The organism is Pseudomonas sp. MWU13-2100 (genome assembly GCF_023242365.1).
Lineage (GTDB): Bacteria > Pseudomonadota > Gammaproteobacteria > Pseudomonadales > Pseudomonadaceae > Aquipseudomonas.
Window position 1 is genome coordinate 57,672 of the sequence record NZ_JALLIX010000002.1, and the last position, 115,343, is coordinate 173,014.

The window sequence follows — 115,343 nt, forward strand, 5'->3', positions numbered from 1 at the left end:
GATCGGCGCCCGGCAGCGAGGCACGCACGCTGATGGTCGGGAAGTCCACTTGCGGCAACGGCGCCACCGGCAACAACAGGAAAGCCAGCCAGCCGAACAGGGCCAGGCCGACCGCCAGCAAGATGGTTGCAATCGGGCGTTGGATAAACGGCGCGCTGATGTTCACGGCATCAGCCCCCGGTCTCGGCTTGACGCTTGCCGAAACGACGTTCCAGCTGGTTCATCGCCAGGAAAATCACCGGCGTGGAGAACAGCGTCAGCAGCTGGCTGAGCAACAACCCGCCGATGATCGCGATACCCAACGGATGGCGCAGTTCCGAACCGATGCCGGTACCCAGGGCCAGCGGCACCGCGCCGAACAGCGAGGCCATGGAGGTCATCAGGATCGGTCGGAAGCGCAGCTCCGCGGCCTTGCGAATCGCCGCGACCGGATCGAGTCCGTCATTGCGCTGCAACTCCAGGGCGAAGTCGACCATCATGATGCCGTTCTTCATGACGATCCCGATCAGCAGCACGATGCCGATCAAACCGATGATGTCGAACTGGGTCCCGGTGACCAGCAACGCCAGCAAGGCGCCGAGGGCCGCCGAGAGCAAGGTCGAGAGGATGGTCACCGGGTGCACGAAGCTCTCATAGAGAATGCCGAGCATCAGGTAGACCACCACAATCGCCGCCACCACCAGAAAGACCTGATTCGACAGCGAGGATTGGAAGGTCGCGGCGGCGCCCTCCAGGTTGGCCTGTACCGTCAAGGGCAGGCCGAGGTCTTTTTCAGTCTGATCCAGACGCGTCACGGCCGCGCCCAGGGTCTGGCCAGGAGCCAGGTTGAAGGAGATGTCGGCATAGGGGAACTGGCCCAGCCGGTTGATGGTGATCGGAGTGCGAATCACCTGCTGGGTGGCCATGCTCGCCAGAGGCGTCACGGTCCCGCTGCTGGTGGTGACATACAGGCCGGTCAGCAGGTCGGCGATATTGCGCGGTGGCCGGTCGGTGGCCATCACCACATGATATTGGTTGAGCTGGGTGTAGATGGTCGATACCTGGCGCTGGCCAAAGGCGTCGTACAGTACGTTATCGATGGCCTGGGGCGTGACACCCAGGCGCGAGGCCGTGGCACGGTCGATATTGATCTGGATCTGATTGCCGAACTGCATCGCCTGGCTTTGCACGTCGCTGAACATCGGGTCCTTGGCGATGGCCGAAAGCAGCTTGGAGGTCCACTCCTCCAGGACCTGCGGGTCGGTGGCCTGCAAGCCGAGGCGGTAGCTGGTGGTCGCGATCGTCGCATCGAGAGTCAGGTCCTGCACGCTGTGCAGGTACAGGCGCACCCCGGAATCATCGGCATTGGCGTCCGATAGCCGGCGAATCACCACCGCGGCGCTGTCGCGCTGGCCGCGATCCTTGAGGTTGATCAGCAGGTTGCCCTGGTTGATGGTCGGGTTGGTCTGGTCGATGCCGACGAAGGACGACAGGCTGGCCACCGCCGGGTCCTTGAGAATCCGCGCGGCGAGCTTCTGCTGCTGCAACTCCATCTGCTGGAACGACACAGTGGGCGACCCCTGGGAAATACCCTGGATCAGCCCGGTATCCTGTTCGGGGAAAAAACCCTTGGGCATGATCACGATGATGAACAGGGTCAGCAGCGCGGTGAAAACGATGGAAATCAGCGTCAGGGTGCGGTGCAGCAGCACCCAATCAAGACCACGCACGTAGTAGCCGTTGATCTTGTCGAAAAAGTCCGGACGACGTTCTGCGCTGTGATTGCGCAGCATGCGCGAACACATCATCGGTGTCAGGGTCAGGGAGATGATCGCGGAAATCACAATGGTCACCGCCACCGTCATGGCGAACTCGCGAAACAGCCGCCCGACCACATCGCCCATGAACAGCAGCGGGATCATCACCGCGATCAGCGCCACTGACAGTGAGATGATGGTGAAACCGATCTGCGCCGAGCCCTTGAGCGCGGCCTGCAACGGCGTATCGCCCGCCTCCAGGTAGCGGGTGATGTTTTCGATCATGACGATGGCGTCATCGACCACGAAACCGATGGCAATGGTCAGCGCCATCAGCGTCAGGTTGTTCAGGGAAAACCCCAGTACGTAGGCCACGGCCAGGGTACCGATCAGGGTCAACGGCACGGTGACGGCCGGAATCACCGTGGCCGGTATATTGCGCAGGAACAGGAAGATCACCAGCACCACCAGCAGTATCGCGACCCCCAGTTCGTACTGGACGTCGGTGACCGAGGCGCGAATGGTCTGGGTGCGGTCGGTCAACACGTTGACCTTCAGGGTCCCCGGCAGACTGGCGCGCAACTTGGGCAGCAGTTGCTGGACCCGGTCGACCACCTGGATCACGTTCGCTCCCGGCTGGCGCTGGATATTCAGTACGATCGATGGCGTGTCGTTGGTCCAGGCCGCCTGCCGTGGGTTTTCCGCGCCCTGGATCGAGGTGGCGATCTGCGCCAGGCGGATCGGTGCGCCGTTTTTGTAGGCAATCACCAGGTCGCGGTATTCCTCGGCCGATTGCAGCTGATCGTTGGCGCCGATGGAAAACGCCTGGAACTTGCCATCGATATTGCCCTTGGCCTGGTTGACGTTGGCAGCCCCCAGGGCGCTGCGTACATCCTCCAGGGACAGGCCCATGCTGTTGAGCGCCGAGGTATTGGTCTCGATCCGTACGGCCGGGCGCTGGCCGCCGCTGATGGTGACCAGCCCTACCCCAGAAATCTGCGAGATCTTCTGCGCCAGGCGAGTATCGGCCAGGTCCTCGATCCTGGTCAGGGGCAAGACTTCGGAAGTCAGCGACAGCGTCAGGACCGGCGCATCGGCCGGGTTGACCTTGCTGTAGACCGGTGGGTACGGCAGATTGGCCGGCAGAAAGGTGCCGGCGGCATTGATCGAGGCCTGCACTTCCTGTTCGGCGATATCCAGTGACAGTGACAGGTCGAATTGCAGGGTGATAACCGAAGCACCGTTGGAACTGGTGGAGCCCATCGACTTGAGGCCGGGCATTTCGCCGAACTGGCGTTCCAGCGGGGCGGTGATCGAGGAACTGATCACCTCCGGACTGGCCCCGGGGTACTGGGTGAAGACCTGGATCGTCGGGTAGTCGACTTCAGGCAGGGCGGAAACCGACAGGAAGTGGTAGCCGAGCAACCCCATCAGGAAAATCGCGACCATCAACAGCGTGGTGGCGATGGGTCGCTCGATAAAAGGTCTGGAGACGTTCATGAGCAATGACTACCCGGGCAGCACAAACGGAAGGTCTGAGACATTGCTGAACTCACTGGCTGACCACCTTGACCATGGAGCCGTTGTCCAGTTTGTCTGCACCTTCGGTAATCACCTGCTCACCGACTTTCACTCCATTCTCCAGCACCGCCGTCAGGTCGCCACTGGCCGGGCCACTCTTGATAGTACGCAGGCTGGCCTTGTTGCCTTGCACCACGAAGACGAAATCACCCTTGCTGCCGTGCTGGATCGCCAGGGTCGGGACCACGGCGACCTGCTGCAAGGTGTCGGCCTTGAGCCGGGCATTGACGAATTGATTGGGGAACAACGCATTGCCGCTGTCGTTGAATTGCGCCTTGACCCGCACCGTGCCGGTGGTGGTGTCGACCTGGTTGTCCAGGGCCAGCAAGGTCCCGCTGGCCAGCAGGTTATGTTTGTTGCGATCGTAGGCCAGGACATCGACCTTGCCCCTGGCCATGGCCTGGTCGACGGCGCCCAGGTCATCCTCCGGCACCGCGAAGACCACCGTGGCAGGGGTCATCTGGGTGATCACCGCGATCGCGGTAGTGCTGCCCGCGGCCAAGAAGTTGCCCGGGTCCACCAGGCGCAGGCCGACGATGCCATCGACCGGCGAGGTGATGGTGCAGTAACTCACCTGTACCTGCAGGTTCTGCACCGCACCGTCATCCGCCGCCACTGTTCCCACTTGCTCTTGCACCGTGGCAGCCTGGGTATCGAGGGTTTGCTGGCTGACCGAGCCGACCTTGATCAATTCACGAAAGCGCGCCAGGTCGCGCTGGGCGTTGACCAGTGCTGCCTGGTCGTGGGCCAGCACACCCTTGGCCTGGGCCAGCTGGGCCTTGAGCGCGCGGTCATCGATACGCGCCACCACCTGGCCCTTGCCGACCCGCTGGCCTTCCTTGAAGTCCACCGAGGAAAGAATGCCCGAGACCTGGCTGACCACGGTGACGCTGCGGGTCGGCGTCACCGTGCCCAGGGCATCGATATACACCGGCACATCCATCAATTTGACGGCGACCGCCGTCACCGGATCGCCCATCGAGGGCGGCTTGCCCTTGGGCTTGTTCATACTGTGAGAAAGCACCCAGCCCCCCGCCAGGAGCCCCAGTACCCCGACCACCAGCAGAATGCTTGTTCCCTTGCTGTGCTTCACTCATCTCTCCCCGGGCGCGCGCTTCAATACCGGCAACGGCCAATGGCCATGTGCACTGGAGATTAGTCTGCTATCGAGGTTGCGCCCGTGAACCTGAACCTAGGCTTTCTGGGGCGGTAGGCTGATCGTGAAACTCTTGTCAGTTAAGCAATCCAAACGGATGCCGTGACGGGATGCGGTGTAGCACTGCTTCGATATGTCAGCCTGGACATGGGCAGCCAAGACCACGCACTTGTCAGGCCTGCCACCAGCGCGGCAACAACTGCCGGACCCTGGCCTCGGCAAAACGATCATCGATCAGCATCACCACCCCGCGATCCTGCTCGCCGCGAATCACCCGACCCGCCGCCTGCACGACTTTCTGCACACCCGGGTACAGATAGGTGTAGTCGTACCCGGCGCCGAACAGGGCGGCCATGCGCTGTTTGATCTGTTCATTGACCGGGTTCAGCTGCGGCAACCCCAGGGTCGCGATAAACGCGCCAATCAGTCGCTGGCCAGGCAAATCGATACCCTCGCCAAAGGCCCCGCCGAGGACCGCGAAGCCGATACCCTGGCTGTGCTCGGTGAACTGTTCGAGAAAAGCCTGGCGCTGGCTTTCCTCCATGCGGCGCGACTGCTGCCAGAGCGAAATCTGTGGATGGGTCTCGGCCAGTAGCTGTGCCACTTGCTGCAAGTAGTCGAAGCTGCTGAAGAACGCCAGGTAGTTGCCGGGGCGCTCGGCGAACTGTGCGGCCAGCAGCTCGACGATGGGCGCCAACGAGGCCTGACGATGGACATAGCGGGTGGATATCTGGCTGATGATCCGCAGGTCCAGTTGCTCGCGCTTGAACGGCGACTCTACGTCGATCCAGGCAGTGCCTGCCGGCAAGCCCAGCAGGTCGCTGTAGTAGTGCCGGGGACTCAGAGTCGCGGAAAACAGCACGCTGCTGCGGGATGCCGTCAGCCGTGGGCGCAAGAAGCCGGCCGGAACCACATTGCGCAGGCAAAGCTGCGCGCTGCGCCGCCGCCCGCTCTCACGCAGGCTGATGTCAAACAGGTAATGCTCGTCGAACAGTTCCCCTACCCGGGAAAACTGCAGCAGCTCGAAATAGAAGCCCTGTAGTTCACCATCAACGTCTTGCGGGTGGTCATTGAGGTAGTCGCCGATGGCCGACACGCACAAGCCAATGGCGTTCAGCAGCTTGACGGGCGCCTGCCCATAGGCCTGATAAGGGCTGATCTGCTCCTTGTGCAAGACATTCCACTCGCGGTTCAAGCGCTGGAACGACTTTTTCAGCGCCTCGGGCAGGTTGCGCCGGACACTGTTCAAGACCTCCTGATCGAGGCTGGCGCTGTACATCTGCCGCCCGCGCTCCACCAGGTTGTGGGCTTCGTCCACCAGCGTCGCCACCCGCCACTGGTTGGCCTGGGCCAGGCCGAACAGCAGCGCGCTGAAGTCGAAGTAGTAGTTGTAGTCGGCGACCACCCAATCGCTCCAACGAGCCATTTCCTGGCTCAGGTAATAGGGGCAGATGTCATGGGCCAGGGCGATGGTTCGCAGCGCCTGCTGGTTGAGCAAGGGCACGCCGACCGCGGCCTGTCGCGCCGCAGGCAGGCGATCGTAAAAGCCCCGGGCCAGGGGGCAGGCCTCGCCGTGACAGGCCTTGTCCGGGTGTTCGCAGGCCTTGTCCCGGGCCACCAGTTCCAGCACCCGCAACGGTAGCGCGGGCGAGCGCTCGAAGAGGACCTGCGCCGCATCCAGCGCCAACTGCCGGCCTGGAGTCTTGGCAGTGAGGAAAAATACCTTGTCCAACTGTTGCGGGGCCAGCGCCTTGAGCATCGGGAACAGCGTGCCGAGGGTCTTGCCGATCCCGGTCGGCGCCTGGGCCATCAGACACCGCCCGGTGCTGACGGCCTTGTACACCGTCTCCGCCAGGGTCCGTTGGCCGGGGCGAAAATCGTCGTGGGGAAAGGCCAGGTCCCGCGCCGCCTGGTCGCGGGCCTGGCGATGGCCGGCCTCCTGCTCGGCCCAGTGCAGGAAGCGTTCGCACTGCTGCGCAAAGAATGCCTCAAGCTGCGCGGCGCTCCAGGTTTCCCGCAGCACGGTTTCCTTTTCGCTGACGATATCGAAGTACACCAGCGCCAGGTGCATTTCCGCCAGTTGCAACTGCTGGCAGACCAGCCAGGCGTAGATCCGCGCCTGGGCCCAGTGCAGTTGCCGGTGATTGGCCGGCTGTGCGGTGAGATCGCCACGGTAGGTCTTGATTTCCTCCAGCAGGTTTTGCACCGGATCGTAGCCGTCCGCCCTGCCCTGGACCTTGAGGTGGCGGTAATAGCCTTCCACCGGCAGTTCCGCCTGGTAACCCTCGGCACGCCGGGAAGCCACGGTGCGATGTCCGAGCATGCCCTCCTGGGCGCTCGGCGACGGCGTGAAGCGCAGGTCCAGGTCGCCGACCTTGGCGGTGAACTCGCACAAGGCGCGCACGGCAACACGGTAGGTCAAGGCGCCTCCACTGCCCATTGCACATAGCAGACGGCAATCGGCATCTGGTGCTGGCGGCAGAACTCCAGCCAGCGCAGCTGGTTGTCCTGCAACCGGTCACCTGGGCCTTTGACTTCGATCATCCGGTAGCGTTTATCGGCGGGCCAGAACTGGATCAGGTCGGGCATGCCGGCGCGGTTGGCGCGGATATCCAGCAGCAGGCGCTCGAACCAGTGTTTCAGATGTTCGGCCGGCAGGCAGTCAAGGGCCTGCTCCAATAGCTCCGGGGTGAGGATGTTCCAAAACACAAAGGGTGATTGCAGGCCCCATTTGGCGGTGAAGGTGGCGCGAATGCTCTCTTGGTAGCGACCGTCCTCCAGTTGCCCCAGGCATTCGGCGAACAGTTCGATGCGGCGAGCGTGGAAGTCTTCGTCGTGCAGGTCCGCCGGGCCGCTCTGGAACGGGTGGAAAAACGCCCCCGGCAGCGGCGCGAAGATCGCCGGCCAGCACAACAGGCCGAACAGCGAATTGATCAGGGTGTTTTCCACGTAGTGCACCGGAGCCCGCGGTTCGTGCAGGTGCCGGGCGACGCCTTGCTCGACGGACAGGCCTGGGTCATTGATCAGTACCAGGTCCAATCGGGTAATCGCCACCGGCGCTGCCGGGGCCATCGCCGGCAACCCGAGCTTGCGCCGCAACCGGGGCAAAATGCGTAGCAGATGCTGCTGTTCTTCGGCACTGTGGGGGGCGGCCTGTGCCTGCAATGCCAGGTCCATGGCCGCCTGGAACTCGCTCAGGCGCTCCAGTACACGAATTCGCCGCAGACGTGCTGGCGGGTGGGTACAAGCGCTATAGATCGCCAGCGCGCCGGGCCAATCATGCAAGCGCTCGCTCTGCTGCCCGAGCTGGAACAACAGTTTGCCCCGGCGGCGTTCCAACCAGGGGTTGTCGGTGGCCAACTGATTGACGTGCTCGTGTATCAGTCCGGGCTGCTCACCCGCCTCAAGGGCTTCGCGAGCCGCCTGCAGGTGCAGGTAGCCATCGAGGTCGGCACGGCTGCGCAGGCCGCGGGAGGATGCGCAGAGCTCAACCTTTTCATAGGTAAAGATGCCCAGGTCGGCCAGTACGAATTCGGACCAGTCCTGGTACAGGTTGCCGAAAAACATCAACCGCAGGCGGTCGCACAGGGGCATCACCTGCAGGCTGTAAAGCGCCTCGGGAATGCTTGGGCACCATTGGGCAAACGCGCGGCTCTCGTCGAAGCGCAGGGCCAGTTCCGTATACAGCTCGGGTTTGTTGGCCCTGGGTTGGGTGATATCGGCCTTGAAGCTGTGCAGCACCTCGGCCTTTTGCAGGACCGCGAACAACTGCGCCAGGCTCAACGGTGCCTCATCGCGCACCCAGCCCAGTGCCAGCAGCGGCAGCGCCGCCTGCCGGGGATCGCCGATCTCGGCATAGTTCAGCTTGCCGGCGCGAAAGTGCTCGCCCTTGCGCATCACCATTCTTACCAGCAAGGCCCGGGAGGCCTTGGGCAAACGGGAGAAATCGTCGATGAAGGCCTGTTCCTGCTCGTCCAGCAGGTCGGCATAACGCGTGGCCAGCCAGTCGAGCACTTGCTGGAAGTTGTTCAAGTAATAGAACGGATCGTCGAGGGGCTGAGTTGTCACGGGCGGGAAGGACCACGGCTATCGAATGCTGGTTATGCATACAGATAACAGGCCCTCCCGCCCCTGGCAAATAGAAACGGACAAAGGGCGCCCCGGCCCTTCGTTGGCACAACGGTTTTCCGGCCGGAACACTGATTCAATTGCAGGTGCCGGCTTGCTGGCGATAGCGCTTTTCAAGGCAACGGCGATATCGCCTATCAGACCGCATCGCCAGCAAGCCGGCGCCTACAGGACGATGTATCGCCGTGGAATAACGCCAAGCCCAGCCTGTACGCCTCAGTCGAGCTGTTCCAGGCGCAGGGCATCGGCCAGCACAGCCATGGCCTGGTCCAGGTGACGATGGCCATTGGCGGTGCCGCACAGGCGCAGGTGCTGCTGATGCAGGCCATGCAGGCTGAACAATTCGCCGGGGGCGATGACGATCTTCTGTTCCAGCAGTCGCTCGAACACCTTGCGCATGTCCACCGGCCGGGTCGCCTGCGCCCATACCGTCGCCCCACCCTGTGGCGGCACGAACGCCAGGCTGTCGGACAGACGCTCGCGCAACAAACCGCTCATATGCGCCAAGCGCTCCTGCAACAAACGGCGCAGGGTCGCCAGGTGTTGATCGATTCGCCCGCTGCTGTAGAGCCGGGCAATCGCCTTCTGCCGGGTCGGCGACATGCGAAACGAACGCAACAGGAAATGCCGCTGCAACTCCGCCCCCAGATGCCGGGACAGCAAGTAGCCAAAAGGCGCCTCGGCGCCCATGATCCGCTCGAAACTGGCGAATACCAGCAGGCGATCCGGGTCCACCAGGTCACGCATCCGCGGGCCGCCGGTCTCGAAGGCGAACTCGCCATGGCTGTCGTTTTCCAGCAACCAGACGCCGAAATGCTCCAGCAGCCGCGCCAGGTGCTCGCGTTGCGCAGGAGGCATCAGGCTGCCACGGGGCACACTGAGCCCGGAAGACATCAGCAGCAGCTTGACCGGCTGGGTCTGTAGCAAGTGTTCCAGGGCCGCCAGGTCAAAGCCCCCGTCGTCCAGCAACGGCAATTCGACGATATTGACCCCGCCCGCCTGCAACAAACGCAGAATCACCCAATCGCAGGGCGACTCCACCAGCACCGTGGCCTGTTTCAGGCTCAATGCGGCCATCAGGGTTTCCAGCACGCTGCGCAGGTCCGCACCGATATAGACATCGTCGGCATGCCAATAACGTTGGGCCGAGGTGGTATAGCGCACGGCCAGGGCGGTGCGCAGCTCCAACTCACCAAACGGCTGGAACTGCGGCGCCTGCTGGCGCGGGTACTGGCGCACCAGCTCGCGTTCGAGCAACAACAGTGGGTTGTCCAGCGACAGCAACAGCGCCGGTTCATCGCTGCTCAGCACCAAGGTGCCTGGCCGCCGCGAATGCACATAGAGGCGCTCCAGCACATCGGCGCTGCCACTGACAAACGACGCCCCGGAGACCGGTAGCGCGTAGTAACCCGACTTGGCAAGCGAATACACCCGCCCCTCCTTTTCCAGGAGGGAATAGGCGTACTGGATGGTCGAGATCGAAACATTCAAGCGCTCGGCCAGCTGGCGCAGGGACGGCAGCTTGACCCGGGCATCGGTCTCGACTTCGCTGATCAGACTGACCAGATAACGGTAGACCGCCTGGTAGGCGAAGTCCGAGTGTTTACGTCCCTTGTCGGGTAACGGTTGAGTCATGTCCTGGGGTACGGACGAATCCGCACCCGGCTGGGGAGTGTCTGAAACTATCAATACCAATCCTTTTTAACGTCCCGACAAGACTTCTTTGAATACTTCACCGTTGTCGGGATTGACGATGTCAATACGATGCTTGTCCGGGTCGCTGGCGCGAACCCGCGCAATCAGCGAACTGACGCCGGAAAAGTCCACCTGGGCCTTGGTGTAGAGGTCGCCGAGCAACGTCGGGGTCAGGCCACTGACTTCGCTCAGCCATTGCCAGATCTGCTCGGTCCCGCCCTGCCCCGACAGCGCCTTGTGCAAGTCCGGCAACGCCACCAGCATGCCGGGATGGCAACTGCGCAGGAACTGCTCAAGCCCGTGGCCATGGTTGACGAAGGGCGCGAACAATAAACACGTCAGTTGTACTTCGCTCAGGCCGAAGGCCTCTTGCGCGTAGGCACTGGCCAACGCCCGGCGATCGAGGATCTTCTCGTTGCTGTCATAAGCCCCCATGGCCTGCTCCACCAGCCGAGCCGGCATGCGTTTGCGACGCATCATCGCGGCGGCCAGTTGCAGGTACTCGCCGATACCACCCCCGTAGCTCAGACCCCGGACGTACTGCGCCTGCAAACCGCGCATATGCGCCATCAGCAAGGGGTTGGCGCAATCGGACTCGCTGAAGTGGAACGCCAGGTCATCGAACTGGAAGCCAAGAAATTCAGTCAGCAACGGCCAGCGCTCCTCCAGGTCGCGGCCGACCAGGTCGTAGACACCGACCAGCATCGGCGCCGTGGCCCGACTGGAACGACTGATGGCCGGCCCCTCGGGCTCCACCAGAGCTTCGCCATACAGTTCCCGGTAGTAATCCAGACCAAGGTCGTGGCAGGTTTTCAGCGCCTCGTCGAACTCCAGCGCCCGTCCTCCAACCCAAACCCGCTCAGGCTTCTCGGTGGCCCGCAGCAACCAGGTCATGTTCTGCTTCTGCTCGCGGGGCGACTCGCCGCTGACCAGGGCATCGATCCCCTTGTCCCAGGCACTGGCGCGTTCGTAGAAATCGGCCATGGACAGATAGCAGCCATTGCAGAAGGTCGCACGCCCATCCCCCGCCGTGAGGTGGCCGCTCATCAACAGGTTACGGCGGTTGATGTTGCGATTGAGTTCGGACATCGGCAGCCGATGATTGAACGGTCGGACATGCTTGTTATCCACCATCAACAACTCGACCCGGGGATCGTCATAGACGAACAAGGCACTGTAGCTGCGATGGATATTGTGCATGACCGTGGCCGTCACACCGGCATGGCGCAACGTCGCGACCCGCAGGTTGAAAGTGGCCGGCGAACGTCCGGCAATACTCAGTTGCGCCGCCCGCAGGAACGCCAGTGTATAACTGCTGTCCTTGCCGCCCCCGTGGGCCACCATGACCTTGAATTCACCAATACGCTCGATACCGCCCGCCGCTACGATCAGACGTTGAATCAACAACTGCAGTGCAATACGTTCAGCGCGTGTGAAGTAACTCATCAGACGCTGCAACACCTGCTGATAAACATAATTCATTGCCTGTTCATGAATGGAGCTCATAGCCTTTATACACCTGGTTTGAGTTCAGTGTCGGGCAAACAGCGCTCGCATTACCGGCAGTGGCCGGATCAGACGGAAGATTGCCTGCCCCCTATAACCCTGGTTGCGGACAGACAACACCCGAAGTATTGCACAGGTCTGAAACACCCACAGCAAGAGCTTTCGAGCATGACCGACGTCACTGATTGCCAGTTAGCGTTGGGAGCCTGTGTGCCAATAACAACATCTTAGGAATATTCTTACGGTGACCTACAACTATTAACTACCCGCAAGAGATTAACGGCATAAGGGGGCGGGCTTCGCCCACTTCCCTGAAGACAAGATATGCCAGGCAACGTATCCAGGCGGGCCCGAACCAGGACTTCGGCAAACAACAGGGCCCCGATAAAGCAGCTGATAGTGGACCATAACTCATTCCTTGAGCTGTAAGTGACGGTTCAATTATCAGCACTTACCCGGCGATTAACAGATACAGAATCCGGTAAAAAACCGGTTCAGTTGGTGATACTCTTCAGTGCGAGAAGAAAACTGGAAAAGTTGTTAAATTATATTTCAGTGCAGACATGAATAACCCCGTATCGCCTGACGATACGGGGTTATTCTGGCGCAAACAGTCGGAATCGACTCAGTTGGGCTGAACTTGCAGCGCTACCCGGCCGCGGCACGGGCAACCGTCCATGAAACGATGCGCCTCGACAAACTCGTCGAAAGGAAAGGTGCGGATTTCCAGCGGCGGCAACACACGGTCGGCCGTCAGCTGGTTGATATCGCGCAAGGCCCTTTGCAGCGCCACCTGGTCCTGGACGATGCCCAGTTCCGGCTTGCCGGTAAAGTTACCGATGCAGTGCACGAAGAACTGGATGTTCTTCTGGAATGCCGCGCACGCCGGGAACGGGGTCTGGTTGCCGCCCTGCAGGCCATAGAGCACCAGGCTGCCACGGGGCGCCAGGACATCGCCGAGCATCGACATCTGCGGCCCGCCGAGGCCGTCAAAGACCATATCGACGCCACGCCCATCGGTGTACTTGTTGACCTGCATCAGCAGGTCCTGCTCTTCGGTGACAATCACCTTGTCGGCGCCCAGGGACAACAGGTACTCGCGCTCTTCCGGGATCTTGGTCGCGGCAATCACCTTGGCGCCCAGTGCCTTGCCCAGTTGCACGAAGGACGGCCCGGCGCAGTGGCTGGCGTCGGTGACCAGGGCGTACTGCCCCGGCTTGACCCGCGCCAGGTCCACGTAAGCGAAATAGGCGATCAACAGCGGCGTGTAATGCACGCTGGCCTGGACCGGGGTCAACACATCGGGGTAACGGGTCAGGGCCGAGCGTGGCAGGACGATAAGCTCGCCATAGACGGGATAATCGTTGGGGCTCTGGGCTGGGAAACTGGCGACTTTGTCGCCGACGGCCAAGTCATCGACGCCATCGCCGAGGGCGGTGACCACGCCGGCCATTTCATGACCGATACCGGCCGGCAGGCGGGCCTGGGACGACGCCAGGTTCTGCCGCCAGAGCACGTCATACCAACTGATGCCAATGGCCTCCACACGCACCTGCACTTCGCCCGGCGCAGGCAGAGTGGCCGTATGCTCTTCGCATTTGAGCACCTCGGCCGGACCAAACTTGTGAAAACGGATCGTGCGGGACATCGCAAACCTCGTCAAATGAACCTCTAATGCCACGAACTTTATCCGGGCTTTTCGTGCAAGACCATCAGTGGCTATTAATAGTCGACATGCCTGTCATTGATTGGCGACCATTGTACACAGTTCAAATTTCCGTGCGAATCAACCACTTTTGCCCGTAAGATTGACCTTCCCCGCCAGTGAATATCTTGTGAAGCGAGCCCGATGAACCGTAACGACTTGCGTCGCGTCGATCTGAACCTGCTGATCGTATTCGAAACCCTGATGCACGAGCGGAGCGTGACCCGGGCCGCGGAAAAGCTGTTCCTCGGCCAGCCGGCCATCAGCGCGGCGTTGTCGCGCCTGCGCAGCCTGTTCGATGACCCGTTGTTCGTGCGCACCGGCCGCAGCATGGAGCCTTCGGCCCGTGCCGTGGAGATCTTCGCCCTGCTCTCCCCGGCCCTGGACTCGATTTCCACCGCGGTCAGCCGCGCCTCGGAGTTCGACCCGGCGACCAGCACCTCGGTGTTCCGCATCGGCCTGTCCGATGACGTCGAGTTCGCCTTGCTGCCGCAGTTGCTCAAGCGCCTGCGCGCCGAGGCCCCCGGTATCGTGCTGGTGATCCGCCGCGTCAACTATCTGCTGATCCCGGCCAAGCTGGGCTCCGGCGAGATTTCCATCGGCGTGTGCTACACCACCGACCTGCCGGCCAATGCCAAGCGCAAGGTCCTGCGCCGCAGCTCGCCGAAGTTGCTGCGGGCCGACAGCATGCCCGGGCCGATGTCGCTGGATGACTTCTGCGCGCGCCCCCATGCCCTGGTGTCATTCGCCGGAGACTTGAGCGGTTTTATCGATACCGAATTGGAAAAGCTCGGACGCAAGCGCCATGTCGTGCTTGCGGTGCCACAGTTCAACGGCCTGAGTACCCTGATCGCCGGTACCGACATCATTGCCACGGTGCCCGACTACACCGCCGATGCGCTGACGGCGGCCGGCGGGGTCCGCGCCGAGAACCCGCCCCTGGACACCCAGACCTTCGAACTGCACATGGCCTGGCGCGGTTCCCAGGACAACGACCCGGGCGAGCGCTGGCTGCGCTCGCGGATCCAGATGTTCTGTGGCGACCCTGAGAGTCTCTAGGGGTCATCTGGCAGGCTGTTTACCTGATGATTTCTGCCTTTTCATAGACCATGGAGATCCATTCACTTCCAGTGGATTGCTCCATTGGGGGCACATCTGAGGGCATGCGTTGGATGGTTTGAGAAGGATGCCCCCAACCTAAGGTCCGGCAGCCCCTTCTCGGAAAAGTCATACGCTACTGCCCGCAACCACCATCGCACGAACTGTTTTGATCAGTAGCAATAGAGTGTAGGCTCTACTCTACTAGTCTCGATGTCTGTTCTAAACCGATTGTCGTAACCAGTGATGGCAGCTTTGGGTCGACATGAGTCAGTCGCCTTAGGCGGCAGTCTACCGATGCCGTTCAGTCGGCACAGGCAATGAACGCGGAAACAATCCAGAGCTAAGTTAGAGCGGCTTCCAAAGCATACTCATCCACGATGTCGCCAGACTCGAAGATTCCGGTCTCGGCGATTTTTTCTCGAGCATTTTCGATGTCCTGCACGAACATGACGACAGCGAGATCCCTAGTCGCTCGGGAACAACACACGTAGAAAAGCCTTCTGGTGCGATCCATCACGCTATCCTTGCCCTGCGCAAAGTTTTCCACATCAGTATCTGAGGGCTCCACAATGCCAAAGTACTTTTCGTAGGAGAACTGCCTTTGCCCCCTGTGTTCCCACAAGAACAGATCATGCTCTGCACAGGAGACAAGAATCTTGCCCTGTTCTGGGCGGGGATTCGCGCTTCCGGCTTCATGCGGGGCGCCAACGGGTCCGTCACCTATACACTATCGCCCGTCGAAGCGCTGTTGCCGAACGTCACATCTGATCTCTGGGAAGCATACATGTCGGAGTAAATGCATGGGGGCCCGGCTTTGGTGGAGTGCTCCTTCAGAGCCCCAAAGGAACCTGCAATGGAAAACCATAAACAGTGGCGACTTTTCAACATTGACTGATCCAGAAGATTAAGGGCGAAGCTCCCGACGGCCCTACCATAGATTTATACGTCGCGTCGTTGGCGTTCAAGAGACTCCGCACCGGACCACCCGGACTTGCCGTTTTTTCCAGACCACCAGCATTTCAGCCTTAAAAGAAGAGTGATTCGACAGCGCCCAGTTTCTTGTACGGTGCAGCCTTGGCGACTTGGGTGACGAGAGGACGCTAGCGCCCTCCCCTCGACCGCCCCTTGCTCAGGCAGGTTGCACCGCTTGAGCCTTGCTCGCGTTGCCAGGGCGGATTTTGAACCAGATGGCGTACATCGCCGGCAGGAACACCAACGTCATGATGGTGCCGACCAAAGTACCGCCGATCAGTGTGTAGGCCAGCGTGCCCCAAAAAACAGAATGGGTCAGCGGGATGAATGCCAGGATGGCCGCCATCGCCGTCAGCAGTACCGGGCGGGCCCTCTGTACCGTGGCTTCGATGACGGCGTGAAAGGGATCCAGGCCTTCCTGGGCGTTGTGATGGATCTGCCCGATCAGAATCAGCGTGTTGCGCATCAGGATGCCCGACAGCGCGATCAGCCCAACCAGGGCGTTGATACCAAACGGTTGATGAAACATCAGCAGCGTCGGCACCACGCCAATAAGTCCCAGCGGTGCGGTGAAAAACACCATGATCATTGCCGAGATCGAACGCACCTGGACGATGATGATCAGCAACGTCAGCGCAATCATGATCGGAACCAGCGGCACTATCGCCTGGCCCGCCTTGCCCGATTCCTCGATTGCACCCGCTTGCTCGATCCGATAGCCGGCGGGGAGCGTGTCGATAATCGGCTGCAGTTGCTTGACGATCACACCCGATACATCCGGTGGTTGAAGGCCTTCGTCAATATCGCCACGCACGGTGATCGTCGGTGTACGGTCACGGCGCCTGAGGATCGGATCCTCCATACGCACATCCACCTCTCCGACCTGGGACAGAGGGATCCGCTGACCCGCCGCGCCCACCAATGTAAACCCTTCAATCCGCGCAGGGTCCAGACGTATATCGCCTGCAGCGCGCCCAACCACCTGCACTGAACGAATGTCTTCACGAACCGACGTGATCGGCACGCCCGTCAGCAGGAATTGCAACTGCTGGGCGACGGCGCTGGAGGTCAGTCCAACCGCCTGCAAGCGATCCTGATCCAGGCTGAAATGCAGGGTCGGCGCCAGAGGGCCCCAGTCGCTGTTGACCGTCCTCATCAACGGACTCGCTTGCATGACCGCTTGTACACGGCCCGCAATCTCGCGCAGCTTCGTCGGGTCAGGCCCCATTACCCTGTAGGCGACGGGATAGGGTGAATACGGACCAAACACAATTTGAGTCGCCCTGACACGGGCCTCTGGGGCGAGCCCGGCAGCGACCGCCTCGCGAAAACGCAGCTTGAGGGTTTCACGTGCCTCCTGGCTGGACGTGAGCACCACGATCTTGGCGAACGATGGATCCGGCAGTTCTGGCGCCATCGCCAGGAAGAAACGCGGCGCGCCCTGCCCGATATAGGCCGTGACGATTTTTGCCTCTTCCTGCTTTTGCAGCCAGGCCTCGACCTTTTTTGCAGTGGCACTGGTCTGCTCGATGGAGGTTCCGTAGGGCATCTGCACCTCGACCATCACCTCGGGACGATCTGACGTCGGGAAGAACTGCTTCTTCACCAGGCCCATGCCCAGGACGGCCACGACAAACAGCGTGATAACCGTACCAGCCACCAGCCACTTGAGTTCGATGACCCGGGTCAGGACCCGACGGAAGCGGTTGTAGCGCGGGGTATCGTAGATAGCCGCATGCCCACCCTCTACCTGCTTGATGTCTGGCAGCAACTTCACGCCCAGGTAAGGGGTGAAAGCCACTGCGACAACCCAGGAAGCGATCAGAGCAATGCCCACGATCCAGAACATGTTGCTGGTGTACTCGCCGGCAGTGGACTGGGCGAAACCGTTGGGCATGAAGCCAACCGCCGTTACCAGTGTGCCCGAGAGCATCGGCGCGGCCGTATGACTCCAGGCATACGCGGAGGCTTTGATGCGGTCGTAGCCCTCCTCCACTTTCACGACCATCATTTCGATCGCGATGATGGCGTCATCTACCAGCAACCCGAGCGCCAGGATCAATGAACCGAGGGTAATACGGTCAAAGTTCTTTCCGGTGGCCGCCATCACCACAAACACGATCGCCAGTGTCAATGGCACGGCAGCTGCGACCACGACGCCTACACGCCAGCCCATGCTGAGGAAGCAAACAAGCATCACCACGAGCAGCGCGACAAAAAACTTGACCATGAACTCACCAACGGCCGAGTCGATGTTGACGGCTTGATCGGTCACCTTGGTCAGCGTCATGCCAAGAGGCATGCCTTCATTGATCTTGGTCGTCTCGGCGTCCAGCGCCTTGCCCAGATCCAGGCCGTTCCAGCCTTCGCGCATGATGACCCCCAGCAGCAGGGCCTCTTCTCCGTTACTGCGCACCAGAAAGGTTGCCGGGTCTTCATAGCCACGTTCGACAGTGGCCACGTCGGAGAGCTTGAGCGTGCGCCCCTGAACCACAATCGGCGTGTCACGAATCTTCTCCAGTTTGTCCAAGGCGCCGTCCAGGCGGAGGAAGACTTGCGGCCCATTTGTTTCGATCGAACCGGCGGGCGTGAGCACGTTCTGATTATTCAGCGCGGCAAAGATGTCCTGAGGCGCAATGCCCAGGGTGGCCAACCGATCATGGGAGAACGAAACAAATATCCGCTCGGCTTGCTCACCGATGATGTTGACCTTCTTCACGCCCGGCACATGCAACAGTTGCTGGCGCAACGACTCAGCATCACGCACCAGCAGCCGCTGCGGCTCGCCTTTGGCTTTGAGGGCGAACAGCGCAAACGTCACGTCCGAATACTCGTCGTTGACCAAGGGCCCGATTACCCCCGCCGGTAGCTTGGTGGCCTCGTCGTCGAGCTTTTTGCGTGCCTGATAAAACTCTTCCTGCACCTGTGAGGGTGGCGTGCGGTCCAACAACGACACCATGGTGAAAGCAAGACCAGGCCGCGTATAGGTTTCCGAGCGGTCGTACCATTTCAATTCCTGCAGGCGTTTTTCAAGTGGCTCTGCGACCTGGTCCTGCATTTCCTGCGCAGTAGCCCCCGGCCAGGCAGTAATGACCGTCAACTGCTTGACCGTAAACGGTGGATCCTCCGCACGCCCCAGTTGGAAGAACGCCAGGGTGCCCGCAACCGCGATCAGAAAGATCAGGAATACCGTAATGGATCGCTCACGAACGGCGATCGCAGAAATATTAAAGCGGCCTTCGCTCATGGATGACTCCCGGCAAAATGGGCGTCATCCTGCTGGGGCACTCTCACGTCCTCTCCATCGCGCAGCAGATGGGCGCCTAACGCGACGATCTGCTCACCGACCTTGAGATCGCCTGCCACGCGCGCGGCATCGTCGCTCAATCCCAGCACCTGAACAGGACGCCAGGTCACCTTTGCCGGCGAGCCTGCGATCACCCACACACCGGTGCCATCGCCTGGGTCATAAAGGGCCGCGATGGGGACTTGCAGCGCCTGCCCGTGCGCGGCGCCTTCTGCGATCCGCAACGTGACCGTCGAACCTATCGGGGCATTGGCCAGCGCGCCCTCAAGCACATACCGCGCCTCAAACGTGCGCGTCACTGGGTCGGCAGAGTCAGAAAGCAGTCTGAGCTTCGCTGTTACAGCCCCTGCGGTACTGCCGTAAAGCGTCGCTTGCGCGCTGGACCCGGCTGCAGGACGCAACGTCTCGGGCAGATGCACGATGGCTTCGCGCTGGCCTGCGCGCGCCAGTCGAACCACGGGCTGCCCCGGGCTGACGACTTGCCCGGGCTCTGCGAGTGTTTCCACCACGACACCGTCGGAATCCGCAAATAACACCGCGTAACCGGAAGCATTGCGGGCGACATCTGCCTGGGCTTCTGCGGCGCTAAGCTGCGCCTTTGCGGTATCCGCTGCGGCTTTGATCTGGTCGTAGGCCGATGCAGAAACAGCCCCTGCGGCGACGAGGTCGCGATATCGCGCCTCGTCATCGGCTGTCTGCTTGGCTCGGGCCCTGGCGGCTGTGACCGACTCTTGCTGTGCTCGCGCCTGCAACCCCAGGTCGATGGGGTCAAGGCGCATAAGCGGCTGACCGCGTTTAACGCTCTGGCCGGTATCGACCAACCGCTCAAGGATCTTGCCGGAGACCCGAAAACCGAGATCGCCCTGCACACGGGCCGCCACTACGCCCGTGAATGAACGTGACGTCTCTGAGGAACCATCAACCGTTCCGGGCCTTACCAGAGGAGCCAGCGTGCGCGGATCGTCAATGTTGGATGAGTCACCACACGCCGTCAGGATGAGAGGCAACAAGCAGGCGGCAATGGGGATGGGTCGGAGCCGGAGCATAGGTTCCCTTATTGAATAGAAAGAACAGGGATCATATATTCAGACTGGTGACCATTATTGTCAACGGTCACATTCGAGATTTCAAACGCCGCAGAAGGATGCACTACCCAACTACGCGACCGCTCATGCCCCCCCTTGCAACAAGACTGGGTTGATGCAGGTCTGCATATTCCAAAGGAGCACATGACGGGGACGAGCGATATTTTCCAGTCATATCTGAATTTAGCCCAGAGGCCTCAATTGACAGAGAGTGACCATAAAGTAATATAGTCACCAACAATATTCGATTCAAGGAATCTCAATGCTCTCCCTCCGCCCCGCTGCTTTTTTGATAAGCGCCAGCTTGATGACAGGCTGTGCGGTCGGCCCGGACTATCGCCGCCCGGACGCCCCGCTCCCGGACCGTTACCTGGGCCAGTCTTCTGTCGAGCAGAGACCAGGGGCGACGCCTGCCAGCCTCGTCATCTGGTGGGACGGCTTCGGTGATCCACTGCTCGCCGACTTCGTCGCCAAGGCGCTTGAACAGAACCTCGATCTGGCGCAGGCCCAGGCACGAGTCGCGCAGGCGCGGGCAGGACTAGGCGCCGCCAATGCCGCTTTATTGCCCTCGGGAAACATCAGCGGCCAGGCCGCCCGCGCCTACCAATCAGTCGAGACGCCACTCGGCCAGGTGCTGAACTCAACCCCTGGCTATGATCGCTATGGCAGTTCCTACGAGGCCGACCTCAATGCCAGCTGGGAATTGGATGTCTTTGGCGGCCTGCGACGCGGACGCGAGGCGGCACTGGCCGAGTACCAAGCTTCCGAGGCAGGCGTTGCAGCCACACGATTGGCGATCGCCGCACAGACTGCGGATATCTACATCACTGTCCGCGGACTGCAGGCTCGACTGGATATCGCGAATCGACAAGTCAAAACCCAGCAGGGGCTGCTGGAGAAAGTCCAATTGCTCTACAACAAGGGGCTTGCCGCCAGCTATGAGGTTCGTCAGACCGAGGGGGCTTTAGCACAGGTCCAAGCCACAGTACCGGTCCTGCAGACCGGTCTGGATGCGGCCATGAATTCACTCGACGTAATGCTCGGCACGCCACCCGGTACTCATCGCACGCAACTTGCCATGGTCACAAGCATTCCGGCAGCGCCGCAGTTAAAGGCTATGGGAACGCCAGCCGACTTACTGCGCCGCAGGCCTGATCTCATTGTGGCCGAGCGCCGCCTTGCCGCCTCAAACGCACGCATCGGGGAGGCGATTGCCGAGTACTACCCGACGTTCTCTCTGAGTGCATTATTGGGGAGCGCGACGGCTGTATCGGCAGGCAATCTTTTTACCGGCGGCGCCAGTCAATCGTCGGGCGTACTGGGACTGCGTTGGAGACTCTTCGACTTCGGTCGCATCAACGCCCAAATCGACCAAGCCAAGGGACAGGAAGCCGAATCCCTGGCCGCTTACCGTCAGTCTGTGCTGCGCGCCACCGAGGATGTCGAGAACGCGCTCTCCTCACTGGTGAATCGGGACGCCCAAGCAACCACCCTCATTGGAGGCGAGACGTCTCTGACGCAAGCGCGCCAATCGTCGTTCACTGCTTATGAAAAAGGCACGGCCAGCTTGATTGACGTCCTGCACGCTGACGAGACCCTGCTTCAGGCTTCCGATGCTCGGGCGCAGGCACAAACCGAATCGGCACGCGCGGCAGTCGCCGCGTTCAGGGCGCTGGGCGGCGGCTGGCAGCCCTCGGATAGCCAACTGACGAGCCGATGACACGGGCGGTTTTCGAGATTCAAACAAGGGGTATGCAAGATGACAGTGAGAGAAAATTCATGGGTGCTGATTACTGGAGCGTCCAGCGGATTCGGCAAGGAATTTGCCCGACAGTACGCCGCAAAAGGGAAATCGCTGATTCTGGTGGCCCGCAGGCTGAACGAGCTTGAAGCACTCGCGGACGAATTGCGTAGTCGTTTCGACGTCGACGTGATGGTGCAGCAAGCAGATCTTTCATCAATAAATGTGATTATCGATCTGCATCGGCGCCTGCATGACAGCAATACGGTGGTCGATGCCCTGATCAACAATGCGGGTTACGGCTTGCAGGGAGCATTCCTGGATGAGCCCCTCGAAAGCTCCCTGGCGATGATCGACCTGGACGTCGCCAGCCTGACCGCCATCACTCGTCTGTTTGCAGAGGACATGCGGGCCAGGCGCAAGGGGCATATCTTGATGACGGCCAGCCTGCTGTCCTACCAAGGCGTGAAGAATTTTGCGGTTTACTCTGCCGCCAAGGCTTACGTACTCAGATTCTCCGACGCACTGCATCGTGAACTCAAACAAGACGGTGTGGTGGTCACAGCGCTTTGTCCAGGGATGTCGGATACCGGGTTTGCAGCAAGTGCCAAACAAAAGATAACACCGGTCTTGAAGAGGGTCATGATGCAACCTGAGCCTGTCGTTCGAGCAGGGATACAAGCGTTGCACGCGGGCCGTATGAGCGTCGTGCCGGGCTTTGGCAACAAGGCTATTGCGGTCTTGACCTGGGCCACCCCCCGTCGACTTCATCAGGGCCTGATGTCGCGCGTAATGGGTGTTTGAGCGGACCAGGCAATGCCCCCGACGACGGATACCTAATTCAATAGGTATCCGCTCTCAGGCCCCGCAGTGAGTCAGAATCGATAACTGACAGAAGTCCCCAAACCACTCGCGCTATTTTTATACTTCGAGCTGTAGGCGCCTCTTGAGGCGGATACGTCATTGACCTGTACGCTTTCCTCCCATAGGTAGGAATACGCCACATCGATCGTGACATTCTCTGCCGGCGTCCACCCTGCCCCGACACTGATGACTTTCCGGTCACCGGTAGGGATTCGCGGCCCACGGTTGACGTTGTTGGCGGGGGACTGGTCAACCGAGAAGCCGGCGCGAAGAACCCACTGATTGTTCAGCTTATACGCCGTGCCGATAGCGTGCGCCCACGTGTCGTGCCAATTCTGCTCCTCGGTAATGCGACTCAGTGTTCCGCTCAACGCCGCAGGCAAACCACTGTTTTCGAACACCAACTCTTTGAAGCGACTCCAGCGCGTCCACGTACTCCCCATGTAGAGCGTCCAGTCACTGTTGAGTTGATGAGTCACGGAAAAATCGACTGATTCCGGGGTGTCCACATCCAAGGAAGCGTCATAGCTCGTACCGCTTACACCCAGCACACTGAAGATGCCGTCGGTGAGCTTGGTCTTGGCATCCAGCTGGTAGCTGACCTTGGAGTGATAGGTCAGACCCAACCGAGTTCGATCTGTCGCTTGCACTAGAATACCCGCGTTAAACCCAAGCGCCGTGTCGTCGCCGGTGCTTTTGAGTTTTCCGTCATTGCGGCCTGGGCTGAGTGGATTGAGCACCATCCCGGAAAGCTCACCACTGATACGGTTGATGGTCGGTCCGAAACCGATCGAGACCTTGTCGTTGAACGCATAGCTGATGGTGGGCTGAAACGTAAGGGTCGTGACCTCACTTTTGTTGGCGTAGTAGCGGCCGGCGAACCCACTGCCATAATCGGTCATTAGCCCAAACGGCACATAGAAACCCACACCGAACGCCCAATGCTCATCGATGGGTTTGACGTAGTACCCCATGGGCACTGTCGTGGTCGGCACCATGTCCCCGTCCTCCTGCCCCCCGAATGTGCTGCGCGTCTGGCTTATATTGGCCTTTGCGAAAAGCGTTGCCGCCCCGACGCTGGCCTGCTCTTTTTTCAAGCGAGACATACCGGCCGGATTACCAAAGACGGTACTCGCATCTTCTGCAGATGAAGAACGGCCGGCAAATCCGGAGCCCATCCCACTGATGCTTTGTTCATTGAGAGCGAAACCGCTCGCGAACAGTTGAGTCGACGAGAGGGCCACAGCAAGGCCAAGCGGGGTCCTGCGCAGTATTTTTTTCATTATTAGGACTCGATAGATCATCGGGATAAAGCGGTAGAGAGCGTCACGCTGAGCGCGGGCTACCGGGAGGGGCCGCTGCGCAGATGTACGAAGATCGTGCGCGCCATGGCGATCCCTCCAGGATAGGTACAGCATATTTATTCATGTGACCATTAATGTCAACAGTCACAAATTCGGCAAATGAACATGCATGGCTACGCGGCAAATGCTGCGCGGACAATCCACTCAGTTACGTAGTGAGGTTTGATACATGGCTGTGAATGCGGGGATCAGGCCCCGGATTTGAGTTAATACCGCGCCCCGGAAAATGGTGTCCACCCGGATAGGTGTTCACCATCATCTAAGCGTTGATATCAGAGCAAAGTGATAGAGATGATTAGCGCAGGCTCACGGCATCAAGCTACGCAGAATGAGATTGGAGGTGAGGACCGGAGCCAGCTCGACGAAGTCAAGGTTGTATTGCAAAAGCAACGGATTGACGAAAGGGCGCAGCGCAAGGTGGATCGAATCGACTGTTTCGTCCAAGGGTGTTTTGCGTTCAAATTCGCCGATTTCTCGGCCTTCACGCACAATCTGCAACACGAAGTCCCTGACCAAGGCATCATATTGCTGAGCGCAGGGCCAGTTCTCAGACGCTGCAAATGCGGCGATGTCATAGAGTTTTCGATCACTGAAGAACAAATTCACCCCGGTAGCGATCAGCGTTTTCACCAGGCGTCGAAAACGTTCGGTCGGCGAGATGTCCTCTGCATTAATGGCCTGTTCTACGGCCGCGATGATTTCCGCCAGGCAATTGCCACAGATAGCCTCACCAATCGCCTGCTTGGAATCAAAAAACTTGTAGATGTACGCCTTGGAAAACCCGATCGCTTTCGCCAGGTCGGAAACCGTGGTTTTGCTATAGCCGTATTGACTGAAGTGCTGATTGGCCGCCACGACGATCTGATTCCGGATTTCATGATCGGCTGGGCCACGGATGCTGGGGGAAGCTATGGATGTCTTGTTCATACGAGCTAGCTTACGCATCCGAAAAGCGCTTGACAACGAGTGACCAAATTATACTTTTGTCACAACCTCGCGATGATCAGGGTTGGTTTCAGGTGAATTGTCTCTACGCGGAAGGCCAAACACCTCCCCCATCAATCCCTGTCAGCTTGCCGGATTGCGTGCCGTGACGATCCACGTCGCGCCGTCGATCATCACCGACCGCTCGCCGGGTAGGCCCGCGAAGGCGGCGCGAACCGCGGCCCAGGCGCGGGCTCGAATGGCGTCGGGCTGATCAGCGAGCACAAGCGCCAGCGGCCCCCCCTCGAATGCCATCTTCACCGCGTCGTCGATCGCCGTGTCCCGCGTCACGCCCTCGCCGAACGGGATGGAAGCATCGAAGGGCGTGCTGGTGATATCGGTGAAGCCGGCCGCTGTCAGGATGCGTGCCACGCGCTCCCGGTCGCCAAACGAGAATGGGCCGGGCGCTTCGGGATCGGGCCGTGCGGTCAGCGGGAGGATGCCCTTGAGCGCGCCCATCGGCAGGCGCACCCAATCATTCTCGGCCACACCGCGCCAGCAGACGAAAGCGACCCGCCCGCCCGGCCGGAGCGCGCGTCGCATATGGGCGAACGCCCCTGTCGGATCGTCGAAGAACATCACCCCGAAACGCGAGAACAGGAGGTCAAACGCGCCCTCGGGCAACTCGGCGCTGCTGGCATCGGCTACCCGGAACCGGGCCGGCGTATCCTGTGGCGCCAGCGCACGCGCGCGGCCGATCAGCGGTTCGGATATGTCCACGCCCAGCACATGGCCGCCCGCGCCGACGCGGGCGGCCAGAGCCAGGCTCGACGCGCCCGCGCCGCAACCGACGTCAAGCACGCGTTCGCCCGTGGCGGGCGCGGCGGCGGCGATCGCGGCCTGGCCAAATACCGCAAACATGGCGTCGAGCCGGGCCTGGTTAGCGGCCCAGTACTCTCCGTTTTGGCCATTCCAGTCGGCAACCTGATAGGCATTTTGCTCTGTCATGACATCTCCTCGTTTTGATTCGTTTTTAACTAGGCCGTGCAAAAGCCGGGAACGGCGACCTTCTGGAACAGGTGTGGGGTGGCTACGACGGATGACGGATAGGCCGAAACCTTCGCGACAAATTCGGGACGGGCGAAGGCTTCGCGCAGCGTCTCGGTGGACTCCCACACCACATAGTTCAGGAAGATCGGGCTATCACCGATCGCTCGGTGCAGTTGGGTGGAGATGAAGCCAGGCTGCTTTTTCAGGGTTTCGCCAGCCGACTTGAAGGCGTCCAGGAAGCCCGCTTCATCGGCGGAACCGACCGTGAACATGTTGATAAGTACGATTGGCGCGGCCGAGATACCGAGTTGGCGCTCAAGCGGGAATTTTTCGTCTAACGGCTTGAATTTCTTTAGTACTTCCATGGTAGCAATCCTGTCTATTGTGAAATTTCAAACTGGCGTGATCGATGCTGCTTGATCTCAAACCAACATCGACTGCTGGGCGGAGATACCCGCCGTCGCGCCTTGCCATGATGCCGTGGTGACCGAGGGCATGAGGAGATTGGCTAGGTCGCCCGCGGCATAGATACCGGGCATGCTGGTTTCCCGGCGCTCGTCGACCTTTAGGGCTATGCCCAGGGGCGTATCGACCGTGGCGAGGCCCAGCGATTCATGCAGGCGTGCAGACGGCTTGTTGCGCGGATGCGCGAACAGGATGTCGACCGCGACAGGGGGGCCAGCGTCGAGCCTGACGATGGCGTTATGACTCTCGTCATGGTCGATTTCGGTGATCCGGCCATCGACGACAGAGATTCCGCGGCGTGCCAGATCGGCCCGGATGTCGGGTGGAATGTCGTGATCATTGGCGAAGACCGTTAACGTGTCGGTCCAGTCGCGGTACAGCCTGACGTAGTTGTGCGACGGCGGGCCGGACCAGACGAGGCCCCAATGCCGGCCGGCAACTTCAAAGCCGTCGCAATAGGGGCATGGCACGATGGAGGAGCCCCAGCCTTCGGCAAAGCCGGGAACTTCAGGCATCTGGTCGGCGACGCCATAACTCAGGATCAGGCGGCGCGCCCTGAGGATTTCGCCCTTGCCTGTGTGGACGGAGAAATCGTCGATGGCGCCGGAGACGCTCTCGGCCCGGGCAGTGACCAACTGGATCGTGGGATAGCGCGCCAGTTGCTGCCGCGCCTCGGCCAGGATCTCCAGCGGTGGCTTGTGGTCGTGGCCGAGCAGGCCATGGGAGTGGTCGGCGAAGCGATTGCGCGGCAGGCCGGTATCGAGGACGGTGACCTTTCGGCGGGCACGGCCGAGTTGCAGGGCGGCGGCAAGCCCGGCAAAGCTGCCGCCGATGATGATGACGTCATTCATGGTGATGGGCTCCGCGCTGTGGATGGAGGGAGATTGGCTTGTACCTTTAAGATACTTTGAAGTACCATAATTCGAGAATTAGAATACTGTCAAGTACTGGAATTTTTATGACCGAAAACAGCCAGGCCCGTCGCGGCCGGCCCGCCAACGAGGCGCTAGGCCAAACGATAGCCGACGCCGCGTGCGAACTTTTTGTAGAATTGGGTTTTCAAGCGACGACCATGGATAAGGTCGCCAAGCGGGCGAAGATATCCAAGCTAAGCATCTATCGGCACTTCGAGAACAAGGAGGCGCTGTTCAGCGCAGCCATCGCGGCCCACTGCCAGCAGTTTGCACCACAAGCCCTTTTTGAAGGCGTCGGCGGTTCGACCGAAGATCAGCTCATGGCGGTGGGATCAACCCTGCTTCGCACGCTGTTGAGTCCGGACGTCCGCAGTGTCGAAGCGATGATCATGGCCGACAAGACGAATCAAAAGTCGTTAAGCAAGCGCCAATACGAAGCCGGCCCCGCCTATGTCATCGCCCAAATCGAGGCCTTGTTGCGTCAGTTGCACGCGAAGGCGGTGCTGAACGTGCCCGATCCTCTTCAGTCCGCCCGCTTGTTTGCCGCGCTCTTCAAAGGATCCGATCTCCTGATTATCGCGCGCTTCGATGAGGCGAGAGCAGAGGACGACAACGAAATCGAAGCCTATTGCCGGTCGGCCGTCGCCATGTTCATCACCGCGCACGGCGGCAACGACCACGCCGGCGGATAAGCATTTTATTGCTCCAGGCAGCTTGGGTTGCTGATCCAGTATATGGAGGCGCACTGAATACCAGTCACGGCCACCCCGGCCCGCTGCAGAAATCGCCATTCGAGATCGCTCGAACACCCGTGCAATTGGGGGCAAAACTGGGGGCATAATTCGAGTTTTTCACGCTATAACTACCGCGCTAGAGCTTAGTCAAAATGTTTTTTGGCGATCCGGATAGCCTCTGATGATGTCATGAGCACCGTCGAGGCCGCCATTGCCTCGGCTGGCAGGACATTCACCATGTGCCGCAGACGGTACGCGAGCGCACCTGCGTGAACTCGGCGTGCGTTTCCGACGCACGCTCGACAATCCCTCCCGTCACACGGGCCGTCCCATCAGCTCAGGCTGCCTATAAATGGCAACGCCAGATACAGCTTGATCACGATGGCATTGGCGATATCGATAAAAAACGCCCCCACCATGGGCACCACCAGAAAAGCGATCCGCGACGGGCCGTAACGTTGGGTCACCGCCTGCATGTTGGCGATCGCCGTGGGCGTCGCGCCCATGCCGAAACCGCAATGCCCTGCGGCCAGGGCCACGGCATCGTAGTTGCGGCCCATGACCCGGAAGGTGACGAAGATCGCGAACAGCGCCATCAGCACTGCCTGGGCCGTCAGCAGGATAAAGATTGGCAAGGCCAGCGCCGCCAGGTCCCACAGTTTCAGCGACATCAGCGCAATGGCCAGGAACAGCGACAGGCTGACATTGCCCAGCACCGATACCTCATGTTCGAAGACCTCATGCCAGCCCAGTATCGACAGACCATTGCGCAGTACCACACCGACAAACAGCACACAGACAAAGGTCGGCAGCTCAAGGGGCGTACCCTTTATCAGCTCGCCCAGGAAAGTACCGGCCAACAGGCTGATGGCAATCATCGCCAGTGTCTCGATAAAGGACCCGGGGGTGATCATCCGCTCGTGGTTGGGCTGCTCGAAGCCCTTCGGCATACTCGGGACTTCATTGATCAGCCCCTGGGTCTTTACGCGCTTGAGCAGCAACCTGGCCACCGGCCCGCCGATCAGGCCGCCCAGCACCAGGCCGAAGGTCGCCGAGGCCATGGCCAGCTCTGAAGCGGATGCCACGCGATACTGCTCGGTGAACACCGAGCTCCATGCGGCGCCGGTACCGTGACCACCCGACAATGTGATGGAGCCGGCCAGCAACCCCATCAACGGATCCAGGCCCAATGCCGCGGCCAGTGACACGCCCAGGGCGTTTTGCATCACCAGCAAGCCGACCACCACCAGCAGGAAAGTGCCCAGGACCCGTCCGCCTTTCTTCAGGCTGGTGAAGTCCGCGTTCAGGCCGATGGTGGCGAAGAAGGCCAGCATCAGCGGGGTTTGCAGCGAGGTGTCGAAGCTCAGTTTAAAATCGACGAAGACCCGCAGGACCAACAACACCAGGGCCACCACCAGGCCACCGGCAACGGGCTCGGGAATGTTGTAAGTGCGCAGGAAACCGACGCGCGAACAAAGTCCGCGGCCAAGCAGCAGCACCAGGGAAGCGGCCACCAGCGTGCCGTAGAAGTCGAGTTGAACCATATGGATAATCCTCGGTAATTATTTTTTTCTGACGAAGTTCTGGGCAGAGTCGAGCCGCTCCGACAACTCGAGTGTTGAGGTTTGAACAAGTGTGTTCGTGCCGTTAATTAACGGCATCGATAATCAAGGAAGGCGAATGAATGGATGTACGAAACGTGGTTCCGCTCTGAACGTTTGCTCCTCAAAGCCGCGCAGTGCTTTTATTGACCCTGTAGGACCGCTGCACCCACCCGCCTGCCGGCCCCCGCCATTGTACTGACCCCTCTCGTCAACGGTGTAGGCCATGTTCCCATCCAGCATCGGATAATTCTGAATATTCGAATCGATCGGCGCGCATGCCGAAGTTAAACGGGCTGTTGCACTCCCGGAAACAGTGAATTGTGCGTTTTAGGATTGATAGGTTCCTAACGAAAGGCGCATGCTAGAGGGCTGGGATCGGTTTGATATCATTCCGAATGATAGTTACCTTCGCTTCATTCGATTCGTGTGAAACCGGTCCCCACAGCATGATCCGCCCATCTCAATAGATTGGCGGACTCCCCCCATGGAACAGTCACTTAAACTTTTGCGCTTTCCTCTGGCTGCCCTGGCGGTCGTGGTGATGAGCGCCTGCGGTAAAGCGCCTGTGGCGGCAGGTGGTGCAATGCCGGCAGCCAAGGTCAGTGTGGCCAAGGTTATCGAACAGCCCGTCAACGAATGGGACGAGTTCACCGGTCGTCTCGAAGCCCCGGAAACCGTCGAGATCCGTCCGCGCGTCTCTGGCCAGATCGACTCAGTGGCCTTCACCGAAGGTGCACTGGTGAAGAAAGGCGACCTGCTGTTCCAGATCGACCCACGCCCTTACCAGGCTGAAGTCCATCGCCTCGAAGCGCAACTGCAACAAGCCCGCGCCAGCGCCAGCCGCAGTGCCAACGAAGCCGAACGCGGCAAGCGCCTGCTGAGCAGCAACGCGATTTCCGCCGAACTGGCCGACACCCGCAGCAGCTCCGCTCAGGAATCCAAGGCCGCGGTCGACGCCACCCAGGCGCAGTTGGACCTGGCCAAGCTGAACCTGAGCTTCACCCGTGTCACCGCACCGATCAGTGGCCGCGTCAGCCGTGCGGAAATCACTGCCGGCAACATCGTCACCGCCGATGTCACTCCGCTGACCAGCGTGGTCTCCACCGACAAGGTCTACGCCTACTTCGACGCCGACGAGCGGGTCTACCTCAAATACAGCCAACTCGCGCGCCAGGGTAAACGTGGCCAGGCCACCCCAGTCTACCTCGGCCTGTCCAACGAAACCGGCAACCCGCACCAGGGCGTGATGAACTTCGTCGACAACCAGGTCAACCCCAAGACCGGCACCATTCGCGGTCGTGCGGTGTTCGACAACGCCGACGGTGCCTTCACCCCAGGCCTGTATGCGCGCCTGAAGCTGGTCGGCAGCGGCACCTACGCCGCGGTACTGATCAACGACGAGGCGGTGGGCACCGACCTGGGCAAGAAGTTCGTGCTGGTCATGGATGCCGACAAGAAGACCGTCTACCGCTCGGTCGAGCTGGGTCCGAAAATCGAAGGGTTGCGCATCGTGCGCACTGGTCTGAGCAAGGATGACACCATCATCGTCAAGGGCCTGCAGCGCGTTCGCCCTGGCTCGCCCGTGGATCCGGAAGTGATCCCGATGGCATCCAAGGAAACCCTCGCGGCCCTGGCCCTACAAAAACAAGCCCTGGAAGCCAGCAATCTGCCCCAGGTCACGCCCGCCAAGAGCGCACCGGCCCCGGCTGCCAAGCTGGCCGTAGCGACTCCACGCGGTTAAGGGATACACACGATGAATTTTTCCCAGTTCTTCATATCAAGACCGATCTTCGCGGCAGTGCTTTCGCTGCTGATCCTGATCGCGGGTGCCATCTCGCTGTTCCAGCTGCCCATCAGCGAATACCCGGAAGTGGTACCGCCGACCGTGGTGGTGCGTGCCAACTTCCCCGGTGCCAACCCCAAGGTCATCGGTGAAACCGTGGCCGCACCGCTGGAACAGGCGATCACCGGTGTCGAGAACATGCTCTATATGTCCTCGCAATCCACCGCCGACGGCAAGCTGACCCTGACCATCACCTTCGCCCTGGGTACCAACCTGGATAACGCGCAGGTCCAGGTGCAGAACCGGGTGACCCGTACCGAACCCAAGCTTCCGGTGGAAGTGACCCGGATCGGTATCACCGTCGACAAGGCTTCGCCCGACCTGACCATGGTTGTGCACTTGACCTCGCCGGACAAACGCTACGACATGCTCTACCTGTCCAACTACGCCTTGCTCAATATCAAGGACGAGTTAGCCCGCCTCGGCGGCGTGGGTGACGTGCAACTGTTCGGTATGGGCGACTACTCCCTGCGGGTATGGCTCGATCCGAACAAGACCGCTTCGCGCAACCTGACCGCCACCGATGTGGTCAACGCCATTCGCGAGCAGAACCGCCAGGTCGCGGCCGGTCAGTTGGGTGCACCACCCGCCCCCAGCGCCACCAGCTTCCAGCTGTCGGTCAACGCCCAGGGTCGCCTGGTCTCCGAGGAAGAGTTCGAAAATATCGTGATTCGCGCCGGCGACGACGGCGAGATCACCCGCCTGAAAGATATCGCCCGGGTCGAGCTCGGTTCCAGCCAGTACGCCTTGCGCTCGCTGCTGAACAACCAGCCGGCGGTGGCAATCCCGATCTTCCAGCGTCCGGGCTCCAACGCCATCGACATCTCCAACGAAGTTCGCGCCAAGATGGTCGAGCTGAAGAAGGATTTCCCCGAAGGCATGGACTTCAGCATTGTCTATGACCCGACGATCTTCGTGCGCGGTTCCATCGAGGCGGTGGTCCATACCCTGTTCGAAGCACTGATCCTCGTGGTGCTGGTGGTGATCCTGTTCCTGCAGACCTGGCGTGCCTCGATCATCCCGCTGGTGGCTGTACCGGTGTCGCTGATCGGTACCTTTGCGGTCATGCACCTGTTCGGTTTCTCGCTCAATGCGCTGTCGCTGTTCGGCCTGGTATTGGCCATCGGTATCGTGGTGGACGACGCCATCGTGGTAGTGGAGAACGTCGAACGGAACATCGGCCTGGGCCTCAATCCGGTGGAAGCCACCAAGCGCGCCATGCGTGAAGTGACAGGTCCGATCATCGCCACGGCGCTGGTGCTGTGTGCGGTGTTTATCCCGGCGGCGTTCATCTCCGGGCTGACCGGGCAGTTCTACAAGCAGTTCGCCCTGACCATCGCCATCTCCACCGTGATCTCGGCGTTCAACTCGCTGACCTTGTCGCCGGCACTGGCTGCCGTGCTGCTCAAAGGTCACGACGCACCAAAGGACGGCTTTTCCAAGTTCCTCGACAAACTGCTCGGTGGCTGGCTGTTCCGGCCGTTCAACCGCTTCTTCGACCGCGCCAGCCATGGTTATGTCGGCACCGTGACCCGCGTTATCCGTGCCAGCGGCATCGCCCTTGTACTGTACGCCGGTCTGATGGTCCTGACCTGGCTCGGTTTCGCCAGCACCCCGACCGGTTTCGTTCCGGCCCAGGACAAGCAATACCTGGTGGCCTTCGCGCAACTGCCGGACGCGGCGAGCCTGGACCGTACCGAAGACGTGATCAAGCGCATGTCCGACCTGGCCCTGAAACAGCCTGGCGTGGAAAGCGCGGTGGCCTTCCCCGGCCTGTCGATCAACGGTTTCACCAACAGCCCGAACGCCGGTATCGTGTTCGTGACCCTGAAGCCTTTTGACCAGCGCAAGGACCCGAGCCAGTCAGCCGGAGCCATCGCCGGAGCCCTGAACGGCAAGTTCGCCGGGATCCAGGAAGCCTACATGGCGATCTTCCCGCCACCACCGGTACAAGGCTTGGGCACCATCGGCGGTTTCCGCCTGCAGATCGAAGACCGTGGCAACCTCGGCTACGACGAGCTGTATAAGGAAACCATGAACATCATCGGCAAGAGCCGTAGCGTGCCGGAACTGGCCGGGTTGTTCACCAGCTACACGGTCAACGTACCGCAGGTCGATGCTGCTATCGACCGGGAAAAGGCCAAGACCCACGGCGTTGCCGTCAGCGACATCTTCGACACCCTGCAGATCTACCTGGGTTCGCTGTATGCCAACGACTTCAACCGCTTCGGTCGCACCTACCAGGTCAACGTCCAGGCCGAACAGCAGTTCCGCCTCGAGTCCGACCAGATCGGCCAGTTGAAAGTGCGTAACAACAAAGGCGAGATGATCCCGCTGGCGACCTTCATCAAGGTCAGCGATACCTCGGGGCCGGACCGCGTCATGCACTACAACGGCTTTATCACCGCGGAAATCAACGGTGCCGCCGCACCGGGCTACAGCTCCGGCCAAGCCCAGGTGGCGATGGAAAAACTGCTCAAGGACGAACTGCCCAATGGCATGACCTACGAGTGGACCGACCTGACCTACCAGCAGATCCTCTCGGGCAACACCGCGCTGTTCGTCTTCCCGCTCTGCGTATTGCTGGCGTTCCTGGTACTGGCCGCCCAATACGAAAGCTGGAGCCTGCCACTGGCGGTAATCCTGATCGTGCCGATGACCCTGCTGTCGGCGATTACCGGGGTGATCGCTTCCGGTGGCGACAACAACATCTTCACTCAGATCGGACTGATCGTACTGGTGGGGCTGGCCTGTAAGAACGCGATCCTGATCGTTGAGTTCGCCAAGGATAAACAGGAAGAAGGCCTCGATCCGCTGAGCGCGGTACTGGAAGCCTGCCGCCTGCGTCTGCGGCCGATCCTGATGACTTCCTTCGCCTTCATCATGGGTGTGGTGCCCCTGGTGTTCTCCAGCGGTGCCGGTGCTGAAATGCGCCATGCCATGGGTGTGGCGGTGTTCTCCGGGATGCTCGGGGTGACCTTCTTCGGCCTGCTGCTGACGCCAGTGTTCTACGTATTGATTCGCCGCTTTGTCGAGCGCAGCGACGCTCGCAAGGCCGCCCGGGCCCTCAAGTTGGAGGCGCAACAATGAGCAATCTGAAGGCCTTTCTACCGAGTTTGCTGGTACTGGCGCTGAGCGCCTGTGCCGTGGGCCCGGACTACAAGACCCCGGCCACGGAGAAGGCGAACATCACCGCTGCCACCGATGGCAGTGCCGCGCAGAAGAACTATGACCGCGCGCGTTTCCAGGGTATCTGGTGGCAGCAGTTCGACGATCCGACCCTGAACCAGCTGGTGACCCAGTCACTGGCCGGCAACCGGGAATTGCGCGTCGCCTTCGCCCGCCTGAAAGCGTCGCGGGCGATCCGCGACGATGTCAGCGACGATGCCATGCCGACCATCACCAGCCGCGCCAGCGCCAACGTCGGCAAGGGCCAGGTGCCGGGTACCACCGAGCAACGGGTCAATAGCGAACGCTACGACCTGGGATTGGACATGGCCTGGGAGGTCGACCTGTTCGGCCGTATCCGCCGCAACCTGGAAGCCGCCGATGCCGACCAGCAGGTGGCCGAAGCCGACCTCTACCAACTGCAAGTCACCATGATTGCCGAACTGGTGGATGCCTATGGTCAACTGCGTGGCGCACAACTGCGGGAAAAGATCGCTCTGGCCAACCTGAAGAACCAGCAGGAATCCAAGGGCATCACCGAAAGCCTGCGCGATGCCGGGGTCGGCGATCAACTCGACGTGGTCCGTGCCGATGCCCGCCTTGCGGCGGTCGAGGCCACGGTGCCGCAATTGCAGGCCGAGCAGGCCCGCGAACGCAACCGTATCGCGACCTTGCTGGGTGAACGCCCGGATACCCTGTCGGTGGACCTGGGTCCGAAGGACCTGCCGGCGATTTCCAAGGCCCTGGCCATTGGCAATCCGGGCGACCTGCTGCAACGCCGTCCGGATATCGTCAGCGCCGAACGCAAGCTGGCCGCCGCGACCGCGCGGATCGGCGTGGCCAAGGCCGATCTGTTTCCCCGGGTCAGCCTCAGCGGCTTCCTCGGCTTTACCGCCGGGCGCGGTTCGCAGATCGGTTCACCCGCCGCCAATGCCTGGGCCCTGGGCCCGAGCATCACCTGGCCGGCGTTCAACCTGGGTAGCGTCAGGGCCCGCTTGCGCGGGGCCAACGCCGAGGCCGAAGGCGCCCTGGCCAGCTACGAACAGCAAGTACTGCTGGCCCTGGAAGAAACCCAGAACGCCTTCAGCGATTATGCTAAGCGCCAACAGCGCTTGATCTCGCTGATTCGCCAAAGCGAATCGAGCCGTGCCGCCGCCGACCTGGCTGCGATCCGCTACCGCGAAGGCACCGCCGACTTCCTGGTGCTGCTCGACGCCCAGCGTGAACGCCTGGCCGCCGAGGACAGCCAGGCCCAGGCCGAGACCGATCTGTATCGCGGCATCGTGGCGATCTACAAGTCCCTGGGCGGTGGTTACGAGCCGCAGACGCTGGCCAGCAGCAACTGATTCAAGACCTCCCGGGGTTGGATGCCCTCCGACCCTTTTTCAGCCCCGCACCAGCTTGGTCGCGGGGCTTTTTTTGTCCGCAGTGCAGCGCTCAGCCCTGCAGCCGCCAATTCAGCCATGGGTAAATCCTCGGGAATTCAGGTCGAGGCCTGCACACCTCCGTCGCCAAACGAATGACTTACCAATAGCGTCCGGCGAGACGTGCAGTGAAGCAAAACTGCAGATATGCTCGCCTCCAGGGGCCAAAATGATAGCCATGTGCCCCGACAGGACTGAAGGTCTCAAAGGGGTTGGGCAATGTCGCAGTCAGTCTTCCAGTTGTTCCTGACCCAGCGTCTGGCCGCGCTGGCCGGTGCCGACTCGTTGCGGGCCATCCGCGAAGGGTTGCTCTGGTTGCTGCCGTGCCTGCTGGTGTCGACGGCGTTCCTGATCCTCTCGGCCTGTGCGCGCCTGGCCGGGCTGCCTGACGGCTGGGTGAACTTCCTCGCCGGGCTGCACGAGAAGATCAGCGGTATCCTGCCCTTGCTGGTGGCCGCCTCCATCGGCTATATGCTCGCCATCCGCTATCGCCTGCCCCAGGTGCCGGTGGCGTTCCTGTGCCTGGCCCATGTGGAAATCGCCATCTACTTGCTCCACGACTTTCCTCGCGCTGCGGCGACCCTGGTGCTGTTTATTGCCATCGCCTCGCCGTTGATCAACGTCCCGATCATGGCCTGGCTGTACCGACAATCCTGGACACGGCTGGTGCGGGAAAACGTCGTCGGCTTCAATGTGCGCGACAGCATCAACGTGGTGCTCCCCGGCCTGATCGCCACCGCCCTGCTGGTCATCGTACTTTCGCTGCTGCTGGAGATCCCCCTGGTCGCCCAGATACAGGTGCCCTTCGACCGCGCGGCGCTCGACCATCCCTACCGCTACGGCGCATTGATCAGCGCCACCAACTCGGTCCTGTGGTTCTTTGGCATCCATGGCCTGCACGCCATGCAGCCGGTGTTCAGCGTCCTCGACGAGGCGGTGAATATCAATCAGCTCAACCTCGCCGCCGGGGAGCCGCACCGCTATATCCTCAACAGCGGCCTGCTTGGCTGTTTCGCCTTTATCGGCGGCTCCGGGGCCTCGCTGTCGCTGATCGTCGCCGTGCTGCTGTTTACCCACGACCGCTCCCTGCGCCTGCTGGCCCTGGCCGCGGTGCCGCTGTCACTGTTCAACGTCAATGAGATCCTGCTGTTCGGCTTGCCGATCATTCTCAATCCGCGCCTGTTCATCCCCTTTCTGGTCGCCCCGTTGCTCAACGCGCTGATCGCGGTGGCGGTGGTCCAGGCCGGCTGGGTCGCACCAATGGTCACCGGCATGCCACTGAACTCGCCGGTACTGCTCAATGCCTACCTGAGCACCAACGGCGACTGGGCCGCGGTGATCCTGCAACTGGCGCTGCTGGGTCTCGGCAGCCTGATCTACGCCCCCTACGTGATTGGCCTGCATCGCCACCAGGACGCGGACAACGGCATCTATATCAAGTCCTTCGATACCACCTTCCGCAGCCTCGAGGAAAAGGGCCGGCTGTTCGAACTCGACCCGGTGGCGGCATCGTACAAGAGCGACGCCCGCCGGGCCCGGGAAGTGGACCGCATCCGCCAGATCAGCGAATACGAATTTTACCTGGAGTTCCAACCGCAGATCTCCAAGACCAGCGGTCTGTGCACCGGCTGCGAAGCCCTGATGCGCGCCCGCGACAAGGACGGCAATGCCCAGCAACCCTGGGATTTCCTCAAGTGGCTGGGCCAGGCCAACCTGATGCCGGATGTCGACCTGTGGGTCGCTTCCCAGGCACTGGAGCAATACCGGCGCTGGCGCAAGCTGGGCCTTGAGTTACCGATGACCATCAACGTGACCGGTGCCACCTTGTGCGCGCCGGAGTACGGCGAGCGCTTGCTGGAGATCCTCGCCCAGGCCCAGGGCATGATTTCCGTGGAGCTGACGGAGGATGCCCTGGTCGGCGATGTCCAGGTGATCAATCGCCTGATCGAGCGCCTGCACGGTTTCGGCGCCAAGCTGTACATCGATGACTTCGGCACCGGTTATTCGGCGTTGAGCTATCTGCACCAGTTCAAGATCGACTGCATCAAGATCGACCGCAGTTTTGTCGTTGCCCACTGCCATCCCGAAGGAGCCCGGGTCTTGAATGGCATGCTGCGGCTATGTGAAGCCCTGAACCTGGGGATCATTGTCGAAGGCGTGGAAACCCAGGAACAGTACGATGCCCTGAACTCATCGACGGAACTGGTGATCCAGGGCTGGTACTTCAGCAAGGCGATCCCCGGCGAGCGAATGGCGGATTTTGTCCGCCAACGCCAGGCCCAGGCGCATCAGAGCCGTGGCTTGATGCTGCCCGGATAACGCCGTCATGGAGGCATTCGACCATCTGGTCGGTGAGGGTGACTGGACAGTCGCCGGCGCTGGAACCAGTGGACTATGTGCTGACTTGAGGCGGGTGATCCAGAGCGCGGGTTTGACTCCTGAGCGCGGCTGACCGAAGCTGGTATATTCAACGCTCGCCAGCTCACGGACCCTGCATGACGAAGCCTCGCCGCTACCTGCTTATCAGCCTGTCGCTCCTGCTTGCCCTCGGCTTTATCTGGCACCGGCTGCCCGGCAAGCCCGCGGCCCCCCAGGCCCCGCATATCAATTACGGCCAGGCGCTGAAGCAGGCGCATAACGGCCTGCCCGGGGCGGCGCGGGTACTCTATCAGCAACTGGCGCGCACCGACCTGACGGATGCCCGCCGGGCCGCCTTGCATGCCGAGCTGCCCAACTACCCCAGCCCCCAGGCGTTGAAGCTGGCCGATGCGGACTTGCAACACCCCTCGCCGGTGGTTCGCGAAGCGGCGATCCAGAGCATTGTCGGCCTGGTGCCCGGGGCCCAGCGCAGCCTGTTGCTCGGCCCAGTGCTTGAAGATCATGAGCAGTCCGTGCGTTTCGCCGCCGCCAACGCCATGCTCGGTTTGTCACCGGACGACCAGGGTTTGTATTACGGCCCGCTGCAACAGGTGGTTGACGAGTATGAACGGACCCTGGCGGCCCAGCCGGAAAGCGCCGAGGCGCAGTTCCAGCTGGCGCGGTTGTACTTGCATGAGGGGCAACTGGACAAGGCCCAGGCGGCGCTGGAGCATGTCTCGCGGCTGGAACCGGACAACCTCAAGGCGCTGGTGGCCCAGGTCGAATTGCTGGACAAGCGCAGCCAGCCGGACCAGGCCCGGCAACTGCTGGCCAAGCAGTTGCAGGTGCGGCCGCAATCGGCCTATCTGCAACATGCTCTGGGGATCTGGCTGCTGCGCCACGGCCAGACCGAACTCGCGGTGCTGGGGTTGTCCAAGGCCGTGGAACTGCAACCGGAGAACGCCGAATACCGCTACAAGCTCGCCACCACCCTGCATGATTTGCAGCAGGTCGAGGCGGCCCAGCGGCAACTGGAGGACATCGTCCAGCGCCAGCCGTCGAACCGCAAGGCACGGGTGCTGTTGATCAGCTACTGGAAGGAAACCGGGCAGTTGCAGAACGTGCAGATCCTGCTCGCCCAGTTGGAGCAGCAGAACCCGGATGATCCGGCGTTGCAGCAGGGGTTGTAGCCGCGATGTGGAAGATGATCAGCGTCTGACACTCACAGCACTTCAACGTCTGTTCGGCCGCTATTGCCGGCAAGCCGGCTCCCACAGGCGCGGCGCTCCATCCGCCTGGGAACGGTCAGGCCAGCAGCTTGCGGATCTGCTCCTGCAGGACATCCAGGTCGAACGGTTTGGCCAGGATCGGCGCGCTCTGGGCGATAGGACTGTTGGATTCGCGGATTTCCGCCGGGTAACCACTGATGAAGATCACCTTGAGGTCCGGGCGCAGCTTGACTGCGGGCTCGGCGATATCCACCCCGGAAATGCCACCGGGCAAACGAAAGTCGGTCACCATCAGGTCCAGGTTGGGTTTGCTCGCCAGGATCGCGAACGCCTCTTCGCCGTTTTCCGCCTGCAACACCCGATAGCCCTCGCTGGAAAGGTAAGCGGAAAGGACCATCAGGATCGAGGCATCGTCCTCGACGATCAGTACGACGTCTTGTGCATCTTCACTCATGGGAAGCCTTTATTCTGAAATTGCTGCCAATACGACCATCGGGTCAGCCAGAGGTTGCGTCTGATGTCGGCTTTCCCTACAAGGGTAGGCAAACGCAGAACAAGGCCCCTTCGCCAAGGGTACTCTCGACGGTGATACGACCACCATGGGCCGCGACAATCTGCTCGGAAATAAACAAGCCCAGGCCCAACCCGGCGGCGGCATGACTGCCGGAAATCCGCTCGAACTGGAGGAAAATCCGCGCCTGGTCATCTTCGCCGATGCCGATGCCGCGGTCACGCACTTCGACCCGCGCCTCGTCCCCGTGGCGGTACACACGCACCTCGATCGGGCTTTTGGCGCCATAGCGCAAGGCGTTGGTCAGCAGGTTGGAGATCACCTGCTCGATGCGGAACTCATCCCACTCGCCCTCCAGTGACGCGTCCCCCGAATAGCTGATCGTCGACTCGGCCGCCACCACCTGCGGCGCGAAGCTCTCCAGCACGCCGGCCACCAACTGCACCAGATCCAGACGTGAGGGGCGGATCGACAGCTTGCCAGTGCGAATGCGTGAAACATCGAGCATGTCCTCGATCAGGCGAATCAGGCTCTGGATCTGCCGCTCGTCACGCGCGACCATGCTGCGCATCTTGTCCAGGGTGAAAGCGCCGGCATTGTCCCGGGCCAGGTGCATCTTGCGCAATTGGGTTTCCAGAATCAGCCCGTTGAGCGGCGTGCGCACCTCATGGGATACGATCGACATAAAGTCGTCACGCATACGCACCGCGCGCTGTAACTCTTCCTGGGTCGCCTGCAGTTCGCGCAACAGCAACTCCTGCTCGCGGCGGCTTTGCTCCAGGGCCTCGACATGCAGTTTCATCGCCTTGCTCTGCCGATAGAGCTCGACGAAGACGCTGACCTTGCTCTTCACCGCATGGGTGTCGAGGGGTTTGTGCAGAAAGTCCACCGCGCCGCTCTCATAGCCCTTGAAGGCGTAGTTGAGCTCGCGGCCGGCGGCACTGACGAAGACGATGGGAATATGCTTGGTTTTCTCGGTGCCGCGCATCAACTCGGCCAGCTGGAAACCGTCCATGCCTGGCATCTGCACATCGAGAATGGCCATGGCGAATTCGTGCTGAAGTAACAGCGACAGCGCCTCATCCGCCGAAAGCGCCTTGTAGACAATGCGGTCCTTGCGCTTGATCAGCGCTTCCAGCGCCAGCAGATTCTCTGGCAGATCGTCGACGACCAGCAGTTTGGCCTGGATAGTACTCAGCATGTGATTCGTTCCAGCTCGACAAGCAGGCGGCCAATGCCCTGCAAAGAAAGAAGGTAGTCCGGCTGGTGCAACGTCAACGCGGCTTGGGGCATGGTCGCGACCCGCGCGTCATTCGGGTCCTGCACCACGGTCAGGCCGCCCTGGCGCTGGATCTGTGCCAAGCCCCCGGCGCCGTCCTGATTGGCGCCGGTCAAGAGTATACCCATCAGGCGGGGACCGTAGGCATCCGCCGCCGAGGCAAAGAGATAATCGATCGAGGGCCGGGAATAATGCACTCGCTCTTCGCGACTGAACGAAAAGCTGCGGTCCTGCTCGATGGACAGATGATACCCGGGCGCTGCGAAGTAGAGGCTACCCGGCACAATGCTTTCCTTGTCGTCCGCCTCTTTCACCCGCAACGCCAGGCGCCGCCCGAACACCTCGGCCAACTGGCTGCGGTGCCCGTCCGGCATATGCAGGACAGTCACGATTGGCAGGCGGAAGGACGCCGTCAGCCTGCCGAACACGGTCATCAGGGCTTCGACGCCACCCGCCGAGGCGCCCACCACGAGTGCCTCGATCCGCTGGAGGCCGGTGATTTGCAGTAACGGGTCGTTCATGATTTACGGTAGATCCGTTCTTGTTTGACCAACGCCTCGAACCGCTTGCCATAGGCTGAAAAGTCCAGCGTTTCCTTGCTGCCCAGCACCAGGAAGCCCCGATGGCACAAGGATTCATGGAACAATCCAAAGGCTCGATCCTGAAGTTTTTTATTGAAATAAATCAACACGTTACGACACGAAATTAATTGTGTTTCAGAGAATACACTATCCGTCGCCAGGCTGTGATCGGCAAAGGTCACGTTCTCCCGTAGGGTCTTGTCGAAAATCGCGTAGCCGTAGGCCGAGTTGTAATACTCGGCAAAGTCCCGCTTGCCGCCGGACGCCCGGTAGTTGTCGGCATAGGTGCGCACGTTGTCCAGGGTAAAGATGCCCTGCTTGGCCTTTTCCAGTGAATGGGGGTTGATGTCGGTGGCATAGATGATCGTGCGCTCGAGCAAGCCTTCTTCACGCAACAGGATCGCCATGGAGTACACCTCCTCCCCGGTGCTGCACCCGGCGATCCAGATCTTGATCGACGGATAGGTCTTGAGCAACGGCACCACCTCCTGGCGTATCGCCAGGAAATGGCCGGGATCGCGAAACATCTCGCTGACCGGGATGGTCAGATACTGCAGCAACTGCATGAACGCCGCAGGGTCATGCAGCACCCGCTCCTGCAGTGCCGAGATGGTCGTGCAATCGAGCTGGAGCAAGGCATGCTGGACCCTACGCTTGACCGAGGCACCGGAATAATCGCGAAAATCGTAGCTGTACTTGAGGTAGATCGCCTCGATCAACAACCGCAACTCGATGTCGGTACTTCGATCCACTAGATCCGTTCCATCTTCGGCAGCCACACCCGGATCAACGAGAACAGTCGATCCAGGTCGATCGGTTTGGCCAGGTAGTCGTTGGAGCCGGCCTGCAGGCAGCGCTCCTGATCATCCTTCATGGCCTTGGCCGTGACCGCAATGATCGGCAGCTTGCGCCAGCGTGGGTCCTTGCGGATTTCCAGCGTGGCCTCGTAACCATCCATCTCCGGCATCATCACATCCATCAACACCAGGTCGATGTCCTCCACTTCGTTGAGTCGCTGGATCGCCTCGCGACCATTGCGACCGATTTCGACAATCGCGCCCTTGTGCTCCAGCGCACTGGTCAAGGCAAAGATATTGCGCACATCGTCGTCCACCAGCAGGATCTTGCGCCCTTCGAACACCTTGTCGCGGCTGCGGGCGGTCTTGAGCATGCGCTGCCTTTCATGGGACAACTGTGACTCGACTTTGTGCAGAAAGAGTGTCACTTCATCGAGCAGGCGCTCCGGTGAGCGGGCACCCTTGATGATGATCGAGCGCGAATACTTGTGCAGCTCAGCCTCCTCGTCGCGGGTCAGGTTGCGCCCGGTATAGACGATCACCGGCGGGAAGGCGCGGATGTCTTCAGTGGACATGCGCCGCAGCAGTTCGTTGCCGAGCATGTCCGGCAGCTTGAGGTCGATGATCATGCAGTCGAAGACATTGGTGCGCAGCAGATCGAGGGCCTCCTGGGCGAAACCCACGGCGGTGATCTCGATATCGTCGTCGCCGATCAGGCGGGCGATGCTGTCGCGTTGCAGATCGTCGTCTTCCACCAGCAGCACGCGCTTGAGCTTCTGGGTCAGCTTGGCCTCCAGGCGCGTGAAGATTTCCTTGAGTTCGTCACGGGTGGTCGGCTTAAGCGCATAACCCATGGCGCCCATATGCATGGCGGCCTCGACGCGGTCCTCCACGGAAATCACATGCACCGGGATATGTCGGGTCGAGGCCTGTTCCTTGAGACGCTGCAGCACCGTCAAGCCGGAATGATCGGGCAGGCGCATGTCCAGCAGGATCGCGTCGGGAATGAACTGGGCGGCGAGCTCGAAGCCCTCGTCGGCGCCATGGGCCACCAGGCACTGGTAACCCAGCTCATGGGCCAGGTCGTAGAGAATCTGGGCAAATCTCTGCTCATCTTCGACTACCAGGATGCAGCGGCGGCTGAACGGACCTTTTTCGCGGTCGTCGGCAAAACGCTGGATCGGTGCTTCCACCACCGCCGGCGGCAACTTGCGAGGCGGATCCAGGGACTCCAGCGGTGCCGGGGGCGCCGCCACCGGCGCGGGGCCCCCGGCACGACGTTCCACATACTGCTCCGGCAGCACCAGGGTAAACACGCTGCCTTGACCGGGCTGGCTGGCAACGTTGATGGAACCGCCGAGCAGCGCCGCCAGGTCGCGGGAAATCGACAAGCCAAGGCCGGTGCCGCCGTAACGACGATTGGTGGTGCCGTCCGCCTGGCGGAACGCCTCGAAAATGCTCTCGTGCTGTTCGGCGGCGATGCCGATGCCGGAGTCACGCACGGCAAAGGCAATCCCGACACCGGGTTGGCGCGACACGCTCAGGCTGACCCGCCCCGTCTCGGTGAACTTGATGGCATTGGACAGCAGGTTCTTCAGTATCTGCTCCAAACGCTGGCGGTCGGTGAACAACGTCGTCGGCAGGTCGCCGCGCAACTCGATCTCGAACCCCAGCTGTTTGTCGCCGGCCAGTGGCTGGAACATGTTCCGCAGCCCCTCCACCAGGCGTTCGATACTGGTGTTTTCCGGACGCACCTCCAGCTTGCCGGCCTCGACCTTGGAGATATCGAGGATATCGTTGATCAGGTTGAGCAGATCGTTGCCGGCGCTATAGATCGATTCGGCGAACTTGACCTGTTCCGCAGTCAGATTGTCCTCGGGATTCTCCGCCAGCAGCTTGGACAGGATCAGCGAACTGTTGAGCGGCGTGCGCAGCTCATGGGACATGTTGGCGAGGAATTCGGACTTGTACTTGCTCGAGCGTTGCAGCTCCTCGGCACGCTCTTCAAGTTGGACCTGGGCCAGGTTCAACTGGTTATTCTTCAGGTCCAGCGCATCACGCTGCTCGGCCAGGGCCTGGGCCTGTTCGGCCAACTGCTCGTTGGTCTGTTCGAGTTCGCTCTGCTGGCTTTCCAGGTGAACCTGCGACTCCTTGAGCACCTGGGATTGCTCTTCCAACTCTTCGTTGGCGGTCTTGAGCTCCTCCTGCTGGACTTGCAGCTCTTCGTTGAGCTGTTGGGTCTCGGCCAGCACCTCCTGCAGCCGCTGGCGATAACGCGCGGCCTCGATCGAGGTGCCGATATTGTCGGAGATCAGTTCCAACAGTTCGATATCGCGCTCGTTAAGTGGCCGTAGGAAACCCAGTTCGATCACCCCGTTGACCCGCTCATCGTTGGTGGTCGGAACCACCAGCACGCTGCGTGGCGAACCGTTGCCCAGGCCCGAGCTGACCCTGAAGTAGTCCACCGGCACTTCGTCAAGACGGATCAGGCGACCCTGGCCCGCGGCCTGGCCAACCAGGCCTTCATCATTGAAAATCGCTTGCTCCTGCTGCTCCTGCTCGCGGGAAAAGCCATAGCTGGCGATACGGGTCAGGCCACCATGCTCCTCGCGGACATATAGCGCCGCGACCGCGCTGCCCATGTACTGGGCGCAGAATTGCAGGATATTGCGCCCCAGCAGTTGAAGGCTCAGTTGACCGAGTACCTGCTCGGCCAGTTCGGTCTGGCCACTGCGCAGCCAGGCTTGCTGCTCAAGGCGCTCGGCGCTCTTGAGTTGTGACGCGAAGTTTTTTGCATAACTATTTGAAAGTGTTAATAAATCACGCCGACCAACAAAAGCCAGCAAGGCACTCAACCCCAGCACGAAAGTGAGATAGAGGCCGATGACCCAAAGGGTGGTGCGGCTTACAGTTTCATTGCGCGCCAGTCGCAATTGTTGCTCCACCTCAACGGCGCTTTCGAATTCGTTGCGAATCTCGTCGCTCAGGCGCTTGCCGCGCCCGGCCTTGATCGCCGACCGGTAATCGCCGCTGGAGCGCTGCAGGTTGATCATCTCCTGCGCGTACTCGGTCCAGGCGCCCTGCAAGGCTTCGATGCGCTTGAAGCGGTCGACTTGCTGCGGGTTATCCGCGACCAGTTCCTGCAAGCCGCGCAGGTCGGCAATGATCTTCGGCCTGGCGACTTCGTAGGGGTCAAGGAAATGCTCGTCGCCGGTGATCAGGAAACCGCGCATGCCGGTTTCCAGATCCACCGACAGTTTCATCGCATCGTTGGTATTGTTGATCACCCGGTCAGTATGCTCGACCCACTGAATCACCGACAGCAGATAGGTGATCAGCGAGACGAAAAAAACCGCGCTGAGAACCCCGACGCCCAAGGGCAGGCTGATGTTGCGGCTCAATAACTTGCGAAAGCTTTGCTCATCCACCGAAGACGACGAATTCATTTCAGGGCCCGGATTAAAGTTATTGATTATCAAGGAGTCTGCCGTATGTACGAATAAAAGACCGTCTTTTTTCTCACAGCTTAGAATGCAATTTCCCAGGCCGCACTGCCATGAGGTGACGTGATGACAGACCTTAGCCTATCATCTTGTACACTCGGATATTTTTGTACAAGCATGGGAACTTGTCCGGCTTGGCGGTTTACTGATGCAAGAGGCAGAGCACTTCAGCGACCTTGATCCAACCCTCCACTTTTTCAGGATACGCCCTTATGTCAGCAGTCACCTCCACCATCCTGGTCGTCGAAGACGATGCCATTGTGCGCATGCTGATCGTCGATGTCCTGGAGGAGTTGGAGTTCAATGTCCTCGAGGCCGACGGCAGCGACACGGCCCTGGAGATTCTCGGACAGGCCGACACCCGCATCGATCTGCTGATGACCGATGTCGGCCTGCCCGACATGGATGGCCGCGAATTGGCCAAGGTCGCCTGTCAGATGCGCCCGGGACTGCCGGTGCTGTTTGCCAGCGGCTATGCCGAAAGCATCGAACTGACGCCTGGCATGCAGGTGATCGGCAAGCCCTTCTCCATCGACCAGCTGAGAATAAAGATCAAGAATATTCTATAAGCGAATGATTTATATCAGAAAATTATTCTAGAATTCACTTTAACTTAGCGGTATCCGCCAGGTCTCATTCATGCCTGAAACCCAGACAACGCCGCTCCTTGCCATTGGTCTCGGCTGCCGCCAGGGCTGCAGCGTCTCGACCTTGCAGGTATTGCTTGAGCAGTCATTGCAGAACCATGGGATCGACCTCAAGACAATCAAGGGGTTGGCGAGCATTGATGAGAAAAGGGCTGAACCGGGATTGCTCGAACTCGCGCAGCGCCTGAACCTGCCGCTGGTGTTTTTCAGCGCGGCCGAGCTGGCACCTTACGCAACACGTCTCAGCCACCGCTCCAGCCTGGCCTTCGAACAGACCGGCTGTCATGGCGTTGCTGAAAGTGCCGCGCTGGCCCTGGCCGAACAGTTGGGACAAGCGCGGGCGAATCTGCTGATTTCACGCCAGAAAAACCCGATGGCGACCTTTGCGCTGGCCTGGACCGGGCAAAACCCCCGATAATCCCCTCCTCCTACATGAACATTGTTCATGTGAAGCCTTGTGCAGCCCGCTCAGAGAGTGTCATGACCGTCTATTTCATCGGCGCCGGCCCCGGCGACCCGGAACTCATTACCGTCAAGGGCCAGCGCCTGATCCGCAGTTGCCCAGTGATCATCTATGCCGGCTCCCTGGTGCCTGAAGCCGTCCTGCACGGCCACTGCGCGAGCCAGGTGGTCAACAGCGCCGAACTGCACCTGGAACAGATCATCGACCTGATCAAGGCGGCTGACGCCCTGGGCCAGGACGTGGCGCGGGTGCACTCCGGGGATCCGTCGCTCTATGGCGCTATCGGCGAGCAGATCCGCCCGTTGCGCGAACTGGGTATCGCCTATGAAATCGTCCCCGGCGTGACCGCCACCGCCGCCTGCGCAGCCTTGCTCGGTGCCGAGCTGACACTGCCGGATATTTCCCAAAGCGTGATCCTGACCCGTTATGCCGACAAAACCGCGATGCCGGCCGGCGAAGAGCTGTCCAGCCTGGCCCGGCACAGGGCAACCATGGCGATTCACCTGGGGGTCAAGCACCTGGCTGAAATCATCGAAGAGCTGCTGCCCCATTACGGCGCGGACTGCCCGATCGCGGTGATCCATCGCGCCACCTGGCCCGACCAGGATTGGGTGCAAGGGACGCTGGAGGATATTCTGGTCAAGGTCGAGAGCAAGGGCTTTCGCCGCACCGCCTTGATCCTGGTGGGACGCGTCCTGGGCAACGACCACTTTAGTGAGTCTTCGCTGTATCGGGCTGGCCATGCCCATCTTTATCGACCGTGACCACCAGAGGGATAATCCGATGTCCGAACCGCTGTTCTCCGGCGCCAAGCTGGCCCTGCTCTGCGGCGATGAGCTACTGACCTATCTGCGTGACATGAAGGACAGCATTCCCTATCCCGGGCATTGGGACTTTGCCGGCGGCGGTCGTGAGGGCGAGGAAACGCCGAGTGAATGTGCGTTGCGAGAGCTGGATGAGGAGTTTTCCCTGCGTATCGGGGCTGAGCGAATCGAATGGGCGCGGCGTTATCCCAGTGTCACCCAGCCCAATACCCATTCGTGGTTTCTGGTGGGGCAACTGAGCTGCGGAGAAATCGAGGCGATCCGGTTTGGCGACGAAGGCCAGTATTGGCGAATGATGGCGATTGCCGAGTACCTGGAACACCCGCTGGGCGTGCCCTATCTGCAGGAGCGTCTACGTGACTATCTGCGCAGCCGTGCTTCGGCCTGATGGTTTTGTGTTGATTTTGAGGGCCCCTTCGCGGGCAAGCTCCGCTCCCACAGGATTAGTCTCAGGCCCTGGATTCATGGGCAACCCGAAGCATCCCACTGGATGGGGGGTCAGGCCATGCATACACGGGCAACCCGAAGCATCCCACAGGGTGGGGGTCAGGCCATGCATACACGGGCAACCCCGGGCATCCCACAGGGTGGGGGTCAGGCCATGCATACACGGGCAACCCCGGGCATCCCACTGGATGGGGGTCAGGCCATGCATACACGGGCAACCCGAAGCATCCCACAGGGTGGGGGTCAGGCCATGCATACACGGGCAACCCCGGGCATCCCACTGGATGGGGGTCAGGCCATGTATACACTGGCAACCCCGAGCATCCCACAGGGTGGGGGTCAGGCCATGCTTACACGGACAACCCCGAGCATCCCACTGGATGGGGGTCAGGCCATGTATACACGGGCAACCCCGAGCCTCATGTGGGAGCGGAGCTTGCCCGCGAAGGCGTCGGAACAGCCAGAACCGATCGCCCATAAAAAACGGTGCTCACGGGCACCGTTTTTTTATCCGACTGGACGCAGCGAACGCCCTGCTACCGAACTCAGTAGTAGGCGTTTTCTTTTTGCGTGTGGTCAGTCACATCACGTACACCCTTGAGCTCGGGAATCCGCTCGAGCAAGGTGCGCTCGATACCTTCGCGCAAGGTCACGTCGGCCTGGCCACAGCCCTGGCAACCACCACCGAATTGCAGCACGGCGATCCCGTCTTCAACCACATCGATCAGGCTGACCTGACCGCCGTGGCTGGCCAGCCCCGGGTTGATTTCGGTTTGCAGGTAATAGTTGATACGCTCATTGACCGGACTGTCGGCGTTGACCATCGGCACCTTGGCGTTTGGCGCCTTGATGGTCAACTGGCCACCCATGCGGTCGGTGGCATAGTCGACCACGGCATCATCGAGGAAGGCCTCGCTGAAGGAATCGATCCACGCGGTGAAGCTTTTCAGCCCCAATGCGGTGTCTTCAGGTTTTTCCTCACCCGGCTTGCAGTAGGCAATGCAGGTTTCGGCGTACTGGGTACCCGGCTGGGTAATGAAAACGCGGATGCCGATTCCCGGGGTGTTCTGCTTCGACAGCAGATCAGCCAGATAATCGTGGGCGGCATCGGTAATGGTTATGGCGCTCATGGAATCTCCTCACAGACTTGCCGCCAGTTTACGCCAATCGAGCCGCCGGACAAAGTCCTAGTATTTCTGTCGGGAAAGCAGCGCTCGCCACGGGATCGACCCCATCAGCAACGCCGCGAAAATCAGCGCGCTGGCCATCCAGCCCGCCGGGCTCGGCCAGGCGCCGAGCAGCAGCATCGAACCAAGGATGGCAAAGACCGGAATCAGCAGCGACAACGGTGCCACCCGCGACAGCGGATATTCGCGCAACAACAGATTCCAGCCCCAATAACACAGGAGCGTGGCGCCATAGACCTGGAATGCCAAGGAGAACAGCAGGCCCATTCCTAGTTGATCCGGCAACGTGACGAAGGGCGCCGCGCCGCCCCTCAGCCAGGCGAGCAGGCACAGCGGCAGCGGCGCGAACAGACTGGCCCAGACCACGAAAGCCAACACCTCCCTGACCCGGGACAACTTGATCAGCACATTGCCCAGGCTCCAGGCGACGGCGCTGAGCACGATCAACAGCAACCCGCCCCGGCTCTCGCCCGCCGGGCTATCAAGCAACACGCAGGCCAGGCCCAGGGCCGCCAGCAGCGCGCCGACCACCTGGGGCCCGCTCAGTGAGTCGCGAAACAGCAGCACGCCCCAGCCCAGGGTGAAGAAGGCACTGGTCTGGATCAGCAGCGCCGCCGTCCCCGGGGGAACCCCCAGGCTGATGCCGAAGTTGATCAGCCCCCACATGGCAACACCGAAAATCATCCCGTACGCGGCAATCCAGGACATCGCCACTGGTGGGCGGCGAATGAAAAAAACCCACGGCAGAGCGGCCAGGGCGAAGCGCAACGCTGTCAGCAGCAGTGGGTCAATATGGCTCAAGCCCAGCTTGGTGATGGGGAAGTTCAAACCCCAGACAGCCGTGACCAGCACGGCGAGCAACAGGTGTTTTTTCTGCATGGCAAATCATCCGGAGGGGTCAGGCCCGGCGATATGACCGCCGGTACCCGAGTACTTTGCCGCTACACCTGATGGCCCGCTTGCAGCTGAAGGTCAATTCAAATTAAAAATGGGCCATACTTTGATCTCGAATGCTCAAGAAACTTTCAGATGACCACAATCTTTCTTTGTGGCGAGCGGGCTTGCCCGCGCAGGGGGGCGAAGCGCCCCTAAAAGCAGTGATCACGGTGTATCAGCTAGAACCGAGGCAGTCGGTTTTGCGACTGCTGCGCAGGCGAGAGCGGCGGTGCGGCGTCCCGACAAGCCCGCTCGCCACAAGACTGCATTCACCTTCAAATCACCTTAACTTGGCGGTATCAGGCCATGTCCGAGTTTTACCCGACCACCTCAAGAGAAGTCGTCGTCACCCGCCACGACTATGCCGACGGCCAGAGGTTCGACCACCATCAGCATCAACGCGGTCAGTTAGCCTATGCCGCCTGCGGGGTCATTACGGTCTTTACCGACGAGGGCAACTGGGTCGTGCCGCCGGGTCGCGCCATCTGGGTTCCGGCCGACTGGCCCCATGCCATGCACATGCGCGGCCCGGTGACCATGCTCAATGCCTATATTCTGCCGGCCGCCCAGCAACGCCTGATGCTGGCCGCAGATTGCCAGGTACTAGGGGTTTGCGAACTGCTGCGGCATTTGCTTGAACAGGCGGCGCAGGTCCCGAGCCCGGCCAGCGAGCGAGATGAATGTCTGCTGGGCCTGTTGCTCCACGAGATCGCCCGGATGCCAAAACTGGCCCTGAACGCCCCGCTGCCCAAGGAACCACGCCTGGCCAGGATCTGTCGTCGATTGCTCGACCAGCCCTCCCTGGAAATTGCTATCGACGAGATGGCTCAAGAGGCAGGCATGAGCCGTCGCACCTTCACCCGCTTGTTCCGCCAGCACACCGGCGTCAGCTTTGTCGAATGGCGCCAACAGGCATGCCTGCTGGCGGCAATCGTTCGTCTGGGCAATGGCGAAGCGGTGACGCGGGTAGCCATGGAACTCGGCTATAGCAGCCCGAGCGCCTTTGCCACGGTATTCCGCCGCGCGCTGGGCAAGTCGCCCAGTCGCTATTGCCAATGACGCCCGGCCCTCAAAGATTCTCGTAGCGGTTCATATCCAGCACACCGGCATTGACCGGGTCGGTTTCCTGCAGGTAGGTCGTCAGGTCATGGAAATATTGCCAGAACTGCGGATGACTACGACGAATCCCCCAGCGCTCGACGATTTTTTCGAATCCGGCGGCATCCTTGGACTGCTCCATGGCATCGACGAATTCCGGCACCTGATCGGCGGGAATATTGAACATGAAATTCGGATAGCTACTGAGGATCCCCGGATAAATGGTCACGGTGTCCAACCCCGGCTGATAGCGAGAAGCTTCGCCGAGCATGAACGCCACGTTGCTGTGGGCGCGGTTGCGCAGCAGGCTGTAGATCCCACGCTTGCCGCTACGGCTTTCAATGCGCAGCATCGTGGCCTCCGGCAACTGTTCGACGACCCTGAGTCCGGCCGCCGGCCGCGAGGTCAGACGACTCAGCGACTGTTCGGCCGCCTGTAGTCCGGGGTCGATGTTCGGGCGCGAACAATATGCATCCGAACAACGGTTGATCGGGTCCGGATGCGCATTCAGATCGCCGTAGCGTACCAGCAACTGCCTGGCGAAATCCCCCTTGGGGTCCTTCGCATCTAGCTGCAGGGCGCTCGGCTTGCTCTCGTCGATACGCTCGTAATCCAGCCACATCTTCAGCTTGCCGCTGTTCTGATACCAGTCATCGAGGTAGGCGTCACGGGAGTCCGCCGGCATCAGACGCAGGAAATTCTGCTCGGCGCCGTTGCGGATCAGGTCGAAGTACAGCCGGGTCTGCGCCTGATGCGACACATTGCCGAACACGTCGAAGTTCACCACCAGTTGGTAATAGGTCCGCTCCAGCAGCGGGTAGTCGAACAGCCACATGGTCTGCGGCACCTCGCCGATCAGGCCCTTGCTCACCGTGGCGCTGTCGAAATGGCGGAAAATGCTGAGCAAGGCGTTGTCGTTGCCAGCCCACAGGCTCGACCAACTCGGAGCATGGTCAGTGGCGTAGACGTCCCTGCGCAAGGCTTCATACTCGTTGCGCTTGTCGCGATAGGCCAGCCACAGGCTCAACACGCTGCCGACATCGTCGTTCTGCCCCGGTGTTGCCAACAACGGCGTCGCCGCCCCGCGATAAATCGGATCGGTGATGTACAGGTCATGTTCCGGGGCCTGGAAAAACACCCAGAAATTGTCACGAATCACGTCGGTAGCAATCTGCCCGCGACAGACCGGCCCGCGGATAAAGGTGTCGACGAAGTACTCGGCATTATCGAGCATGAACTGATAACGCGCCGCCGCCGGGATCGCCTCGAAGGTTTCGAAGGGGTTGGCCCGCCGCTGCGGGCCGTAGCCCGGCGAGGCCGTGACCTGCCAGTTACCGCTGTAGAACAGGGTCTTGATCCGCGCCATCTTCGCCGCGCTCAGGGCATAGGTGATATGGGTCTTGTAGACGATCACGCCCTGCACCGGCCATAACCGGTAATACACCCGGATACCCGGGTCATCGTTCGGCTGGCGGGTGTTGATCAGTTCGATCGGCTGGCCTCTCGGCGTGCGCGAACGCACCCACTGGTAGAAGTGTCCCGGCTCGCCACCTTCAAAATAAATGTGCGCCAGGAACCAGTGTTCATAGAGCCAGCGCCCGACCAGGCTTTCCCGGGCTCCCGGAGCGTTGAGCAGGTTTTCCCATTGGGCAATCTGTACCGCCTCCCTGGCACTCGGTGCCAGGGCCTGCTCATCCATCGGCGCGCCGGAGGCCAGCCAGCGTTGCAACGTCTGGTACTGCTGGTCGGTCAGTCCGGTCACGGCCAGGGGCATGCCCTCTTTCGGGTGGGTATCGGCATACGCCGCGAACTCGCCAGGCATCGGGCACGTGTTCTCCCGGTTCAGACCCAGTACGATCTCCTCCGGCAGCTTGGCGTTGGGCTGCAAGGGCGTGCGATGCCCCAGCTCCAACATGCGCGACATCAGCGCAGCCTGGCTGCCCTGGGCATCCAGCACTGAGTAGAACTGCTTTTGTTGCCATTGGCGCGGGGTATGGGCGTCGATATACAGGCGCGTGGGCTGGGAGGCCTCACTGCGGTTGCCGTTATACACCAGGATCTTCGAAGCGCCCCGGGCCGCCCCTTCGGCACTGCCCAGGTTGAGCTGGCAGGCCGCGTCATAGCACGCATGGCAGGCCACGCACTTCTCGGCAAAGATCGGTTGAATGTCGCGGGTATAGGAAATCGCCGGAACCGGATCTTGCGCCTGGGTGAAACTGCTGAGCACCAGCAGCAGGAAAGCGCTGAAAAAACGATACGGCATGACCCTGGTCCTTGGAAGTGAAAACGCGGCAAGTCTACAGCGTCAACGCGTTTTAAACATGAACGATATTCATGCAAAACCTTGAGATGCTCTAAAAGCGCACAGGTTTGCTATCATCGCGGCTCTTCTGTATCCGTCCTTTCCAGGTAGTTTCCATGTCCGATCGCAGCGCTCGCCTTCAAGCTCTCCAGAAAGCTCTCAAGGAGCGCATCCTGATTCTCGACGGCGGCATGGGCACCATGATCCAGAGCTACAAGCTCGAGGAACAGGACTATCGCGGCAAGCGTTTCGCCGACTGGCCCAGCGATGTAAAGGGTAACAACGACCTGCTGGTCATTACCCGACCCGATGTGATCGGTTCGATCGAGAAAGCCTACCTGGATGCCGGTGCGGATATCCTGGAAACCAACACGTTCAACGCCACCCAGGTGTCCCAGGCCGACTATGGCATGGAAGCGCTGGTCTATGAGCTTAATGTGGAAGGTGCGCGCCTGGCCCGCAAGGTGGCCGACGCCAAGACCCTGGAGACCCCGGACAAGCCGCGTTTCGTCGCCGGAGTGCTCGGCCCGACCAGCCGCACCTGCTCTCTGTCGCCGGACGTGAACAACCCTGGCTACCGCAACGTGACCTTCGATGAACTGGTGGCGAACTACGCCGAGGCCACCAAAGGCCTGATCGAAGGCGGTGCCGACCTGATCCTGATCGAGACCATCTTCGATACCCTGAACGCCAAGGCGGCGATCTTCGCCGTGCAAGGTGTATATGAAGAGCTGGGCTTCGAACTGCCGATCATGATCTCCGGGACCATCACCGATGCCTCCGGCCGTACCCTGTCCGGCCAGACCACCGAAGCTTTCTGGAACTCCGTGGCCCACGCCAAGCCGATCTCGGTCGGCCTGAACTGCGCCCTGGGTGCCAGCGAGTTGCGACCTTACCTGGAAGAGCTGTCGAACAAGGCCGGCACCCACGTTTCCGCACACCCCAACGCCGGCCTGCCGAACGAATTCGGCGAGTACGACGAACTGCCGGAAGAAACCGCCAAGGTCATCGAGGAGTTCGCCCAGAGCGGCTTCCTGAATATTGTCGGCGGTTGCTGTGGGACCACCCCCGGCCATATCGGCGCCATCGCCAAGGCGGTTGCCGGTTACGCACCACGGGCCATTCCGGACATCCCGAAAGCCTGTCGCCTGTCGGGCCTGGAACCTTTCACCATCGATCGCCAGTCGTTGTTCGTCAACGTCGGCGAGCGGACCAACATCACCGGCTCCGCCAGGTTCGCCCGGCTGATCCGCGAAGACAACTACACCGAAGCCCTTGAAGTCGCCCTGCAGCAGGTGGAAGCCGGTGCCCAGGTGATCGACATCAACATGGATGAGGGCATGCTCGACTCGAAGAAGGCCATGGTCACCTTCCTCAACCTGATCGCCGGTGAACCGGATATCTCCCGCGTACCGATCATGATCGACTCCTCCAAGTGGGAAGTGATCGAAGCCGGCCTCAAGTGCATCCAGGGCAAGGGCATCGTCAACTCCATCAGCATGAAGGAAGGTGTCGAGCAGTTCATTCACCACGCCAAACTGTGCAAGCGCTACGGCGCAGCCGTAGTGGTGATGGCCTTCGACGAGGCCGGCCAGGCCGATACCGAAGCGCGCAAGAAGGAAATCTGCAGACGCTCCTACGACATCCTGGTGAACGAAGTCGGCTTTGCGCCGGAAGATATCATCTTCGACCCGAACATCTTTGCCGTTGCCACCGGTATCGAGGAACACAACAACTACGCCGTAGACTTCATCAATGCCTGCGCCTATATCCGTGACGAACTGCCCTATGCGCTGACCAGCGGCGGCGTGTCCAACGTGTCGTTCTCGTTCCGCGGCAACAACCCGGTGCGCGAGGCGATCCACTCGGTGTTCCTGCTGCATGCGATCCGCAACGGCCTGACCATGGGGATCGTCAACGCCGGGCAACTGGAGATCTACGACCAGATCCCGGCGGAACTGCGTGACGCTGTCGAGGACGTGATCCTCAACCGCACCCCGGAAGGCACCGACGCCCTCCTCGCCATCGCCGACAAGTACAAGGGCGACGGCAGCGTCAAGGAAGCCGAGACCGAGGAATGGCGCGGCTGGCCGGTCAACAAACGCCTGGAGCATGCGCTGGTCAAGGGCATCACCACGCACATCGTTGAAGACACCGAAGAGTCGCGTCAGTCCTTCGCCCGCCCGATCGAAGTGATCGAAGGCCCGCTGATGTCCGGCATGAACATCGTCGGCGACCTGTTCGGCGCCGGGAAAATGTTCCTGCCTCAGGTGGTGAAATCCGCCCGGGTGATGAAACAGGCCGTAGCCCACCTGATCCCCTTCATCGAACTGGAAAAAGGCGACAAGCCGCAAGCCAAGGGCAAGATCCTCATGGCCACGGTCAAAGGCGACGTCCACGATATCGGCAAAAACATCGTTGGCGTGGTCCTGGGGTGCAATGGCTACGACATCGTCGACCTTGGCGTAATGGTCCCGGCGGAAAAGATCCTGCAGGTGGCCAAGGAGCAGAAGTGCGACATCATCGGTCTGTCCGGGCTGATCACCCCGTCGCTGGATGAAATGGTCCATGTCGCCCGGGAAATGCAGCGCCAGGACTTCCACCTGCCGCTGATGATCGGCGGCGCGACCACCTCCAAGGCCCACACCGCGGTGAAGATCGAACCGCGCTACAGCAACGACGCCGTGGTCTACGTCACCGACGCCTCCCGTGCCGTGGGCGTGGCGACCCAGTTGCTGTCCAAGGAGCTCAAGCCCGGCTTCGTCGAGCGGACCCGTGCCGAGTACGTCGAAGTCCGCGAGCGCACGGCCAACCGCAGCGCCCGTACCGAACGCCTGAGCTACCCGGCGGCCATCGCCAAGAAGCCGCAGTTCGACTGGAGCACCTACCAGCCGGTCAAACCGACCTTCACCGGCACCAAGGTGCTGGACAATATCGACCTCCGGGTCCTGGCCGAATACATCGACTGGACCCCGTTCTTCATCTCCTGGGACCTGGCCGGCAAATTCCCGCGCATTCTCGAAGACGAAGTGGTCGGCGAAGCCGCGACCGCCCTGTATGCCGATGCCCGGGAAATGCTCGACAAGCTGATCGACGAGAAGCTGATCAGCGCCCGCGCGGTGTTCGGTTTCTGGCCGGCCAACCAGGTGCACGACGATGACCTGGAAGTCTATGGCGCGGACGGCAAGCCGCTGGCCAGGCTGCATCACTTGCGCCAGCAGATCATCAAGACCGACGGCAAGCCGAACTTCTCCCTGGCCGACTTCGTCGCGCCGAAGGACAGTGGCATCACCGACTACGTGGGCGGTTTTATCACCACCGCCGGGATCGGCGCCGAAGAAGTCGCCAAGGCCTACCAGGACAAGGGCGACGACTACAACTCGATCATGGTCAAGGCTCTCGCCGACCGCCTGGCCGAAGCCTGCGCCGAGTGGCTGCACCAACAGGTGCGGAAGAACTACTGGGGTTACGCCAAGGATGAACAACTGGACAACGACGCATTGATCAAGGAGCAATACAGCGGCATTCGTCCGGCGCCCGGCTACCCGGCCTGCCCCGACCACACCGAGAAAGGCACGCTGTTCGCCCTGCTCGACCCGGCGGCCAGCGAAGGCAAGGCCGGCGACAGCGGCGTATTCCTCACCGAGCACTACGCGATGTTCCCGGCGGCGGCGGTCAGCGGCTGGTACTTCGCCCATCCGCAGGCGCAGTATTTCGCTGTCGGCAAAGTCGACAAGGACCAGGTGCAAAGCTACACCGCGCGCAAGGGCCAGGAGCTGAGCGTCAGTGAACGCTGGCTGGCGCCGAACCTGGGCTACGACAACTGATCCATTGTCTATGCTCTCCACAGACAACCTTGTATGTGGAGGGCATCATGGACGACCCGATCGACAATAAACCGCCAACCTTCTGGCAAATGCTGCACAGCGTGATGGCGGCGGCCTTTGGTGTACAAAGCGGGAAAAACCGTGCCCGTGACTTTACCCATGGCAAGCCGAGCCACTTCCTGATCATAGGCATCCTGTTCACGGCGGTCTTCGGCTTGACGCTTTACGGTATCGTCAAGTTGGTGCTGCATTTTGCGGGTGTGTAGAAACACGCCCGCAACGTGTGACTCCGATCTATTTTCGAACCGAAACAGCAATATGGGGGCATTGTCCAGTCCGAACGGGATTGCCCACTAGCAGAAATGCTAGTTATTCAGGTCTGTTTGGAATAACGCTGATCGTTGAACGCCATAACCCCGGCCTCCCCCAGCGCTCACCCCCCAATCCGGGCATAGCCCTGAAACCTTATCGGGACGCTGAACTCAAGGCAGCACGGTTTTCAGGGAGAACGGATAGCGGTAGCTGTCCGGCTTGCCCTTGGCACTCAGGGCCTTGAAGTTAACGTGGTAATCCTCGCTGGCACTGTACCTCAGCAGCTTCCCGGCCTGGCTCTTGTCGATCAGTTCCAGCGCCGGGATCTGCCGCTCGCGACCACCGTAGCGAGTGAAGTCGATGCCGCCGGCATGGTCATGCAGCAACACCATTGCCCAGCCGCCCAGGGCGAAATGCCCGGCCACCAGCACGCTCAAGCGCCCGTCGATACGCGCCTGGAGAATCTCCGGGGAGCTGTTGACGGCACTGAACAGGACGTCCTGTCCCGGTCGGCGCCCGGCCTTTTCGAAGGCGGCCATGGCCCCCAGGGCCATTTCATCGTTGGCAGCCCAGACCAGTGATGTCTGCGGATAGCGCCGAATCATCTGCTGGGCCTGATCGAAGGCGCGCTCGCGACTCCACTCACCGTAGACCAACTGCCGCAAATGAACCTGCGGGAACTCCGCCAGCGCCCGACGCAGGCCTTGCTCGCGCAGCTGTGAGGCCGGAGTGAGCTTCATCCCGGCAAAGGCCAGCAGGTCAATGGGCTGGCCGGGCGCCTGCAACAGGCGTTGCCGGACCAGTTCCTTGAGCATCAGGTAGCCGCCCTGTTCGTCGTTCTGCACCATGCTACCCAGCAGTTCCGGCATGTCGCCGAGCCGCTCGCTCTGTTCCGCCGTCAGCCGGTTGTTGACAATAAACAGTTTCACCCCTCGCCCCTCGGCCATCCGCAGGATTTGCGGGGCCACGGACTGTTCATTGACGAACACCAGGTAATCGGGCCGATGCGCGCCCTGCAGAACCTCATATGCCTGGACAATACTGGTTTGCGGGTTGCGCTCGCCATAGCGCACCTCCAGCTCCATACCAAGGTTGCGTGCGGCCGCCTGCATGAAGTGGGCATAACTGACCCAGAATGGCTCCGTGGAATAACCAGGATTGAGAAACACCACAGTCGTCGCCTGGGCCATCGTCCAGAACGGCAAGCTCAGGATCAGCAGCACCTTGCAGAGAGTCTTCAGCATGTCAGCGCCCCGGAAAATAGCGGCGTATGATACAGGCAAAATGCCTGTTCCCCTTTTGCGAAGTTGTCGAAACTTTCCGACAGTTTTCGCAATCAAGAACGACTTCGGACTCGACCGAGCGTCCTCCTCTGGAATGCAGGGACGAGCAAGCTCGCCCCTGCCGTTACGGCAGATTGTGCATCAGAGTGATGGCAGGTTGCCTGTCTTACTTGTGACTGACCCAGAATACAGCGGTGGCCACCACCAGGATGATCAGGAACAGGATCGCCCAGGCATCGACCGTGCTGTCGCTTTTCCTTGCTTTGACTGGATTGCTCATCGCATCGCCTCTTGTCGGTTTTATCGGTGATTGCTGCAAACTCGCTGATAGTTAAGTAGAGATTTGCCCATACCACAAACAGGGTTATGGCTCGTCGACGCACGTTAGTCGTTTTGGTTCTGTGCATATACTCAAACATCACTTTTACGCATAACTGCAAACTGCTATCGTGCGCCGGCTCCGTCAGGAGTGCGCGGCCGTGCGCGCAGAATTGTTGAGATACGCCGGGTGCCTAAGGCACCCGGGGTATTTATGAAGCCTGAGAACAGGATCTATATGTACGTATACGACGAGTACGATCAGCGGATCATCGAGGACCGCGTCAAGCAGTTCCGTGATCAGACCCGACGCTATCTGGCAGGTGAGCTGAGCGAAGAAGAGTTCCGCCCACTGCGCTTGCAAAATGGCCTGTACGTCCAGCGTTTCGCCCCGATGCTGCGGGTGGCCGTACCTTATGGCCAGCTGACTTCGCGCCAGGCGCGAATGATGGCGCGGATCGCCCGCGACTATGACAAGGGCTACGCCCACGTCAGTACCCGGCAGAACATCCAGTTCAACTGGCCGGCGCTGGAAGACGTGCCGGAGATTCTCGCCGAGCTGGCCACCGTGCAGATGCACGCGATCCAGACCAGCGGCAACTGCCTGCGCAACGTCACCACCGACCAGTTCGCCGGCGTGGCCGCCGACGAGTTGGTCGATCCGCGCCCATGGTGCGAGATCGTCCGTCAGTGGACCACCTTCCACCCGGAATTCGCCTATCTGCCGCGCAAGTTCAAGATCGCGATCAATGGTTCGACCTCCGACCGCGCGGCCATCGAAGTCCACGACATCGGCCTGGAGCCGGTGCATAACGCCGCCGGCGAACTGGGCTTCCGGGTCCTGGTCGGTGGTGGCCTGGGCCGGACCCCGGTGGTCGGCGCCTTTATCAACGAGTTCCTGCCGTGGCAGGACCTGTTGAGCTACCTCGATGCCATCCTGCGGGTCTACAACCGCTACGGCCGTCGTGACAACAAGTACAAGGCGCGGATCAAGATCCTGGTCAAGGCCTTGACCCCGGAAGTCTTCGCCGAGAAAGTCGACGCGGAAATGGTCCACCTGCGCGGAGGCCAGACCACCCTCACCGAGGCCGAAGTCCAGCGCGTCGCCAAGCACTTCGTCGATCCGGACTATAAAGTGCTGAGCAACCAGGTCGCCGAACTGACCGAACTGGACCAGCAGCACCCAGGCTTCGCCCGCTGGCGGACCCGTAACACCCTGACCCACAAAAAGCCCGGCTACGTGGCCGTGACCTTGTCCCTCAAACCCACCGGCGTAGCCCCTGGCGACGTGACCGACAAGCAGTTCGATGCCATCGCCGACCTGGCCGATCGCTACAGCTTCGGCCAGCTGCGCACGTCCCACGAGCAGAACATCATTCTCGCCGACGTGGAACAGAGCCAGCTGTTCACGCTGTGGGGCGAACTGCGCGAGAACGGGTTCGCCACGCCGAACATCGGCTTGCTGACCGACATCATCTGCTGCCCGGGCGGTGACTTCTGTTCCCTGGCCAACGCCAAGTCGATCCCGATCGCCGAGTCGATCCAGCGCCGCTTCGACGATCTCGACTACCTGTTCGATATCGGCGAGCTGGACCTGAACATTTCCGGTTGCATGAACGCCTGCGGCCATCACCACGTCGGCCATATCGGTATTCTCGGGGTAGACAAGAAAGGCGAAGAGTTCTATCAGGTGTCCCTCGGTGGCAGCGCCAGCCGTGACGCCAGCCTGGGCAAGATCCTCGGCCCGTCCTTCGCCCAGGACGCCATGCCCGATGTGATCGAGAAACTGATCGACGTCTACGTGGAAAAACGTACCGAAGACGAACGCTTCATCGACACTTACCAGCGTATCGGTATCGACCCCTTCAAGGAGCGCGTCTATGCAGCGAATCATTAAGAACAACGCCGTTATCGACGAGACCTGGCACCTGCTGCCCAAGGACGCGTCCTTCGATGGTATCTCCAACTGCGACGACCTGATCGTACCGTTGGCCCTGTGGCGTGAGCACGCCCATGCCCTCAAGGCTCGTGACGGCGGCCTCGGCGTATGGCTGGACGCCGATGAAGAAGCCGAGGAAATCGGCGATGATGTGCAGCACTTTCAGGTCATCGCTCTGAATTTCCCGGCCTTCACCGACGGTCGCAACTACTCCAATGCCCGCCTGCTGCGTGACCGTTACGGTTACAAGGGCGAACTGCGGGCAATTGGCGATGTACTGCGCGACCAGTTGTTCTACCTGCACCGCTGTGGTTTCGACGCCTACGCCCTGCGTGCGGACAAGGACCCCTACGAAGCCCTGGAAAGCCTCAAGGACTTCTCGGTGTCCTACCAGGCCGCCACCGACGAACCGCTGCCGCTGTTCCGTCGCCGCTGAATCCCGCCGGTCCGGGCGCATCGCGCGCCCGGACCTCGGCTCAGAGCCCCAGTTCCTCCTCTGGGATTCTTTCCAGTATCTCTCGGGTCAAGGCCTCAAGCTCGCGTGTCTGCGCCTCCCGCCAATCCTTGAGCTGATCCCCCATCTGCGCTTCCAGCTCGATATCGATGAACTCATGCCAATGCGGATCACGGCTACTGGTACGCTGGGCGTCCAATGAAGACACGACAGCTTGATGCTGCGCGTCGATTGCCTTGAAGCGCGCGGGATAGCTGTCCTTCAGAAAGCTGGCCCAGAACTCACGGCGAGCCAGGGCCTGTGGGTATGCCGAGGTCTTCTCCCGGGCAATCACCTTGGCATAAGCCGTATCCAGATGCGCCTGTGTCACCCGGGCCAACTCACTGAACGTCATGTGCCGGGGCTGTCCCGGTAACTGCAGGCGTTCGGTCAGACCGATGCGATAGGCCAGCCTGACCTCCACCGGGTCGACTCGCGGCACATTGAGCAGCTTCAGCCGTGCGCCGATATCTTTCTGCGCCAGGGCCTCGACCTCATCGAGACGCCACAGTCCGCGGGTCAGCTTCAGCAGGCTAAGTTCAGTGGTGGTCGCCGTGTCCGCAGCCATTGACTTGGCCCGATTGACCAGAACCTTGACCTCCATGTCACTGAAGATCAGTTCCGCGCCATCGGAGCAGGTCTGCGGATGGGACGCCGAGACAAACAGCTCTTCGCGCAGATCCTTGTATCGGCTGGCAGCATCCAGTACCTCCCAGACCCGTGAGCTCAAGTCCGAGCGAGCCTCGCGGTACTCGGCGGTGACACTCAGGTCCCCCAGCAGCTTGAAAAAATCCTCGGAGCCTTGCTGGTGATACAACAGTTTCCATTGCTGCTCTTTCTGCGCTCGCTGCTCGGTGGGGATAACCTCGATCCAGTGATCGCACTCCTGCAGCGACTCCGTTCGGCGTGGCGCGTGAAGCCGTCGCCGGCTCTGTGTATCGATGCCGAAGTTGATCCCGGTTTCCCGCTCGTAGTGCTGCAGTCGCCGCACGCCCTCGGCGGACAGCATCGGATTGTCGTGCAGGTGGGTGACTCGGTTGATACTGGGAGGCCCGCTGTAGACCAACTCGGGAATCGTCGAGATCCGGTTGTTGCGCAGGTCCACCCGCTGCAGGTTACGCAGCCCCGACACCCCCTCCGGCCAGCGATCAATGTTGGTATGGCGCAGCAGCAGATGCTCAAGATCGTTCATCCGGCTGACATCCGGCGGCAGGAACAGCGGGTTATCCGATAAATTCAGGAACTTGAGCCGGGTCAGCCGGGTCAGCACCCTGGAGGCCTGGGCATTCATCACGATCTGGTTGCCGGGCAGGTGCAGATGCATCAGTTCGAACATCTGCCCAAGCTCTGCTGGCAGGCTGCTCAAGTGGTTGAAGCCCAGGGACAACCAGCGTAGTTGCTTGAAGTGGGCCAGGAACGAAACCTCGGTGCTGGCCACCGCCATGTCGTTCATGAACAGAAAGCCGACATGGCTGAAATCGGCGCGGATCGGTGGCAGGTCGCCGACGCGCATACCGAGCAAGTCCAGCTCGTAGAAGTACTTGCCACCCAACAGGTTGCGATTGGATTGTTTTCTCCAGCAGGCGAGGATCGCATCCACCACCCGCTGTTTGTTGTCGGGGGCGACCGGGGCCACCTGCAAGGTGCCACGCACCCTTCGCCAGGTCTGGCGTTGCGCCCAATGGTCCAGCGTCGCGGACAAGCTCTCATATTCTTCCCGCAGGCGTTCGAGCTCCACCAGGCAGGCCGGCTCGGAAAGATTGAGCGAAGCGAGAAAACCACTCACCTCCGCGGGGGAAAAGCCCGGATACAGCTGGCGCGCTCGCCGGGTCAGTCGTTCGGTATAGCCAATGTCCCGTGCGCCATCGCTCAGCGGATAGCCCGTCCGCCCCGAAGCCAGGCGCATGGGTGGTTTGAACCGGCGGTTCAGGGGGGCCAGGCCCAGGACGTCCTGGGCGGCGTAGGGATCCTGGACAATCCGCTCGACGATCCGCGCCTTCAGCCAGGCACCGGGCTCGGTGGAGCGCCCCCCCAGCTCACGGTTACCGAGCGTCGGCAACACGTCAACCAGCGCATCAAAAATGTTATCCGCGCCACCCAAGCGCGCTCCTGCTTGATTGAACGCGTTGTAGCGTCGCCCCTCCTTGAGCAGTACCCGCAGCGTGGCGGAGTCCGGAGCCCCCACCGCTTCGATCGCCGGGCTGAGAAACCGCTGCTTGCGCAGCTCGATGCGCAACCCCGTGGATGGCCAGTCCGGCAACTGCCCAAGGGTATGCAGCACCAGCCGATCCCCCTGCCCGCCCTCTTGTGCGGATAAATACCAGCTTTCACAAACACGGTTGAGTTTCAGCTGTTTGAGGTACCAGCGGATTTCTTCCGAGAAGCGTAGCGGCACCTGCTCACTCAAGAGTTCGAGTTCGGCGCTGCTGCCATGGGCAATCAACTCCTCGGCGACACTTTTCGGCAGGCCGGGGTACACCTTGAGCATGCGCTTCACCCGGTCATCGTCAGTCTTCTCGCTGGCCGCATACAGCGTGTCGAACAACCATTGTTTTCGCTCCGAGGCCGATTGCCGGAGTTTCCGAGCCAACAACTGAACGCGCTTACCCTCGTCAGCCAGGCTCACCCCCAACAATGCGTTGCGTTCGGACTCGCTCAACATGTTCAGCGACAACTTGAGCAGATCAGCGTTTCTGAGCTGCGATTCGATGAGTTGCAGCGATGAAAACTGCTCGGAGGTACGCTGGCCGTATTCCTCCATTACCTCCCCCAAGGCATTGAGTACCTGGATAACACGGTTATCCGGCCAACCGGGCAGCGTCGTCAGCAACCGCAGGCGCAGATCACCCTGCTCCAGGGCGCGTGACGCGGGGCCCGGCACCTCGTCGATGAAGTGGTTGATGGTCTGGTCGATCCTGAACCGCTTGAGGGTATCGAGCAACAACGCGGGCGGCGGCTGATTGTCCACCAGGGCCTGGCGCAAGGCACTCTCCTGGGCTCCACCGAGCTGGCGGATATGCTGTCGCATCCGCTCGCCGAACTCCGCCACGGGTTGGCCCATATGCCGGAACAGTTGCTCCGCGGGCCACTGCGCCACCTGCTCGTAGACCGTTTTCCAGCTGCCCAGGCCGTTGTGCCTGAGGGGTGGCGCGTGAAACAGCGCACCCGCCGGAGGATCAATCTGCCATTGCAGGCGGCGGCTGTCGTAGCTCACGGCATAGCGCTTTCCATCGAGCAGTAGATAGGTGTTGCCCTCGAATGGGTAGAGCCCGATTTCATTGGCCTCCAGCTCATCCGGCAGGCGGATATCACGCTCATAGGGGCCCAGATCGACCTTCCACAAACGGCGCTGGCCCCCGGGCCCTTCGACGGGGATCAGGGCATCAACCGAGGCTGGGGCTTTCAGGGCGCGCAGCAGCACCTTGCCGCTGGCCATCGCCGCGGCCCCGGCCGCGAGCTCGGCGACGCTTTCAGCCACATCCATCAGATAGTCGAGGGCCTCGCGCTTGTCGCCGAGTTGCCAGGCCTGCAAGCCGTCGTAGACCTCCCCGACCAATTGCACCACCGCCGCCGCCAGGATGACTTCGCCGACCACCGGCACGAACGACAAGGCCAGCGCCAGCAGCGTCAGCCCGGCTTCGCGGTAAGCATCCAGACGCGCCTGGCGCACCCGCGCATCGACATCAGCCGTAGGCACCGCCAGTTGCCGTGCGTGCGCCTTGATATGGAGATAGCGCTGCTGATGAAAACTCTCGAACAGGTTGCCGTTGATGGGCACTTCGCTTGACGGAATATATTGGAAGATCGACGGCACGGGCGGCCACTTTCGATCCAGGGACGACAACCTGGATTTGAGGGTACGAAAAAAACGCAGCCGGTGTTCCTCGGGGACGAAACGACTGAAAAACTGCTGGTAGGACAGCTCCCGCAGTTTCAGGGTCAAGTCATGTTCGAAGAAGGTATAGCTGCTGTATCGAGCCAATGGCCTGCGCGGATCCGCGGGAATATAGGCAATGCAGGGCGAATCCGAGCCTTCCGCCAGTTTTGCCCCGATGACCAACCAACCGTTCAACTCGATATCGAACATGCTCATTCGGCTGCAATGAACCTCTTCTCCCGAGAGTTTCGGCCGAACCTTGCCCTTGACCAACTCCAGCAGCAGATCATAGGTTGGCAGGGTGATATCCCCTTTCATGTAAGCGATATCGGCGGCCACCGCCAGCGCGTGTTTGTCATAGTCGACAAAGCATTCTTTGACCGATGATGGATGGCCGGGCAATTGACTGGAGGAGTTGAAGACACTGTCGATATGTGCCTGATACAAGGCGCCCAGATCCAGTGCTCGACAGAGTCCGGCAAAGGTTTCGGGAGCCAGTGTCGCGTTGATGCCAGGAGTTCGGCCGGGAAACTGGACCATTGCCTTGCCCTTCAGCCCCCCCCTCTCAGCCTCGCTGGCCTCGAAGTTCTGCAGGGCGGCTTCCAGCAGGGTTTGTGTATGAACAAAGGTGTAGAGCTTGTCTTCGAAAATACTCGACAGGTAAGTCGCGTCGACTCTGACAAACCGCACATGCTGCAGATCCAGGTCGCCATTCAGGTTTTTTTCCAGCGCCCGAGCCAACCGTGGCATGCAGAACCCCTGAATGTCCTGCAACTGCGCCAGAATCCGCCGAACTTGATGTTTCGACGCCTCCAACGCCAATAGATGCTCACGCAGTAGCAGGCGCATCTCCGGAGGGGCCTTGTACAGCCAACCCGGAATTTTCTCCCTGACCGTACCAAAATGAATCCCCGCCTCAGCGGGCGCGGGACTTTCAACAATGCTTTTCAGTGCTTCCATGGCAATCAACCCGGACATCCATTAGAGGATTCAGCGTATTGATCACCTGACAAGGGAGGGGCGTATTTATAGCTGGTGCGACGGCGTCCGTCGGCGAATGCCGACAGCCGCCATCAGCAGGGAGATTTACCAGAAACGTTGTTGGGTCAAGCGGCTCCACCAGTTGAGCAGCACGCGATCCAACGAGCTGCTGGCGGCCAGTCCGACACGCTCCTGCAGGCTTTTGCGCTCGGCATAATGCAGGTGGAACAACTCGGCATTTTTTGCCCGTTCGGCCAGGTATTCATCACTGGTCTTCAGTTCGTCCACCAGCTGTTTGTCCAGGGCCGCGACCCCCAACCAGACTTCGCCGGTGGCCACCTCATCAATGGCCAGTTGCGGGCGATATTGCGAGACAAAATTCTTGAACAGGCGATGGGTGATATCCAGATCCTGCTGAAACTTCTCACGACCTTTTTCGGTGTTCTCGCCAAACACGGTCAATGTGCGTTTGTACTCGCCCGCGGTCAGCACTTCGAAATCGATATCGTGCTTCCTCAGCAATTTGTTGACGTTGGGCAACTGCGCCACTACGCCAATGGAACCGAGAAAGGCAAAAGGTGCGCTGATGATCTTGTCGCCGATGCAGGCCATCATGTAACCACCACTGGCCGCCACCTTGTCGATGCAGATGGTCAGCGGTACGCCGGCCTGACGGAGACGCGCCAATTGCGAGGAGGCCAGGCCATAGCTATGAACCATGCCGCCGCCGCTTTCCAGGCGCAACACCACTTCATCCTTGGGCGTGGCCAGGCTGAGTACCGCGGTAATCTCATGGCGCAGGCTTTCAGTGGCCGAAGCCTTGATATCGCCGTCGAAATCCAGCACGAATACCCGTGGTTTGCTCTCCGGCTGCTTCTTGTGTTTTTTCTCGCTCTTGGCCTGCTGCTTGCGCAAGGACTTGAGCTGCTCCTTGTCGAGCACGCTCTGTTCCAGACGCTCACGCAGGCTCTTGTAGAAATCGTTGAGCTTGCTGACCTGCAACTGCCCCGCCGACCGGCGTCGGCCTTTGCTGCGCAGCGTGGCCGCGGTCACCAGAACCACGACGATCGCAATAACCAGGGTAACGGTTTTAGCCAGAAAACTTGCGTACTCGGCGACAAACTCCACGGTGACTCCTTACAAAACCAGGCGGCCCCCGGCTGTGGGGACTCACTACCGATCAAGCATACCGTCGGGGCGACCTTGCGACCAGTTGTGGCACCGCCTGAATTGTTTCTCTAACAAACATTTCAAACGAGCGTATGTTTTTTTATTGACAGGCTTCCACCATCCCCATAACCTCGCCAGACCTTCAACGTACCGGGATGACGCGGACGTGGGCAGCATCTATCTGATTCGACATGGCCAGGCCTCCTTCGGTGCGGACGACTACGACGTGCTTTCGCCGATCGGTATTCGGCAGGCCGAGGTCCTCGGCCTGCACCTGGCCGACCTGGGCCTGAGCTTCGACCGTTGCCTGGCCGGCGATCTGCGCCGCCAGCGGGATACCGCGCTCACCGCCCTGGGGCAGTGCGCCGCCGCCGGCCTGCGGGTCCCATCCCTGGAAACCGATGCCGCCTTCAACGAGTTCGATGCCGACGCGGTGATCCGCGCGCTATTGCCCAGCCTGCTGCCGGACGAACCCGAAGCCCTGCACATCCTGCGCAATGCCGCGCAAAACCGCGGCGAGTTCCAGCGCCTGTTCGCCTTGATCATCGAGCGCTGGCTCGGTGGCAATCATGACACCCCCGAGTTGGAAAGCTGGCTCGGGTTTGTCGCCCGGGTCGAAGGCGGACTGCGGCGGATTCTCGAGCAGGCCGACAACAGCCAGAAAATCGCCGTGTTCACTTCCGGCGGGACCATCACCGCCCTGCTCCACCTGATCACCCGAATTCCGGCCAGGGAAGCCTTCGAGCTGAACTGGCAGATCGTCAACACTTCGCTCAACCTGCTGAAGTTCCGCGGTCGCGAAGTGGCCCTGGCCTCCTTCAACAGTCAAGCGCACCTGCAACTGCTGAAGGCCCCGGAGCTGATCACTTTCCGATAAGTTCCGGCCAACCGTGACCCTTGTGGGGTCGTCGCCGTATTTACCCATAAAAGGATCGAACCATGACCTCTGTAGCCCACGTCGTAGAAGCAATGAAAGCCAAGTTCAACCCAGCCGCCGCTACCGGTCTGGACGTGATCTTCGGTTTCCGCATCGATGAAACCCAACACTTTTCGCTGATCGTCAAGGATGGCGCCTGCGAACTGAAGGAAGGCGAAAACCCGGAAGCCAACGTGACCCTGGTCACTGACGGCGAGACCATGAAAGGCATCGTCAGCGGGGACACCGACGGCATGCAGGCATTCATGAGCGGCAAACTGAAGGTCGAAGGCGACATGATGCTGTCGATGAAGCTGAGCGAGCTGTTCCCGAGCTGATCCAGGCCCGCAAGATACTGCAGCAACAGCCGCGCCTGATTGTGGGAGCGGAGCTTGCCCGCGAAGCTTTTGACGGCCGTAAGGGCCTCTTCGCGAACAAGCTCCGCTCCCACAAGGTTATCCGGCGCTTTTCAGCGTGAATGTTCTTGAGTGAACAGCACCGCACACCTCCATTCCCCCATTCTTGCCAAGCAACGCCTCCCCTCTACGCTGGCACATCAGGCCCGCTGATCATCCTGCAACACCCCGGCCAATAACAGCAGACCGCGCTTGTAGGCAGACAGGGCGAGCATTAGATTAGTCAATAATCTCTGGCCTCCAGAATAAGCAGAAGGGATAAGCATGCCGCTTACTGACCAGTCCACCCGTATCCGCGCCGGCGAAGAGCTGGATGTCGATTTGATCGATCCGTACCTCAAGGCACATATTCCGGGCCTGCACGGTCTGCCGGATATCAGCCAGTTCCCCGGCGGCGCCTCGAACCTGACCTATCTGATCCGCTACCCGGAACAGGAGTTTGTCCTGCGCCGGCCACCGTTCGGTCACAAAGCCAAGTCGGCCCATGACATGGGCCGCGAGTTCCGTATCCTCAACCAGCTCAAGGACGGTTTCCCGTATTGCCCCAAGGCCTACGTGCACTGCACCGACGAATCGGTGATCGGTGCCGAGTTCTATGTGATGCAGCGGGTCGAGGGCATTATCCTGCGTTCCGATCTGCCACCGGAACTGGGCCTGGATGCCGCGCAGACCGAAACCCTGTGCAAGAGCTTCATCGACCGGCTGGTGGAACTGCATCAGGTCGACTACGCCGCCTGCGGCCTGGCTGACCTCGGCAAGCCCGAAGGCTACGTCGAACGGCAGATCCGTGGCTGGAGCGAGCGTTATGAAAAAGCCCTGACCCCCGACGCACCCAGTTGGGAAGCTGTCCGTGCCTGGCTCAACGACAAGATGCCCGCCGACCATCCGACGTCGAGCATCGTGCACAACGACTATCGTTTCGACAATGTGATCCTCGACCCCCACAACCCGATGCAGATCATCGGCGTGCTCGACTGGGAGCTGACCACCATCGGCAATCCTCTGATGGACCTGGGCAATACCCTGGCCTACTGGATCGAAGCCGGCGACCCGGCGCCGGTGCAATTGATGCGCCGCCAGCCGAGCCACGCCCCCGGCATGCTGACCCGCCGCCAATTCGTCGACTACTACGCCGAACGCTCAGGCATCGCCATCGACAATTTCGACTTCTACTACACCTACGGCCTGTTCCGTCTGGCCGGCATCGTGCAGCAGATCTACTACCGCTTCTTCCACGGCCAGACCCAGGACAAACGCTTCGCGCAGTTCATTCACATGAACAAGCTGCTGGAGCAGATGAGCCTGAAAGTCATCCAGTCGTCCAGCCTCTGATCGCGCTAACAACAAGGAAAACCACCATGTCCAAGACCCAGTTGTTCGACCTCGACGGCAAGATCGCCTTTGTTTCCGGGGCCAGCCGTGGTATCGGCGAGGCCATTGCCAAGCTGCTGGCCCAGCAAGGCGCCCATGTCATCGTCTCGAGCCGCAAGCTCGAAGGCTGCCAGCACGTGGCCGATGCCATTATCGCCGACGGCGGCAAAGCCACCGCCATCGCTTGCCATATCGGCGAAATGGAACAGATCAACCGGGTCTTCGCCGGCATCCGCGAGCAATTCGGGCGCCTGGATATCCTGGTCAACAACGCCGCCACCAACCCGCAGTTCTGCAACGTGCTGGATACCGACCTCAGCGCGTTCCAGAAAACCGTCGACGTGAATATCCGCGGCTACTTCTTCATGTCGGTGGAAGCCGGCAAACTGATGCGTGAACACGGTGGCGGCAGCATCATCAACGTGGCTTCGATCAATGGCATTTCCCCGGGCATCTTCCAGGGCATCTACTCGGTGACCAAGGCCGCCGTGATCAACATGACCAAGGTCTTCGCCAAGGAATGCGCGCAGTTCGGTATCCGTTGCAACGCCCTGCTCCCGGGCCTGACCGACACCAAGTTCGCCTCGGCACTGGTCGGCAATGAAGCGATCCTCAAGACCGCCCTGCAACAGATTCCCCTCAAGCGCGTCGCGGCGCCGAGCGAAATGGCCGGGGCCGTGCTGTACCTGGCCAGCGATGCCTCCAGCTACACCACTGGCGTGGCGCTGAATGTGGACGGCGGCTTCCTGTCCTGATCATGAAATAAATATTCCATCAATTGAATTTATTGAATTTAAATTCTATAAATAGCCCTTCCTGAAAATAACAATCAGAAGGTGCGCCGATGGACGAGTTGGGAATAGGCTTGATCGGCACGGGCTTCATGGGCCGTGCCCACGCGTTGGCATTTCACAATGCCAGCGCCGTATTCGAACTGCCGCTGAAACTGCGCCTGGTGGCACTGGCGGACGCCAACACCCAGCGTGCCGAATCCTGTGCCCAGGCCTGGGGTTTCGAGCAGGCCTACGGCGACTGGCAACAGCTGATCGACGATCCCCGAGTCGGGGTGGTGGCCATCACCACGCCCAATCACCTGCATTTCCCCATGGCGATGGCCGCCCTTGCGGCGGGCAAGGCGGTCTACTGCGAAAAACCCCTGGCGGTCGACCTGGATCAGGCAACACGGATGCGTGACGCGGCCCGCCAGGCCGGCGTGGTCACCCGCGTGGGTTACAACTACCAGCACAACCCGATGATCGATCTGGCCCGTGAGTTGATCCAGAGCGGCGAACTGGGGGAGATCGTCGGTTTCCAGGGTGAGTTCAGCGAGGACTTCATGGCCGACCCCGCCTCGCCCTGGTCCTGGCGTTGCGAAGCACAGCATGCCGGCGGCGCCCTGGCCGACCTGGGCAGCCATCTGCTGGCCATGGCTCGCTATCTGCTCGGCGATATCACCGCCGTGTGTGCCGACACCCGCACTGTCCATGCGCAGCGTCCCGCCAGTGCCGGCAGCCTGGAAACCCGCGCGATTGCGGTCGATGACCAGGTCCATGCCTTGCTGCGCTTCGCCAACGGCGCCCGGGGCACTTTCAGCAGCAGTTGGCTCAAGCACGGCTACAAAAACCATCTGAGCTTCGAGATCAGCGGCACCCGGGGCACCCTGGCCTTCGACCAGGAGCGCCTGAACGAACTGCAACTCTGCCGCGCCGGCCAGAACGGTTTTCAGCGCTTGCTGGCCGGGCCGCATCTACCGCGTTACGCGGCGTTCAGCCCCGCCGCCGGCCATCAGTTGGGTTACAACGAGCTCAAGACCCTGGAAGTCCAGGCACTGATCGAGGCACTGGCCGGTCGCAGCCAGACGGGTACCGACTTCGAAGAGGCCTGGCAGGTGGAACGTCTGGCGACGACGATTCGCCGAGCGGCCAAGGAACAGCGCTGGGTTGACGTCGGCGAGCTGTAAACCTGTGGGATGCTGAACCTGTGGGATGCTGAACCTGTGGGATGCTGAACCTGTGGGATGCTGAACCTGTGGGATGCTGAACCTGTGGGATGCTGAACCTGTGGGATGCTGAACCTGTGGGATGCTGAACCTGTGGGAGCGGAGCTTGCCCGCGAAGCTTTTAGCAGCCTCAAGGCTGCCTTCGCGGGCAAGCTCCGCTCCCACAAAAGCCCCACCTCACTAAAGCCCTCACAAAAGCTCCACCCTACAAAAGCCCCACCTCACTAAAGCCCCACCCAAAACTCCACGCCTGCAAAAACTCCAGCGCCACAAAAGCACCGCATCCACAGACAATCTGCACTTTTCAAATTGAATGTTATTTGAGGCTGGCAGCGACCTTGTTGGCCACATCCGCAGGCAGCCAGGCCTTCCAGACCTCCGGGTGCTCCTTGAGAAAAGCCTCTGTCACCTTGCGTGGCGGCAGGCGCTCCTCGCTCATTTTCGCCAGCGCCTGGTTCAACACATCAATCGGCAGGTCGACCTTGGCGAAAAATGCCAGCACCTGCGGGTACTGCGTCTTGAACGGCGTCGAGACGCCAATGCTCAACTTCGAGGCCAGGGAACGACTCGGCTTGGGGTCGGGGTTCTCCGGGTCGGTCAGGGTCTTCCAGGCTTCGGCATCAAAGGCCGGCTCCTGCAGTTGGACCAGCTTGAACTTGCCCAGCAGCGGCGTCGGCGACCAGTAGTAGAACAGGATCGGTTTGCCCCGCCGGATCGACGAGGTAATCTCTGCATCCAGCGCCGCCCCGGAGCCGCTGCGAAAATTCACATAACTGTCGGTCAGGCCATAGGCCTTGAGCTTCTGCTGGTTGACGATTTCCGAGGTCCAGCCGATCGGACTGTTGAGAAAGCGTCCTTTATCCGGTGACTCCGGGTCGCGGAAGACATCCTTGTAACGCTCCAGGTCCGCGACCCCGTGCAGATCCGGCGCCAGGGGCTGGATGCCGCGCTCCGGATCGCCCTTGATCACGTACTCGGGCACCCACCAACCCTCGGTGGCCCCCTTGACCGTATCGCCAATGGCCGCGACCTCGCCCGCCGCTTCAGCCTTGACCCACACCGGGCTGCGGCCGGCCCACTCTTCGCCGATCACCTGGATATCATTCTTGGCCAGGGCCGTTTCCAGGGTCACAGTGGTGCCGGGCAGCATATCGGTCGGCAGGCCGTAACCCTTTTCGACGATATAGCGCAGGATGTCGGTAATCAGACTGCCGCTTTCCCAGTTCAGGTCGGCAAAGTGGATCGGCTGGGGAGCAGCCCGAACCGGAAGTGACAGGACGCAGACACAGAGTACGGCCAGGGCGCTGGCGAGCAGCGCGCGAAAACCTTTCATGGAATTACCTCAATCGCAGGTCGTCTATCGGCGAAAAATCCGAAAGCCCGGAAATATTCAGTCAGTTGAACTGTAGTAGAGGTTCCCGGATTGATGCACCCACGATCATTGAGAGCCTGGCGACTGAAGCTGCTGCAACTCGCGTCGGACCATGCTGACATACTCGGCAGGCCCCAAGGTATACAACTGCGCCGCGACCCAATTGAGCCAGGCGCCCTGTAGCTCGGCCTTGCAATCGAACAGCCGACGGGCCTCGGCACTGGCCTGCTGCGCATGCTGGCGGTGGAACTCGGCGCGGCTCGAATCCATTATTCGCTGGCCTTGAACGTCAGTTCGCCCTTGCGCCAGCGGGCAGCCTTCTTGGTCACGTCCTTGAGGGTCTTGCTCAAGGCGCCCTGCAACTGTTCATGGGCGGCAAATACCATCACCACGGCATGCCCTTCCTTGAACACGATGCCGTAGCCTTCGGGCACGCTGATATAGGCATAGTCGCCCAGGCCATAGACCGTCAATTTGATCTCGCGGAACTTGATGTCCAACTTGCCGCCTTCGCGGCTGGGCAATACCGCGGCACGAAAATGATCGCCGACTTTCAGCTCCAGACGCTGCTTGTCATCGACCACCAGGGAGGTTTCGGTATCGATCTCGGCAATGTAGATGCCTTCGGCGGTTTGTTCGGTGATATAGACGAAACGCGATTGAAACTGCTTGACCAGCTTGGCCCGAAGATCACCCAGTACAAACAGTGCATGCATATCCAGATTACTGACTGCCAACGAAAAGTCCTCAAACTCGAAAAATGAAGCCGCCCGGCGAATGCCAGGCAACACAAAACGTTCGGTCACTGCCGTCGGTTACCGAATAGAAAGCCCTGATGTTTGCCCGCGCGGTTTGGCGATGCTCACCGGTGCGCAGAAAGCCTAATGGATATAAGGTCCCATGACTTCTGCGAAGTGTCATCAGCGCTTGAAGGAAAACACCGCATTGCACCGATCAAGGGAAACCGGCAACTGAATTTGCGAGGGAAGGCCTTCTTGAAAAAAAGTAATTTCCGACATGCAGGTTGCAAAAAATGCCCTGGATGAAATCAGCCCCTGGGCACTGGAAGTGATTCTAGAACACGTCAGGCCATTCGGGCCAATCAAACTGCCTGCGGGTAGCATCTTACAAGACAAAAAGTACTCGATTGTGTCCAGTCTGTCGCAAATACCCTGTAGAAGCACCCGGGCGAGGCTACAGAACACTGCCTTGCGGTCGATAAGCTGGCAAGCGTCATTCCAGGAGTATCGCCGATGATCAACTTGAATGCTTCCTTGATCCCGCCTGCCTTCCTGCTGTCGTCAAACGACGACAGCGGCAGTCTCACCAACCATCTTTCGTCTAACCCGTTGCCGGGTGATGACAGTGGGTCGAATCTGCTGGGCGACAGCCTGGCGGGTAATGGCAAGGCGGCGAAAGAGCGGGTCAAGAAACTCCGCGCACAGATCGAGCAACTGCAGCAAAGACTGCGCAGGGCCAATGCGCAGCTGGCCGCGACCAAAAGCGCCCGTCACCCCAATGCGTCGGCGCGCGAAGCCGCAGTCCAGCCCGCCAAGGCCCAGGTCGCCGCCCTCGGCGCCGCATTGAACGGCACCAGCACCGCGCTGTTCATGGCGGAAAAGCTGACGGCCGGAATGATTGATACTTCGGCCTGAGGCCAGCAGCGAATCCTTGTGAGAGCCGGCTGGCCGGGACGCCGCAGCGCAGCGATGGCGGCCGATGGGGCTGCGCAAGACTCAAGGGCCTCATCGCTGGCAAGCCCGCTCACAAGGACTCCCTCCGCGCTTACTTTTCCGGTTTGTAGCCCAGGCGCAGTCCGCCCCAATGCCGGCCCTTGAGCATGATCGGCACTGACAGGTCATGCATCAGCTCCCCCGTGTCGCGGGTGTAGGTCTGCAACAGCAGCGGCTGCTGGTGGCTGCCACAGCGGATCCCAGTACGGTCATCGAATTTGCGCTTGGTCCGGTTGTGCAGCGTGTCGTGCTGCGGATTACCCGTCAGGGGCTGGCAAAACGCCTGGTTATGGGTCGGCACATAACCCTGGGGCGTACAGGCGATGGCGAACACCAGGCCTTCATGGCGAGCCAGCAACGGTTCCTGAATCGCCGGCAGCACCTGATCGGTGTAACGATCGAAACGCGTCTGGTATTTGGCCGGCGAAGTGTTGGCGATCGGCTGGTAACTGCGGTCGAACAGGTCATCCAGGCTGATACGGCTCTGCTCGATATCCGCCTCGAAACGGGCGGCGATCTGTGCGGCCCCTTCGCGGGCAAGGTCGTAGACCCGTTGGTGGTAATCATCCAGGCCGACCTCGGCCAGCCGCTGGCTGATGGTCTCGGCCTGCCCTTCCATCTGGATCGCCGCCTGGCTCAGATGGCGGGTCTGCTGGTCGCTGACGGTCAGGTCGCCGCGCATCTGCTCCACCGCCACGAACAGGCTATCCAGTTGCTCGCGGTTGCTCTGCGCACCGCGGGCGATCTCGCCCACCTGCGCTTCGACGCTGGCAGCGAGACTGGCGATGTTCTCCAGGTGCCGGCCGGTATCCTCGACTTGCTCCACGCCACCGTCCAGGTCCTGGGCCAGTTGGCGAATCTGCTCGACGACCTGGGCGGTACGCTGCTGGATATCGGCCACCATGACCCCGACCTCGTCGGTCGCAGTGGCCGTCCGCCCGGCCAGGCCACGCACTTCGTCGGCCACCACGGCAAAACCGCGGCCATGCTCGCCGGCGCGGGCCGCCTCGATTGCGGCGTTAAGAGCCAGCAGGTTGGTCTGGCTGGCGATTGCCTGGATCACCAGAGTCACCCGCTGGATTTCCTCGCTGCGCAGGCTCAGGGCCTCGATCGTCTGGCGACTGAGATTGGCCTGCTGGCTGAGCCGGTGCATGCGGCCGATGGACTCCGCCAGTACCGCATGCCCCTCGGCGCTGCTGCTACGGGCCTCACTGGCCGAGCCCAGGGCCTGCTGGCTCAGGTGCGAGGTGGTCTGCTCGGTATGGATCACCCGTTCGGCACTGGCGACAATCTGCGCGGCGGCACTGAGCTGCGATTGCACCTTACCGGCCAGTTGCTTGACCGAAAAGGCCACGCCGGCGGCGGACAGGGCGTTATGACTGGTGGTATGGGAAAGGTCGCGGGTCAATTGCGCCAGGGCGTCGCCGCTGCTCTGTGTGGATAACGCCGGGGCCTGGCGCATCCGCAGGCGCGGCAGCCAGATCAGTAATAGCGCCAGGGGCAGGCAAGCCCCCAGGGACCAGTCGGCAAAGGCCATGGCCGACAACAATAGCGCCAGTCCCACACTCTGTATCAACGGTGTCAGCCAGCGCAACGCCGGTTTTGATGGCACATCCGCGTGCGACCCGACTCCAGGCAGAATTCCTTCTCCAGACATGTACTTACCCACCGTGAGCGTCTAATTGTTTTTTCCCATTAAACGCCACTACGGGGCCATTAGCCATGGTCCGTTAGTTGTAGGGCGTTTGAATCAACAATAGTTGCTGTGGGTCAAGTGTGGAGGCGGGCTTGCTGGCGATTAACGATACGCGGCTTGACACAAACATCGCGTCGCCGCGAATCGCCGGCAAGCCGGTTTCTACAGGCGGGCAAATCAGGCTTGGCGCTGATGCTTGTCGATCTGCTCGTGACGTTCCTGGGCCTCGATGCAGTACTTGGTGGTCGGGCTGATCAGCAGGCGCTTGAGGCCGATTGCCTCGCCGCTGTCGTCGCACCAGCCGAAGGAGTCGTCGTTGATGCGCAGCAGTGCTTGTTCCAACTGCGGCAGCATGCGCTGGTCGCGGTCGATGGCGTTCACCAACCAGGTGCGTTCTTCTTCAACGGAAGCGGCGTCAGCCGGGTCAGCCGGGGTATCGAGACTCTCGATGGCAATACGGTTCTGCTCGATACGCTCGTGGGTTTCGACTTTCATCGCTTGCAACAGCTCGGTGAAGAAAGCCAGTTGCTCGGCGTTCATGTAGTCGTCCGCCGGCATGGCCAGCAACTTTTCCTTTGTCATTGATTTCTCTATAGAAAATACGTGCATTAAGGCGAATTAGGGAGCGTTCTGCACACCTGAGGGGATGCACAGAAAGGCGCCGTCCATTCCAAGCGCCACCCGGCACTCAATTTACGAGGGGCGGCAGTCTAAGGCCGAGTTATCGAGTCAGCAACTGAAATGACAGCAAAAACGTCCGATACGCCCATACAGGCGCTCTGGCGCCTGTCCTATGAAGACGTATCGGAGTGTGTTTATAACAAGAAATTCACCGCAAAGCGCCTATTAAGGAGACAAATGGTCACGCAGCGCGCGGCGTAGCACTTTGCCCACCGTGGTCTTGGGCAGCTCCTCGGTGCGAAACTCGACAATCCGTGGCACCTTGTACCCCGTCAGGTACTCACGGCAATGCGCCAGCAGCTGGGCCTCGGTCAAGGCCGGATCCTTGCGCACCACGAAGATCTTCACCCGCTCCCCGGTGACCTGATCGGCGACACCGATGGCCGCCACTTCGGCGACGCCGGGGTGCAGGGTGACCACATCCTCGATCTCGTTGGGGTACACATTGAAGCCCGATACCAGGATCATGTCTTTCTTGCGGTCCACCAGTCGAATGAAGCCCTGCTCGTTCATCACCCCGATATCACCGGTCGACAGCCAGCCGGCCCGGTCCAGCACCCGGGCGGTTTCCTCCGGCCGCTGCCAGTAGCCTTTCATCACCTGCGGACCGCGCACCTGCAACTCGCCCTCCTCGCCCGCTTGCGCCAACTCGCCGTCTTCACGCATGAACCGCACCCAGGTCGAGGGCAAGGGCACGCCAATGGTCCCGCTGAAATCACCCTCGCGCATCCGCGCGATGTCGATGGGACTGATGCAGACCACCGGCGAACACTCGGTCAGCCCGTAGCCTTCGATGATCGGCACCCCGGTCACCTCTTTCCAGCGACGGGCCACGGCGGTGTGGGTGGCCATGCCGCCAGCAATCGCCAGCTTCAGATCGGAAAAGTCACGGCCACGGAAGTCGGCGTCTTCCAGCAGCCCGTTGAACAGGGTATTGACCCCGACAATGCCACTGAACCTCTCCTTGCGCAGGATCATCTGTACACGCTTCACATCACGGGGGTTGGCGATCAGGATATTGCGCCCGCCCAGGCACATGAACATCAGGCAGTTCACCGTCAATGACAGCACGTGATACAGCGGCAGCAGGGTGACGTTGGTTTCCTGCTGGCTCTCATCCAGTTGGTTGCCGACCCAGGCCTTGGCCTGCATCAGGTTGGCGAGGATATTGCGGTGGGTGAGCATCGCGCCCTTGGCATCGCCCGTGGTGCCGCCGGTGTATTGCAGGAAGGCAATGTCATCGTGGGCCAGCTTGACCTTCCTCGCATGCATCCGCGCGGCCTGCTGCATCATCCGTGGAAAACGGATCGCCCCGGGCAGATGAAAGCGCGGCACCTGTTTCTGCACATGTCGCAGCACAAAGTTCAAGGCCGCGCCCTTGAACGTGCCCACCAGGTCACCGATTGCCGCCACCACGACGTTTTTCAGCGCACTGCCGGGCAACGCCTGCTCCAGGGTATGGGCGAAATTCTCGAAGATCACCACGGTCTCGGCACCGCTGTCCTTGAGCAAGTGCCGGAGTTCGTGGGCGGTATACAGCGGGTTGACGTTGACCACCACCGCGCCCACCAGCAAGGTGCCGAACAGGCAGATCGGATATTGCAGGCAATTGGGCATCATCAGCGCCACACGATCCCCCTTCTTCACCCCTCGGGACTGCAGCCAGGCCGCGAAGGCAAAGGCGCGTCGCTCCCACTCGAGGTAGCCCATCTCGGTGCCGATGCTGACGTAGGCCACGCGCTCGCGGTACTTCTCCATATGCTCGAGAAACACCTCGCGCAGCGACGGGTAACGGTCGATCTCGGTTTCGATATCGGCGGGAACCCCCGGCAGGTAGGCGCTCAACCAGATACGCTGGTCAATGCTGTGCAGGCTTGCGACGCTCATGGCACTCTCCTTGTTGTTGTTTTATTTTTCGACGATGGCGGTTACGCCCAGCCCGCCGGCGGCACAGACGGAGATCAGTCCGCGGCCCTGGCCGCGCTCGTCAATGGCCTTGGCCAGAGTGGCCAACAAGCGCCCACCGGTGGCGGCAAACGGGTGCCCGCAGGCCAGGGAGCCGCCATAGACATTGAGCTTGTTACGGTCAATCGAGCCCAGTGCCGCGTCCAGGCCGAGCCGTTCGCGACAATACTCGGAGTCTTCCCAGGCCTTCAGGGTACAGAGCACCTGGGCGGCAAAGGCTTCGTGGATCTCGTAGAAGTCGAAGTCCCGCAAAGTCAGGTCTTCGCGGGCGAGCATCCGCGGCACGGCGTAGGCCGGTGCCATCAACAGGCCCTCGGTGCCATCGACAAAGTTCACTGCCGCGGTTTCGCCGGTTCGCAGGTAGGCAAGCACCCGCAGGTTGTTCGCCTGCGCCCACTCCTCGCTCGCCAGCAAGACCACCGAGGCGCCATCGGTGAGCGGCGTCGAGTTGCCGGCGGTCAGGGTGCCGCTGTGTTTGTCGTAGGCCGGCCCCAGGCCGGCGAGCTTCTCCAGGCTGGCATCGGCACGCAAGTTGTTGTCGCGTTTCAAGCCGCGATAAGGACTGATCAGATCATCGAAGAAACCGCGCTTGTAGGCGGCATCGAGGCGCTGGTGACTGGTCAGCGCCAGTTCGTCCTGGGCCAGCCGGCGGATCTGCCAGCGCCTGGCCATCTCCTCGCAATGCTCGCCCATCGACAGCCCGGTACGCGGTTCGCCGATACGCGGCAGCAGGGGGTTGAAGAACATCCCCGGTCGCACCCCGAGCAGGCTATACAGCTTGTCGCCCAGGCCCTTGGCGCGGTTGGCTCGCAGGAGGATCTGGCGCAGGGCTTCGTTGATCGCAATGGGCGCGTCGGAGGTGGTATCGGCGCCGCCGGCAATCCCCACGTCGATCTGCCCCAAGGCAATCTTGTTGGCCACCAGCAACGCCGCCTCAAGGCCGGTGCCGCAGGCTTGCTGCACATCGTAGGCCGGAGTCTGCGGCGATAGCGTGGTGGACAGCAGGGACTCGCGGGCCAGGTTGAAATCCCGCGAGTGCTTGATGACCGCGCCGGCGGCGAATTCCCCCAGGCGTTTGCCCTCGAGGCCGTGGCGGTCGATCAAGCCCTGCAAGGCCGCCACCAGCAGGTCCTGGTTGCTGTCCTGGGCGTAGACTGTGTTGGAGCGGGCAAACGGAATGCGATTGCCGCCGAGGATGGCGACCCGCCGCACCGGCGCCGGATTGAAACCATAGGTGCTCATGACTGACCTCCGCCGATAAAGAGTCCGCGCATATGCGGCTTGTCGCCTGTCGCGTTGCGCACTTCGAATTCATGGCGCGTGTCTGTCGGCGGCACATTCCACAACGTCGCGCTGCCGGGCAGGAAGATCGGTAGTTTGAACTCACAGGCCAGCTCGGCGGCGGCCAGTGGCCGAGGGGGTTGTTGTGCCGCCAATGCCCGGCCCAGGGTCCACATGCCATGGGCAATGGCCCGCGGAAAACCGAACAGGCGTGCCCCCAGCCAGGAGGTATGGATCGGATTGTGATCACCGGATATCCGCGCAAAACGCCGGCCCAGGTCCGCCGGTAGCGACCAGCGCTGGGTGCGCACCAGGGCCGCTTCGTCCAGGTCCAATACGCCCTGCCAAGGCTCCCCCAATGGCGCGGCAACCCCGCGTCGCAGATACAGGCTTTCACTTTCCCAGACCAGGCCGCCGCCGCCTTTCGCCCGGGTGACGATCAGCACCGCCTGGCCCTTGGGATGCGCCACCCAACGTTCGCAATGCACCTCGACGCGCAAGGCCTGCCCGGCTTCCAGGCGTTGGTACTGGTGAATGCGATTGGCCAGGTGGACCATACCACTGGCCGGCCAGGGAAAGGCCGGGCTGGTCAGCAGCAGCAAGTGCAGCGGAAACGCCAGGGTATGGGGAAACGACAGCGGCACCCCGTGCTCGGGGCGGAACCCACAGGCACGGGCATAGCCGGTAATGTCCGCCGCTACCAGTTCCACCGCCGGACGCACCAGTCGCTCCTCGGGCAAGCGCGGCGGGCCATCGAGTTTGGGTTTGCGCAAGCTGCGCAGGCCGGCCCAGAGTAGACGGGTACTGGAAGGCGGCGGGTCGATGATACGAATACAGGAGTCGGCTTTCATCATTCAGGCTCCCAGCAGGCTTTGCCCGCAGACGCGGACCACCTGCCCATTGACCCCGCCTGAGGCCGGATGTGCCAACCAGGCAATGGCCTGGGCGACGTCCTCGGGCTGTCCGCCCTGGGCCAGCGCGTTCATCCGCCGCCCCGCTTCACGGATCAGCAGTGGAATTTTCGCGGTCATCTGCGTCTCGATAAACCCCGGTGCCACCGCGTTGACCGTCACCTGCTGGCGCGCCGCCAACGGTGCCAGGCCCTGCACCAGGCCGATCACCCCGGCCTTGGAGGTGGCGTAGTTGCTTTGCCCCGGGTTGCCGGCGATGCCGGAAATCGACGACACACCGATAATCCGCCCGCCGGGATTGATCGCCTGCCCCTCCAGCAAAGCCGTGCTCAACCGCAGCGGTGCCTCCAGGTTCACCGCGATGACCTTGCGCCAGGCGACTTCGGTCATTTTTGCCAGGGTCTTGTCCTGGGTGATGCCGGCATTGTGCACGACGATATCGAAGGCGCCCTGCTCGCCGGCAAACGCCAGCAGCCGCTTGGCCGCCTGCGGCGCGCTGATGTCCAGGGCCAGCGCGGTGCCCCCGAGGGACGCCGCGACGCTCTGTAACTCGGTTTCCACGGCGGGAATATCCAGGCAGACGACCTGGGCGCCCTCAGCCGCCAACACCTGGGCGATGGCCAGGCCGATGCCACGGCAAGCGCCGGTGACCAGGGCACGGCGCCCGGTGAGAGGTCTGTCCCAGAGGATATCCTTGGGCACATCCACCGGTTCGGCGATCCGCACCACCTGGCCACAGACAAAGGCCGAACGCCGGGACAGAAAGAAGCGCACGCTGCTGTCCATTTCCCCTTCGGCGCCCGGCTCGACATATAGCAGTTGCGCGGTGATCGCCCGTCGCAGCTCCTTGCCCAGGGAGCGTACGAAGCCCTCCAGGGCACGCTGCGCCACTGTCTGGCCGAGTGCCGTGCAGTGTTCCGGCGGCGTGCCGAGGACCAGTACCCGGCCGTGGGCCCGCAGGCGCCGGATATTGGCGTGGAAGAAGCGATACAACTCGTCCAGTTGCTGCACATCGCTCAGGCCGCTGGCATCGAACACCAGCCCCTGGACCTTGACTGTCGATGGTGCATCGACGGTCGCCGGGACTGCGGTCACGGTCTCGGTGGCGGCGAAGATCCTTTGCAGCTCGCCCGACAGACGGCTTTGGGGCCCCGCGGCCAGCACCACCGGATTGAGCAGGTTGCCGGCCTGACCTTGACGATAGCGTTGCAACGGCAGGGGTTGCGGCAGGCCCAGGGTCCGGGCCAGCCAGTGCCCCCAGGGAGTATTGACGAAGGAAAGGTAACCGTCAGCCATGAATAGATTCCGAGAAAAACCGAGAAAAAACATCAAACCGGGTTGCCCGCAGCCAGCCGACGCTTGCCCAGCCCCTTGTCCGTCTGATCGATATGCGCCTGACGCCGCTGCAACGCCTCCAACAGACCAAAGTCCTGGGGAAAATCATCCACCTGGATCGCATGGTCGGCATATTCAACATAGCGCCCGAGCAGCTCGCCCTCCTCACCGCTGATCAGTTGCGCGGCCAGGGCCTTGTTCCGCCAGGACGTGAACGCCTCGCGGGAGATCGGCACTGGCCCGACCAGCCCCTGGCGCACGGCCGGTTTCAGGCGTGCTTCGATCAGGTCCACCTGGGGCAGCAGCCGGAACGCCAGTTCACCATAGGCCAGCTTGTCGATATCCGGCTGCGGCATATAGGCGTCGGCCAACAGCCGGTCGCGGCTCTCGCCGGGGGTCTGCACCAACTCGGCGACTTGCGCCAGCAGCCGGTCGGAGGGCTTGCGCAGGGCAATGCCGAACGGGAACGCCAGGCCGCGAATCACCCGGCTGGCGGCTTTCGAAGGATAGTTGTCGAGGGTTTCGCCCAAGGCTTCATAGGCGCGCCACAAGGCATCCTGAGCCGCCCAGTGCAGCAGCGGCAGATCCGCCTTGGGTCGGCCGTCGTCGTCGAAACGCTTGAGGACGCAGGACAGGATGTACAGCTGCGAAAGAATATCGCCGAGTCGCCCGGTGATGCTTTCCTTGCGCTTCAGCGCCCCGCCCAGCACCCCCATGGAAATATCCGAAACCAGCGCCAGCACCACCGACAGACGCTCGCTCTGCCGGTAGTAAGGAGCCAGTGCCGGATCGGTTTGCGCCGGGGCCTTGAGCAGTCGCCCAGCCGTCAGCCCATGCGCCAAGGCCCGGACGGTGTTGGCCAGGACAAAGCCGATATGCCCGAACATCGCCCTGTCGAAGGCTTCCAGCCCTTCAGGTCCCTGGCACCGGGCCGCCTCCAGTTCACGCAGCACATAAGGGTGGCAACGAATCAGCCCCTGACCGTAGATGATCAGGCAACGGGTCATGATATTCGCGCCCTCCACCGTGATGGCAATCGGGCTTTGCTGGTAGGCTCGGGCCAGGAAGTTGTTCGGCCCCATGCAGATGCCCTTGCCGGCGGCGATGTCCATGCCATCGTTGACGATGGCCCGGGCCCGCTCGGTCACGTGGTACTTGGCGATGGCGGAAATCACCGAGGGTTTCTCGCCGGCATCCAGGGCGGCCACCGAAACCTTGCGCACCGCATCACAGGCGTAGAGGTGCCCGGCCATCCGTGCCAGCGGCGCCTGAACCCCTTCGAACTTGCCGATGGGCAGGCCGAATTGTTTGCGCATCGCGGCATAGGCCGTGATGCCACGCACGGCGACCTTGCCCAGGCCGACATTCGCCGAAGGTAGCGAAATCGCCCTGCCGGCGGCCAGGCACTCCATCAGCATGCGCCAGCCATTGCCGACCTGGGCGCGACCGCCGATCACCCACTCCAGGGGAATAAAGACATCCTTGCCCTGGGTCGGCCCGTTCTGGAACACCGCATTGAGCGGCCAGTGCCGACGACCGTGCTGCACCCCGGGGTGCGACGTGGGGATCAGCGCGCAGGTAATCCCCAGGCTGCCCGGACTGCCCAGCAGGCCATCCGGGTCCTCGGCGCGGAACGCCAGACCAAGCACCGTGGCAATCGGCCCCAGGGTGATATAGCGCTTGTCCCAGGTCACGCTGAAACCCAGCACTTCCTGGCCTTCGAAAGTGCCTTTGCAGACCACCCCGAGATCGGGAATCGCCCCGGCATCAGAGCCGGCGTAAGGGCTGGTGAGGGCAAAACAGGGAATGTCCTCGCCACGGGCCAGGCGCGGCAGATAGTACTGGCGCTGGGCCTCGGTGCCGTAGTGCAGGAGCAGTTCGGCCGGGCCCAGGGAGTTGGGTACCATCACCGAGATCGCCGCAGCCGAGCAGCGGGTCGAGAGCTTCATCACCACCTGGGAATGGGCATAGTGGGAGAAGCCTTTGCCACCGTACTGCCGGGGAATGATCATGCCGAGAAAACCGGCCTCCTTGGTGTACTGCCAGGCCTGGGGCGACAGGTCCTGCCAGACCTGGCTGGTTTCCCAGTCGTTGGCCATGTCGCAAAGGGTGTCCACCTCGTTGTCGAGGAAGGCTTGCTCCTGCGCGCTCAAACGCGCCGGCGCGGCGCCCAGCAGGCGCTGCCAACGCGGCTTGCCGCTGAACAGCTCGGCGTCCCACCAGACGGTCCCGGACTCGATCGCCGCGCGTTCGGTGTCGGACATGGCCGGCATGGTTTGACGGAACAGGACCAGGGCCCGACGCGAGAGCAAGGCCCGGCGCAAGGGCCTGAGCGCCAGCACCACGGCCGGGGCCAGGACCAGCAGCCCGCCGATGGCAGCCCCCAGCGGCCCGACCACGCCGAACAGATAACCGCTGGCCAGCCAGACCAGTACGCCCGCCAACCACAGGCGCGCGGACGCCTGCCGATACCCCAGGGCCAACGCCCCCGCCACTGCCAGCAACAACCAGAAAGTCATGAGCACACCTCTTGTGCAGATAGGAGAAACCAGGGGCGCCGGTGGTGAAATCACCCTCGGTCAATCATCAGCATGACGACTCACTGGCTTCTACCTTACAAAGAACAGAGCGATTTTAAAATTATTTTTCAAATTAATATTTAATCATCTGACCAAGCAAAAGAACCGACCAGGTCGGTTCTTTGGGAATCTCTTGCCATCAGGGAGAAACACGCACCTGTAGGAGCCGGATCGCCGGCGATGGGGCCAGTCAGCCTTGCATCGCCCGATCGGCCGTCATCGCCGACAATCCGGCTCCCACAGGTTTTGCGACACGTTAAGATATCTGACCGCTACAGATGCCCTCTCCACAACGACAAAGATCTCTATCAGAACTTGTAGGTCGTCGACAGACTGACTACGTCGCCAGAGGCCTCCACCTTGCCATTGAGGGTCGAACCGCCCAGGCGATCCTGGTTCTGGGTATTGATCGGCGACTCTTTCACAAACTGGTGCGAATAGGCCCCGTCGACGCTCAGCCCCGGTACTTCCTTGACTTCATAACCAAAGCCCAGGGAGGTGAACCAGCGGTCGTTGTCCGGGATGCGCGGATCGCGGGTCGAGTCGCGGGTCGGGGTCTGGTCGAAAGCCACACCGGCACGCAGGGTCAGGCGATCAGTGAAGCGATAGTCACCGCCCACCGAATACATCATGGTGTCCTTGTAGTTATAGGGAATAGAGACTATGAGATTGCCGTCGGACTTCAACGTCAGATTCTGGAAAGAGGACCACTGGGTCCAGGTCGCACTGACGCCCAGGGTGAAACGATCATTGAACACATGCACCCAGTCCAGACCAGCCGTGGCGGGAATATCCAACTGGGTAGTGGCATTGGCACCGTCCGGATTCAGACTGAGCCCTGGATAGGCCAGCCCCACCAGCGTCTCACCGTTGGGGCCGACCGGTTGGGTGGTGTACTCCCTACCGATCGAATCGGCGTAAATATTGTATTTACCCTCCAGCTTGTTCTTGATCTTCGCGTGATAGTTCAGCCCGAGGGTGTCCTGAGCGGTCGGTTTCCAAACCACCCCGGTAAACCAGCCGACCGAAGTGTTGTCCACCTTGACGCGCATCAGGTTCGAGCCAACACCCGATGGGAAGGGAATCCCACCCAGCGCAGGGGACATGGCCGCCGCGCCAGTCAGGTTGAGGTTCTGGCTGACGAAGCCATTGGTGTGTTGCACGATGACTCCACCGCCCACCGAAAAGGCATCGTTGACCTTGAACGAAAGCGAGCCCGTGAGCCCCACGGTCTCGATCTTGGTGTCCACGGCAAAGTCACGACCTTTCCAGTCGTCGTCCCAGGTACTGCGCATGCCCTGCGGAACGACCTGGCTCAGACCAAAGGCAAAACGATCATTGATCGGCAGTACCATGAATCCGGTCGGCAACCAGGCAGTAAAACCACCTTCGCCACCGTTTCCCGTCAGCGGTATGGGATCGCCAAGAGAGCCATCGGGATTGACCGGCGTCGTTGACGCGGGATTACCCTGATAATCGGTGGCGGTACCCTTGTACTTCAATTTGATACGGGCATAGTCGACCGTGAACTGTGCGACATTCTGATCGATAAAGGCCATCGCCGCCGGGTTGTTGTAGGCGGCGCTCGGGTCGTTCTTGAACAATGAGCCGCCACCAAAAGCACGGCCCCAACCGGGTGCGCCAAAGGTCGGGGTGGAAAAGCCACCAGCCTGAATCGGCTCGGCGACAACCAGCCCGCCCAAAACTGCCAATGCGACAGCCACATGTAATTGTTGTTTCTTATTATTCATGCCCCACTCCTTATTATTATCAACCGCAACAGGTCATCCCGGCTCACCGGCGCTCAACAGGCGCCTCCGAGGAGACGCCGGTCTTATCAACGAGTGATCAGCACGTTGTTTTCACTCCGACCTCAAGGGTTGGTGATCACGAAGGTCGGATTAGGCGAGACGCTGAGCTGGGTGATTTTGCAAGTGCCGACAGATTGTGGGGTGGTCGAAAGAGTCAGCGCGCCACCCGCATAGTTGGTAAGAACGTTGGCGGTACCACAGTTGGAAAGAATCTTGAAGCTCACCCCCGACACGGTTGCCGTGGTGGTAGAGGTTGGTGTCAGCGTCCAGGGCAGGTTCTGCATCACCGGAATACCGCACAGGAAGTTGCTGCCACTGACAGTGGCATTGGTGATCGAGGCGGTTTTACTATCAGACGCGACCGTGCCGCTGAAGGTGATGTTACATTGAACCGGAATATTTCCCGAAGCCGGCGAACTCACTGTAATGGTGCCTGGCGCACTGAATGTGCTACCCGCGGCAGGGCTGGTAATGGTCGCAGCGTTAACCATGGATGCCGCGCCTAAGCAGACAGCAATGGCAGTGAACGATGCAAGCGTTTTGATGCCTTTCATTGTTGTTATTCCTCACATGTTATGGCGATTCATTTCGCCGGGGGTAATGGCCTTTAACGGACAACACGGAGTACCACGACAGCAACAGCGACCGAGCTTCCCTTTCCAGCCAAACTTTCAAAATCCGCTGTATGACTTTTTAACAACCGCGCACTCACGCGCTATTCAATTCAGGGCACAACCCGAAAGTTCGGCGGCATCTGGATCGACACCGTCTTGATGGTGCAGCCACCGTCCAATGCCACCGCCGTGGCCTGGAGTTTTCCGGTGCTGTTGTTCCAGGTGCCATCCGCCGTGGTCGGCCCACAATCGCCGCCGACAAAGGGCGCATGCACCGTGACCTGAATGCCGGACATGGCACCGCTGCCCTCGTCCTTGGCCACCAGCTTCCAGGGCAGGTGCGTGGCTTCGACCTGGCTGCACTTCAGGCCACCGTCGAAACCGACTTTCTCGACACTGGCGTAACTGCCGTCGGCGCTGATCCGGCCGCTGACTTCAATCGTGCAGTCGGCATTGATAATGCTCTTGGCGAAACTGATCGGTCCCTTGGCGCTGAACTCACTATTGGCCGGTTCCATCCGCGCGGCGGCAAACGCCGGGGCCACGGCCGAAAAACCCAGCAACACCGCAAGCACCCGAACCGTTAATAGAACTTTGTGCATGGTTGATATCCTTCCTGGTACTTATTGTTGTTTTATGAGTCCGTTTCATCTTGCGCCCAGGTGTTATCCACCAACCTCGGCGTGAGCGTTCCCGTCATGCGCACTTTAAAAAGCGGGCATGTTATTCAATGGTTCTATTCAATCGCTGTGACGAGTGCCGTGGCGTCGTAATAAGTCAATACGTCTGGAGGGCTGCAAGTTGGCCAGACGGACATTGCCTCCATAGTGCGCCAACACCCGGTGATCCATCAGCCGCCGCCAGAGAAACGGCACATAGGCCCAGACGATCATGCTTGCGTAGCCGTATGGCAGTTGTGGCGACTCATCGAAGTGACGCAAGGCCTGATAACTACGCGTCGGATAGGCGTGGTGATCGGAATGCCGTTGAAGTTGGAAGAGGAAGATATTGGTGACAATCCGATTACTGTTCCAGGAATGCCGTGGCGAACAGTGCTCATACCGACCGTTGGGCAACTTCTGGCGCAGCAGGCCGTAGTGCTCGACATAGTTCACCACTTCCAGCAACGAAAACCCGTAGATCCCCTGGATCAGCAGGAAAGGAATCACCGCGCTGCCCAGCCAGAGGATCAAGCCTCCCCACAGCACTACGCTGAACATCCAGGCACCGAGCACGCTATTCTTCCAGTGCAGGGTCGGCAGCCCGAGCTTGCCCAGCCGATCGCGCTCCAGGTGCCAGGCCGAATGCAGGCTGTGATAGACCGAGCGCGGTAGGAAGCTCCAGAAACTTTCCCCCAGTCGCGAACTGGCCGGATCTTCCGGGGTGGCCACCCGCACGTGATGGCCGCGATTGTGCTCGACGAAGAAGTGGCCATAGAAGGTCGGCGCCAGGGACAACTTCGCCAGGAACTGTTCCAGTGGTCGGGGCTTGTGTCCCAGTTCATGGGCAATGTTGATGGCGATCCCGGTGGCGGCTCCGGTGGACATCGCCATGCCCAGGTAGGTGAAGGCACTGACGCTGCCATGTACCTGGGCGCGCTCGGTGATATAGGCCAGCAGGGCCGCCAGGCCGCCATTTAGCGACCAGGCCTCGCCGAGTCGCAGCAGGCCGCCGCCGCTCAACCAGTCGATGCCACCCGCCGCCAGCCAGGCCGTGCTGATCATGGACAGGATGACCAAGGCCACACAGGTGTAGATGATCCAGCGGTAGTAGGTTTGTTTCTCAAGATCCGGAACCACGGTTTCCGGTGGATTGCTGCGGTCTTCGCCGAGCAGGCCGTCGATCATCGGGATCAACCCGAAGATCACCAGTACCCCGCTCCACCACAAGGACTGGATGCCGGTGGCGAGAGCAAAAATGCCGGACAGCAGTGGCGTGGCCATTGGCAAGGCCCCGAGCCACCACCAATGCCGTTTGCCATCGCTCCAGATACCAGGTGCCGCCAGGGAAGCGCTCATGGCAGCCTCCGCGGGGTCGCAACAGCACACGAGCGCATAGCCGAATAATGGCCAGGCACAGAGAAAGCAAATGCGTCAAAAAGCGTTATTTTCATTATTCTAATCGCCCAATTGCACTTTTAAAAAAAACATTCAAAACATTTTTTTAAATATTTAGCCCGCTTTCGTTAGCTCGTCAACTATTTTTTTATCGAATGTCGGATGTCGTCAGGTAGCACTTGATCGACCGGTAAACCGCGCGCTCAGGAAGCTCCCGGCACCGGGGTTGAGAGGTTCAGGGCGAGACTGGGTTGCGGTTTTGCCCGCAGGGCGATGGTGCGGACCAGTTCGACCACTGGCTCCACGGCGGTGACCGGCAACATGTGCCCGGCCCCTTCGACAATTTCCAGGCTCAGGCCTGGCAGCTTGTCGCGCATCGACTCGCCATGCTTGCGGTAGCTCAGCACGCGGTCCCGGGAGCCGTAGATCAGACCCACCGGCAGCTTGAGGGCGGGGTAGCGCCTGACCATGTCCGGGAGATCGTTGTTCACCGTGGCGATCTCGCTGGAGGCGCAATAGAAGTTGCAGCTGCGCAAGCCCAGCAAGCCGCCGCCGCGCTCGGCAAAGTCATGGGGCGGCGACTCGGGGGCGAATACCGCCCTGATCAGGGCCTTGCGCCCGAGCATCCCGATGGGCGCGGCCAGGACATATGCGAACCAGCGCCTCAACCACGCCGGCCTCACCCCCAGCGACAGGAACACCGGGGGCAGGATCGGCTGGGGATGGGTCAAGGGCGCCACCAGCACCAGGCCGCAAACCGACTGTGGATGATCCAGCGCCAGGGACAGCGCCAAGGCGCCGCCGAGGGAATGCCCGAGGACCAGGGGGCGGTCGAGGTCCAGTTTGTCGATGAGTTCGGCGATCAGGCCGGCCTGGGCCGGGATATCGACCCTGGCACCTGGCCTGCGCGAGGAGTAACCGGAGCCGGGACGGTCCAGGGTTATCACCCGGAACTGCTCGCGTAAACGTGGCGACAGGGCATAAGTCAGGTTGCGTCCACAGCCGGACAGCCCATGGACCATCACCAGCGCCGGACCGCTGCCCTCCTCCACATAATGAATCCGTTCGCCACCCACTTCGATGAAACAGCCCTCGGGTGGCAGCGCAGCCTCGATATTCCGATTGATTCGCGAGCTGATGGCCCATAGCGCGGCATTCGCCGCCGCAAAGAGTGCAATCCCAACGCCCCATCCCATTGCTCGCCCCTCGCATCCCTGCCCCAAGGCGCAGCGCCGGGATTGGCTGCCACCTCAAGAATCGCCTACACCTGATGAACAGGCCCATCGGTCGGATGAGTCGCCAGGGTTCGACAGAACACTAGCGTAGGCGATATTTTCAGGTAAGTTATTTAAATTATTTTTTAAAACATTTAATTTAACCATGCAATGCTGAAGGCTCATTCAGCGCTGCCGTTCAGCGGCAGGCGTTGCCACAATCGAGGTACACACCATGAATGCGTACTCGTCACCCCCGCCAGATGGCGAAGCCGTTGATATCGCGATCATCGGCGCCGGTTTCGCCGGATTGTGCATGGCCATCCGCCTGAAACAGGCCGGCATCAGCGACTTTCTGGTTGCCGAACAGGCCGACAGCCTGGGTGGTACCTGGCGCGACAATCACTATCCGGGCTGTGCCTGCGATGTGCAGTCGCATGTCTATTCCTTCTCGTTCGCGCCCAATCCGCACTGGAGCCGGCAATTTGCGCCGCAGGCGGAAATCCGCGCCTATCTTGAGCGTTGCGCGGAGGATTTCGGGGTCACCCCGCACCTGCGTTTCGGCATGCCCCTGAGCAGCGCGGTGTTCGACGAAAGCCGACAACGCTGGACCCTGGGCTTTGCCAGCGGGTACCAGCTGTCGGCGCGGGTGCTGATTTCCGGCATGGGCGGGCTCTCGCGTCCCGCGCTGCCGGATATTCCCGGGCTGGCGGACTTTCAGGGCAAAAGCTTCCATTCCCAGCACTGGGATCATGACTATGCACTGGAAGGCAAACGGGTGGCGGTGATCGGTACCGGGGCCAGCGCGATCCAGTTCGTGCCGCAGATCGCCCCTCGGGTCGCACACCTGAGCCTGTTCCAACGCACACCACCGTGGATCCTGCCCAAACCCGATCGTGAACTGTCGACGGCAGAACGCTGGCTGTTCCGGCACTTGCCTTTTACCCAGCGCCTGGCCCGCTCGGCCATTTACTGGGCCCTGGAAAGCCGGGTGATTGCCTTCGCCCGCTATCCGAGGTTGATGAAGCTGGTACAGCGAATTGCCGTGCGCCATCTGCACCGACAGGTTGCCGCACCGACGTTGCGCAAGACCCTGACGCCCGACTACACCATCGGTTGCAAGCGCATCCTGATTTCCAACGACTACTATCCGGCGCTGGCGGGTAGCCACGTCAAGGTGATCAGCCAGGCAATCACACGGATCGAGGCCGGTGCCGTGATCACCGCCGACGGCGTGCGCCACCCCGTCGACTGTCTGATCTTCGGTACCGGCTTCCAGGCCACCGAACCCCTGCCCCGCGGCCTGATCACCGGACGCAACGGCCTCGACGTACTCGATGCCTGGGCCGACGGCGCCCACGCCTACCTGGGCACCTGCCTGCCGGGCTATCCGAATTTCTTCATGATCATCGGCCCGAACACCGGGCTGGGGCACAACTCGATGATTCTGATGATCGAGGCCCAGGTCACTTATATCCTCCAGGCCCTCGAGCAGATGCGCCGGCGGCGGATCGCCGCCCTGGAGGTCAAGCCCGAGGTGGAAAGCCGCTACAACGAGCGGTTGCAACACCTGCTGCAGCGCGCGATCTGGTCAACCGGCGGCTGTCGCAGTTGGTACCTGGACCCGCGCACCGGCAAGAACACCACCCTATGGCCCGGTTCGACCTGGCGTTTCCGCCAGGTCACGCGGACCTTCAAGCTCAACGACTATCAGATCTCTGCCCCAGCGAAACCCGCCCCCGTCGGCGCTCCGGCGCCCTTTTCAGAGGGTAGTCGCCCATGAACAGCTTCGATGGCAAAGTGGCCGCCATTACCGGGGCCGGGGCCGGCATGGGCCGCGCCCTGGCCATTGCCCTGGCCCGCGAAGGTTGCCACCTGGCCCTGGCGGACAAGAACTCCAAGGGCCTGGCACAGACCCTGGAACTGGCCCGGGCCGCCGCGCTGCTACCGCTGCGCATGACCACCCGGGTCCTCGATGTCGCCGAACGCCAGGCCCTGTTCGACTGGGCGGCCGCCACGGCCGCCGAGCATGGCGGCGTCAACCTGGTGTTCAACAATGCCGGGGTGGCGCTGTCGAGCACTATCGAAGGCATGAGCCAGGAAGACCTTGACTGGATCGTCGGGATCAACTTCTGGGGCGTGGTCCATGGCACCCAGGCCTTCCTGCCCTACCTCAAGCAGACCGGCAACGGCCACATCATCAACACCTCCAGCGTGTTCGGACTGTTCGCCCAGCCCGGGATGAGCGCCTACAACGCCAGCAAGTTCGCGGTACGCGGCTTTACCGAGTCCTTGCGCCAGGAGCTGGACCTGATGGACATCGGCGTCTCTGCCACCTGTGTCCACCCTGGCGGCATAAAGACCGACATCGCCCGCTCCAGCCGGATCCGCGACAACGTCAAGGGCCTGCTGATCGACAACGAGGAGCAGGCCCGGGCGGATTTCGAGAAGCTGTTTATCACCGATGCCGATCAGGCGGCCCGGGTGATCCTGCGCGGGGTGCGGAAAAACCGTAGACGCGTACTGGTCGGTCGCGACGCCCATGCCCTGGACCTGCTGGTACGCCTGCTGCCCAGCGCCTATCAGGCCCTGGTGGTATTCGTCACCCGGCGCATGTCGCCCTCGGGCAAGCGCAAGACCCGGCCCGACGCCAGTGACGCCGGTGGTCTCAATTGAAAGGAGTGCCTGTCATGCTGCCTGTACGTCGTGATGTTCGTGTCGAGCTGCCCGCTGAACGTGCCAAGGACTGGCATGCCCAGGGGCCGTGGGTCACGCATTTCTTCAATGCCCTGTCCCTGCTGTTTCCCTCCGGCGAGCTGTTCTTCATGGACAGCGTGCGCCATTACCGCAATCGGGTCCACGACCCCGAGCTGCAGCGCCAGATCCAAGGGTTTATTGGCCAGGAGGCCATGCACAGCCGCGAGCACCTGCGCTACAACGACCTGCTGCAAGCCGCCGGGCTACCGGCGCACCAGCTTGATCGACGCTTGCGGGTGATTCTCGACTTCCAGAAAAAACACTTCCCGCCGGCCTTCAACCTGGGCATCACCATTGCTCTGGAGCATTACACGGCGATGCTCGCCGACCTGATGCTGCGCGACCCGAGCCGCTTCGGCGACTCGGTCGAGGGTTATCGGCAGATGTGGATGTGGCATGCGCTGGAGGAGACCGAGCACAAGTCGGTGGCCTTCGATGTATGGAACGCCGCGCTCAAGCCGGGACTGGGGCGCTACCTGATCCGTGTCGGCAGCATGCTGAGCACCACGCTGATGTTCTGGCTGGTGGTGTTCGACTTTCATCTACGCCTGCTGATCGCCGACCGCAAGGCCGGCCATCACCTGAGAGGGTGCTGGAGCATGCTGAAATACCTGTTCGGCCGCCACGGCGTGTTTCCGCGCATTGCCCTGCCCTGGCTGGACTATTTCAAACCGGGCTTCCATCCCTGGGACCATGACAATCGCGAGCATCTGCAACGTATCGATGCCCTGGTCGAGGCGATGGATAACCCGCGCCCCTGACTGCGGAGCCTTGCCCTATTGCCATTCAGTTAAGGCCGAACACGGTCCTTGTGGGAGCAGAGCTTGCTCGCGAACAGGCCCTTGAGAACGCCAAAAGCTTCGCGGCGGTGCGGTGCTCCGACAAGCACCGCTCCCACAGCTTAAGTGGCGTTTTCAATATCCCATCCCCCTTAACTGAACGGCACCAGGGCTTGCCCGGTCAGTCAGGCTCTACAGGCTGGACCTGACTGGCGGTATCGATACTCACCACCACCGACAGCCCCGGGCGCAGCCGATCGATCTCTTCCTGCCCCGGGTCGACGATGATCCTTACCGGCACCCGCTGGGCGATCTTGACGAAGTTGCCGGTGGCGTTATCGGCCTGCAACAGGCTGAACTCCGAACCGGTCGCCGGGGCAATGCGCTGCACCCGTCCAGTGAAGCGGCGATGGTTGAGGGCATCGACGGTAAAACTCGCCGCCTGGCCCACACGCACCGCCGCCATCTGGGTTTCCTTCATATTGGCAATCACCCAGTGCCGATCTGGCACCAGGGCCATCAACTGCGCGCCGGAGTTCACATAGGCCCCCAGCCGCACACCGATCTGCCCCAACTGCCCGTCCCGGGGGGCGGTGATCCGAGTATTCGACAAATCGATCCGCGCCAGCTCCACCGCGGCCTCGGCGTTGCTCACCGCAGCTTCCAGCGACCCACGGTTGACCAGCACGGTTTGCAGGTCCTGGCGGGAAATATCCAGCGCCGCTTTCGCCTGGGTCACCGCCGCGTCCGTCTGGGCATGGTCGGCACGGGTCACGTCGAGCTCACGCCGGGACACCGAGCCGTCGGCGATCAACGCTTCGTTGCGCTTGAGGTCGGCGCTGCTCTTGAGCGCCTGGGCCCGGCTGTTGTCGAGCGCCGCCTGGCGCTGGGCAATGGTCGCCTCGGCACTGCGCCGCTGCTGCAGGTTATTGGCCAGGGCGGCCTTCTGCACGTCCAGTTGGGCCATGGCCTGGTCCAGCCGCTGTTTATAGATGCGGTCGTCGAGACGCACCAGCAGGTCGCCGGCCTTGACGAACTGGAAGTCCTGCACCGGCACTTCGAACACATAGCCGCTGAGCTGCGGACTGATCAACGTCACCTGCCCGCGCACCAGGGCATTCTCGGTGCTTTCGATGGCACTGCCGAACGGCGGCAGCTGCCAGGCATAGAGCACAATCAGCACGCCGGTGATGGCGATCGCGGCAAAGCCCAGGGACGATACGATCCGCACCCCCAGGGACCTCGGCTCGGTGGACGAGGCGCCGGCCGGAGTGACCCCGTCGGGGGTGGCGGCAATGGCATTGGTCGTGGTAGCAGGTTCGCTCATCGTGAAGGGGCATCGCTGGTGAGAGTGGAAGACGGGGTGTTGCCGGCGATTTTCCTGTTCATGCTGAGCAACCACAAGCTGCGGGCGAAGATCCACAGCATGGTCAATACCGCGATCACCGCAATCAACATGAACACATCGTTATAGGCCAGGATATTCGCTTCGCGGGTCGCGGACGCGGCCAACGCCTGCATGCCCTGGGTGGTGCGCGCCGACGGATCGAAAATCACCCCGGCGTAGGCCGCGCTGCTGCTTTGCAGGCGTGCGGCGACTTGCGGATCGATCAGGGTCAGGTGTTCGACGATGCTGCTGGAGTGGAATTTCTCCCGCACCACCTGGAAGGTGCCCAACAACGCGGAGCCGATCAGCCCGCCGAGATTGTTGCAGATCCCGAACAACACCGAGAAGCTCACCAGGTTGCGCGGGTTGGTCACCACGTTGCGGGTGCCCAGGGCCATGGTCGGACCGAGGAAAAAGGTCCCGCCGAAGGCCAGCAGGAATTGGCTGGCGTACATGTTGGCCGGACGCGTCAGGTTGTTGGAAAAGCTGTCCATGGACGAGCCGACCGCCATCAGCGCCAGGGAAATGATCAGCGGCTTGAACAAGTGATCGGGGTGAATGGTCAGGGCGCTGACCGCCAACCCGGCGATACTGCCCAGCAACATCACTGCATAGAGGCTGCGCATCTGCTCGCTGCCCATGTTCAAGGCCTGGAGAAAACCCACCGCGCCAGTCGACTGCTCCGAGAGCACCATGCGGATCAGAATCACCGCCAGCCCCAGCCGGATCATCGCCCCACTGCCCAGCCAGCGGGTCATCAGCATCGGGTTGCTGCGGTTGTGTTCAATCGCCAGCCCCGCGAGGATCAGCACGATTGAGGCCGCCGAGGCGATGCCGATCCAGGGCGCCTCCAGCCACCAGTCGATCCGCCCCAGCGAGAGCACCGCACATAGCAGCGCCACGCCCGTGGCAAGGATGGCGAAGGTCAGGAAGTCGAGCTTCTCAAAGGTCTTGAAGCGATCGCCGGGCGGCAGCTTGAGCAGGAACACACAGCCCAGGGCCGCCAGGGCCAGTCCCAGTTCGAACAAATACAGCCCGCGCCATTCGGCGATCTGCAGCAGGTCCTCGGAAAACAAGCGCGCCAGGGGCAGCGCCAACTGCGAGGTGCCCAGGCCCAGCACCAGGGCCTTGAGCCGCCACTTCGCCGGAAAAGCCTGGATCATGTAATACAGTCCCAGGGAACTCAGGGCCGCGCCGACCATGCCGTGGGCAGCGCGCACGGCAATCGCCGAACTCAGGTCGTTGACGAACAGATGGCCGAAGGTCACCAGCGCATAGAGCACCAGGAACACCTCGGTAAAGGCTCGCAGACCGAACTGCTGGCGAAATTTCACCAGTAACAGGTTCATCGAGACATTGGTCATCACGTAGGCCGCCGGCAGCCAGGCGATCTCCGCCGTGGTCGAGCCCAGGGCGCCTTGCAGATACGGCAGGTTGGCGATCACCAGTGAATTGCCCAGGCCACCGGTCAAGGCCACCAGCAGCCCGACCATGGCATAAGCCCAGCGCCTGGGCGTGGAATGCAGCGGCGTCGACGGCGATCCGGGCAGGCTGGGGCGCTCGTGAGGCTGCCAGTCATGCGGCGCGTATTGGTTCATCGGGGCCCTGCTCCAAACACCGGAAGGCGACTCTTTTTAACGGCAGCACAGATTACCTGAATCGCCGCGGTCTATTGACCCAAAACAACAGGATGTTCATCTCTTGTGCATAGGCTTTTCACATTTGGGCGTTTACCGTAGAATCCCGATCGCGCTCTGAGCCAGGGACCTGATAAAAATCATGAACATAACGCGGTTATGCAGCTTTGACATTTCATTTTTTTAGGCTTTAATCGCCGCATGTCTTTTATTACCCCTGTATCATCCCACGGTCATGCCTTTATGCTTGCTCGCATAACAGGCATCGTTCATTGTGCCTGAGCGTTGAGTCCGGCATGCTATCGGCTGGCTTGAAGCATCGCCGCACCATTGAAACCATTCTGGAAAGAAGCCTTTGAAACCTTATCCAATTCAGCGCGTGTCGATCGTTATCCCGGTCTATAACGAAGAACAGAGCCTGCCTGAGCTGTTGCGCCGCACCGAAGCGGCCTGTTCGCAGCTGACCCAGGATGTCGAAATCATCCTGGTCGACGACGGCAGCCGTGATCGCTCCGCCGACATTCTTCAGGAAGCCGCCGAGCGTGAAGGCAGCCCGGTCATCGCCGTGATCCTGAACCGCAACTACGGTCAGCACGCCGCGATCATGGCGGGCTTCGAGCAGTCTACCGGCGATGTGGTCATCACCCTGGACGCCGACCTGCAGAACCCGCCGGAAGAAATTCCGCGCCTGGTCGAGCAGGCCGCCCTGGGCTTCGACGTGGTCGGCACCGTGCGCAACAATCGCCAGGACTCGGCCTTGCGCCGCTGGCCGTCGCGTCTGATCAACATGGCCGTGCAACGTTCCACCGGCGTCGCCATGAGCGACTACGGCTGCATGTTGCGCGCCTATCGCCGGACCATCGTCGACGCGATGCTGGCCTGCCGCGAGCGCAGCACCTTTATCCCGATCCTGGCCAACAGCTTCGCCCGGCACACCACCGAAGTGCTGGTGCAGCACGCCGAGCGCGAGCACGGCGACTCGAAATACAGCCCGATGCGCCTGATCAACCTGATGTTCGACCTGGTCACCTGCATGACCACCACGCCCCTGCGGCTGTTGAGCATCATCGGTTTCACCATGGCCGGCCTCGGCGCGCTCTTCGCCATCCTGCTGGTGGTGCTGCGCCTGATCTTCGGCGCGGCCTGGGCCGGTGACGGTTCGTTCGTGCTCTTTGCTATCCTGTTCGTCTTCACCGGCGGCCAGTTCATCGGCATGGGGCTGCTGGGTGAATACCTGGGCCGCATGTACAGTGACGTGCGTGCACGTCCGCGCTTCTTCATCGAGAAAGTGCTGCGTAGCCAGCCGTCTCCTGCCAGCACTGCTGGTGATACCCCTTCTACTACTACCGCCAATCAGGTCGCACCATGAATCCGAAAGTTGTCGTCTTCGCCTATCACGATATTGGTTGCACCGGCATCGAGTCCCTGCTCGCCGCAGGTTACGACATCGCCGCAGTGTTCACCCATGCCGACGACCCGAAGGAGAACGCCTTCTACGGTTCCGTAGCGCAACTCTGTGCTCGCAAGGGCATTACCGTGCACGCCCCGGAAGATGCCAACCATCCTCTGTGGATCGAGCGCATTGCCAAGCTGAGCCCGGACTACATCTTCTCGTTCTACTACCGCAACCTGCTGAGCGAAGCGCTGCTGGCCACCGCCAAGAACGGCGCGTTCAACCTGCACGGCTCCCTGCTGCCACGCTACCGCGGTCGCGCACCGGCCAACTGGGTGCTGGTCAACGGCGAAAGCGAAACCGGCGTGACCCTGCACCGCATGGTCAAGCGTGCCGATGCCGGTGGCATCCTGGCGCAGAACCGCGTTGCCATCGATCGCGCCGACACTGCCCTGACCCTGCACACCAAACTGCGTGACAGCGCCGCCAGCCTGCTGAGCGAAGCCCTGCCGCAACTGGCTGCCGGCAAACTGAGCGAAACCGCCCAGGACGAGTCCAAGGCCACTTACTTCGGTCGCCGTACCCCGGCCGACGGCAAGCTGGTCTGGAAAAAGCCTGCCGAAGAGCTGTTCAACCTGGTTCGCGCCGTGACCCAACCTTACCCGGGTGCTTTCTGCGCCGTGGGCGAGCACAAGCTGATCGTCTGGAGCGCCGACGTCGTCAAGGGCAACGAAGGTCAGGCGCCTGGCCGCGTGATCAGCGTCGACCCGCTGCGCATCGCTTGCGGTGAAGACTCCCTGGTGATCAACGCCGGCCAGCGCAACGACAACGGCCTGTTCCTCAGCGGCCCGCAACTGGCCAACGAACTGGGCCTGGTGGACGGTTCCTTCCTGCGCGGCGCCGAGTCGGGCCGCAAGCCACGTCGCACCCGCGTACTGATCCTGGGCGTCAACGGCTTCATCGGCAACCACCTGTCCGAGCGCCTGTTGCGTGACGACAAGTACGAAGTCTACGGCCTGGACATCGGCTCCGACGCCATCGAGCGCCTGCGCAGCCATCCGAACTTCCACTTCGTCGAAGGCGATATCAGCATCCACTCCGAGTGGATCGAATATCACATCAAGAAGTGCGACGTGGTCCTGCCGCTGGTGGCCATCGCCACCCCGATCGAATACACCCGCAACCCGCTGCGCGTATTCGAACTGGACTTCGAAGAGAACCTGAAACTGGTTCGCTACTGCGTCAAGTACAACAAGCGCGTGATCTTCCCGTCGACTTCCGAAGTCTACGGCATGTGCCAGGACGAGAACTTCGACGAAGACACCTCGAACCTGATCGTTGGTCCGATCAACAAGCAGCGCTGGATCTACTCGGTCTCCAAGCAATTGCTCGACCGCGTGATCTGGGCTTACGGCGCCAAGGGCCTGAACTTCACCCTGTTCCGTCCGTTCAACTGGATGGGTCCACGCCTGGACCGTCTGGATTCGGCGCGTATCGGCAGCTCCCGTGCCATCACCCAGCTGATCCTGAACCTGGTGGAAGGCACGCCGATCCGTCTGTTCGACGGTGGCGAGCAGAAGCGTTGCTTCACCGACATCGCCGACGGCATCGAGGCCCTGGCCCGTATCGTCGACAACGAGAACGACTGCTGCAACGGCCAGGTCATCAACATCGGTAGCCCGGACAACGAAGCCAGCATCCGTCAGCTGGGCGAAGAACTGCTGCGTCAGTTCGAAGCTCACCCGCTGCGCAGCAACTTCCCTCCGTTCGCCGGTTTCCGTGACGTGGAAAGCAAGGCGTTCTACGGTACCGGCTACCAGGACGTGTCGCACCGCAAACCAAGCGTCGAAAACGCCAAGCGCCTGCTGAACTGGGAGCCGACCGTCGAGATGAGCGAAACCATCGGTAACACCCTGGACTTCTTCCTCAAGGAAGCCATGCTCGAAATCGCGGACAAGCGCTGATGCAGGCTGGACTTCGCATCGATGTGGACACCTATCGCGGCACCCGTGAAGGGGTACCGCGGTTGCTGGAACTGCTCGACGAGGCCCAGGTCAAGGCAACGTTCTTCTTCAGCGTCGGACCGGACAACATGGGGCGCCACTTGTGGCGCCTCATCAAACCCCAGTTCCTCCTGAAGATGTTGCGTTCCAAGGCTGCCAGCCTTTATGGCTGGGACATCTTGCTGGCCGGCACTGCCTGGCCAGGCAAGCCGATCGGTCGGGATCTGGGGCATCTGATGCGCCAGACCCTGGCCGCCGGCCACGAGGTCGGCCTGCACGCCTGGGATCACCACGGCTGGCAGGCCAACGCCGGGCGCTGGAGCGAAGCCGAACTGATCGAACAGATCCGTCGCGGCGTCGATTGCCTGAGCGATATCACCGGACAAGCCGTCGAATGTTCGGCCACCGCCGGTTGGCGGGCGGACGAGCGTGTCGTGCAAGCCAAGGAACATTTCGGCTTTCGCTATAACAGCGACTGCCGCGGGCACAGTCTGTTTCTGCCACGGCTGGCGGATGGCAGCCTGGGCACCCCGCAAATTCCCGTGGACCTGCCTACTTTCGACGAAGTCGTGGGTGCGGATCTGGCCGCGAAAGATTTCAATGCGTTCATTCTCGACCGGTTCAGTCCGGCGCGCCTGAATGTCTACACGATTCATGCAGAAGTAGAAGGGATTCTGATGGCAAACGAGTTTCGCCAGCTCCTGGCCCAGGCCAAGGCGCGCGACATCGAGTTCCAGCCCCTGGTCAATCTATTGCCGGCCCAACTGGATCGCTTGCCCGCCGGGCAATTGGTTCGTGGCACCCTCGGCGGCCGTGAAGGCTGGCTCGGGGTACAGCAGGGATGACCAGGCGCTGGGCTTTGCCGTTGCTGTTTCTCGCTTTTCTGCTGTTCTACCTGCTGCCACTGGTCACCCATGGCATGTGGATTCCGGACGAAACCCGCTACGCCCAGATCGGCCAGGAAATGCTTCGGCACGGCCACTGGGCGTCGCCGCACTTCATGGAGCTGCGTTACTTCGAAAAACCCATCGCCGGCTACTGGATGATCGCCATCGGTCAGGCCCTCTTCGGTGAAAACTTTTTCGGGGTGCGCTTCGCCTCGGCCCTGAGCACCGGGCTGAGCGTGCTGCTTGTCTATCTGATCGCCGGGCGCCTGTGGAACGACGAACGCAAGCAGTTTGCCTGCGCCGCGCTGTACATGAGCTTCGGCCTGATCGCCGGGCAAGCCGGGTATGCCAACCTCGATCCGCAGTTCACTTTCTGGGTCAACCTGAGCTTCGTCGCCCTGTGGTTCGCCATCGACGCCAGCAGCCCGCGGGCGCGCCTGTGGTCGTGGGTGGCCCTGGGCCTGGCCTGCGGCATGGGTTTCATGACCAAGGGTTTCCTGGCCCTGATGTTGCCGGTGCTGATCGCCCTGCCCTACATGATCTGGCAGAAGCGTTTTCGCGAACTGGTGGGTTATGGCCTGGTCGCCGTGGCCGTGGCCACGCTGATCAGCCTGCCCTGGGTCCTGACGGTCCAACTCCAGGAACCGGACTACTGGCGTTTCTTCTTCTGGCACGAGCACATCCGGCGCTTTGCCGCCGAAGACGCGCAGCACACCCGGCCATGGTGGTTCTACCTGCCGATGATTGTGCTCTCCAGCCTGCCATGGGCGCTGCTGTTGCCGGTGACCCTGAAGGACGCGTGGCGCACCAAAGGTCAACGCATCACCGTGTTCCTGCTGCTCTGGCTGCTGTTGCCGCTGGCGTTCTTCAGCCTCAGCCGCGGCAAGCTGCCGACCTACATCATGCCGTGCCTGATGCCCCTGGCGTTGCTGATGGGGCATTCGCTGATGGAGCGCATCAAGCTTGCGCAGGGCCAGGTTTCCCGTCTCAACGGCCTGCTCAACCTGGTGTTGGGCCTGGCGGGACTGGCCGCGCTGGTGTATTTCCAGATCAAGCAGCCGTTCTACGATAACGAGCCGTTGCACCTGACCCTGCTCTGCGTGTTCATCGGCAGTTGGATCCTGGTCAATCTCCTGCCCCTGCTCAAGCCGCTGACCTTCTGGGCCACCCCGGCGCTGGGCATGGGCATGCTGGTGCTGTTGCTGCCGGCGGCGATGCCGAACGTCATCGTGCACAACAAGATGCCCGACCAGTTCATCGCCCACCATGCCGAGGAACTGAGCCAGAGCCGTCACTTCCTGAGCAACGACCTGGGTGCCGCTTCGGCGTTGGCCTGGCGCATGAAGCGCAGCGACATTACCCTCTACAACACCCAGGGTGAATTGCAGTACGGCCTGGGTTATCCCGAGACCGCCGGTCGTGCCCAGGATCTGAGCCAGATCCAGGCCTGGATGGACAATGCCCGCCGTGAAGGCCAGGTCGGTGTGGTGATGCGCGTCAAGGATGAGGACGAACTGCACGAGATCGACCTGTTGCCCAAGGATCATGTCCGCTATGAAGAAGGCAACATGGTTATCCTGATTTTCTCGAAGACCACACCATGACCCTGATCCTGTTGCTCAGTGCCTGTCTGCTGACGTGCCTGGGCCAAGTCGCGCAGAAGTTTGCCGTCGAAAGCTGGCGCGGCCCTTCCCAGGGCGTCCTGCACAAACTGCGTTCGCCCTGGCTGTGGCTGGCGCTGGCCAGCCTCGGTTTCGGCCTGCTGGTCTGGCTGCTGGTCCTGCAACGGCTGGAAGTCGGGATTGCCTATCCGATGCTCAGCCTGAACTTTGTCCTGATCACCCTGGTGGCGCACTACCTGTTCAAGGAGTCGATCGACACCCGCCATTGGTTCGGCGTGGCGTTGATCATCGCCGGCGTGGTCCTGTTGGGGCGTCACTTATGAGCCAGGCTCGCGGCTTTACCCTGGCCACCGGCAGCGTCCTGCTGGTCAGCGGTGCCCAGTTGGGCATGCGCTGGAGCATGACCCGCCTGCCGGAACCGGCGCAATGGCTGGACGCCCTGATGACTCAGGACGTATCGTTACTCGCCTTGGGCGTGGTGGCCGGGTCGATCCTCGCCTACGCCCTGTCCATGCTTTGCTGGCTGGCCGCCTTGCGCGACTTGCCATTGGGCCGTGCCTACTCGTTGCTCAGCGTCAGTTACGCGCTGGTCTACCTGCTGGCCGCCGGCCTGCCGTTTTTCAATGAAAGCTTCAGTCTTTCGAAATCGCTGGGAGTGGCCCTGGTCATTCTCGGTGTGCTAACGATCAACTCTCCACGTATACCCCGTCCTAGGGACTCCGTATGAAAATCAGCGTAATTGGTAGCGGTTATGTCGGTCTGGTACAGGCGACTGTGCTGGCCGAAGTCGGTCATGATGTCGTGTGCATGGACGTCGACCAGAACAAGATCGACTTGCTGCGTAAAGGCCACATCCCCATCTTCGAACCAGGGCTGGAGACCATGGTCAAGAGCAACCTGGAAAGTGGCCGCCTGCACTTCACCAGCGACGAGAAGCTGGCGATCGAGCATGGCCAGGTGCTGTTTATCGCCGTCGGCACGCCGTCGGACGAAGACGGTTCGGCTGACCTCAAGTACGTCCTTTCGGTGGGCGATGCGGTGGTCCGTCATCGCGTCGAGCCGCTGATCCTGGTGGAAAAATCCACCGTTCCGGTCGGTACCGGCGACACCCTGCGCGCGCACATCCAGGCGGCCCTGGACAAAGTCGGGCGGACCCTGGAATTCGATATCGTCTCCAACCCGGAATTCCTCAAGGAAGGCTCGGCGGTTGAAGACTGCCGTCGTCCGGACCGGATCGTCATCGGCTGCGAGCGCGAAGAAGTCCGCGAAGTGATGCGCGACCTCTACGCCCCGTTCAACCGCAACCATGACCGCATCATGTTCATGGACCTGCGCAGCGCCGAGCTGACCAAGTACGCCGCCAACTGCATGCTGGCGACCAAGATCAGCTTTATCAACCAGATCGCCGAACTGGCCGAACACCTGGGTGCGGACATCGAAGCCGTGCGCATGGGCATCGGCGCCGACCAGCGCATCGGTTACCACTTCATCTACCCGGGCTGCGGCTACGGCGGTTCGTGCTTCCCCAAAGACATGCGCGCCCTGATCCACAGCGCCCAGGCGGCCAACTGCTCGAGCGACCTGCTGCAAGCGGTCGAAGCGATCAACGAGCGCCAGAAGCACAAGCTGTTCGACCGTCTGAACGCATTCTACAAAGGCGACCTGAAAGGCAAGACCTTCGCCCTCTGGGGCCTGGCGTTCAAGCCGAACACCGACGACATGCGCGACGCCCCGAGCCGCGTACTGATGGAAGCCCTGTGGGCCGCCGGCGCACAGGTTCGCGCATTCGACCCGGAAGCCATGCAGGAAACCCAGCGCATCTATCCGGATGAGCCGGGCCTGTCGCTGATGGGTACGCCGGAATCGGCACTGGTCGGCGCCGATGCGTTGATCATCTGCACCGAATGGCAACAATTCAAGGCGCCGGACTTCGAACTGATCAAGCAGCGTCTGAAAGCGCCGGTGGTCTTCGACGGCCGCAACCTGTTCGACGCCAATCGCATGCAGCGCAAAGGTTTCACCTACTTTGCGATCGGTCGCGGTGCCTCGCTGGACCTGCCGGTGACCCGTCACGGCATGGCGTGACATCCTGATTGAAAATACCTGGGTCGGTCCAGGCTGACCTTGTGGGAGCGGAGCTTGCCCGCGAAGTTTTTAGCGGTCTCGAGGGCCTCTTCGCGGGCAAGCACCGCCCCCACAAGATCCGGGTGTTCTCAAGCTCTGGGGTCGGGCCAGTGCATCGGGCTTATCCCAGATAGACAAACGACGCGGTCATTTCCAGAAAATGACCGCGTTTTCGTTCCTAACGGGCTCGCCCGTTTTTTCAGGTTCACGGCCGTGACATTGACGTCCTCATCCCGCAATACCCTGAATCGCCAATCCCTCTGCCTGGGCCTGGTGGCCCTGCTGCTGTTTATCGCCGGTGTCTATCAGCAAGCCGCCATCGGCTTCGACTCGCGCTTCGTGCTGTTCGCCGAGGAAATGCTGCGCCACGGTCCGAGTTTCTTCCCGACCACCTATGGCGAGCCGTACCCCGACTATTCGGCATTTTCTACCCTGCTGATCTGGCTGCTGTCGCTGCCGTTCGGCACGGTCAATTCCTTCGCCGCCTGGCTGCCAAGCGCCCTGGCCTCGGCCTGGATCGTGGTGCTGATGTACCGGCTGGTGGCCCCGCATTCGCCACGTTGGGCGCTGCTGAGCATCGCCTTGCTGCTGCTGACCAATAATTTCCTGATCGAAACCCGCGCGGTTTCCCTGGACCAGATGCTCGCCGCCGTGTCCCTGGCGGTGTTCTACCTGGGTTATGCCGCCAGATACTACGGCGCGCCGAAACGCGGTCTGCTGCTGTTGGCGCTGCTGGTACTCGGCTTTGCCATTCGCGGCCCCATGGGCCTGGTAATCCCCACGGGCATGCTGTGCAGCTTCTACCTGCTCAGCGGTCAATGGCGCCGGCTGTTCGTGTTCGGCTTCCAGGCCCTGTTCCTGCTGGCGGCCTGTATCGGCCTGTTATTGTGGCTGGCTTCGCTGGACGGTGGCCCGGCCTTCCTCCAGGAAGTGATCCGCATGCAATTCACCGGACGCATGGACGGCTCGGCGGGCTCCAGCAGTACGCTGTATTACTTCAGCAGCGCTTTTGGCAACTATGCCCTGGCTTATCCATTGGCCGTGCTGGTGCTGGTCGCCATTCTGACAACCGGTCGCCAGCACCGTGGACCGGCCTTGCAACTGACCCTCTATGCGGTCGCGGCAGGGCTGATCGTGATGCTTGGTTTGTCGGTGCCCCAGGCGAAAAAAGCGCGTTATATCCTGCCGATGGTGCCAATGGCGGCGATTGTCGCGGCCTATCCGTTCCAGGTTGAGAAAGGCCGTTTGTTTGCCTGGTTGCGTGGGTTGATGCAGGGCCTCTGGCTGATTCTGCCGGGCCTGCTGATTGCCGGGATGTTCATGTTGCATCGGCGCTTCCCTGAAGAGCTGCCGAGCCTGGGCGTCGCACCCTATCTGGTCGGGGCCTTGCAGGTGATCGCCGTGGTGCTGCTGTTCAACGCCCGCTGGCGCGCCCTCGGCCTGGCCGGTTGTGCGGTGCTGGCGCTGTGGAGCAGCTATATCCTGATCGTCGAGCCGACCGAACGCGTGGCCTACGATACCCGCGCCTTTACCCGGGCCACCCAGCAGTTGATGCAAAAGGACCCGGCGCCGCTGGTCATGCACGCAGTGGGCAAGGATGGGCGGGCGATCAAGTTCATGGTCAATGCCGAGGGGGATCTGCAACCGATCTTCACCGATACACCTGAGCAGCTTCAGGGCGTGGCGCGACCTGCATGGGTGATGATGGACAAGAGTACTTACGAAGCGCTGAAAGGCACGGCCGTCGGTGATCTGGTGCCGGTGCTCAGCCAGCGGTTCGACAAGAACGATTATGTGTTGCTGAAGCTGCCATAACGCAGTCTTGTGGTGAGTTGAGAACTTGTGGCGAGCGGGCGGGCCCTACTGCCGTTCAGTCAAGGGAAATGGCATATTGAAAGCACCTTCTTCCCTGTGGGAGCGGAGCTTGCCCGCGAAGCTTTTAGCGGCCTCAAGGGCCTCTTCGCGAGCAAGCTCTGCTCCCACAGGGACCGTGTTTGGCCTTAACTGAACGGCAGTAGGGCCCGCTCGCTCGCCACATGGACCTCAGCCAGGCTGAGACCCGTGCTCATGACGCGGTCAGGCGATCACCACACTCGCCCCTTTCAACACATCCAGCCCTACCCCCACCAACGTCACCGAGTCCGCCCCGAAGGTCAGCACGGTATCGTGCCCCACCACCTTGGCGTGCTCCTGGACAGTGTGTCCCTGGGAATCGGCATAGCCCATGAACACCAGCTTGTCGGACGCCTGGAAGCCGGTGATCTTGTCCTGGCCGAACGCCCCGTTGAAACCGTTGAACAGGAAGGTATTACCCCCGCCCTTCGCATCCATCAGGTCATTGCCGCCCCCACCGATAAACAGGTTGCCGCCCTTGGCCGCACCGATCAGATGATCGTCGCCACCATTGCCCAGCAGCCACTCCCCGGAAGACTTCGCGGTCAGGGTATCGGCACCCTCACTGCCCACCTGCGAGTTGACGTAACTCCCCTCTGACAGACTCTGACTCCCCACTACGTGGGCGACGTCCTTGTTGAAGAACACCAGGCTCGACTCCTTGCTGACCAGCGTGCCGATATTCTGGGCGATGGTGATCCCACCGCTGGCATCGCGGATATACAAGGTGCCATGGCCGTCGTTGGCGATATCGACGCTGCTGAGGGGTTTCTGCAAGTCGAAGGTATTGTTGCCCTTGCCACCGAGAATGATGTTGTAGCCACCGTCGTCCCGGAAGGTATCGTTGCCGCCGCGCCCTTCGATGTAGTCGTTGCCCCGCCCGCCCTTGAGCAAGTCATTGGCGTCGCTGCCGATGATAAAGGTGCTGCCGCTATGGGCCTCGGCGTTGCGATTGAGGTCCTGTACCCAGGTCTTGTCCCGCGCCGGATCCGACAGGTTGGCGACGATGATGGTCGAGTCCTTGCTGGTCAGGTTGTAGAACTGCGAACCCAGCACCCGATTCAGGCCATCGCCATAGGCCGTCGGCAGGTGGGAAATCCAAGTGGCGACGTTGCCGATGGAAAACGGCAGGACATTCCAGGCGTCGGACGCGTAATGGTCGTTGAAGCTGACGATATTGTTGGTCGCCGACGCCTTGTTCGCATCGTGCACGCCCAGGGTCGCCAGGGTCAGGCTGGAGCCGTCGAGGGCGCGGAATACCGGGTCGTTTTCATAACCGATATTCAGCACCTGGGTGCCCACACCGCTCTGGGTCGGCGAGGCGAAGGCGATGTAGTTGGCATCCTTGTAGAAACCGCCCCAATGGTCCTTGCTCAGGTCGGCCACGCTGTTGACCGCCAGCCCGCCGAGGCTGTGGCCGCTGACCAGCACGTCCTTGCCGGACAGGCCGTTGGCCGCGGCAAAGCCGGCGACGCTCTTGAGCAGTCCTTCGAAGGCATTGGCGCTGTAGTTCTTCGCGTAATCCTTGGGACCGATGGCCGCCAGCAAGTCGTTGATCGCATCGCCGATGGTATCGCTGATCTCGCTTTCCCGGGGCCCGCTGGTGCCACGGAAGGACACGCCGATCTCGCTCAGGTGCCCGCTGACGTCATACTTGCCGAGGATTTCCGCCTGCGCCGTGGTGTAGCCGGCCTTCTCACCATAGAAGGTGCCGCGGGCGTCAGTCTTGCCGCCGTAGCCCAGTTGCGCGGCGCTGATGGGCGTCCAGCCGGCAACCTTCACCGCCGCCAGCGCGGCTTTCTCCGAATCCGGGTTCCACGGTATCCCGGGGATGACCCCCTGGGCATCCGTGCCGCCGATCAGGGCCTTGACCAGGGTCGCCGGCAGGCCGAGGCCGAAGCCGTTCTGCTGGTAGCCCACGGCAAAGCCGTTATCGAGGTTGTGGTAGGAGTACAAGGTGATCGCCAGCGCATCGGAATACAGCGCTTTTGAAGCCTCGCTTCCCACATTCTTATAGTCAAACACACCCATGGTATTGCCTCCTTGCTGGTTGGAATTATTGCCGTATGAAGGCCTCGTCGACCCTGGCCAGGTCGGTTTCGCGCAAGGTGCCGGCGTAGTAATGCAATTTGGTCCAGGCCATCAGGTAGTCGTAGCGGGCCTGGGCCAGGTCGCGCCGGGTGCTGTAGAGCTGCTGCTCGGCATTCAACGCATCGAGGTTGACCCGCTCGCCACCGAGGATGCTCTGCTTGGTCGAGACCACCAGGGCTTCGGCTGAACTCAAGGCCTTCTGATAGGCGCGCAACTTGCTCACCCCCGACAGACAGGCACTGAACTGGCGGCGCAGCTCGATCAGGGTTTCGCGGGTCTTGCCGTCCAGCTCGTATTCGGCCTGTTCCAGATTGGCGCTGGCCTGGCGCACCGACGCCGAGACGCCGCCCCCGGCGAACAACGGTACGTTCACCTCGAAGCCGATGGTGTTGGTGTCGTAGCGCTGGTTGTAGGTGTTGCCACTGTCGGACTCGCTCTTGCGCACGCTGGCGTAGGCATTGAGCTTGGGCAGGTGCCCGGCGCGATTGCGCTCCACTTCATAACGGGCCACTTCCAGGGCCTGACGCTGGGACGCCAGGGTCGGGTTGTTCTCCAGGGCCATGGCGTGCCAGGTATCGAAGTTGGCCGGTTCCAGGGGAAACGACTGGAAAGCCTGGGCCAGCGGCGCCAGCTCGGAAACGTCCACCGACGCCACGCCGATCAACGCCCCCAACTCGCGCAGGGCGGCATCCTGTTCGTTGCGGGCCTCGATTTCCTCGGCGGTAGCCAGTTCGAAACGCGACTCGGCTTCAAGAATGTCGGTGCGCGTGCCCTCGCCCTGGCGGAACAGATGTTCGTTCTGCTGGAACTGCTCCTCATAGGCTTTCTTGCGGGCCTGGGCGATCTCGATTTGGTCCTGGGCAAACAACGCCTTGGTGTAATAAGTCAGGACCCGCACCAGCAGTTCCTGGCTCTTGCCGCGAAAGGTTTCATCGGCGAACAACGCTTGTGCCACGCCCTTGCGGTAATTGGCGTAGGCCTCATAGTCGATCAGCGGCTGTTGCAGCATCAGCGTTGAGCCGGAACTGGTGTAGTGGCGGTCCTCGTGGGCGTTGCCGCGTTCGCTGAGGTAAGTGGCCCGCGAGTCGTTGCGGCCCTGGTTGTAGTTGTAGGAAATCTTCGGCAGCAGGCCGGCGCGGCCAATGGCGCGGTTCTCCAGGCCGGCATCGCGCTCCTTGAGCGCGCCGAGGAAGACCGGGTCATTGCGCAGCGCCTGTTCATAAACCTGGAACGGCCCCATGGCCTGGCTGCCGGTGCTGACCAACAGGGACAGCGTTGCCACGATCATCGACAGTGTCTTCATTCGGTGAAACATCCTATTGCTCGGTCAGCGCGGAACCCGCGCGGTCCAGCAGCGGTTTGAACAGATAATTGAGCAGTGAGCGCTCGCCCGTACGCACGAACATCTCGGCGGGCATGCCCGGCTTGATCACCAGCCCGCGGAGTTTTTCCAGGGCCATGTCGCTCACTGAAGTGCGCAGCACGTAATACGGCGCGCCGGTCTTTTCATCGAGCAACTGATCGGCCGAGATCAGGCTGACTTCGCCGGCTACCCGTGGGGTGCGACTCTGGTTGAAGGCGGTGAACAGGATGTCCACGGGCAGATGGCTGCCGACCTTATCCACCAGGTTGACCGGCAGATGCCCCTCGACTTCCAGGCGCTCGCCCTGGGGCACGATCTCCAGCAGGTTTTCCCCGGCGCGGATCACCGCACCTTCGGTGTGCACGCTGAGATTGACCGCGATGCCCTCGGCCGGCGCGATGATCTCGCTGTGCTGCAAATCGAAACCCGCCGAGCGCAACTGCTGCTCCAGGGTCAGGCTCTTGAGCTGGGCCTCGGCCAACTGGCCGCGCACTTCCTTCTGATACTCCTCGGCGTGCTGGGAGAGCTTGAGACGCGACTCGACAATGCCCTGCTCGACCCGCCCGCATTCGCCGCTGTTCTGCGCCAGGTCCTGTTGCACCTGGGACAGCTGGCGCTGGTAGTCCAGCAGGCGGTTGCGCGGGATATAGCCGTTGTCGGCCAGGGGTTTGAGGTTGTCCAGCTGGCTGCGCAGGGAATCGGCGCGGGCGAGCATGTCGTTGCGCGCCCGGCGCATACCGGCCAGTTGCGAGCCGGCGCCGTCGATACTGGCGCGAATGCCGGCCTGCTCGCGGGAAAAGGCTTCGCGACGGCTGCTGAACAGTTGTCGCTGACCTTCGAGGACCAGCGCCAGGCGCGGGTCGGCATCCGTGCTCAACTCCGGCGGAAACACCACCCGGGGCAGATTGTCGCGCTCGCTCTGCCAACGCGCCTGGCTGGCCCAGGCCATGCGGTACTGTGCCTGCAGGGATTGCACATCGGCCGACAGCTGGGTCTGGTCGAGGCGAAACAGCGGCTGGCCCTGATGCACCACTTGCCCTTCACGCACCAGGATCCGGTTGACCACACCGCCGCCGAGGGATTGCACGGCCTTGCGCTTGCCGGACACCACTACCGTGCCCTGCACGGCAATGCCCTGGTCCAGTGGCGCCAGGGCCGCCCAGAGAAAGAAGCCGCCGGCCCCCAGGAGTGCCAACAGCCAGCCCATGCGGGCAAAGAACCGGGCATCGTGCTCGCGGTATTCAAAAGGGGTACTGATCTGCATCGTGCTGTCCTTGCTCATGCGCCGCTGCTGCGCGTCGGCGCGGGATACTGTCGACTCAGGCTGACGCCGGCCGGAGTGGCGGCCTCGCGGGCCGGTTGCGCTGCCGGTTGGGCGCCGGCCGATAGCGCCTTGAGCACATCGGCGCTGCTGCCGAAAGCTTGCAGACGGCCTTCGTTGAGCACCAGCAACTTGTCCGCCTGGGTCAGGGAGGTGGAACGGTGGGTCACCAGGACCACCGTGCTGCCCCGGGCCTTGAGCAAGGCAATTGCCTGGGTCAAGGCGGTTTCCCCGACCACATCGAGGTTGGAATTGGGTTCATCCAGCACCACCAGGCGCGGGCCGCCATAGAGTGCACGGGCCAGCGCCACGCGTTGCTTCTGCCCGCCGGACAAGCCGCTGCCGTCTTCCCCCAGCAACGTGTCGTAGCCCTGGGGCAGGCGCAGGATCAGTTCGTGCACACCGGCCTGGCGCGCCGCCTCGACCACTTTCGCTGAATCGACCTCGGCAAACCGCGCGATATTCTCGGCAACACTGCCGCTGAACAACTCGATGTCCTGGGGCAAGTAGCCGATATGCGGGCCGAGATCATCGCGGTCCCAGCGATGCAGGTCGGCGCCATCCAGGCGCACGGTGCCGCCCAGAGTCGGCCAGACGCCTACCAGCACCCGGGCCAGGGTCGACTTGCCCGAGCCCGAGGCGCCGAGCACCCCCAGCACTTCGCCGGGGGCCAGGCTGAAACTCACTTGGTGCAGGGTCGCGCCACGCTTGCCCGGCGGTCCGGCGCTGACCTGTTCGAACGCCACCTGGCCCTGGGGCGCGGGCAGGCTCATCTGCCCTTGCGCCTCGGGAAACTCGCGCAACAAGCCATCCAGACGCTGATAGGCGAGCTTGGCCGTGCTCCACTGTTTCCACACGGCAATCATCTGGTCGATGGGGCTGAGCACCCTCCCCATCAGGATGGAGCCCGCAATCATCATCCCGGCGGTCATCTCCCCCTTGATCACCAACAGCGCCCCCAGGCCCAGCACCAGCGATTGCAGGCACAGGCGCAACATCTTGCTCAGGGAGGTAATCACCGCCCCGGTATCGCTGGCGCGGTTCTGCCGTGCCAGGAATTTCGAATGCACCTGGAACCAGCGCTTGCGCAAGGCCCCGAGCATGCCCATGGCCTGGATGATCTCGGCGTTGTGCAGATGACTGGTGGCCAGTTGATTCGAGCGCTGCGAATAACCACTGGCTTCGCTCAAGGGCTTTTTGGTCATGGATTCGTTGAGGCAGGCCAGGGCAATCAGCAGCAAGGCTCCGACACTGGCGAAGACCCCAAGCCAGGGGTTGAACAGGAAGATCACCAGCAGGTAGATGGGAAACCACGGCGCGTCGAAAAAGGCGAACAGGGCCGGCCCGGTGAGAAACTGGCGAATCAGCGTCAGGTCGCCGAGGGACTGGCCGGCATGCCCTTCGCCGCACAACAGGTTGCGTTCGAAGGCCGCCTGATAGACCCGCAGGTTCAAGCGCCGCTCCAGGGCGCTGCCGATGCGGATCACGATAAAACTGCGGAGCACTTCCAGCAGCCCGATAAAGGCAAAGAACCCCACTACCATCAGGGTCAGCATCACCAGGGTGGTTTCGTTCTGCGAGGTCAATACCCGGTCATAGACCTGGAGCATGTAAATCGAAGGCACCAACATCAGCAGATTGATCAACGCGGTAAAACAACCGACGCTGAACAAGATACTTTTATAATCGCCGAGCACACGGATCAA

The 115,343-nt window shown here is 61.3% G+C and carries 84 protein-coding genes (2 of these 84 cut by a window edge); 35 read left to right on the top strand and 49 right to left on the bottom strand.

Annotated elements, in window-relative coordinates:
* The 8 genes from M5B99_RS01960 to M5B99_RS01995 form a co-directional block, all read right to left on the bottom strand.
* Positions 1 to 166, bottom strand: the beginning of a protein-coding gene (locus M5B99_RS01960; RefSeq protein ID WP_248802389.1) for an efflux RND transporter permease subunit. The gene continues 2,954 nt to the left of window position 1, outside the view; only the first 166 of its 3,120 coding nucleotides appear in the window; it begins with the start codon at positions 164 to 166; its stop codon lies off the left edge, out of view.
* A 4-nt stretch (positions 167 to 170) separates the two neighbouring features.
* On the bottom strand, positions 171 to 3,236 hold the full coding sequence (locus M5B99_RS01965; protein ID WP_248802390.1) for an efflux RND transporter permease subunit: 3,066 nt from the start codon (positions 3,234 to 3,236) through the stop codon (positions 171 to 173).
* 52 nt (positions 3,237 to 3,288) lie between these two features.
* Positions 3,289 to 4,326 carry an efflux RND transporter periplasmic adaptor subunit gene (locus tag M5B99_RS01970; protein WP_248802577.1) on the bottom strand — a complete coding sequence of 346 codons (1,038 nt, stop codon included), beginning with the start codon at positions 4,324 to 4,326 and terminating at the stop codon, positions 3,289 to 3,291.
* 319 nt (positions 4,327 to 4,645) lie between these two features.
* Positions 4,646 to 6,895, bottom strand: a complete 2,250-nt coding sequence (locus M5B99_RS01975; protein WP_248802391.1) for an ATP-dependent DNA helicase — start codon at positions 6,893 to 6,895, stop codon at positions 4,646 to 4,648.
* Positions 6,892 to 8,541, bottom strand: a complete 1,650-nt coding sequence (locus M5B99_RS01980) for a VRR-NUC domain-containing protein (RefSeq protein WP_248802392.1) — start codon at positions 8,539 to 8,541, stop codon at positions 6,892 to 6,894. Before M5B99_RS01980 ends, M5B99_RS01975 begins: the two co-directional genes overlap by 4 nt.
* A gap of 276 nt (positions 8,542 to 8,817) precedes the next feature.
* The gene (locus tag M5B99_RS01985) at positions 8,818 to 10,236 is read right to left on the bottom strand and encodes a PLP-dependent aminotransferase family protein (protein WP_248802393.1); all 1,419 of its coding nucleotides are present in this window, start codon (positions 10,234 to 10,236) and stop codon (positions 8,818 to 8,820) included.
* Between the two features lie 66 nt (positions 10,237 to 10,302).
* On the bottom strand, positions 10,303 to 11,802 hold the full coding sequence (locus M5B99_RS01990; protein WP_248802394.1) for a hypothetical protein: 1,500 nt from the start codon (positions 11,800 to 11,802) through the stop codon (positions 10,303 to 10,305).
* A 625-nt stretch (positions 11,803 to 12,427) separates the two neighbouring features.
* The gene (locus M5B99_RS01995; RefSeq protein ID WP_248802395.1) at positions 12,428 to 13,450 is read right to left on the bottom strand and encodes a zinc-dependent alcohol dehydrogenase family protein; all 1,023 of its coding nucleotides are present in this window, start codon (positions 13,448 to 13,450) and stop codon (positions 12,428 to 12,430) included.
* 201 nt (positions 13,451 to 13,651) lie between these two features.
* Between M5B99_RS01995 and M5B99_RS02000 the strand changes: the two genes are divergently transcribed.
* Entirely contained in the window at positions 13,652 to 14,566 is a 915-nt protein-coding gene (locus M5B99_RS02000) for a LysR family transcriptional regulator (protein ID WP_248802396.1), read from the top strand.
* A gap of 382 nt (positions 14,567 to 14,948) precedes the next feature.
* Here the strand turns inward: M5B99_RS02000 and M5B99_RS02005 are convergent, their stop codons facing one another.
* The 3 genes from M5B99_RS02005 to M5B99_RS02015 form a co-directional block, all read right to left on the bottom strand.
* Entirely contained in the window at positions 14,949 to 15,122 is a 174-nt protein-coding gene (locus tag M5B99_RS02005) for a hypothetical protein (protein ID WP_248802397.1), read from the bottom strand.
* 615 nt (positions 15,123 to 15,737) lie between these two features.
* A complete protein-coding gene (locus M5B99_RS02010; protein ID WP_248802398.1) occupies positions 15,738 to 18,827 on the bottom strand; it encodes an efflux RND transporter permease subunit in 3,090 nt (1,029 codons plus the stop codon).
* Positions 18,824 to 19,933, bottom strand: a complete 1,110-nt coding sequence (locus M5B99_RS02015) for an efflux RND transporter periplasmic adaptor subunit (RefSeq protein ID WP_248802399.1) — start codon at positions 19,931 to 19,933, stop codon at positions 18,824 to 18,826. Before M5B99_RS02015 ends, M5B99_RS02010 begins: the two co-directional genes overlap by 4 nt.
* Positions 19,934 to 20,234: 301 nt before the next feature.
* On the opposite strand from M5B99_RS02015, the gene M5B99_RS02020 reads away from it, so the two are divergent.
* On the top strand, positions 20,235 to 21,692 hold the full coding sequence (locus M5B99_RS02020; RefSeq protein WP_248802400.1) for an efflux transporter outer membrane subunit: 1,458 nt from the start codon (positions 20,235 to 20,237) through the stop codon (positions 21,690 to 21,692).
* 39 nt (positions 21,693 to 21,731) lie between these two features.
* The gene (locus M5B99_RS02025) at positions 21,732 to 22,517 is read left to right on the top strand and encodes an SDR family NAD(P)-dependent oxidoreductase (RefSeq protein WP_248802401.1); all 786 of its coding nucleotides are present in this window, start codon (positions 21,732 to 21,734) and stop codon (positions 22,515 to 22,517) included.
* Between the two features lie 71 nt (positions 22,518 to 22,588).
* Here M5B99_RS02025 and M5B99_RS02030 read toward each other — a convergent pair whose 3' ends face one another.
* The 5 genes from M5B99_RS02030 to M5B99_RS02050 all read right to left on the bottom strand — a co-directional run bounded on the left by M5B99_RS02030 (position 22,589) and on the right by M5B99_RS02050 (position 27,231).
* The gene (locus M5B99_RS02030) at positions 22,589 to 23,860 is read right to left on the bottom strand and encodes an OmpP1/FadL family transporter (RefSeq protein ID WP_248802402.1); all 1,272 of its coding nucleotides are present in this window, start codon (positions 23,858 to 23,860) and stop codon (positions 22,589 to 22,591) included.
* Between the two features lie 387 nt (positions 23,861 to 24,247).
* On the bottom strand, positions 24,248 to 24,868 hold the full coding sequence (locus tag M5B99_RS02035) for a TetR/AcrR family transcriptional regulator (RefSeq protein ID WP_145338138.1): 621 nt from the start codon (positions 24,866 to 24,868) through the stop codon (positions 24,248 to 24,250).
* A gap of 141 nt (positions 24,869 to 25,009) precedes the next feature.
* Positions 25,010 to 25,873, bottom strand: a complete 864-nt coding sequence (locus tag M5B99_RS02040; protein ID WP_248802403.1) for a class I SAM-dependent methyltransferase — start codon at positions 25,871 to 25,873, stop codon at positions 25,010 to 25,012.
* 29 nt (positions 25,874 to 25,902) lie between these two features.
* A complete protein-coding gene (locus M5B99_RS02045) occupies positions 25,903 to 26,280 on the bottom strand; it encodes an antibiotic biosynthesis monooxygenase family protein (protein ID WP_248802404.1) in 378 nt (125 codons plus the stop codon).
* A gap of 57 nt (positions 26,281 to 26,337) precedes the next feature.
* On the bottom strand, positions 26,338 to 27,231 hold the full coding sequence (locus M5B99_RS02050) for an NAD(P)/FAD-dependent oxidoreductase (RefSeq protein ID WP_248802405.1): 894 nt from the start codon (positions 27,229 to 27,231) through the stop codon (positions 26,338 to 26,340).
* A 107-nt stretch (positions 27,232 to 27,338) separates the two neighbouring features.
* On the opposite strand from M5B99_RS02050, the gene M5B99_RS02055 reads away from it, so the two are divergent.
* Positions 27,339 to 27,986, top strand: a complete 648-nt coding sequence (locus tag M5B99_RS02055; RefSeq protein WP_248802406.1) for a TetR/AcrR family transcriptional regulator — start codon at positions 27,339 to 27,341, stop codon at positions 27,984 to 27,986.
* Between the two features lie 374 nt (positions 27,987 to 28,360).
* Here the strand turns inward: M5B99_RS02055 and gltS are convergent, their stop codons facing one another.
* The gene (gltS, locus tag M5B99_RS02060) at positions 28,361 to 29,572 is read right to left on the bottom strand and encodes a sodium/glutamate symporter (protein WP_248802407.1); all 1,212 of its coding nucleotides are present in this window, start codon (positions 29,570 to 29,572) and stop codon (positions 28,361 to 28,363) included.
* Between the two features lie 544 nt (positions 29,573 to 30,116).
* Between gltS and mexE the strand changes: the two genes are divergently transcribed.
* The 5 genes from mexE (at position 30,117) to M5B99_RS02085 (ending at position 39,615) form a co-directional block, all read left to right on the top strand.
* Positions 30,117 to 31,373 (top strand): multidrug efflux RND transporter periplasmic adaptor subunit MexE, encoded by a 1,257-nt coding sequence (gene mexE / locus M5B99_RS02065; RefSeq protein ID WP_248802408.1) that lies wholly within the window; start codon positions 30,117 to 30,119, stop codon positions 31,371 to 31,373.
* Positions 31,374 to 31,385: 12 nt separating this feature from the next.
* The gene (locus M5B99_RS02070) at positions 31,386 to 34,565 is read left to right on the top strand and encodes an efflux RND transporter permease subunit (RefSeq protein ID WP_248802409.1); all 3,180 of its coding nucleotides are present in this window, start codon (positions 31,386 to 31,388) and stop codon (positions 34,563 to 34,565) included.
* Positions 34,562 to 35,989, top strand: coding sequence for an efflux transporter outer membrane subunit (locus tag M5B99_RS02075; RefSeq protein ID WP_248802410.1), 1,428 nt, complete (start codon positions 34,562 to 34,564; stop codon positions 35,987 to 35,989). The genes M5B99_RS02070 and M5B99_RS02075 overlap by 4 nt, the downstream gene beginning before the upstream one ends.
* A 297-nt stretch (positions 35,990 to 36,286) precedes the next feature.
* A complete protein-coding gene (locus M5B99_RS02080) occupies positions 36,287 to 38,386 on the top strand; it encodes an EAL domain-containing protein (protein WP_248802411.1) in 2,100 nt (699 codons plus the stop codon).
* A 176-nt stretch (positions 38,387 to 38,562) separates the two neighbouring features.
* Entirely contained in the window at positions 38,563 to 39,615 is a 1,053-nt protein-coding gene (locus tag M5B99_RS02085) for a tetratricopeptide repeat protein (RefSeq protein WP_248802412.1), read from the top strand.
* A gap of 115 nt (positions 39,616 to 39,730) precedes the next feature.
* Here M5B99_RS02085 and M5B99_RS02090 read toward each other — a convergent pair whose 3' ends face one another.
* From M5B99_RS02090 to M5B99_RS02110, 5 genes are all read right to left on the bottom strand, one after another.
* Positions 39,731 to 40,108, bottom strand: coding sequence for a response regulator (locus M5B99_RS02090; RefSeq protein ID WP_248802413.1), 378 nt, complete (start codon positions 40,106 to 40,108; stop codon positions 39,731 to 39,733).
* Between the two features lie 76 nt (positions 40,109 to 40,184).
* Positions 40,185 to 41,366, bottom strand: coding sequence for a hybrid sensor histidine kinase/response regulator (locus M5B99_RS02095; RefSeq protein ID WP_248802414.1), 1,182 nt, complete (start codon positions 41,364 to 41,366; stop codon positions 40,185 to 40,187).
* On the bottom strand, positions 41,360 to 41,965 hold the full coding sequence (locus M5B99_RS02100; protein ID WP_248802415.1) for a chemotaxis protein CheB: 606 nt from the start codon (positions 41,963 to 41,965) through the stop codon (positions 41,360 to 41,362). The genes M5B99_RS02095 and M5B99_RS02100 overlap by 7 nt, the downstream gene beginning before the upstream one ends.
* On the bottom strand, positions 41,962 to 42,777 hold the full coding sequence (locus M5B99_RS02105; RefSeq protein WP_248802416.1) for a CheR family methyltransferase: 816 nt from the start codon (positions 42,775 to 42,777) through the stop codon (positions 41,962 to 41,964). Before M5B99_RS02105 ends, M5B99_RS02100 begins: the two co-directional genes overlap by 4 nt.
* Positions 42,777 to 46,268, bottom strand: a complete 3,492-nt coding sequence (locus tag M5B99_RS02110; protein WP_248802417.1) for a response regulator — start codon at positions 46,266 to 46,268, stop codon at positions 42,777 to 42,779. Before M5B99_RS02110 ends, M5B99_RS02105 begins: the two co-directional genes overlap by 1 nt.
* Positions 46,269 to 46,537: 269 nt before the next feature.
* On the opposite strand from M5B99_RS02110, the gene M5B99_RS02115 reads away from it, so the two are divergent.
* The 4 genes from M5B99_RS02115 to M5B99_RS02130 all read left to right on the top strand — a co-directional run bounded on the left by M5B99_RS02115 (position 46,538) and on the right by M5B99_RS02130 (position 48,647).
* A complete protein-coding gene (locus M5B99_RS02115) occupies positions 46,538 to 46,894 on the top strand; it encodes a response regulator (protein ID WP_248802418.1) in 357 nt (118 codons plus the stop codon).
* Positions 46,895 to 46,964: 70 nt separating this feature from the next.
* The gene (locus M5B99_RS02120; RefSeq protein ID WP_248802419.1) at positions 46,965 to 47,390 is read left to right on the top strand and encodes a cobalamin biosynthesis protein; all 426 of its coding nucleotides are present in this window, start codon (positions 46,965 to 46,967) and stop codon (positions 47,388 to 47,390) included.
* Between the two features lie 62 nt (positions 47,391 to 47,452).
* Positions 47,453 to 48,199: a precorrin-4 C(11)-methyltransferase gene (gene cobM / locus M5B99_RS02125; RefSeq protein ID WP_248802420.1), complete on the top strand. Its 747-nt coding sequence runs from the start codon at positions 47,453 to 47,455 to the stop codon at positions 48,197 to 48,199.
* Positions 48,200 to 48,218: 19 nt separating this feature from the next.
* Entirely contained in the window at positions 48,219 to 48,647 is a 429-nt protein-coding gene (locus tag M5B99_RS02130) for an NUDIX hydrolase (RefSeq protein WP_248802421.1), read from the top strand.
* A 604-nt stretch (positions 48,648 to 49,251) separates the two neighbouring features.
* Here the strand turns inward: M5B99_RS02130 and nfuA are convergent.
* Both nfuA and M5B99_RS02140 read right to left on the bottom strand, forming a co-directional pair.
* On the bottom strand, positions 49,252 to 49,836 hold the full coding sequence (gene nfuA, locus M5B99_RS02135) for a Fe-S biogenesis protein NfuA (protein WP_248802422.1): 585 nt from the start codon (positions 49,834 to 49,836) through the stop codon (positions 49,252 to 49,254).
* A 57-nt stretch (positions 49,837 to 49,893) separates the two neighbouring features.
* On the bottom strand, positions 49,894 to 50,772 hold the full coding sequence (locus tag M5B99_RS02140; RefSeq protein WP_248802423.1) for an EamA family transporter: 879 nt from the start codon (positions 50,770 to 50,772) through the stop codon (positions 49,894 to 49,896).
* A 363-nt stretch (positions 50,773 to 51,135) separates the two neighbouring features.
* Here M5B99_RS02140 and M5B99_RS02145 point away from each other — a divergent pair, with 363 nt between their 5' ends.
* Positions 51,136 to 51,888, top strand: coding sequence for an AraC family transcriptional regulator (locus tag M5B99_RS02145; protein ID WP_248802424.1), 753 nt, complete (start codon positions 51,136 to 51,138; stop codon positions 51,886 to 51,888).
* A 10-nt stretch (positions 51,889 to 51,898) separates the two neighbouring features.
* Here M5B99_RS02145 and M5B99_RS02150 read toward each other — a convergent pair whose 3' ends face one another.
* Positions 51,899 to 54,190, bottom strand: a complete 2,292-nt coding sequence (locus M5B99_RS02150) for a fatty acid cis/trans isomerase (RefSeq protein WP_248802425.1) — start codon at positions 54,188 to 54,190, stop codon at positions 51,899 to 51,901.
* Positions 54,191 to 54,345: 155 nt separating this feature from the next.
* Between M5B99_RS02150 and metH the strand changes: the two genes are divergently transcribed.
* Together metH and M5B99_RS02160 are read left to right on the top strand one after the other, a co-directional pair.
* Complete coding sequence (gene metH / locus M5B99_RS02155; protein WP_248802426.1) at positions 54,346 to 58,056, top strand: methionine synthase; 3,711 nt, start codon at positions 54,346 to 54,348, stop codon at positions 58,054 to 58,056.
* A 47-nt stretch (positions 58,057 to 58,103) separates the two neighbouring features.
* Complete coding sequence (locus M5B99_RS02160; RefSeq protein ID WP_248802427.1) at positions 58,104 to 58,322, top strand: DUF2970 domain-containing protein; 219 nt, start codon at positions 58,104 to 58,106, stop codon at positions 58,320 to 58,322.
* A 216-nt stretch (positions 58,323 to 58,538) separates the two neighbouring features.
* On the opposite strand, the gene M5B99_RS02165 is transcribed toward M5B99_RS02160, so the two are convergent.
* Positions 58,539 to 59,612 carry an ABC transporter substrate-binding protein gene (locus M5B99_RS02165; RefSeq protein ID WP_248802428.1) on the bottom strand — a complete coding sequence of 358 codons (1,074 nt, stop codon included), beginning with the start codon at positions 59,610 to 59,612 and terminating at the stop codon, positions 58,539 to 58,541.
* A gap of 595 nt (positions 59,613 to 60,207) precedes the next feature.
* Here M5B99_RS02165 and M5B99_RS02170 point away from each other — a divergent pair.
* Together M5B99_RS02170 and M5B99_RS02175 are read left to right on the top strand one after the other, a co-directional pair.
* Positions 60,208 to 61,866 (top strand): nitrite/sulfite reductase, encoded by a 1,659-nt coding sequence (locus tag M5B99_RS02170; protein ID WP_248802429.1) that lies wholly within the window; start codon positions 60,208 to 60,210, stop codon positions 61,864 to 61,866.
* Positions 61,850 to 62,344, top strand: a complete 495-nt coding sequence (locus M5B99_RS02175) for a DUF934 domain-containing protein (protein ID WP_248802430.1) — start codon at positions 61,850 to 61,852, stop codon at positions 62,342 to 62,344. Before M5B99_RS02170 ends, M5B99_RS02175 begins: the two co-directional genes overlap by 17 nt.
* Before the next feature lie 40 nt (positions 62,345 to 62,384).
* Here the strand turns inward: M5B99_RS02175 and M5B99_RS02180 are convergent, their stop codons facing one another.
* Both M5B99_RS02180 and sohB read right to left on the bottom strand, forming a co-directional pair.
* Positions 62,385 to 67,238, bottom strand: a complete 4,854-nt coding sequence (locus tag M5B99_RS02180; RefSeq protein ID WP_248802431.1) for an NEL-type E3 ubiquitin ligase domain-containing protein — start codon at positions 67,236 to 67,238, stop codon at positions 62,385 to 62,387.
* Positions 67,239 to 67,364: 126 nt separating this feature from the next.
* Positions 67,365 to 68,387 (bottom strand): protease SohB, encoded by a 1,023-nt coding sequence (gene sohB, locus M5B99_RS02185; protein WP_248802432.1) that lies wholly within the window; start codon positions 68,385 to 68,387, stop codon positions 67,365 to 67,367.
* A 208-nt stretch (positions 68,388 to 68,595) separates the two neighbouring features.
* On the opposite strand from sohB, the gene M5B99_RS02190 reads away from it, so the two are divergent.
* The 5 genes from M5B99_RS02190 (at position 68,596) to M5B99_RS02210 (ending at position 73,092) form a co-directional block, all read left to right on the top strand.
* The gene (locus M5B99_RS02190) at positions 68,596 to 69,306 is read left to right on the top strand and encodes a histidine phosphatase family protein (RefSeq protein ID WP_248802433.1); all 711 of its coding nucleotides are present in this window, start codon (positions 68,596 to 68,598) and stop codon (positions 69,304 to 69,306) included.
* Between the two features lie 62 nt (positions 69,307 to 69,368).
* The gene (locus M5B99_RS02195) at positions 69,369 to 69,683 is read left to right on the top strand and encodes an SCP2 sterol-binding domain-containing protein (protein ID WP_248802434.1); all 315 of its coding nucleotides are present in this window, start codon (positions 69,369 to 69,371) and stop codon (positions 69,681 to 69,683) included.
* A gap of 342 nt (positions 69,684 to 70,025) precedes the next feature.
* The gene (locus M5B99_RS02200; RefSeq protein WP_248802435.1) at positions 70,026 to 71,093 is read left to right on the top strand and encodes a phosphotransferase family protein; all 1,068 of its coding nucleotides are present in this window, start codon (positions 70,026 to 70,028) and stop codon (positions 71,091 to 71,093) included.
* Positions 71,094 to 71,119: 26 nt separating this feature from the next.
* Positions 71,120 to 71,887, top strand: coding sequence for an SDR family oxidoreductase (locus tag M5B99_RS02205; protein ID WP_248802436.1), 768 nt, complete (start codon positions 71,120 to 71,122; stop codon positions 71,885 to 71,887).
* Positions 71,888 to 71,976: 89 nt separating this feature from the next.
* Positions 71,977 to 73,092 carry a Gfo/Idh/MocA family protein gene (locus tag M5B99_RS02210; RefSeq protein WP_248802437.1) on the top strand — a complete coding sequence of 372 codons (1,116 nt, stop codon included), beginning with the start codon at positions 71,977 to 71,979 and terminating at the stop codon, positions 73,090 to 73,092.
* 355 nt (positions 73,093 to 73,447) lie between these two features.
* Here the strand turns inward: M5B99_RS02210 and M5B99_RS02215 are convergent, their stop codons facing one another.
* From M5B99_RS02215 to M5B99_RS02225, 3 genes are all read right to left on the bottom strand, one after another.
* Positions 73,448 to 74,464: an ABC transporter substrate-binding protein gene (locus M5B99_RS02215; protein ID WP_248802438.1), complete on the bottom strand. Its 1,017-nt coding sequence runs from the start codon at positions 74,462 to 74,464 to the stop codon at positions 73,448 to 73,450.
* A 105-nt stretch (positions 74,465 to 74,569) separates the two neighbouring features.
* Positions 74,570 to 74,773, bottom strand: coding sequence for a hypothetical protein (locus tag M5B99_RS02220; RefSeq protein WP_248802439.1), 204 nt, complete (start codon positions 74,771 to 74,773; stop codon positions 74,570 to 74,572).
* The gene (locus M5B99_RS02225; protein ID WP_248802440.1) at positions 74,773 to 75,240 is read right to left on the bottom strand and encodes a hypothetical protein; all 468 of its coding nucleotides are present in this window, start codon (positions 75,238 to 75,240) and stop codon (positions 74,773 to 74,775) included. The genes M5B99_RS02220 and M5B99_RS02225 overlap by 1 nt, the downstream gene beginning before the upstream one ends.
* Positions 75,241 to 75,756: 516 nt before the next feature.
* Between M5B99_RS02225 and M5B99_RS02230 the strand changes: the two genes are divergently transcribed.
* Positions 75,757 to 76,158 carry a hypothetical protein gene (locus M5B99_RS02230; RefSeq protein WP_248802441.1) on the top strand — a complete coding sequence of 134 codons (402 nt, stop codon included), beginning with the start codon at positions 75,757 to 75,759 and terminating at the stop codon, positions 76,156 to 76,158.
* Between the two features lie 130 nt (positions 76,159 to 76,288).
* Here M5B99_RS02230 and M5B99_RS02235 read toward each other — a convergent pair whose 3' ends face one another.
* The 12 genes from M5B99_RS02235 to M5B99_RS02290 all read right to left on the bottom strand — a co-directional run bounded on the left by M5B99_RS02235 (position 76,289) and on the right by M5B99_RS02290 (position 92,362).
* A complete protein-coding gene (locus M5B99_RS02235; protein WP_412548685.1) occupies positions 76,289 to 77,893 on the bottom strand; it encodes a methyl-accepting chemotaxis protein in 1,605 nt (534 codons plus the stop codon).
* Positions 77,894 to 78,109: 216 nt separating this feature from the next.
* The gene (locus M5B99_RS02240) at positions 78,110 to 78,514 is read right to left on the bottom strand and encodes a TraR/DksA family transcriptional regulator (RefSeq protein ID WP_100943636.1); all 405 of its coding nucleotides are present in this window, start codon (positions 78,512 to 78,514) and stop codon (positions 78,110 to 78,112) included.
* Between the two features lie 264 nt (positions 78,515 to 78,778).
* Complete coding sequence (locus M5B99_RS02245) at positions 78,779 to 80,500, bottom strand: AMP-binding protein (protein WP_248802442.1); 1,722 nt, start codon at positions 80,498 to 80,500, stop codon at positions 78,779 to 78,781.
* A 21-nt stretch (positions 80,501 to 80,521) separates the two neighbouring features.
* Positions 80,522 to 81,820 carry an acetyl-CoA C-acetyltransferase gene (locus M5B99_RS02250; RefSeq protein WP_248802443.1) on the bottom strand — a complete coding sequence of 433 codons (1,299 nt, stop codon included), beginning with the start codon at positions 81,818 to 81,820 and terminating at the stop codon, positions 80,522 to 80,524.
* Positions 81,817 to 82,710: a MaoC family dehydratase gene (locus M5B99_RS02255; protein ID WP_248802579.1), complete on the bottom strand. Its 894-nt coding sequence runs from the start codon at positions 82,708 to 82,710 to the stop codon at positions 81,817 to 81,819. The genes M5B99_RS02250 and M5B99_RS02255 overlap by 4 nt, the downstream gene beginning before the upstream one ends.
* A gap of 3 nt (positions 82,711 to 82,713) precedes the next feature.
* Positions 82,714 to 84,066: a 3-oxoacyl-ACP reductase gene (locus M5B99_RS02260; protein ID WP_248802444.1), complete on the bottom strand. Its 1,353-nt coding sequence runs from the start codon at positions 84,064 to 84,066 to the stop codon at positions 82,714 to 82,716.
* A gap of 32 nt (positions 84,067 to 84,098) precedes the next feature.
* Positions 84,099 to 86,624 carry an acyl-CoA dehydrogenase gene (locus M5B99_RS02265; protein ID WP_248802445.1) on the bottom strand — a complete coding sequence of 842 codons (2,526 nt, stop codon included), beginning with the start codon at positions 86,622 to 86,624 and terminating at the stop codon, positions 84,099 to 84,101.
* A 368-nt stretch (positions 86,625 to 86,992) separates the two neighbouring features.
* Positions 86,993 to 88,435: an outer membrane protein transport protein gene (locus tag M5B99_RS02270; RefSeq protein ID WP_248802446.1), complete on the bottom strand. Its 1,443-nt coding sequence runs from the start codon at positions 88,433 to 88,435 to the stop codon at positions 86,993 to 86,995.
* A 122-nt stretch (positions 88,436 to 88,557) separates the two neighbouring features.
* Entirely contained in the window at positions 88,558 to 89,049 is a 492-nt protein-coding gene (gene praB / locus M5B99_RS02275) for an alkane oxidation protein activator PraB (protein ID WP_248802447.1), read from the bottom strand.
* 170 nt (positions 89,050 to 89,219) lie between these two features.
* Positions 89,220 to 89,711 (bottom strand): alkane oxidation protein activator PraA, encoded by a 492-nt coding sequence (gene praA / locus M5B99_RS02280; protein WP_248802448.1) that lies wholly within the window; start codon positions 89,709 to 89,711, stop codon positions 89,220 to 89,222.
* 138 nt (positions 89,712 to 89,849) lie between these two features.
* On the bottom strand, positions 89,850 to 91,127 hold the full coding sequence (locus M5B99_RS02285; RefSeq protein ID WP_248802449.1) for an alkane 1-monooxygenase: 1,278 nt from the start codon (positions 91,125 to 91,127) through the stop codon (positions 89,850 to 89,852).
* A gap of 242 nt (positions 91,128 to 91,369) precedes the next feature.
* Complete coding sequence (locus tag M5B99_RS02290; RefSeq protein WP_248802450.1) at positions 91,370 to 92,362, bottom strand: alpha/beta fold hydrolase; 993 nt, start codon at positions 92,360 to 92,362, stop codon at positions 91,370 to 91,372.
* Between the two features lie 253 nt (positions 92,363 to 92,615).
* Between M5B99_RS02290 and M5B99_RS02295 the strand changes: the two genes are divergently transcribed.
* From M5B99_RS02295 to M5B99_RS02305, 3 genes are read left to right on the top strand one after another with little or no spacing between them, the layout of a single operon-like run.
* Positions 92,616 to 94,163, top strand: a complete 1,548-nt coding sequence (locus tag M5B99_RS02295) for a flavin-containing monooxygenase (RefSeq protein ID WP_248802451.1) — start codon at positions 92,616 to 92,618, stop codon at positions 94,161 to 94,163.
* Positions 94,160 to 95,056 (top strand): SDR family NAD(P)-dependent oxidoreductase, encoded by an 897-nt coding sequence (locus M5B99_RS02300; protein ID WP_248802452.1) that lies wholly within the window; start codon positions 94,160 to 94,162, stop codon positions 95,054 to 95,056. Before M5B99_RS02295 ends, M5B99_RS02300 begins: the two co-directional genes overlap by 4 nt.
* A 14-nt stretch (positions 95,057 to 95,070) precedes the next feature.
* Positions 95,071 to 95,898 carry a metal-dependent hydrolase gene (locus tag M5B99_RS02305; RefSeq protein ID WP_248802453.1) on the top strand — a complete coding sequence of 276 codons (828 nt, stop codon included), beginning with the start codon at positions 95,071 to 95,073 and terminating at the stop codon, positions 95,896 to 95,898.
* 199 nt (positions 95,899 to 96,097) lie between these two features.
* Here the strand turns inward: M5B99_RS02305 and M5B99_RS02310 are convergent, their stop codons facing one another.
* A complete protein-coding gene (locus M5B99_RS02310) occupies positions 96,098 to 97,243 on the bottom strand; it encodes an HlyD family secretion protein (RefSeq protein WP_248802454.1) in 1,146 nt (381 codons plus the stop codon).
* Positions 97,240 to 98,901 (bottom strand): MFS transporter, encoded by a 1,662-nt coding sequence (locus M5B99_RS02315; protein ID WP_248802455.1) that lies wholly within the window; start codon positions 98,899 to 98,901, stop codon positions 97,240 to 97,242. The genes M5B99_RS02310 and M5B99_RS02315 overlap by 4 nt, the downstream gene beginning before the upstream one ends.
* A 394-nt stretch (positions 98,902 to 99,295) precedes the next feature.
* Here M5B99_RS02315 and arnC point away from each other — a divergent pair, with 394 nt between their 5' ends.
* From arnC to M5B99_RS02355, 8 genes are all read left to right on the top strand, one after another.
* Positions 99,296 to 100,309 (top strand): undecaprenyl-phosphate 4-deoxy-4-formamido-L-arabinose transferase, encoded by a 1,014-nt coding sequence (arnC, locus tag M5B99_RS02320; protein ID WP_248802456.1) that lies wholly within the window; start codon positions 99,296 to 99,298, stop codon positions 100,307 to 100,309.
* Complete coding sequence (arnA, locus tag M5B99_RS02325; protein ID WP_248802457.1) at positions 100,306 to 102,297, top strand: bifunctional UDP-4-amino-4-deoxy-L-arabinose formyltransferase/UDP-glucuronic acid oxidase ArnA; 1,992 nt, start codon at positions 100,306 to 100,308, stop codon at positions 102,295 to 102,297. Before arnC ends, arnA begins: the two co-directional genes overlap by 4 nt.
* Complete coding sequence (gene arnD, locus M5B99_RS02330) at positions 102,297 to 103,181, top strand: 4-deoxy-4-formamido-L-arabinose-phosphoundecaprenol deformylase (protein WP_248802458.1); 885 nt, start codon at positions 102,297 to 102,299, stop codon at positions 103,179 to 103,181. The genes arnA and arnD overlap by 1 nt, the downstream gene beginning before the upstream one ends.
* A complete protein-coding gene (gene arnT, locus M5B99_RS02335) occupies positions 103,178 to 104,827 on the top strand; it encodes a lipid IV(A) 4-amino-4-deoxy-L-arabinosyltransferase (RefSeq protein ID WP_248802459.1) in 1,650 nt (549 codons plus the stop codon). Before arnD ends, arnT begins: the two co-directional genes overlap by 4 nt.
* Complete coding sequence (arnE, locus tag M5B99_RS02340; protein WP_248802460.1) at positions 104,824 to 105,168, top strand: 4-amino-4-deoxy-L-arabinose-phosphoundecaprenol flippase subunit ArnE; 345 nt, start codon at positions 104,824 to 104,826, stop codon at positions 105,166 to 105,168. Before arnT ends, arnE begins: the two co-directional genes overlap by 4 nt.
* Positions 105,165 to 105,572: a 4-amino-4-deoxy-L-arabinose-phosphoundecaprenol flippase subunit ArnF gene (gene arnF, locus M5B99_RS02345; protein WP_248802461.1), complete on the top strand. Its 408-nt coding sequence runs from the start codon at positions 105,165 to 105,167 to the stop codon at positions 105,570 to 105,572. The genes arnE and arnF overlap by 4 nt, the downstream gene beginning before the upstream one ends.
* Positions 105,569 to 106,930, top strand: a complete 1,362-nt coding sequence (locus M5B99_RS02350) for a UDP-glucose dehydrogenase family protein (protein ID WP_248798576.1) — start codon at positions 105,569 to 105,571, stop codon at positions 106,928 to 106,930. The genes arnF and M5B99_RS02350 overlap by 4 nt, the downstream gene beginning before the upstream one ends.
* Positions 106,931 to 107,188: 258 nt before the next feature.
* The gene (locus tag M5B99_RS02355; protein WP_248802580.1) at positions 107,189 to 108,784 is read left to right on the top strand and encodes an ArnT family glycosyltransferase; all 1,596 of its coding nucleotides are present in this window, start codon (positions 107,189 to 107,191) and stop codon (positions 108,782 to 108,784) included.
* A 261-nt stretch (positions 108,785 to 109,045) separates the two neighbouring features.
* On the opposite strand, the gene M5B99_RS02360 is transcribed toward M5B99_RS02355, so the two are convergent.
* The 4 genes in view from M5B99_RS02360 to M5B99_RS02375 are tightly spaced (at most 25 nt apart) and all read right to left on the bottom strand, a layout consistent with a single transcriptional unit that may run on beyond the window.
* Positions 109,046 to 110,893, bottom strand: a complete 1,848-nt coding sequence (locus M5B99_RS02360; RefSeq protein WP_248802462.1) for a polyurethanase — start codon at positions 110,891 to 110,893, stop codon at positions 109,046 to 109,048.
* Between the two features lie 25 nt (positions 110,894 to 110,918).
* Positions 110,919 to 112,268, bottom strand: coding sequence for a TolC family outer membrane protein (locus M5B99_RS02365; RefSeq protein ID WP_412548686.1), 1,350 nt, complete (start codon positions 112,266 to 112,268; stop codon positions 110,919 to 110,921).
* A gap of 1 nt (position 112,269) precedes the next feature.
* Positions 112,270 to 113,598 carry an HlyD family type I secretion periplasmic adaptor subunit gene (locus M5B99_RS02370; RefSeq protein ID WP_248802464.1) on the bottom strand — a complete coding sequence of 443 codons (1,329 nt, stop codon included), beginning with the start codon at positions 113,596 to 113,598 and terminating at the stop codon, positions 112,270 to 112,272.
* A protein-coding gene (locus M5B99_RS02375) for a type I secretion system permease/ATPase (protein ID WP_318654553.1) crosses the window boundary here: on the bottom strand, positions 113,595 to 115,343 show its 3' portion. 33 nt of this gene lie beyond the right edge of the window; 1,749 of the gene's 1,782 nt are visible here — the last part of the coding sequence; its start codon lies off the right edge, out of view; it ends in the stop codon at positions 113,595 to 113,597. Before M5B99_RS02375 ends, M5B99_RS02370 begins: the two co-directional genes overlap by 4 nt.

What these genes read in the sequence shown, in the direction of transcription:
- M5B99_RS01965 (WP_248802390.1), bottom strand. Translation starts at nt 3,236, where the DNA reads ATGAACGTCTCCAGACCTTTTATCGAGCGACCCATCGCCACCACGCTG.
- M5B99_RS01970 (WP_248802577.1), bottom strand. Translation starts at nt 4,326, where the DNA reads ATGAACAAGCCCAAGGGCAAGCCGCCCTCGATGGGCGATCCGGTGACG.
- M5B99_RS01985 (WP_248802393.1), bottom strand. Translation starts at nt 10,236, where the DNA reads ATGACTCAACCGTTACCCGACAAGGGACGTAAACACTCGGACTTCGCC.
- M5B99_RS01990 (WP_248802394.1), bottom strand. Translation starts at nt 11,802, where the DNA reads ATGAGCTCCATTCATGAACAGGCAATGAATTATGTTTATCAGCAGGTG.
- M5B99_RS01995 (WP_248802395.1), bottom strand. Translation starts at nt 13,450, where the DNA reads ATGTCCCGCACGATCCGTTTTCACAAGTTTGGTCCGGCCGAGGTGCTC.
- M5B99_RS02000 (WP_248802396.1), top strand. Translation starts at nt 13,652, where the DNA reads ATGAACCGTAACGACTTGCGTCGCGTCGATCTGAACCTGCTGATCGTA.
- M5B99_RS02005 (WP_248802397.1), bottom strand. Translation starts at nt 15,122, where the DNA reads ATGGATCGCACCAGAAGGCTTTTCTACGTGTGTTGTTCCCGAGCGACT.
- M5B99_RS02010 (WP_248802398.1), bottom strand. Translation starts at nt 18,827, where the DNA reads ATGAGCGAAGGCCGCTTTAATATTTCTGCGATCGCCGTTCGTGAGCGA.
- M5B99_RS02015 (WP_248802399.1), bottom strand. Translation starts at nt 19,933, where the DNA reads ATGCTCCGGCTCCGACCCATCCCCATTGCCGCCTGCTTGTTGCCTCTC.
- M5B99_RS02020 (WP_248802400.1), top strand. Translation starts at nt 20,235, where the DNA reads ATGCTCTCCCTCCGCCCCGCTGCTTTTTTGATAAGCGCCAGCTTGATG.
- M5B99_RS02025 (WP_248802401.1), top strand. Translation starts at nt 21,732, where the DNA reads ATGACAGTGAGAGAAAATTCATGGGTGCTGATTACTGGAGCGTCCAGC.
- M5B99_RS02030 (WP_248802402.1), bottom strand. Translation starts at nt 23,860, where the DNA reads ATGAAAAAAATACTGCGCAGGACCCCGCTTGGCCTTGCTGTGGCCCTC.
- M5B99_RS02035 (WP_145338138.1), bottom strand. Translation starts at nt 24,868, where the DNA reads ATGAACAAGACATCCATAGCTTCCCCCAGCATCCGTGGCCCAGCCGAT.
- M5B99_RS02040 (WP_248802403.1), bottom strand. Translation starts at nt 25,873, where the DNA reads ATGACAGAGCAAAATGCCTATCAGGTTGCCGACTGGAATGGCCAAAAC.
- M5B99_RS02045 (WP_248802404.1), bottom strand. Translation starts at nt 26,280, where the DNA reads ATGGAAGTACTAAAGAAATTCAAGCCGTTAGACGAAAAATTCCCGCTT.
- M5B99_RS02050 (WP_248802405.1), bottom strand. Translation starts at nt 27,231, where the DNA reads ATGAATGACGTCATCATCATCGGCGGCAGCTTTGCCGGGCTTGCCGCC.
- M5B99_RS02055 (WP_248802406.1), top strand. Translation starts at nt 27,339, where the DNA reads ATGACCGAAAACAGCCAGGCCCGTCGCGGCCGGCCCGCCAACGAGGCG.
- gltS (WP_248802407.1), bottom strand. Translation starts at nt 29,572, where the DNA reads ATGGTTCAACTCGACTTCTACGGCACGCTGGTGGCCGCTTCCCTGGTG.
- mexE (WP_248802408.1), top strand. Translation starts at nt 30,117, where the DNA reads ATGGAACAGTCACTTAAACTTTTGCGCTTTCCTCTGGCTGCCCTGGCG.
- M5B99_RS02070 (WP_248802409.1), top strand. Translation starts at nt 31,386, where the DNA reads ATGAATTTTTCCCAGTTCTTCATATCAAGACCGATCTTCGCGGCAGTG.
- M5B99_RS02075 (WP_248802410.1), top strand. Translation starts at nt 34,562, where the DNA reads ATGAGCAATCTGAAGGCCTTTCTACCGAGTTTGCTGGTACTGGCGCTG.
- M5B99_RS02080 (WP_248802411.1), top strand. Translation starts at nt 36,287, where the DNA reads ATGTCGCAGTCAGTCTTCCAGTTGTTCCTGACCCAGCGTCTGGCCGCG.
- M5B99_RS02085 (WP_248802412.1), top strand. Translation starts at nt 38,563, where the DNA reads ATGACGAAGCCTCGCCGCTACCTGCTTATCAGCCTGTCGCTCCTGCTT.
- M5B99_RS02090 (WP_248802413.1), bottom strand. Translation starts at nt 40,108, where the DNA reads ATGAGTGAAGATGCACAAGACGTCGTACTGATCGTCGAGGACGATGCC.
- M5B99_RS02095 (WP_248802414.1), bottom strand. Translation starts at nt 41,366, where the DNA reads ATGCTGAGTACTATCCAGGCCAAACTGCTGGTCGTCGACGATCTGCCA.
- M5B99_RS02100 (WP_248802415.1), bottom strand. Translation starts at nt 41,965, where the DNA reads ATGAACGACCCGTTACTGCAAATCACCGGCCTCCAGCGGATCGAGGCA.
- M5B99_RS02110 (WP_248802417.1), bottom strand. Translation starts at nt 46,268, where the DNA reads ATGAATTCGTCGTCTTCGGTGGATGAGCAAAGCTTTCGCAAGTTATTG.
- M5B99_RS02115 (WP_248802418.1), top strand. Translation starts at nt 46,538, where the DNA reads ATGTCAGCAGTCACCTCCACCATCCTGGTCGTCGAAGACGATGCCATT.
- M5B99_RS02120 (WP_248802419.1), top strand. Translation starts at nt 46,965, where the DNA reads ATGCCTGAAACCCAGACAACGCCGCTCCTTGCCATTGGTCTCGGCTGC.
- cobM (WP_248802420.1), top strand. Translation starts at nt 47,453, where the DNA reads ATGACCGTCTATTTCATCGGCGCCGGCCCCGGCGACCCGGAACTCATT.
- M5B99_RS02130 (WP_248802421.1), top strand. Translation starts at nt 48,219, where the DNA reads ATGTCCGAACCGCTGTTCTCCGGCGCCAAGCTGGCCCTGCTCTGCGGC.
- nfuA (WP_248802422.1), bottom strand. Translation starts at nt 49,836, where the DNA reads ATGAGCGCCATAACCATTACCGATGCCGCCCACGATTATCTGGCTGAT.
- M5B99_RS02140 (WP_248802423.1), bottom strand. Translation starts at nt 50,772, where the DNA reads ATGCAGAAAAAACACCTGTTGCTCGCCGTGCTGGTCACGGCTGTCTGG.
- M5B99_RS02145 (WP_248802424.1), top strand. Translation starts at nt 51,136, where the DNA reads ATGTCCGAGTTTTACCCGACCACCTCAAGAGAAGTCGTCGTCACCCGC.
- M5B99_RS02150 (WP_248802425.1), bottom strand. Translation starts at nt 54,190, where the DNA reads ATGCCGTATCGTTTTTTCAGCGCTTTCCTGCTGCTGGTGCTCAGCAGT.
- metH (WP_248802426.1), top strand. Translation starts at nt 54,346, where the DNA reads ATGTCCGATCGCAGCGCTCGCCTTCAAGCTCTCCAGAAAGCTCTCAAG.
- M5B99_RS02160 (WP_248802427.1), top strand. Translation starts at nt 58,104, where the DNA reads ATGGACGACCCGATCGACAATAAACCGCCAACCTTCTGGCAAATGCTG.
- M5B99_RS02165 (WP_248802428.1), bottom strand. Translation starts at nt 59,612, where the DNA reads ATGCTGAAGACTCTCTGCAAGGTGCTGCTGATCCTGAGCTTGCCGTTC.
- M5B99_RS02170 (WP_248802429.1), top strand. Translation starts at nt 60,208, where the DNA reads ATGTACGTATACGACGAGTACGATCAGCGGATCATCGAGGACCGCGTC.
- M5B99_RS02175 (WP_248802430.1), top strand. Translation starts at nt 61,850, where the DNA reads ATGCAGCGAATCATTAAGAACAACGCCGTTATCGACGAGACCTGGCAC.
- M5B99_RS02180 (WP_248802431.1), bottom strand. Translation starts at nt 67,238, where the DNA reads ATGGAAGCACTGAAAAGCATTGTTGAAAGTCCCGCGCCCGCTGAGGCG.
- M5B99_RS02195 (WP_248802434.1), top strand. Translation starts at nt 69,369, where the DNA reads ATGACCTCTGTAGCCCACGTCGTAGAAGCAATGAAAGCCAAGTTCAAC.
- M5B99_RS02200 (WP_248802435.1), top strand. Translation starts at nt 70,026, where the DNA reads ATGCCGCTTACTGACCAGTCCACCCGTATCCGCGCCGGCGAAGAGCTG.
- M5B99_RS02205 (WP_248802436.1), top strand. Translation starts at nt 71,120, where the DNA reads ATGTCCAAGACCCAGTTGTTCGACCTCGACGGCAAGATCGCCTTTGTT.
- M5B99_RS02210 (WP_248802437.1), top strand. Translation starts at nt 71,977, where the DNA reads ATGGACGAGTTGGGAATAGGCTTGATCGGCACGGGCTTCATGGGCCGT.
- M5B99_RS02215 (WP_248802438.1), bottom strand. Translation starts at nt 74,464, where the DNA reads ATGAAAGGTTTTCGCGCGCTGCTCGCCAGCGCCCTGGCCGTACTCTGT.
- M5B99_RS02220 (WP_248802439.1), bottom strand. Translation starts at nt 74,773, where the DNA reads ATGGATTCGAGCCGCGCCGAGTTCCACCGCCAGCATGCGCAGCAGGCC.
- M5B99_RS02230 (WP_248802441.1), top strand. Translation starts at nt 75,757, where the DNA reads ATGATCAACTTGAATGCTTCCTTGATCCCGCCTGCCTTCCTGCTGTCG.
- M5B99_RS02235 (WP_412548685.1), bottom strand. Translation starts at nt 77,893, where the DNA reads ATGTCTGGAGAAGGAATTCTGCCTGGAGTCGGGTCGCACGCGGATGTG.
- M5B99_RS02240 (WP_100943636.1), bottom strand. Translation starts at nt 78,514, where the DNA reads ATGACAAAGGAAAAGTTGCTGGCCATGCCGGCGGACGACTACATGAAC.
- M5B99_RS02245 (WP_248802442.1), bottom strand. Translation starts at nt 80,500, where the DNA reads ATGAGCGTCGCAAGCCTGCACAGCATTGACCAGCGTATCTGGTTGAGC.
- M5B99_RS02250 (WP_248802443.1), bottom strand. Translation starts at nt 81,820, where the DNA reads ATGAGCACCTATGGTTTCAATCCGGCGCCGGTGCGGCGGGTCGCCATC.
- M5B99_RS02255 (WP_248802579.1), bottom strand. Translation starts at nt 82,710, where the DNA reads ATGAAAGCCGACTCCTGTATTCGTATCATCGACCCGCCGCCTTCCAGT.
- M5B99_RS02260 (WP_248802444.1), bottom strand. Translation starts at nt 84,066, where the DNA reads ATGGCTGACGGTTACCTTTCCTTCGTCAATACTCCCTGGGGGCACTGG.
- M5B99_RS02265 (WP_248802445.1), bottom strand. Translation starts at nt 86,624, where the DNA reads ATGACTTTCTGGTTGTTGCTGGCAGTGGCGGGGGCGTTGGCCCTGGGG.
- M5B99_RS02270 (WP_248802446.1), bottom strand. Translation starts at nt 88,435, where the DNA reads ATGAATAATAAGAAACAACAATTACATGTGGCTGTCGCATTGGCAGTT.
- praB (WP_248802447.1), bottom strand. Translation starts at nt 89,049, where the DNA reads ATGAAAGGCATCAAAACGCTTGCATCGTTCACTGCCATTGCTGTCTGC.
- praA (WP_248802448.1), bottom strand. Translation starts at nt 89,711, where the DNA reads ATGCACAAAGTTCTATTAACGGTTCGGGTGCTTGCGGTGTTGCTGGGT.
- M5B99_RS02285 (WP_248802449.1), bottom strand. Translation starts at nt 91,127, where the DNA reads ATGAGCGCTTCCCTGGCGGCACCTGGTATCTGGAGCGATGGCAAACGG.
- M5B99_RS02290 (WP_248802450.1), bottom strand. Translation starts at nt 92,362, where the DNA reads ATGGGATGGGGCGTTGGGATTGCACTCTTTGCGGCGGCGAATGCCGCG.
- M5B99_RS02295 (WP_248802451.1), top strand. Translation starts at nt 92,616, where the DNA reads ATGAATGCGTACTCGTCACCCCCGCCAGATGGCGAAGCCGTTGATATC.
- M5B99_RS02300 (WP_248802452.1), top strand. Translation starts at nt 94,160, where the DNA reads ATGAACAGCTTCGATGGCAAAGTGGCCGCCATTACCGGGGCCGGGGCC.
- M5B99_RS02305 (WP_248802453.1), top strand. Translation starts at nt 95,071, where the DNA reads ATGCTGCCTGTACGTCGTGATGTTCGTGTCGAGCTGCCCGCTGAACGT.
- M5B99_RS02310 (WP_248802454.1), bottom strand. Translation starts at nt 97,243, where the DNA reads ATGAGCGAACCTGCTACCACGACCAATGCCATTGCCGCCACCCCCGAC.
- M5B99_RS02315 (WP_248802455.1), bottom strand. Translation starts at nt 98,901, where the DNA reads ATGAACCAATACGCGCCGCATGACTGGCAGCCTCACGAGCGCCCCAGC.
- arnA (WP_248802457.1), top strand. Translation starts at nt 100,306, where the DNA reads ATGAATCCGAAAGTTGTCGTCTTCGCCTATCACGATATTGGTTGCACC.
- arnD (WP_248802458.1), top strand. Translation starts at nt 102,297, where the DNA reads ATGCAGGCTGGACTTCGCATCGATGTGGACACCTATCGCGGCACCCGT.
- arnT (WP_248802459.1), top strand. Translation starts at nt 103,178, where the DNA reads ATGACCAGGCGCTGGGCTTTGCCGTTGCTGTTTCTCGCTTTTCTGCTG.
- arnE (WP_248802460.1), top strand. Translation starts at nt 104,824, where the DNA reads ATGACCCTGATCCTGTTGCTCAGTGCCTGTCTGCTGACGTGCCTGGGC.
- arnF (WP_248802461.1), top strand. Translation starts at nt 105,165, where the DNA reads ATGAGCCAGGCTCGCGGCTTTACCCTGGCCACCGGCAGCGTCCTGCTG.
- M5B99_RS02350 (WP_248798576.1), top strand. Translation starts at nt 105,569, where the DNA reads ATGAAAATCAGCGTAATTGGTAGCGGTTATGTCGGTCTGGTACAGGCG.
- M5B99_RS02360 (WP_248802462.1), bottom strand. Translation starts at nt 110,893, where the DNA reads ATGGGTGTGTTTGACTATAAGAATGTGGGAAGCGAGGCTTCAAAAGCG.
- M5B99_RS02365 (WP_412548686.1), bottom strand. Translation starts at nt 112,268, where the DNA reads ATGTTTCACCGAATGAAGACACTGTCGATGATCGTGGCAACGCTGTCC.
- M5B99_RS02370 (WP_248802464.1), bottom strand. Translation starts at nt 113,598, where the DNA reads ATGAGCAAGGACAGCACGATGCAGATCAGTACCCCTTTTGAATACCGC.